The 109433-nt window shown below is 70.2% G+C and carries 117 protein-coding genes, 1 tRNA gene and 1 pseudogene (1 of these 119 running past the window's edge); 65 read left to right on the forward strand and 54 right to left on the reverse strand.

Annotated elements, in window-relative coordinates:
• From AB0H81_RS00005 to AB0H81_RS00025, 5 genes are all read right to left on the reverse strand, one after another.
• Positions 1-1245 (reverse strand): RecQ family ATP-dependent DNA helicase (locus AB0H81_RS00005; RefSeq protein ID WP_358366879.1); only part of this gene is annotated, 1245 nt, incomplete at its 3' end.
• A 40-nt stretch (positions 1246-1285) separates the two neighbouring features.
• A complete protein-coding gene (locus AB0H81_RS00010; protein WP_358366882.1) occupies positions 1286-2404 on the reverse strand; it encodes an NlpC/P60 family protein in 1119 nt (372 codons plus the stop codon).
• Entirely contained in the window at positions 2404-2703 is a 300-nt protein-coding gene (locus tag AB0H81_RS00015) for a hypothetical protein (protein ID WP_358366885.1), read from the reverse strand. Before AB0H81_RS00015 ends, AB0H81_RS00010 begins: the two co-directional genes overlap by 1 nt.
• Before the next feature lie 113 nt (positions 2704-2816).
• Positions 2817-3143, reverse strand: coding sequence for a MerR family transcriptional regulator (locus tag AB0H81_RS00020; protein ID WP_358366887.1), 327 nt, complete (start codon positions 3141-3143; stop codon positions 2817-2819).
• 58 nt (positions 3144-3201) lie between these two features.
• Positions 3202-3651, reverse strand: coding sequence for an Hsp20/alpha crystallin family protein (locus AB0H81_RS00025; protein ID WP_358366890.1), 450 nt, complete (start codon positions 3649-3651; stop codon positions 3202-3204).
• 213 nt (positions 3652-3864) lie between these two features.
• On the opposite strand from AB0H81_RS00025, the gene AB0H81_RS00030 reads away from it, so the two are divergent.
• From AB0H81_RS00030 to AB0H81_RS00060, 7 genes are all read left to right on the forward strand, one after another.
• On the forward strand, positions 3865-6111 hold the full coding sequence (locus AB0H81_RS00030; RefSeq protein ID WP_358366893.1) for a prolyl oligopeptidase family serine peptidase: 2247 nt from the start codon (positions 3865-3867) through the stop codon (positions 6109-6111).
• A gap of 141 nt (positions 6112-6252) precedes the next feature.
• Entirely contained in the window at positions 6253-6744 is a 492-nt protein-coding gene (locus tag AB0H81_RS00035) for a hypothetical protein (RefSeq protein ID WP_358366896.1), read from the forward strand.
• Entirely contained in the window at positions 6744-8201 is a 1458-nt protein-coding gene (locus AB0H81_RS00040) for a hypothetical protein (protein WP_358366898.1), read from the forward strand. Before AB0H81_RS00035 ends, AB0H81_RS00040 begins: the two co-directional genes overlap by 1 nt.
• Positions 8198-9532: a VWA domain-containing protein gene (locus AB0H81_RS00045; protein WP_358366899.1), complete on the forward strand. Its 1335-nt coding sequence runs from the start codon at positions 8198-8200 to the stop codon at positions 9530-9532. Before AB0H81_RS00040 ends, AB0H81_RS00045 begins: the two co-directional genes overlap by 4 nt.
• A gap of 14 nt (positions 9533-9546) precedes the next feature.
• Entirely contained in the window at positions 9547-10662 is a 1116-nt protein-coding gene (locus AB0H81_RS00050; RefSeq protein WP_253770229.1) for an AAA family ATPase, read from the forward strand.
• Positions 10659-13475, forward strand: a complete 2817-nt coding sequence (locus tag AB0H81_RS00055) for a hypothetical protein (RefSeq protein WP_358366902.1) — start codon at positions 10659-10661, stop codon at positions 13473-13475. The genes AB0H81_RS00050 and AB0H81_RS00055 overlap by 4 nt, the downstream gene beginning before the upstream one ends.
• 31 nt (positions 13476-13506) lie before the next feature.
• Entirely contained in the window at positions 13507-14001 is a 495-nt protein-coding gene (locus AB0H81_RS00060) for an MSMEG_6728 family protein (protein ID WP_358366905.1), read from the forward strand.
• On the opposite strand, the gene AB0H81_RS00065 is transcribed toward AB0H81_RS00060, so the two are convergent.
• Positions 13941-14639: a helix-turn-helix domain-containing protein gene (locus AB0H81_RS00065; RefSeq protein WP_358366908.1), complete on the reverse strand. Its 699-nt coding sequence runs from the start codon at positions 14637-14639 to the stop codon at positions 13941-13943. The genes AB0H81_RS00060 and AB0H81_RS00065 overlap by 61 nt on opposite strands.
• A 50-nt stretch (positions 14640-14689) precedes the next feature.
• Between AB0H81_RS00065 and AB0H81_RS00070 the strand changes: the two genes are divergently transcribed.
• Positions 14690-15211, forward strand: a complete 522-nt coding sequence (locus tag AB0H81_RS00070; protein WP_358366911.1) for a VOC family protein — start codon at positions 14690-14692, stop codon at positions 15209-15211.
• Here the strand turns inward: AB0H81_RS00070 and AB0H81_RS00075 are convergent.
• The 4 genes from AB0H81_RS00075 to AB0H81_RS00090 form a co-directional block, all read right to left on the reverse strand.
• Positions 15204-15911 (reverse strand): hypothetical protein, encoded by a 708-nt coding sequence (locus tag AB0H81_RS00075; protein WP_358366914.1) that lies wholly within the window; start codon positions 15909-15911, stop codon positions 15204-15206. The genes AB0H81_RS00070 and AB0H81_RS00075 overlap by 8 nt on opposite strands.
• A gap of 68 nt (positions 15912-15979) precedes the next feature.
• Positions 15980-17197: a Dyp-type peroxidase gene (locus AB0H81_RS00080; protein WP_358366917.1), complete on the reverse strand. Its 1218-nt coding sequence runs from the start codon at positions 17195-17197 to the stop codon at positions 15980-15982.
• Complete coding sequence (locus AB0H81_RS00085; RefSeq protein ID WP_358366919.1) at positions 17197-17751, reverse strand: copper chaperone PCu(A)C; 555 nt, start codon at positions 17749-17751, stop codon at positions 17197-17199. The genes AB0H81_RS00080 and AB0H81_RS00085 overlap by 1 nt, the downstream gene beginning before the upstream one ends.
• Before the next feature lie 85 nt (positions 17752-17836).
• A complete protein-coding gene (locus AB0H81_RS00090) occupies positions 17837-18385 on the reverse strand; it encodes an MFS transporter (RefSeq protein WP_358366921.1) in 549 nt (182 codons plus the stop codon).
• 161 nt (positions 18386-18546) lie between these two features.
• Between AB0H81_RS00090 and AB0H81_RS00095 the strand changes: the two genes are divergently transcribed.
• On the forward strand, positions 18547-19248 hold the full coding sequence (locus tag AB0H81_RS00095; protein ID WP_358366924.1) for a hypothetical protein: 702 nt from the start codon (positions 18547-18549) through the stop codon (positions 19246-19248).
• A 40-nt stretch (positions 19249-19288) separates the two neighbouring features.
• Here the strand turns inward: AB0H81_RS00095 and AB0H81_RS00100 are convergent, their stop codons facing one another.
• The 3 genes from AB0H81_RS00100 to AB0H81_RS00110 are packed head-to-tail and all read right to left on the reverse strand — an operon-like array spanning position 19289 to position 25384.
• Positions 19289-21910, reverse strand: a complete 2622-nt coding sequence (locus AB0H81_RS00100; RefSeq protein ID WP_358366927.1) for a LuxR C-terminal-related transcriptional regulator — start codon at positions 21908-21910, stop codon at positions 19289-19291.
• 48 nt (positions 21911-21958) lie between these two features.
• Positions 21959-22120, reverse strand: a complete 162-nt coding sequence (locus AB0H81_RS00105) for a hypothetical protein (protein WP_358366930.1) — start codon at positions 22118-22120, stop codon at positions 21959-21961.
• Positions 22121-22174: 54 nt separating this feature from the next.
• Complete coding sequence (locus AB0H81_RS00110; protein ID WP_358366932.1) at positions 22175-25384, reverse strand: BTAD domain-containing putative transcriptional regulator; 3210 nt, start codon at positions 25382-25384, stop codon at positions 22175-22177.
• 83 nt (positions 25385-25467) lie between these two features.
• Between AB0H81_RS00110 and AB0H81_RS00115 the strand changes: the two genes are divergently transcribed.
• On the forward strand, positions 25468-26016 hold the full coding sequence (locus AB0H81_RS00115) for a universal stress protein (RefSeq protein WP_358366935.1): 549 nt from the start codon (positions 25468-25470) through the stop codon (positions 26014-26016).
• On the opposite strand, the gene AB0H81_RS00120 is transcribed toward AB0H81_RS00115, so the two are convergent.
• Positions 26013-27392, reverse strand: a complete 1380-nt coding sequence (locus tag AB0H81_RS00120; protein WP_358366937.1) for a PLP-dependent aminotransferase family protein — start codon at positions 27390-27392, stop codon at positions 26013-26015. The genes AB0H81_RS00115 and AB0H81_RS00120 overlap by 4 nt on opposite strands.
• 93 nt (positions 27393-27485) lie before the next feature.
• On the opposite strand from AB0H81_RS00120, the gene AB0H81_RS00125 reads away from it, so the two are divergent.
• The 5 genes from AB0H81_RS00125 to AB0H81_RS00145 all read left to right on the forward strand — a co-directional run bounded on the left by AB0H81_RS00125 (position 27486) and on the right by AB0H81_RS00145 (position 30517).
• Positions 27486-27935, forward strand: coding sequence for a carboxymuconolactone decarboxylase family protein (locus AB0H81_RS00125; protein WP_358366939.1), 450 nt, complete (start codon positions 27486-27488; stop codon positions 27933-27935).
• Between the two features lie 3 nt (positions 27936-27938).
• A complete protein-coding gene (locus AB0H81_RS00130) occupies positions 27939-29186 on the forward strand; it encodes an MFS transporter (RefSeq protein WP_358366941.1) in 1248 nt (415 codons plus the stop codon).
• 378 nt (positions 29187-29564) lie between these two features.
• Positions 29565-29684, forward strand: coding sequence for a DLW-39 family protein (locus tag AB0H81_RS00135; protein ID WP_013130296.1), 120 nt, complete (start codon positions 29565-29567; stop codon positions 29682-29684).
• Positions 29685-29700: 16 nt separating this feature from the next.
• A complete protein-coding gene (locus AB0H81_RS00140; RefSeq protein WP_358366944.1) occupies positions 29701-30429 on the forward strand; it encodes an HAD-IA family hydrolase in 729 nt (242 codons plus the stop codon).
• 15 nt (positions 30430-30444) lie between these two features.
• A tRNA-Ala gene (locus AB0H81_RS00145) sits at positions 30445-30517 on the forward strand.
• A gap of 56 nt (positions 30518-30573) precedes the next feature.
• Here the strand turns inward: AB0H81_RS00145 and AB0H81_RS00150 are convergent.
• The 6 genes from AB0H81_RS00150 to AB0H81_RS00175 all read right to left on the reverse strand — a co-directional run bounded on the left by AB0H81_RS00150 (position 30574) and on the right by AB0H81_RS00175 (position 35891).
• On the reverse strand, positions 30574-31770 hold the full coding sequence (locus AB0H81_RS00150; RefSeq protein ID WP_358366947.1) for a site-specific integrase: 1197 nt from the start codon (positions 31768-31770) through the stop codon (positions 30574-30576).
• The gene (locus tag AB0H81_RS00155; protein WP_358366950.1) at positions 31770-32006 is read right to left on the reverse strand and encodes a helix-turn-helix domain-containing protein; all 237 of its coding nucleotides are present in this window, start codon (positions 32004-32006) and stop codon (positions 31770-31772) included. The genes AB0H81_RS00150 and AB0H81_RS00155 overlap by 1 nt, the downstream gene beginning before the upstream one ends.
• The gene (locus AB0H81_RS00160) at positions 32003-33604 is read right to left on the reverse strand and encodes a replication initiator (RefSeq protein ID WP_358366953.1); all 1602 of its coding nucleotides are present in this window, start codon (positions 33602-33604) and stop codon (positions 32003-32005) included. The genes AB0H81_RS00155 and AB0H81_RS00160 overlap by 4 nt, the downstream gene beginning before the upstream one ends.
• Positions 33601-35055 (reverse strand): FtsK/SpoIIIE domain-containing protein, encoded by a 1455-nt coding sequence (locus tag AB0H81_RS00165; protein ID WP_358366956.1) that lies wholly within the window; start codon positions 35053-35055, stop codon positions 33601-33603. Before AB0H81_RS00165 ends, AB0H81_RS00160 begins: the two co-directional genes overlap by 4 nt.
• A gap of 87 nt (positions 35056-35142) precedes the next feature.
• Positions 35143-35448 carry a hypothetical protein gene (locus AB0H81_RS00170; protein WP_358366959.1) on the reverse strand — a complete coding sequence of 102 codons (306 nt, stop codon included), beginning with the start codon at positions 35446-35448 and terminating at the stop codon, positions 35143-35145.
• Positions 35448-35891 (reverse strand): plasmid replication, integration and excision activator, encoded by a 444-nt coding sequence (locus tag AB0H81_RS00175; protein ID WP_358366962.1) that lies wholly within the window; start codon positions 35889-35891, stop codon positions 35448-35450. Before AB0H81_RS00175 ends, AB0H81_RS00170 begins: the two co-directional genes overlap by 1 nt.
• Before the next feature lie 200 nt (positions 35892-36091).
• On the opposite strand from AB0H81_RS00175, the gene AB0H81_RS00180 reads away from it, so the two are divergent.
• On the forward strand, positions 36092-36397 hold the full coding sequence (locus tag AB0H81_RS00180) for a hypothetical protein (RefSeq protein ID WP_358366963.1): 306 nt from the start codon (positions 36092-36094) through the stop codon (positions 36395-36397).
• Positions 36398-36410: 13 nt separating this feature from the next.
• Here AB0H81_RS00180 and AB0H81_RS00185 read toward each other — a convergent pair whose 3' ends face one another.
• Positions 36411-37127: a GntR family transcriptional regulator gene (locus AB0H81_RS00185; RefSeq protein ID WP_358366966.1), complete on the reverse strand. Its 717-nt coding sequence runs from the start codon at positions 37125-37127 to the stop codon at positions 36411-36413.
• Positions 37128-37401: 274 nt separating this feature from the next.
• Positions 37402-37683, reverse strand: a complete 282-nt coding sequence (locus AB0H81_RS00190) for a hypothetical protein (protein ID WP_358366967.1) — start codon at positions 37681-37683, stop codon at positions 37402-37404.
• Positions 37684-38030: 347 nt separating this feature from the next.
• On the opposite strand from AB0H81_RS00190, the gene AB0H81_RS00195 reads away from it, so the two are divergent.
• The 4 genes from AB0H81_RS00195 to AB0H81_RS00210 all read left to right on the forward strand — a co-directional run bounded on the left by AB0H81_RS00195 (position 38031) and on the right by AB0H81_RS00210 (position 41531).
• Positions 38031-39494: a helix-turn-helix transcriptional regulator gene (locus AB0H81_RS00195; protein WP_358366970.1), complete on the forward strand. Its 1464-nt coding sequence runs from the start codon at positions 38031-38033 to the stop codon at positions 39492-39494.
• Between the two features lie 67 nt (positions 39495-39561).
• Positions 39562-40221, forward strand: a complete 660-nt coding sequence (locus AB0H81_RS00200) for a dihydrofolate reductase family protein (RefSeq protein WP_358367340.1) — start codon at positions 39562-39564, stop codon at positions 40219-40221.
• Complete coding sequence (locus AB0H81_RS00205) at positions 40218-40691, forward strand: deaminase (protein WP_358366972.1); 474 nt, start codon at positions 40218-40220, stop codon at positions 40689-40691. The genes AB0H81_RS00200 and AB0H81_RS00205 overlap by 4 nt, the downstream gene beginning before the upstream one ends.
• A 300-nt stretch (positions 40692-40991) precedes the next feature.
• On the forward strand, positions 40992-41531 hold the full coding sequence (locus tag AB0H81_RS00210) for a hypothetical protein (RefSeq protein WP_358366975.1): 540 nt from the start codon (positions 40992-40994) through the stop codon (positions 41529-41531).
• 399 nt (positions 41532-41930) lie between these two features.
• On the opposite strand, the gene AB0H81_RS00215 is transcribed toward AB0H81_RS00210, so the two are convergent.
• Complete coding sequence (locus AB0H81_RS00215) at positions 41931-42644, reverse strand: hypothetical protein (RefSeq protein WP_358366978.1); 714 nt, start codon at positions 42642-42644, stop codon at positions 41931-41933.
• Positions 42623-43336: a methyltransferase domain-containing protein gene (locus tag AB0H81_RS00220; protein ID WP_358366980.1), complete on the reverse strand. Its 714-nt coding sequence runs from the start codon at positions 43334-43336 to the stop codon at positions 42623-42625. The genes AB0H81_RS00215 and AB0H81_RS00220 overlap by 22 nt, the downstream gene beginning before the upstream one ends.
• Before the next feature lie 1310 nt (positions 43337-44646).
• Here AB0H81_RS00220 and AB0H81_RS00225 point away from each other — a divergent pair.
• The 9 genes and pseudogenes from AB0H81_RS00225 (at position 44647) to AB0H81_RS00265 (ending at position 51953) form a co-directional block, all read left to right on the forward strand.
• Positions 44647-45486, forward strand: coding sequence for a hypothetical protein (locus AB0H81_RS00225; protein WP_358366983.1), 840 nt, complete (start codon positions 44647-44649; stop codon positions 45484-45486).
• Positions 45487-46367: 881 nt separating this feature from the next.
• Positions 46368-46844, forward strand: coding sequence for a hypothetical protein (locus AB0H81_RS00230; RefSeq protein WP_358366986.1), 477 nt, complete (start codon positions 46368-46370; stop codon positions 46842-46844).
• Positions 46845-47502: 658 nt separating this feature from the next.
• A complete protein-coding gene (locus AB0H81_RS00235; protein WP_358366988.1) occupies positions 47503-47868 on the forward strand; it encodes a DUF2809 domain-containing protein in 366 nt (121 codons plus the stop codon).
• 726 nt (positions 47869-48594) lie between these two features.
• Positions 48595-48954: a type II toxin-antitoxin system RelE/ParE family toxin gene (locus AB0H81_RS00240; protein WP_358366991.1), complete on the forward strand. Its 360-nt coding sequence runs from the start codon at positions 48595-48597 to the stop codon at positions 48952-48954.
• Positions 48951-49268, forward strand: coding sequence for a helix-turn-helix transcriptional regulator (locus AB0H81_RS00245; protein ID WP_358366993.1), 318 nt, complete (start codon positions 48951-48953; stop codon positions 49266-49268). The genes AB0H81_RS00240 and AB0H81_RS00245 overlap by 4 nt, the downstream gene beginning before the upstream one ends.
• 581 nt (positions 49269-49849) lie before the next feature.
• Positions 49850-49974: pseudogene (locus tag AB0H81_RS00250) on the forward strand (IS982 family transposase); the annotation flags it as partial.
• A complete protein-coding gene (locus tag AB0H81_RS00255) occupies positions 49950-50354 on the forward strand; it encodes a hypothetical protein (RefSeq protein ID WP_358366995.1) in 405 nt (134 codons plus the stop codon). The pseudogene AB0H81_RS00250 and the gene AB0H81_RS00255, both read left to right, overlap by 25 nt.
• 42 nt (positions 50355-50396) lie before the next feature.
• A complete protein-coding gene (locus AB0H81_RS00260) occupies positions 50397-50900 on the forward strand; it encodes a hypothetical protein (RefSeq protein ID WP_358366998.1) in 504 nt (167 codons plus the stop codon).
• Between the two features lie 369 nt (positions 50901-51269).
• The gene (locus AB0H81_RS00265) at positions 51270-51953 is read left to right on the forward strand and encodes a histidine phosphatase family protein (RefSeq protein ID WP_358367000.1); all 684 of its coding nucleotides are present in this window, start codon (positions 51270-51272) and stop codon (positions 51951-51953) included.
• Positions 51954-52190: 237 nt separating this feature from the next.
• Here the strand turns inward: AB0H81_RS00265 and AB0H81_RS00270 are convergent, their stop codons facing one another.
• The 3 genes from AB0H81_RS00270 to AB0H81_RS00280 form a co-directional block, all read right to left on the reverse strand.
• The gene (locus AB0H81_RS00270; protein WP_358367003.1) at positions 52191-53306 is read right to left on the reverse strand and encodes a hypothetical protein; all 1116 of its coding nucleotides are present in this window, start codon (positions 53304-53306) and stop codon (positions 52191-52193) included.
• An 80-nt stretch (positions 53307-53386) separates the two neighbouring features.
• The gene (locus tag AB0H81_RS00275) at positions 53387-54277 is read right to left on the reverse strand and encodes a ThiF family adenylyltransferase (protein ID WP_358367006.1); all 891 of its coding nucleotides are present in this window, start codon (positions 54275-54277) and stop codon (positions 53387-53389) included.
• A 152-nt stretch (positions 54278-54429) separates the two neighbouring features.
• Positions 54430-55092, reverse strand: a complete 663-nt coding sequence (locus AB0H81_RS00280; RefSeq protein ID WP_358367009.1) for a hypothetical protein — start codon at positions 55090-55092, stop codon at positions 54430-54432.
• Between the two features lie 20 nt (positions 55093-55112).
• On the opposite strand from AB0H81_RS00280, the gene AB0H81_RS00285 reads away from it, so the two are divergent.
• Together AB0H81_RS00285 and AB0H81_RS00290 are read left to right on the forward strand one after the other, a co-directional pair.
• Positions 55113-55424 carry a hypothetical protein gene (locus AB0H81_RS00285; RefSeq protein ID WP_358367012.1) on the forward strand — a complete coding sequence of 104 codons (312 nt, stop codon included), beginning with the start codon at positions 55113-55115 and terminating at the stop codon, positions 55422-55424.
• A gap of 288 nt (positions 55425-55712) precedes the next feature.
• Positions 55713-56051, forward strand: coding sequence for a hypothetical protein (locus AB0H81_RS00290; protein WP_358367015.1), 339 nt, complete (start codon positions 55713-55715; stop codon positions 56049-56051).
• A gap of 223 nt (positions 56052-56274) precedes the next feature.
• Here the strand turns inward: AB0H81_RS00290 and AB0H81_RS00295 are convergent, their stop codons facing one another.
• The 3 genes from AB0H81_RS00295 to AB0H81_RS00305 form a co-directional block, all read right to left on the reverse strand.
• Positions 56275-56805, reverse strand: coding sequence for a hypothetical protein (locus AB0H81_RS00295; RefSeq protein ID WP_358367017.1), 531 nt, complete (start codon positions 56803-56805; stop codon positions 56275-56277).
• 247 nt (positions 56806-57052) lie between these two features.
• Entirely contained in the window at positions 57053-57406 is a 354-nt protein-coding gene (locus AB0H81_RS00300; protein WP_358367020.1) for a VOC family protein, read from the reverse strand.
• 158 nt (positions 57407-57564) lie between these two features.
• Positions 57565-58437, reverse strand: a complete 873-nt coding sequence (locus AB0H81_RS00305) for a glutaminyl-peptide cyclotransferase (RefSeq protein ID WP_358367022.1) — start codon at positions 58435-58437, stop codon at positions 57565-57567.
• A gap of 237 nt (positions 58438-58674) precedes the next feature.
• Between AB0H81_RS00305 and AB0H81_RS00310 the strand changes: the two genes are divergently transcribed.
• Positions 58675-59187 carry a nuclear transport factor 2 family protein gene (locus tag AB0H81_RS00310; RefSeq protein ID WP_358367025.1) on the forward strand — a complete coding sequence of 171 codons (513 nt, stop codon included), beginning with the start codon at positions 58675-58677 and terminating at the stop codon, positions 59185-59187.
• A gap of 86 nt (positions 59188-59273) precedes the next feature.
• Here the strand turns inward: AB0H81_RS00310 and AB0H81_RS00315 are convergent, their stop codons facing one another.
• The 3 genes from AB0H81_RS00315 to AB0H81_RS00325 form a co-directional block, all read right to left on the reverse strand.
• Positions 59274-59660, reverse strand: coding sequence for a MerR family transcriptional regulator (locus tag AB0H81_RS00315; RefSeq protein ID WP_358367028.1), 387 nt, complete (start codon positions 59658-59660; stop codon positions 59274-59276).
• A gap of 657 nt (positions 59661-60317) precedes the next feature.
• Positions 60318-60515: a hypothetical protein gene (locus tag AB0H81_RS00320; protein ID WP_358367031.1), complete on the reverse strand. Its 198-nt coding sequence runs from the start codon at positions 60513-60515 to the stop codon at positions 60318-60320.
• Positions 60512-60715 carry a hypothetical protein gene (locus tag AB0H81_RS00325; protein ID WP_358367346.1) on the reverse strand — a complete coding sequence of 68 codons (204 nt, stop codon included), beginning with the start codon at positions 60713-60715 and terminating at the stop codon, positions 60512-60514. The genes AB0H81_RS00320 and AB0H81_RS00325 overlap by 4 nt, the downstream gene beginning before the upstream one ends.
• 192 nt (positions 60716-60907) lie before the next feature.
• Between AB0H81_RS00325 and AB0H81_RS00330 the strand changes: the two genes are divergently transcribed.
• From AB0H81_RS00330 to AB0H81_RS00345, 4 genes are all read left to right on the forward strand, one after another.
• Positions 60908-61657 (forward strand): LysR family transcriptional regulator, encoded by a 750-nt coding sequence (locus AB0H81_RS00330; protein ID WP_358367342.1) that lies wholly within the window; start codon positions 60908-60910, stop codon positions 61655-61657.
• A gap of 331 nt (positions 61658-61988) precedes the next feature.
• Entirely contained in the window at positions 61989-62132 is a 144-nt protein-coding gene (locus tag AB0H81_RS00335; protein ID WP_358367034.1) for a hypothetical protein, read from the forward strand.
• 60 nt (positions 62133-62192) lie between these two features.
• Entirely contained in the window at positions 62193-64748 is a 2556-nt protein-coding gene (lanL, locus tag AB0H81_RS00340; RefSeq protein WP_358367037.1) for a class IV lanthionine synthetase LanL, read from the forward strand.
• Between the two features lie 59 nt (positions 64749-64807).
• A complete protein-coding gene (locus tag AB0H81_RS00345; RefSeq protein ID WP_358367040.1) occupies positions 64808-65056 on the forward strand; it encodes a hypothetical protein in 249 nt (82 codons plus the stop codon).
• A gap of 132 nt (positions 65057-65188) precedes the next feature.
• Here AB0H81_RS00345 and AB0H81_RS00350 read toward each other — a convergent pair whose 3' ends face one another.
• Entirely contained in the window at positions 65189-66391 is a 1203-nt protein-coding gene (locus AB0H81_RS00350) for an erythromycin esterase family protein (protein ID WP_358367042.1), read from the reverse strand.
• A 179-nt stretch (positions 66392-66570) separates the two neighbouring features.
• On the opposite strand from AB0H81_RS00350, the gene AB0H81_RS00355 reads away from it, so the two are divergent.
• A complete protein-coding gene (locus tag AB0H81_RS00355; protein WP_358367044.1) occupies positions 66571-67248 on the forward strand; it encodes an SDR family NAD(P)-dependent oxidoreductase in 678 nt (225 codons plus the stop codon).
• Positions 67249-67366: 118 nt separating this feature from the next.
• Complete coding sequence (gene ligA / locus AB0H81_RS00360; protein WP_358367046.1) at positions 67367-69433, forward strand: NAD-dependent DNA ligase LigA; 2067 nt, start codon at positions 67367-67369, stop codon at positions 69431-69433.
• A 106-nt stretch (positions 69434-69539) separates the two neighbouring features.
• Here ligA and AB0H81_RS00365 read toward each other — a convergent pair whose 3' ends face one another.
• Both AB0H81_RS00365 and AB0H81_RS00370 read right to left on the reverse strand, forming a co-directional pair.
• The gene (locus AB0H81_RS00365) at positions 69540-69953 is read right to left on the reverse strand and encodes a VOC family protein (protein ID WP_358367049.1); all 414 of its coding nucleotides are present in this window, start codon (positions 69951-69953) and stop codon (positions 69540-69542) included.
• 124 nt (positions 69954-70077) lie between these two features.
• The gene (locus tag AB0H81_RS00370; protein ID WP_358367052.1) at positions 70078-71070 is read right to left on the reverse strand and encodes an LD-carboxypeptidase; all 993 of its coding nucleotides are present in this window, start codon (positions 71068-71070) and stop codon (positions 70078-70080) included.
• Positions 71071-71341: 271 nt separating this feature from the next.
• Here AB0H81_RS00370 and AB0H81_RS00375 point away from each other — a divergent pair, with 271 nt between their 5' ends.
• The 7 genes from AB0H81_RS00375 (at position 71342) to AB0H81_RS00405 (ending at position 78366) form a co-directional block, all read left to right on the forward strand.
• Positions 71342-73702 (forward strand): nitrate- and nitrite sensing domain-containing protein, encoded by a 2361-nt coding sequence (locus AB0H81_RS00375; protein ID WP_358367055.1) that lies wholly within the window; start codon positions 71342-71344, stop codon positions 73700-73702.
• On the forward strand, positions 73702-74133 hold the full coding sequence (locus AB0H81_RS00380) for a roadblock/LC7 domain-containing protein (protein ID WP_358367344.1): 432 nt from the start codon (positions 73702-73704) through the stop codon (positions 74131-74133). The genes AB0H81_RS00375 and AB0H81_RS00380 overlap by 1 nt, the downstream gene beginning before the upstream one ends.
• Positions 74130-74528 (forward strand): DUF742 domain-containing protein, encoded by a 399-nt coding sequence (locus AB0H81_RS00385; protein WP_358367058.1) that lies wholly within the window; start codon positions 74130-74132, stop codon positions 74526-74528. Before AB0H81_RS00380 ends, AB0H81_RS00385 begins: the two co-directional genes overlap by 4 nt.
• On the forward strand, positions 74509-75108 hold the full coding sequence (locus tag AB0H81_RS00390) for an ATP/GTP-binding protein (RefSeq protein ID WP_358367061.1): 600 nt from the start codon (positions 74509-74511) through the stop codon (positions 75106-75108). Before AB0H81_RS00385 ends, AB0H81_RS00390 begins: the two co-directional genes overlap by 20 nt.
• Before the next feature lie 130 nt (positions 75109-75238).
• Positions 75239-76453: a cytochrome P450 gene (locus tag AB0H81_RS00395; protein WP_358367064.1), complete on the forward strand. Its 1215-nt coding sequence runs from the start codon at positions 75239-75241 to the stop codon at positions 76451-76453.
• Positions 76454-76621: 168 nt separating this feature from the next.
• Complete coding sequence (locus AB0H81_RS00400) at positions 76622-77254, forward strand: helix-turn-helix domain-containing protein (RefSeq protein WP_358367067.1); 633 nt, start codon at positions 76622-76624, stop codon at positions 77252-77254.
• Positions 77255-77364: 110 nt separating this feature from the next.
• The gene (locus AB0H81_RS00405; RefSeq protein WP_358367069.1) at positions 77365-78366 is read left to right on the forward strand and encodes a hypothetical protein; all 1002 of its coding nucleotides are present in this window, start codon (positions 77365-77367) and stop codon (positions 78364-78366) included.
• Positions 78367-78473: 107 nt separating this feature from the next.
• Here the strand turns inward: AB0H81_RS00405 and AB0H81_RS00410 are convergent, their stop codons facing one another.
• From AB0H81_RS00410 to AB0H81_RS00425, 4 genes are all read right to left on the reverse strand, one after another.
• Positions 78474-79313: a hypothetical protein gene (locus AB0H81_RS00410; RefSeq protein ID WP_358367072.1), complete on the reverse strand. Its 840-nt coding sequence runs from the start codon at positions 79311-79313 to the stop codon at positions 78474-78476.
• 115 nt (positions 79314-79428) lie between these two features.
• Positions 79429-80550 carry a CU044_5270 family protein gene (locus tag AB0H81_RS00415; protein ID WP_358367075.1) on the reverse strand — a complete coding sequence of 374 codons (1122 nt, stop codon included), beginning with the start codon at positions 80548-80550 and terminating at the stop codon, positions 79429-79431.
• Entirely contained in the window at positions 80543-81052 is a 510-nt protein-coding gene (locus tag AB0H81_RS00420; RefSeq protein WP_358367078.1) for an RNA polymerase sigma factor, read from the reverse strand. Before AB0H81_RS00420 ends, AB0H81_RS00415 begins: the two co-directional genes overlap by 8 nt.
• A 206-nt stretch (positions 81053-81258) precedes the next feature.
• On the reverse strand, positions 81259-82161 hold the full coding sequence (locus tag AB0H81_RS00425) for a M23 family metallopeptidase (protein ID WP_358367081.1): 903 nt from the start codon (positions 82159-82161) through the stop codon (positions 81259-81261).
• Between the two features lie 292 nt (positions 82162-82453).
• Here AB0H81_RS00425 and AB0H81_RS00430 point away from each other — a divergent pair, with 292 nt between their 5' ends.
• The 3 genes from AB0H81_RS00430 to AB0H81_RS00440 all read left to right on the forward strand — a co-directional run bounded on the left by AB0H81_RS00430 (position 82454) and on the right by AB0H81_RS00440 (position 84211).
• Complete coding sequence (locus AB0H81_RS00430) at positions 82454-82960, forward strand: HAD domain-containing protein (protein WP_358367083.1); 507 nt, start codon at positions 82454-82456, stop codon at positions 82958-82960.
• Positions 82961-83080: 120 nt separating this feature from the next.
• Positions 83081-83746, forward strand: a complete 666-nt coding sequence (locus tag AB0H81_RS00435; protein WP_358367086.1) for an HNH endonuclease family protein — start codon at positions 83081-83083, stop codon at positions 83744-83746.
• A gap of 30 nt (positions 83747-83776) precedes the next feature.
• Positions 83777-84211 carry a hypothetical protein gene (locus AB0H81_RS00440; RefSeq protein WP_358367089.1) on the forward strand — a complete coding sequence of 145 codons (435 nt, stop codon included), beginning with the start codon at positions 83777-83779 and terminating at the stop codon, positions 84209-84211.
• Positions 84212-84308: 97 nt separating this feature from the next.
• Here the strand turns inward: AB0H81_RS00440 and AB0H81_RS00445 are convergent, their stop codons facing one another.
• Positions 84309-85496 carry an FAD-dependent monooxygenase gene (locus AB0H81_RS00445; protein WP_358367091.1) on the reverse strand — a complete coding sequence of 396 codons (1188 nt, stop codon included), beginning with the start codon at positions 85494-85496 and terminating at the stop codon, positions 84309-84311.
• 60 nt (positions 85497-85556) lie between these two features.
• On the opposite strand from AB0H81_RS00445, the gene AB0H81_RS00450 reads away from it, so the two are divergent.
• Positions 85557-86018: a MarR family transcriptional regulator gene (locus AB0H81_RS00450; protein WP_358367094.1), complete on the forward strand. Its 462-nt coding sequence runs from the start codon at positions 85557-85559 to the stop codon at positions 86016-86018.
• Between the two features lie 36 nt (positions 86019-86054).
• Here AB0H81_RS00450 and AB0H81_RS00455 read toward each other — a convergent pair whose 3' ends face one another.
• Complete coding sequence (locus AB0H81_RS00455) at positions 86055-86795, reverse strand: TetR/AcrR family transcriptional regulator (RefSeq protein ID WP_358367097.1); 741 nt, start codon at positions 86793-86795, stop codon at positions 86055-86057.
• A 104-nt stretch (positions 86796-86899) separates the two neighbouring features.
• Here AB0H81_RS00455 and AB0H81_RS00460 point away from each other — a divergent pair, with 104 nt between their 5' ends.
• From AB0H81_RS00460 to AB0H81_RS00475, 4 genes are read left to right on the forward strand one after another with little or no spacing between them, the layout of a single operon-like run.
• A complete protein-coding gene (locus tag AB0H81_RS00460) occupies positions 86900-88033 on the forward strand; it encodes an NAD(P)/FAD-dependent oxidoreductase (protein WP_358367100.1) in 1134 nt (377 codons plus the stop codon).
• Positions 88034-88090: 57 nt separating this feature from the next.
• Complete coding sequence (locus tag AB0H81_RS00465) at positions 88091-88696, forward strand: DUF4291 domain-containing protein (protein WP_358367103.1); 606 nt, start codon at positions 88091-88093, stop codon at positions 88694-88696.
• A gap of 43 nt (positions 88697-88739) precedes the next feature.
• Complete coding sequence (locus AB0H81_RS00470; RefSeq protein ID WP_358367106.1) at positions 88740-89591, forward strand: DUF72 domain-containing protein; 852 nt, start codon at positions 88740-88742, stop codon at positions 89589-89591.
• A gap of 30 nt (positions 89592-89621) precedes the next feature.
• Positions 89622-90845: a cytochrome P450 gene (locus AB0H81_RS00475; RefSeq protein WP_358367109.1), complete on the forward strand. Its 1224-nt coding sequence runs from the start codon at positions 89622-89624 to the stop codon at positions 90843-90845.
• A gap of 143 nt (positions 90846-90988) precedes the next feature.
• Here the strand turns inward: AB0H81_RS00475 and AB0H81_RS00480 are convergent, their stop codons facing one another.
• Genes AB0H81_RS00480 through AB0H81_RS00490 form a run of 3 tightly spaced genes read right to left on the reverse strand, consistent with a single transcriptional unit; the run spans position 90989 to position 92792 of the window.
• Positions 90989-91762 (reverse strand): hypothetical protein, encoded by a 774-nt coding sequence (locus AB0H81_RS00480; RefSeq protein ID WP_358367112.1) that lies wholly within the window; start codon positions 91760-91762, stop codon positions 90989-90991.
• A gap of 6 nt (positions 91763-91768) precedes the next feature.
• On the reverse strand, positions 91769-92272 hold the full coding sequence (locus AB0H81_RS00485) for a helix-turn-helix domain-containing protein (protein WP_358367115.1): 504 nt from the start codon (positions 92270-92272) through the stop codon (positions 91769-91771).
• 49 nt (positions 92273-92321) lie between these two features.
• On the reverse strand, positions 92322-92792 hold the full coding sequence (locus AB0H81_RS00490; RefSeq protein WP_358367117.1) for a hypothetical protein: 471 nt from the start codon (positions 92790-92792) through the stop codon (positions 92322-92324).
• A 224-nt stretch (positions 92793-93016) separates the two neighbouring features.
• On the opposite strand from AB0H81_RS00490, the gene AB0H81_RS00495 reads away from it, so the two are divergent.
• Positions 93017-93316 carry a hypothetical protein gene (locus AB0H81_RS00495; RefSeq protein ID WP_358367120.1) on the forward strand — a complete coding sequence of 100 codons (300 nt, stop codon included), beginning with the start codon at positions 93017-93019 and terminating at the stop codon, positions 93314-93316.
• Here the strand turns inward: AB0H81_RS00495 and AB0H81_RS00500 are convergent.
• Both AB0H81_RS00500 and AB0H81_RS00505 read right to left on the reverse strand, forming a co-directional pair.
• Positions 93306-94538, reverse strand: coding sequence for a hypothetical protein (locus AB0H81_RS00500; protein ID WP_358367122.1), 1233 nt, complete (start codon positions 94536-94538; stop codon positions 93306-93308). The two genes, AB0H81_RS00495 and AB0H81_RS00500, sit on opposite strands and share 11 nt — an antisense overlap.
• A gap of 17 nt (positions 94539-94555) precedes the next feature.
• The gene (locus AB0H81_RS00505) at positions 94556-94876 is read right to left on the reverse strand and encodes a hypothetical protein (RefSeq protein ID WP_358367125.1); all 321 of its coding nucleotides are present in this window, start codon (positions 94874-94876) and stop codon (positions 94556-94558) included.
• A 162-nt stretch (positions 94877-95038) separates the two neighbouring features.
• Between AB0H81_RS00505 and AB0H81_RS00510 the strand changes: the two genes are divergently transcribed.
• From AB0H81_RS00510 to AB0H81_RS00530, 5 genes are all read left to right on the forward strand, one after another.
• The gene (locus AB0H81_RS00510) at positions 95039-96241 is read left to right on the forward strand and encodes a histidine kinase (RefSeq protein ID WP_358367126.1); all 1203 of its coding nucleotides are present in this window, start codon (positions 95039-95041) and stop codon (positions 96239-96241) included.
• A complete protein-coding gene (locus AB0H81_RS00515; protein ID WP_358367129.1) occupies positions 96229-96873 on the forward strand; it encodes a response regulator transcription factor in 645 nt (214 codons plus the stop codon). The genes AB0H81_RS00510 and AB0H81_RS00515 overlap by 13 nt, the downstream gene beginning before the upstream one ends.
• A 42-nt stretch (positions 96874-96915) precedes the next feature.
• A complete protein-coding gene (locus tag AB0H81_RS00520; RefSeq protein ID WP_358367131.1) occupies positions 96916-97722 on the forward strand; it encodes an MBL fold metallo-hydrolase in 807 nt (268 codons plus the stop codon).
• A 79-nt stretch (positions 97723-97801) separates the two neighbouring features.
• The gene (locus AB0H81_RS00525) at positions 97802-98437 is read left to right on the forward strand and encodes a PadR family transcriptional regulator (RefSeq protein WP_358367134.1); all 636 of its coding nucleotides are present in this window, start codon (positions 97802-97804) and stop codon (positions 98435-98437) included.
• The gene (locus tag AB0H81_RS00530; RefSeq protein ID WP_358367137.1) at positions 98406-98816 is read left to right on the forward strand and encodes a hypothetical protein; all 411 of its coding nucleotides are present in this window, start codon (positions 98406-98408) and stop codon (positions 98814-98816) included. The genes AB0H81_RS00525 and AB0H81_RS00530 overlap by 32 nt, the downstream gene beginning before the upstream one ends.
• A gap of 36 nt (positions 98817-98852) precedes the next feature.
• Here the strand turns inward: AB0H81_RS00530 and AB0H81_RS00535 are convergent, their stop codons facing one another.
• Together AB0H81_RS00535 and AB0H81_RS00540 are read right to left on the reverse strand one after the other, a co-directional pair.
• Positions 98853-100373 (reverse strand): HAMP domain-containing sensor histidine kinase, encoded by a 1521-nt coding sequence (locus AB0H81_RS00535; RefSeq protein WP_358367140.1) that lies wholly within the window; start codon positions 100371-100373, stop codon positions 98853-98855.
• 26 nt (positions 100374-100399) lie between these two features.
• Complete coding sequence (locus AB0H81_RS00540; protein WP_358367143.1) at positions 100400-101071, reverse strand: response regulator transcription factor; 672 nt, start codon at positions 101069-101071, stop codon at positions 100400-100402.
• Positions 101072-101205: 134 nt separating this feature from the next.
• On the opposite strand from AB0H81_RS00540, the gene AB0H81_RS00545 reads away from it, so the two are divergent.
• Positions 101206-101712 carry a hypothetical protein gene (locus AB0H81_RS00545; RefSeq protein ID WP_358367145.1) on the forward strand — a complete coding sequence of 169 codons (507 nt, stop codon included), beginning with the start codon at positions 101206-101208 and terminating at the stop codon, positions 101710-101712.
• Positions 101713-101728: 16 nt separating this feature from the next.
• On the opposite strand, the gene AB0H81_RS00550 is transcribed toward AB0H81_RS00545, so the two are convergent.
• Both AB0H81_RS00550 and AB0H81_RS00555 read right to left on the reverse strand, forming a co-directional pair.
• Complete coding sequence (locus AB0H81_RS00550; RefSeq protein WP_358367147.1) at positions 101729-102814, reverse strand: hypothetical protein; 1086 nt, start codon at positions 102812-102814, stop codon at positions 101729-101731.
• Positions 102815-102925: 111 nt separating this feature from the next.
• Positions 102926-103405, reverse strand: coding sequence for a hypothetical protein (locus AB0H81_RS00555; RefSeq protein ID WP_358367150.1), 480 nt, complete (start codon positions 103403-103405; stop codon positions 102926-102928).
• 220 nt (positions 103406-103625) lie between these two features.
• Between AB0H81_RS00555 and AB0H81_RS00560 the strand changes: the two genes are divergently transcribed.
• Entirely contained in the window at positions 103626-104162 is a 537-nt protein-coding gene (locus AB0H81_RS00560) for a peptidylprolyl isomerase (RefSeq protein WP_358367153.1), read from the forward strand.
• Between the two features lie 159 nt (positions 104163-104321).
• The gene (locus tag AB0H81_RS00565) at positions 104322-105179 is read left to right on the forward strand and encodes a rhomboid family intramembrane serine protease (protein ID WP_358367155.1); all 858 of its coding nucleotides are present in this window, start codon (positions 104322-104324) and stop codon (positions 105177-105179) included.
• A 50-nt stretch (positions 105180-105229) separates the two neighbouring features.
• Here AB0H81_RS00565 and AB0H81_RS00570 read toward each other — a convergent pair whose 3' ends face one another.
• Positions 105230-105478, reverse strand: a complete 249-nt coding sequence (locus AB0H81_RS00570) for a cell division protein CrgA (RefSeq protein WP_358367158.1) — start codon at positions 105476-105478, stop codon at positions 105230-105232.
• A 144-nt stretch (positions 105479-105622) separates the two neighbouring features.
• Between AB0H81_RS00570 and AB0H81_RS00575 the strand changes: the two genes are divergently transcribed.
• Genes AB0H81_RS00575 through AB0H81_RS00585 form a run of 3 tightly spaced genes read left to right on the forward strand, consistent with a single transcriptional unit; the run spans position 105623 to position 106996 of the window.
• On the forward strand, positions 105623-106264 hold the full coding sequence (locus tag AB0H81_RS00575; protein WP_358367161.1) for a class E sortase: 642 nt from the start codon (positions 105623-105625) through the stop codon (positions 106262-106264).
• 4 nt (positions 106265-106268) lie between these two features.
• Entirely contained in the window at positions 106269-106427 is a 159-nt protein-coding gene (locus AB0H81_RS00580) for a hypothetical protein (RefSeq protein WP_358367164.1), read from the forward strand.
• The gene (locus tag AB0H81_RS00585; protein ID WP_358367167.1) at positions 106424-106996 is read left to right on the forward strand and encodes a gamma-glutamyl-gamma-aminobutyrate hydrolase family protein; all 573 of its coding nucleotides are present in this window, start codon (positions 106424-106426) and stop codon (positions 106994-106996) included. The genes AB0H81_RS00580 and AB0H81_RS00585 overlap by 4 nt, the downstream gene beginning before the upstream one ends.
• 234 nt (positions 106997-107230) lie before the next feature.
• Here AB0H81_RS00585 and pknB read toward each other — a convergent pair whose 3' ends face one another.
• Together pknB and AB0H81_RS00595 are read right to left on the reverse strand one after the other, a co-directional pair.
• Positions 107231-109081: a Stk1 family PASTA domain-containing Ser/Thr kinase gene (gene pknB / locus AB0H81_RS00590; protein ID WP_358367170.1), complete on the reverse strand. Its 1851-nt coding sequence runs from the start codon at positions 109079-109081 to the stop codon at positions 107231-107233.
• Between the two features lie 84 nt (positions 109082-109165).
• Positions 109166-109433 carry the end of a serine/threonine-protein kinase gene (locus tag AB0H81_RS00595; RefSeq protein ID WP_358367173.1) on the reverse strand. 1187 nt of this gene lie beyond the right edge of the window, so only the last 268 of its 1455 coding nucleotides appear in the window; its start codon lies off the right edge, out of view — the gene reads right to left on this strand; its stop codon occupies positions 109166-109168.

Consider the following 109433-nt stretch of genomic DNA (forward strand, 5'->3'; position numbering starts at 1 on the left):
GCGGCGCGTGCCCAGCCGCACGGCTCCGCTGCGTTGCAGCAGGTCGAGCAGCGTGGTCAGACGCCGCGCCGACAGCCCGGTACGCTCGCGCAGCGCCTTCCGCTCGACGCCGGCGCTCCGCTCGCCCTCCGCGACCGCCCGGGCGACGCGTTCCAGGCTGTCGGTGTCGGGGAGGGCACCGGTGAAGTACCGCTGGAGCGCCAGGTCCTCGGACCGGTAGAACAGCAGCGCCTCGGCCGGGTCGCCGTCCCTGCCCGCGCGGCCGATCTCCTGGTAGTAGGAGTCCAGCGAGCCCGGGATCTCGCTGTGGAAGACGTACCGGACGTCCGGCTTGTCGATTCCCATCCCGAACGCGCTGGTCGCGACCACGACGTCCAGCTCGCCGGCCATGAACCTGCCGTGCGCCGCGTCGCGCTCGCCCCGCCGCAGCCCCGCGTGGTACGCCTCCGCGCGCAATCCCGCCTCCGCCAGCCGCCCGGCCAGCTCGGCGGTCCGCCGGCGCGTCGCCGTGTAGACGATGCCCGGCGCCGGCTGCTCCAGCACCGCCGCGACGAGCGCGTCGGCGGGGTCGGACAGCTCCCGGCGTACCGACAGCGTGATGTTGGGCCGGTCGAACCCGCGCACGATCTGGAGCGGGTCGCGCATGCCGAGCCGCTCGACGATCTCCTCGCGTACCGGAGGGGCGGCCGTGGCGGTGAGCGCCGCGATCACCGGGCGGCCGATCGCCTCGGCGGCCGAGCCGAGCCGCAGGTAGTCGGGCCGGAAGTCGTGTCCCCAGGCCGACACGCAGTGGGCCTCGTCGACGACCATGAGGGAGATGCGCGCCTCGGCCAGCTCGCGCACCACGTCGGGGCGGGCGAGTTGCTCGGGCGCGCAGAACAGGAACTCGGTCTCGCCCGCGCGCAGCGCCTCGAACGTGGCCGCCCGCCTGCCCGCCGGCGTGCTCGCGTCCACGCTGGTCGCCTTCTCGTCGTGCCGTTGCCGGCGCAGCGCCTCCACCTGGTCGCGCTGGAGGGCGATCAGCGGCGACACGATCAGGGTCGGGCCGGGCAGCACCAGCGCGGGCACCTGGTAGATCGCCGACTTGCCGCTGCCGGTGGGCATGACGACCAGCGTGTCGCGGCCCTCGGCCAGCGAGGTCATGGCGTCGAGCTGGCCGGGCCGGAGCTCGTTCAGGCCGAGCAGGCGGCGGGCCGCGCGCTCGCACCTGTCCCGCACGCCGCCGTTGGAGGTACGCGTTGACATGGCCGGGCCCCTACCCCGGTGGGCAGGGGTATGCCGGGCGTCAGGTGAAGCGGCGGTACGAGATGACGCCTATGCTCGCGTTGCTGGCGACCGACGACTGCTTGACCACGTCACCGGGCTTCGGGGCGTGGATCATCTGGCCGTCGCCGATGTAGATGCCGATGTGAGTGGCCGGCTGTCCGAAGAAGACGAGGTCGCCGGGTTGCGGGGGGCCCGTGACGGCGTGGCCGCTGACCCGGTAGGACTCGGCGGTGGCGTCGCCGACCTTGATGCCGGCCTGGTTCATGGCGTAGTAGACCAGGCCGCTGCAGTCGAACGCCGACGGACCGTTGGCGCCCCAGATGTACGGCTTGCCGAGGTGCTGCCGCGCGGCGTTGACGATGTCGGCCCCGGTGCCGCTGCCCGTCACGACGGGCACGGGTGTCGCGGCGCCGCCCGAGAAGGACGTGGCGCCGCCGCCGGTCGCGCCGTGGGCCACGCCCGAGTAGCCGCCGGGCCCCGCGCCTCCGCCTGCCCCGCCGTCGTAGCCGGCCAGCGAGGTGGTGCCGAACTTGGGCACCGGGGTGGGCTGCCAGCCGGAGGTGCCGAACGCGTCGTCACTCGCCTGCTTGATGCCCTTGAACGACACCGTCTTGGCCTTGATCTTGTCCCTGATGGCCTTCTCGGCGTCGTCGACGGCCTTGTCGGCGCTCGCGAGATGCGTCTCGGCCTCGCCGACGGCCTGTCTGACCACCGGGGCGATGGCCTTGTCGAAGTCCGCCTGGGTCGCGTCGGGGTTCGTCTGCTTGAACGAACGGACCTGGGCCAGCACGCCCTCGCAGATCCCGCTGACCTTGGAGCGGGCCGTCTCCAGCGCGTCGGCGACGTAGTCGAGGCTTCCCGCGCACCCGGTGAGGGTGTCGTGGAAGGCGTCGCCCGCGACCTGGTAGTTGCGCATGTACTTGACGAACTCGTCGGCGGAGTCGCCCTGCCAGCCGGCGTTGATGTTCTTGACGGCGGTGCCGAGCTTGCCGGTGCCGGTGCTGACCTTGCCCGCCGCGCCGCGCCAGCGCTTGGCGACCTCGCGGATGCCGCTGGGGTCACCGGTGACCTTCTCCAGGATGCCTGCCAGGGTGGAGCCGCCGCCGGGCAGCCCGTCGACGCTCTCGGTCGCGCCCATCAGACGGCCGCCACGTCGCTGGCCTTGCCCGCCTTGCGGGTGTTGCTCCGCACCTCTTCGAGGCCCGACTCGACGCCGGAGAGCCGGCGGTGGGCGTACTCCAGGTCCTCGCTGGCGATCTGCTCGACGCTGTCGAGCAGGCCCGCGAGGGACGAGGCCCCGTCGAGCTTGCCGAACATCAGGGAGTCGGCCGTCGCGGCCGGATAGCCGCCCGCCGCCGCGCTGTAGTCCTTGACCAGCTCACGCGCGACTGTCTGACCGTTGTCGAGCGCTTGGTACTGGAGATCGAGACCCGCCATCTACACCGCCCACCGGATCGCCATGACGCCCCTATGACCACATCCGCCACGGATGCGATCATTATGCGCGTCCGTCACTTTACTCGAACCACCTGAACGCGCACCCGAAGATCTCAGGACTCCTGCGGCTCGCCCAGCTCGGCCAGGCGGTCGTGGGCGGCCTTGAGCTGATGGCGCAGGTCGGCGAGCTCGCGTTCGAGCTGGAGGATGTGACGGATCGCGTTGAGCGTCATGCCCTGGTCGGCCATCCGGGTGACGTGCCGGACGGTCAGGATGTCGTGCTGGGAGTAACGGCGCTGGCCGCCGGAGGAGCGACTGGGCGTCACCACGTCGTGCTGGTCCAGACGCCGCAGGTAGGCCTGCTGAACCTGGAGCATGTCGGCGACCTGGCCCAGGGAGTAGAGGGGGGCGTGCTCGTCATGGAAGGGCAGGTCGGTCATCGGGCCTCCTCAGGGCGGGTGGGGGGCGGTGAGCGGGACCGCCCCCCGCTCCGCCGAGTCAGGCTCTGATGGCCCTGGTCTCACCGCTCTCGTCGCCGACGCGGATCTCGACCTTGCGCGGCCTGGCCTTCTCGACGACCGGGATGCGGACGGTGAGAACGCCGTTGGCGTACCCGGCGTCGATCTGGTCGGTGTCGAGGTGCTCGGGCAGGAAGACGCGGCGCGTGAAGGTGCCCATGGGGCGCTCGCGGACGAAGACCCGCTCCTGGTCGCCGAGGTCCTCCTCGCGACGCGCGCCGACGGTCAGCACACCGTGGTCGACGGTGACCTCGATGCTGTCCGGGTCGATGCCGGGCAGGTCGAAACGGAGGAGCACGTCGTCCTGGCGGCGCAGTCCGTCCATCGCCATGAGGGCGCCGCCTCCGCTGTTGGAGAGAGCCTGCTGGGCGACCCGGTTGAACTGGCGCTCGAGCTCCTGCACGAAGGGGTCGATCGAGGTCAACAGCATTTCCGAACCTCCTGGGTGAGGAAACCTGTAACTTCGCTTGTAGGTTAACTCCTCTCCAGCTCCTATGCAAGTGGCGTCGCGACTATCTGATATGGTGATCATCACTGATATGGCCGCTCCCGTCGCAGCACGGGGCGGCCACGCTGCTTTTCGGATGTCCGCCGCGTGCGCCGGGGCCCGCTCCCGCCGCCACGCGCTACCCGAAGGAGCAGCATGTCCGGCCCCTCCCTGCCCCGCCAGCTCGCCCGCACCCGGCGGTTCACGCTCGGCACGCCGGGCAAGGTCACCGTCTCGCCCGACGGCGGCACCGTGGTCTTCCTGCGCAGCCGCGCCGGCGACGATCCGGTGAGCTGCCTGTGGGCGCTCGACGTGGCCACCGGCCGCGAGCGCCTCCTCGCCGACCCCCGCGCACTGCTCGTGGGCGCGGGTGAGGAGCTCAGCCCCGAGGAACTGACCCGCAGGCAGCGCGCCGGCGAGCTGTCCTCCGGCATCGTGGCGTACGCCGCCGACGCGGCCTGCGAGCTGCTGGCCTTCACGCTGTCCGGCCGGTTGTGGACGGTCCGGGTCGGCGACGGCGAGGTACGGCCGGTCGCCGCGGCCGAGCCGGTCCTCGACCCGCGCCCGGACCCGGCGGGCCACCGCGTCGCGTACGTGAGCGGCGGCGCGCTCCGCGTGGTCACCCTCAAGGACGCGGTCCCCCTGGAGGGCCCGGTCCGGCTGGAGGGCGCGGGCCCGCTGGAAGGTGGCGTGGACCGGGCGGTGGCCGTGCCGGACGGGCCCGAGCTCACTTTCGGGCTCGCCGAGCACGTCGCGAGCGAGTCCATGGGCCGTCACCGCGGCTACTGGTGGTCGCCCGACGGCGCGCGGCTGCTCGTCGCCCGGGTGGACACCTCGCCGGTGCGGCGCCGGCACATGGCCGACCCCGCCGACCCGTCCCGGCCGGCGGTCAGCTTCCCCTACCCGTCGGCCGGCACGGCCAACGCCGAGGTCAGCCTGTGGATCGCGGACGCCGTGGGCGGGGCCGCGCTCATCCCGGTCGCCTGGGACGCCAAGGAGTTCGAGTACCTGACCGACGCCGGCTGGGACGACGCCGGGCCGTACGCGTCCGTGCAGAGCCGCGACCAGCGGCACGTCCAGGTGCTCGGCCTCGACCCGGACACCGGGGCCACCGAGGTGCTGGCCGAGCAGCGCGACGCCGCCTGGGTGGAGCTCCTCCCCGGCCTGCCCGCCCGGGACTCGGCCGGGGTGCTGTTCACCGGCGGCGACATCGACGGCACGCGCCACCTGCTGGCCGACGGCGTGCCCGTGAGCCCGCCCGGCCTCCAGCTCCTCGGGGTGCTCGCCGTGGACGGCCGCACCGTGCTGTTCGCGGCGACGGACGAGCCGACGCGCACCGACGTGTGGTCGTACCACCCGGACACCGGCGCCCACCCCCTCACCGCCGGCCCGGGCACCGGCGCGAACCTCCAGGCCGGCCCGGGCACCGGCGCGAACCTCCAGACCGCAGGCCCGGGTACCGGAGCCGGTCTCCTGAGCGCCGAGCCGGGTGTCCACAGCGCGGTGCGCGGGGGCGGCACCACCGTGCTCTTCTCCCGCACCCTCGACCGCCCCGGCACCCGGGTCACCGTCCACACCGCGTCCGGAGGCGGTGACCCCGTGGAGGTCGTCTCGCACGCGCAGCGCCCCGTGCTGGAGCCCCGGGCCGAACTGCTCACGCTCGGCCCGCGCGAGCTGCGCGCGGCCCTGTTCCTGCCCTCCTGGCACCGGCCCGGCGACGCCCCGCTGCCCGTCCTCATGGACCCGTACGGCGGCCCGGCCCTGCGGAAGGTGACCGCCGAGCGGGCGTGGTGGACGTACGTGTCGCAGTGGTTCGCCGAGCAGGGCTTCGGGGTGCTCGCGATCGACGGCCGGGGCACCCCCGGGCGCGGACCGGCCTGGGAGCGGGAGATCCACCTCGACCTCGCCGGTCCGGTGCTCGACGACCAGGTGGAGGGGCTGCGCGAGGCGGCGGCCCGCCGGCCCGAGCTGGACCTGTCGCGGGTGGCGATCCGGGGCTGGTCGTTCGGCGGGTACCTGGCCGCTCTGGGGGTGCTGCGCCGGCCCGACGTCTTCCACGCCGCCGTCGCGGGCGCCCCCGTCACCGACCAGCGGCTGTACGACACCCACTGGCGCGAGCGCCACCTCGGTCACCCGGACGAGCACCCCGAGGCGTACGACCGCTGCTCCCCCGTCCTGGAGGCCGCGTCGCTCACCCGGCCGCTGCTGCTGATCCACGGCCTGGCCGACGACAACGTGACCCCGGCCCACACGCTGCGGATGTCGGCGGCCCTGCTCGCGGCCGGCAGGCCGCACGAGGTGCTGCCACTGCCGGGCACGACCCACCTGCCCGCCGAGGAGTCCGTGGCGGAGAACCTGCTGCTGCACCAGCTCGGGTTCCTGCGCCGCGCCCTGCCCTCCTGACGCCCCGATCCGGTGATCTTGTTCGCACCCGGATTGTCGGCGGGGTCCGGTACATTCACGGATCATCGAATCGGCCGTTCGCGTAGTGCCGCAGCACCATCAGGCGTCCGCGAGCCGTACGGGCTGGGAGGTCGAAGGTTCGTGAGCGCGGACATGGCCGCGTGGGAGCAGCGCAGCGTGGTGCCGGTGGTGCCGCCTGCCCGGCCGCGCAAGCTGGCCAAGGTGCCGTTCGTCGAGCTGGCCGACGGGCGCCTGCAGGGCGTCGTGTCGAGCGGCTCCGACATCGAGCGGGTGTACGTCTCGTCGATCGCCGCCGGCACCCACGCCTTCAGTTGCAGCACCAACAACAACCGTCCCTGCGGCGGCCTGTACAGCACGCCGTGCAAGCACCTGCAGGCGCTCGTCGCCGAGGCCGTCATCCAGTACGGCCTGGACCGGGTGGCCGGCTACCTGCGCGTCGAGGTCGGCGACGACGGCGACCTGATCCGCGCCCTGGACGGCGGGGTGGAGCGCACGCAGGCGTCGATGGTGTTCAGCCGGTTCCTGCGCCACCTGGCCTACCTGGAGCTGCCGGGCACGGGTCAGGCCGTGGCGGAGCTGCACTGGTTCCCGGCGACGGGAGCGGGTGCCTGATGCTGGGAGTGCAGATCGCCGCGCTGCTCGACGGCGACGTCCCCGGGGCCGGGCAGGCCCTGGAGCTGGTGGCGGGGTTCGACGAGGCGCTGGCGGGCGGGTTCGCCCGGCTCGGCGAGGAGCGGGCCGGGGCCCTCGCGGCACTGGCCGGTGCCGTGGCCGGCACGCCCCTGGGCGACCGGGCGGCCGAGGCGGCGGCCAAGGTCGCCGCGGGGTCGGTCGGCGAGGAGCACCTGGCGGCGCTGGCCGGGGCCCGCACCGCGCTGCTCGGCGCGGTCCACGACGGCCTGCTCGACCGGCTCGACTCCGCGCTCGGCCGGGACCGCGAGCCCTGGCCCGCCACCCTTCCCGCCGGCGCGGAGGACGGACCGGACGTGCCGGGAGGGCCCGGCACGGAGGACAGGCCCGGCGGGCCGGACGGCGTGCCCGCCAACCTGCTCGCCGCCTGCCGGTCCTGGCTGCACGAGCTGGCCATCACGGGCTGGCGCGGCGTCGGCCACGACCTCGTCTCCGCTTCGAGCCAGACGATCGAGGCGCTGCTCGCCGAACCGGGTGCGCGCCGGCTCGCGGTGCTGCTCGACGGTCTGGCGGCCGAGCTGGCCGCCTCCGATCCGATCGGCCTGATGGCGAGCCTGCCCGCCCGCCGCTGGGGCGACCTCTGGGCGCGGGCCGTGCTGCTCGCCCAGCCCGGCGGCCTGGCCGGGAGCCACGGGGCGGTCCCCGTGTCCGGGCGGCTGCTGGTCCTCGGCGTGGACGTCCACGAGCACGGCACCGCCGTCCAGGTCCAGGTCCACGGCGTGCTGGAGCCCACGGGCGGCGAGCCGAAACGGCTGGTGCGCGCGAGCGTCGGCGCCATGAAGGTGGACACCATCACCGGCCCCACCGTGTGGCGGCTGCTGAAAGGCCACCCGGTGCTCCTGGCCGCGCTGGCCGAGCACCGCGCCCTCGACCTCACCGGCATGCCGCTGCTGCCCGGCGGCGACCTCGTCTGGCACGACGACCGGGCCCGCCCCGGCGAGCCGGCCGACCCGTTCGCCGTGGCCCGCGTCCAGCTCGCCGGCACGCTCGCCGCGCCGGCGCCGCCCCTCGACCGGCATCCCGTGCGGATCGCCGAGCCGGTCCTGGTGGAGGGCTACACGGTCGACGGCGACGGCACGCTCGGCCTCGACGGTCAGACGCTCGCCCTCGACATGGACCGGCTGCCGTCCTGCGGCCCGCTGACGCCCCAGCTCGTCGCGGCGTCCAGCGCCTGTGTGGGCCTGGTCCGCTGGGACGGCGGCCGGTGGGCCCTCCAGCCGCTGGCGGTGCAGGCGACGGTCAAGCGCAAGCCGGTCGAGGCCGGCAACGGCGACTGGGCGCTCGGCCCCACCGACCCCAAGGCGGTCAAGGCCGAGGCGAGGACCGGCGACGTCGTGGCGCTGCTCCAGGAGCGGGCGGGACGGCTGCTGCGGCGATGAGCGAAGCCCCCACTCCCGCGAGCGCTGCCGACGCCAACCGGCGGCAGCTCCTCTACTGGCGGCTGCTGTCCCGCGTCTTCGAGGCCGACGAGCAGCCCACCCTCGAGAACGGCAGCATGGCCGTCGTCGGCGACCTGGGCCTGCCAGCCGCCCTGCTCGACCCGTCCGTCTCGGTCGACAACGTCGTCCAGCGCTTCCCCGGCCTGGCCGCCGAGTTCGACGGCCTGATGGTGCCCGAGGGCCTGCCCGAGTCGGAGGAGATCGGCGCCGACGAGGTGCGCCGGGCCGCGCTCGTGTCGAAGCTCCTGCTCAACGTGTTCGCCACCGGCTCGGGCTCCGTCTCCGCGGGCGACCTGGCCCGCTGGCAGCAGGACGCCGGCTGGTTCGAGCGCGCCCTCGGCCACGACCCCGGCGGCCTTCGCGGCCACCCTGCCGGACACGAGCTGGGCGGGGTCCTGGCCGGTCTCGAAGGCGATCTGGTCAACCGGATGCGCCTGCGCGAGGTGCTGGCCGACCCCACGCTGGCCCGGCAGCTCACCCCGAGCATGTCGCTGATCGAGCAGCTCCTGCGCGACAAGGCCAACCTGTCGGGCATCGCGCTGGCCAACGCCAAGGCGCTGATCCGCCGGTTCGTCGACGAGGTCGCCCAGGTCCTGCGTACCCAAGTCGAGCAGACCAGCGTCGGCAAGATCGACCGGTCGGTGCCGCCCAAGCGGGTGTTCCGCAACCTCGACCTCGACCGGACGATCTGGAAGAACCTCACCAACTGGAGCCCCGAGGACCAGCGGCTGTACGTCGACCGCCTCTTCTACCGGCACACCGCCCGCAAGAACACGCCCTCGCGGCTGATCGTGGTGGTCGACCAGTCGGGCTCCATGGTCGACTCGATGGTCAACTGCACCATCCTCGCGTCGATCTTCGCCGGGCTGCCGAAGGTGGACGTCCACCTCATCGCGTACGACACCCGGGCGATCGACCTGACGCCGTGGGTCAGCGACCCGTTCGAGGTGCTGCTACGTACCAAGCTCGGCGGCGGCAACGACGGGCCGGTCGCGATGGCGATGGCCCGGCCGAAGATCGCCGAGCCGCGCAACACCGTGATGGTGTGGATCTCCGACTTCTACGAGTTCGACCGGTCGCAGCCGCTGCTCGACGGGATCCAGGCCGTGCACCGCTCAGGGGTGCGCTTCATCCCCGTCGGGTCCGTCAACAGCTCCGGCCAGCAGAGCGTCAACCCGTGGTTCCGTCAGAAGTTCAAGGACCTCGGCACCCCGGTGATCTCCGGCCACATCCGCAAACTCGTGTTCGAGCTCAAGAGCTTCCTCACCTAGGAGAGTCCCCGCACATGACCGACGAGATGCTGCGTGCCCCCGCCGAGGTGAAGTACGCCGACGAGCTGGACTGGCTGGAGTCCGTGGACGACGGGCCCAAGCCGTTCTCGTGGCGGCTGAGCCCGCGCATGGTCCGGCTGTTCGTGCTCGGGTCCGAGCGCTCCGACGGGCTCGACCGCGAGATCAAGCAGAAGTGGTTCGGCGACCGGAGCTTCGTCGAGCGGGCCATCGTGACGCTCGCCTCCGACCGGGGCCTGCTGCTGATCGGTGACCCGGGCACCGGCAAGAGCTGGCTGGCCGAGCTGCTGTCCGCCGCGATCTCCCGCAACTCGACGCTGGTCGTCCAGGGCACGGCCGGCACCACCGAGGACCACATCAAGTACTCGTGGAACGTCTCCATGGTGATCGCCAAGGGGCAGTCGCGCGAGTCGATGATCCCCTCGCCGATCATGACGGCGATGGAGCAGGGCGTGATCGGCCGTTTCGAGGAGCTGACCCGCTCCACCAGCGACGTCCAGGACGCGCTCATCTCGATCCTGTCCGAGAAGTACGTGTCGATCCCCGAGCTCGACGACGACAACGTGGTCTTCGCCAAGCCCGGCTTCTCCATCATCGCGACCGCCAACAGCCGCGACCGGGGCGTCAACGACCTGTCGTCCGCGCTGAAGCGCCGGTTCAACTTCGTCCGGATCCCGGTGGTGACGAACAAGAAGAGCGAGGCGGAGATCGTCCGTTTCCGCACCACCGAGCTGCTGCGCCGCCACCGGATCGAGCTGGACGTGCCGCCCACGCTGCTCGACATCCTGCTGCAGAGCTTCGCCGACCTGCGGGCGGCGTCCGAGTCGGCCTCCAGCGACGACGAGCGGCTGGAGTCGGCGCTGTCCACGGCCGAGCAGATCGGCGTGCTGGAGGACGCGATCCTGCACAGCCACTTCTTCGGCGACCGGACGCTGCGCGCGCAGACCCTCGCCGGCTCGCTGGTCGGCTCGCTGGCCCGCCGCAGCCCGGAGGACCTCGCCATCCTCAACAAGTACTGGCACGGCGTCGTCGAGCCCCGCAGCAAGAAGGACGGCGGGCAGTGGCCGGACTTCCTCGAAGGCGGCCGCCAGGCGATCGCCACCCTGTCATGAGCTCGCCCGGGACCGTCGAGGGCCCGTTCGGAGCCCTGCGCGAGCAGCTGCTGAACGCCGCCGCGGCCTTCGCCGGCGCCCCGGCCTCCCTGTCGGAGATCCTCGCGGGCCTGGTGGACGACGTCGACCGGGCGCTGCGCGAGCAGCTCGAGATCTTCCCGGTGTGCCACCATTCGCCCGCCTCGGCGCTGGCGATGGCGCGCCGGCTGCGAGAGAAGCGGCCCGAGGTCGTCTACCTGGAGCTGTGCGAGGACCTGCGCCCGCTGCTGGACGAGCTGAGCAACTGCCGCCTGCCGGTGGCGTTGCAGGCGTTCGCGACGGAGCTCGACGGCTTCCCCGCCGGGGCAGGGCCGCTCAGCGTGGTGGCGCCCATCACGGAGGCGTCGGCCGAGTACCAGGTCATCGCGTACGCGCTGCGGACGCCCGGCGTCGAGCTGGTCCTCGTGGACCGCTCGGCCGACCACGTCTTCCAGTGGCTGGACAAGGACAAGGACAAGGACGAGAGCAGGGAGGACGCCCCGGCACCCGACCCGGAGCACGGTGAGGACGCGGCGCTGCACGGCGACGCCGTCGGCATCGAGATCGGCGACCTGCGCCCCCGCTTCGCCGAGCTGGAGGCCCACCTGCTGCACCACGGCAAGGTGCGCCACTGGTCCGAGTGGTGGGACCAGTACGTGGAGCGGCCCCTCCTCGACGCCGACCACGACACCTACCGGCAGGTGATGGTGCTGATCGGCAGCCTGTTCCGGCGGCTGGCCCCCGAGCGGGGCGAGCGGCTCGCGAGCGACGAGGAACGCGAGCGCCACATGTGGACGCGCATCCGCGAGCACCTGTCCACCTCGGGCGCCGACCCGGCGCGCTGCATGTACGTGTGCGGCGCCTTCCACGCGGCCAGCCGCGTCGAGGAGTTCGGGCTCGCGGGCTCCGACACCTACACCGTCACGCCGCGCACGGGCACGCGCTGGCTGTACGGGCTCATCCCGTCCAGCCACTCGGCCATCGAGGCCCAGTTCGGCCTGGCCTCCGGCTCGGTGTCGATCGCGGCGGCGACCTGGGCCAAGGCCGTCTCGCGTGGCGGCGTCAAGACGTACAAGCTGGAGGGGCAGCAGACCAAGGCGAAGCCGAAGAAGGCGGCGGAGCCGGAGGCCGCGGCGCCGGGACCGGTGGCGGACCGGCTCAGCGGGTTCCTGTCCAGGCCGTCCGAGCCGGGCGGCCTCGACGAGGAGGAGCTGCTCGGCTGGTGCGTCGACCTCGTCCGGCTGGCCCGCCGCAACGGCTACCTGGCCAGCACCGCCGACGCCATCGCCGTGTACGAGACGTCGATCCTGCTCGCGGGCATGCGTGACCGCGCCCGGCCGACGCCGTACGACTTCCAGGACGCGGCCGTCACCTGCATCGAGAAGGACGTGGTGCCCGGCCGTCGCGACGTCCGGCACCTGTGCGAGATCCTGCTCGGCGGCGACCGGATCGGCCAGGTGGGCTACGCGTCGATGCCGCCGCTGGCCCGCGACGTCTACGACCGGCTGGAGCCCCTCGGGCTCGACCTGCACAAGCGCACGGTCCAGCGGGCGCTGATGAACCTGAACGCCGACCCTGACCTCGCGCCCTGCTCGCACCTGCTGTGGATGCTGCGCTACCTGCTGCCGGACGGCGCGGTGCGCCCCATCATGGGCACGCGGCGGCTCGGCGAGCGGTCGATCCAGGAGAGCTGGGACCTGTCCCTCGGGCAGCACCAGCGTTCGCTCATCGAGCTCGGCTACGAGGGCGTCACCGTCGAGCAGGTGCTGGAGCGGCGCCTGCGCCGGGCGGTCCGGGACCCGCAGGCCACGGCCGCGACCGCGTTGGAGGCGGTCGAGGACTCGATCGTGTTCCTCGGCAGTCGGCGCTTCACCGACGAGCTGGGCGCGCGGGCGGTCGAGCTGCTGTCGGCGGAGCGCACCGTGGACGACGCGCCCGAGGTGCTGCGCCGCATGCGCCGCCTGCTCGCCCACTTCCGGGCGGCCGAGCCGGAGCTGCCGGCCTGGTGCGAGGCGTTCGTCACGACGGGCTACGCCCACTACTGCACGCTGCTGCCCACCGCGTTCGTGGCCGAGGACACCGGGGTCCGGCAGGTGGGGGCCATGCTGGGCTTCCTGTTCTCGATGGAGGGGCTGGCGCTGTCGCTCGGCTGCGACCGGGCCCAGCTCGAGCTGGCCGTCCAGCAGTCGCACCCGCAGGCGCCCGCCAAGGTGGCGCTGCTGTGGGGAGCGCAGTCGCAGCTCGGGCTGCTGCCGCTCGCGGCGCTGCGGGAGCGGTGCGACGGGCTGCTCGCCAACCCGCTCGTGGTGCCGTCGTTCCCGCTCTACATCAGCGGGTTCGTGCAGGCGCTGGAGTCGGTGCCGTCGCTCACGCCGTTCGTGGTGGAGCTGATCTCCAAGGCGTTCGGCCGGCTGCCGGACGCGGTGCTGCTGCCGTGGCTGCCCAAGCTGATCACGACGCTGCGGGAGCAGGCGCGGGAGCTCGTCCCGGTGCTGGTCCGGGAGGCGGGCCGGACGTTCCCGGCCGGGCTGGCGGAGCTGGACGCATGGGTGCCGCCGTGGGAGCGGCGCGCGGCCTCGCCCGCGGCGGACGGCCCCGTGGTCGCGGCGGGCGGGCCGGTGGCGGAGCTGCTGCGCGCCCACCCGGACACGTGCGACGCCGTGGCCGGGCTCCTCGGCTGCGCGGGCGGCTGGCAGGCGGACGAGCCGCCCGCGTACGCGGAGGCCGTCGCGCTCCTGGCCCGTCACCCGGAGACGGCGCTCGCGGTGGCCGGTCTGGTGGCGCCCACGGGGTAGGTACGCGGGGAGAAGGAAGGAGGGCTGAGCAGTGCAGACATTCCTCCCATATCCCGACTTCGCGCGCTGTGCCGAGGTGCTGGACCTCCGGCGCCTCGGCAAGCAGCGGGTGGAGGCGTTGCAGATCCTGCGCGCCCTCACCGTCCCCGGGTACGGCTGGCGGCACCACCCGGCGGTGCGCATGTGGGCCGGCTACGAGGAGGCCCTGGCCCGGTACGGCCTGGAGGTGTGCGGCCGGTGGTGCGAGACCGGCCGCCAGGACACTTGCGCCGGCACGATCAGCCGCGAGGTGGCCGAGCACTGCGGCCACCGCACCGTACGCGCCCAGCCGGACCTGGCGGCGCAGGGCGAGCTGCCGCCGTGGCTCGGCGACGCGGGCCTGCACCTCAGCCACCGTTCGGCCCTGCTGCGCAAGGACCCGGCCTTCTACGCGCCGCTCTTCGGGGCCGAGCCGGACGACCTGCCCTACGTCTGGCCGCCGTCCGACCGGCCGCCGTCATGCCTGCCGGGCAGCGCGTTCGCCTGATCCGGGCACGTGGGGGCGAGCAGGCGGGTGAGCGTGGTGACGAGCCAGCGCTCGTAGCCGTCCGCGTCCCAGCCGATCATCTTCCTGGCCAGCAGGTACGTCTCGGCGTGGACGAGGACCGTCGTGGTGTCGGTCAGCCAGCCGAGATCGAGGCCGGGCGGCAGGAGGCCGTCGTCGTCCATCCGGGACCAGAACGCGCGGATGTTCTCACGGGTCGCCTCCCGGGCGGCCTGCGCGGCGGTGGCCAGGTCCGGCTCGACGGCGCCGGCCTCCAGGGCGACGGCCAGGATGTCACCGGCCCGCTCCATCATCCGGCGCCCGCCCGTGGCCAGCGCCTCGATCCGCTCGGCGGCGGTGGGAGCGTTGAGCGCGAGCGTGAACCACGGCCGCCCGCGCACGTCGACCGGCTCGGTGTCGCCCGCGAACGCGACGTCCACGGCCCGCTTGAGCAGCGCGGCCTTGGTGCCGAAGCGGACGTACAGCGTGCGGTGCCCGACTCCGGCGCGCTCGGCGACCGCGGTCAGCGTCGTGCCGGCGTAGCCGCGCTCCAGGAACAGCTCCACGGCGGCACCCAGGATCCTGCTCTCGGTCTCGGCGACACGGGCGGCGCGCAGGTCGCGCTTGACGGGGTCCGACATAGGTTGCAGTATAACTGCAAGAATGCAGTGCGACTGCAAGGAGGGTGGCCATGACGGACGCTCCACGGCTCGACGGGATCCACCACGTCAAACTCCCCGTCAGGGATCTGGAACGTTCCCTGGAGTGGTACTGCACCCGGCTGGGCTACGAGGTGGAGATCTCGTTCCGCGAGCAGGGGATCCTCATGGGCCTCGCCCTCCGGCACCCGAACGGCGGGCCCGGGCTGGCCCTGCGCCTCGACCCGGCGAGGGTCGAGGCCGCCGCGGGGTTCGACTACTTCGCCATCGGCGTGCCCGGCAAGGAGGACCTCGACGACCTCGCCGAGCGGCTCGTCGCGCTGGGCGAGACCCACGCCGGCGTCCACTTCGCCACGATCGGCTGGATCCTCCCCGAGCTCCACGACCCGGACGGGCACGAGGTGCGCTTCTACACGACACGCCACCACACGGAGCCGGGCCCGGACGGGCTCACGGTGGACGACGCCCGCGAGACGGCCGAGCGCCGCGAACGCGAGCTCACGGTGGACGATGCCCGCCAGGCGGCCGATCGCCGCGAACACGAGCTCACCTGACGCGCCCCGCCCGGGATCCCCGGTAGGCGCCCCGGCGCAGGCGCGCCAGCCACCCGGCCGGGCGCAGGGCCGGGTGGCTGTTGAGCACGGGGTCGAAGGTGACGTCCTCGTCGGGCAGCGGGGTGTGCACCCGGAGCGTCGCCACCCGTACCGGCCGCCGGCCCGCGGGCGCGGCGAGCAGGCGGAACACCAGCGGGCCCCGCTCCAGCGCCCGCCGCAACGCGCCGATCCGCGCGGGCACGCCGCCGGCCCCCTTGTCCCGAACCGGGTCGTCCGGGTCCGGGCCGTCCCGCTCCGGGTACGCGAAGATCCGGACCGGCATCGACCCGTGCCGGTACGAGGCCAGGCTGGAGTACGGCCCGGCGCTGAAGTCCCCACGGGGACCCGGCAGCCACGGCAGTCCCGGGACGCACGTGGACAGCAGCAGGTCCACGTGACCACCGGCATGGGGAGGGCCCCCGCCCGGCAGTCGCAGGGCCAGCCCCAGCACGTCGGGCAGCGGCCCGGGCAGCGACCCGCCCCTGGACAGACGGGCCACCACCTCGTACGAGCCAGTGTCCGCGAGCGCCGGCAGCCCCGGAGCCGGGCCCCTCTCCACCACGAGCGTGGCGGCGACGGTCAGGCCGTCGCGGTGCAGGGCCCGGCCCCGGCGCAGCGCGGCGACCAGGCGGGCGACGACGGAGGCGGCACTTTCCGACACAGATCCGGACGACATGCCGCCCCTCTGCCCGGCCACCCGCCCCCCACACCGGACTTCGGGAAGGGCCGTCAGGCCGCCAGGAGGCGGTCGCCGATCCAGCCCTCCGGCGTGCACCCGGGCGGGATCGCGAAGACCGCCGAGCCGATCGGCGTGATCCACTCGTTCATCAGGTCGCCCTCCGCCAGCCGCCGCTGCACGGGCACGAACTGCCGGTCGATGTCGGCCTGGTAGGACACGAAGATCAACCCCGAGTCCGCGGCGCCGTCGGCCCCCACCGCCTCGTCGTAGTTGTACGGCCGGCGCAGGATGCGCTGCCCCGCGTCGGCGGCCCTGGCCCGCCTGATGTGCGCGAACTCCGGGATGACGGGGAAGCCGAGCTGGTTGAGGCGGTCGAAGTCGGGCTCGTCACGCTCGTCGCGGCCCGTGAGCGGGGCGCCGGTGTCCAGGCGCCGGCCGATCGCGAACTCCCGCGCCGACCGGTCCGCCGCGTCCCACTGCTCCAGTTTCATCCGGATCCGCCGCAGCACCATCGTCGTGCCGCCCCGCATCCCCTCGGGCCCGTCGCTCAGCCAGACGGACCGGTCCAGGTTCGAGGGGTTGACCGTGCCGTCGAGCTGGCCCATGAGGTTGCGCTGCGTCGTCCCGGGCGCCTGCGTCCCGGCGGCGCGCCGGAAGCCGCGCTGGCTCCACCGAACCGTGGCGAAGGCCCGCGCGTCCTTGACGATCATGCGGAGCGCGTGCGCCACCGTCATCGGGTCGTCGGCGCAGAGCTGGACGAGCAGGTCACCGCCGCTCCACCGGTCCTGCAGCCGGTCCGTCTCGAACGCCGGCAGGGCCCGCACCGGCGAGGTGACGCCCGCCGTTGCGAACAGGCCCGGCCCGAAGCCGAAGGTGACCGTCAGCCGGGCGGGCGAGACGGCCAGCTCGGGCTCGGTGTCGGCGAGCGCGGGCCGTCCCTGGGTGAGCCGGCGGGCGTCGTCGGTGAGGAGCTGCATCATCCGGACCACGGCCTCCTTGCCGGTGCCCGGCAGCAGGTCGAACCCGAGGAACACGGCATGGGCCTGCGGCGTCGTCGCGATGCCGGCCTGGTGCGCGCCGTGGAACGGCTCGACCGCGTCACCCGTCCCGGCCCGCGCCGGAGCGGCCTGCGCTGGAACGGCGTGGGCCGGTAGGTCCTGCGCCGGTACGGCCCGCGCCGGAGCGGCCAGTGCGGCGGCGGCGGCGCCCGCCACGGGCAGGGCAGCGCCGCCCGCCAGCAGGCTGCGGCGGCTGATCCCGGCGCCCATCAGTGCCCCGTCCCCGGCTGGTAGTCCTCCCGGCCGCCGGCGAAGTCCTTGCCGACCGCGGTGAACTCCAGCGGCGAGCCGCCCTTCACCGTCAGCGTGAACGGCACCCGGACCCCCGGCTTCACCGCATCGGTGACGTCCATGAGCATGATGTGGTCACCGCCGGGCCGCAGCTCGTGGGTGCCGCGCGCGGGTACCACGATGCCGCCCTCCTTCGGCCGCATGACCATCTTGCCGCCGGAGTCCACGACCTCGTGCAGCTCCACCCGGGACGACAGCGGCGTGCTGCCGGAGACGATCGTGATGTCGGAGTCCGTCGGGTTGACCAGGGTGCCGAACGCGGCGGTCATCCCCTTCTTCGTGGTCTTGACCCACGGGTCGGTGATGGACAGCACGCCCGCCTTGCCGGCGGGGGCGGAGGCGGGGGCGCTCGCCTGGGCGGGGGAAGCGGACGCGGACGCGTCGGCCTGCCGAGCAGGGCCGGCCTGCTGACCGCCGCACGCGCTGACCGTGACGAGAGCGGTCGCCAGCACCAGAACATGACGAGAGAACACGGGGTAACGCCTTTCTCCACCCGGGTACGGGCACGTCGAACACGCGGTACGTACCGGGGTGTGGTTGTCGACAAGAGGGGAGATGTCAGAAGGAATCGACAACCATCGGCGGCCCTCGCCGGGTCACGGCGTACCGCAGCACGGCCGGGCGCGGCATCGCGGGCCGAGCCGTGCAGGCGGGCAGGAACGGCGTCCAGAACGCGGGCAGCCGCACGAGCAGCAGGCGTACGGCCAGCCGGCGCAACAACGCCCAGAACAGCGCCTCACCCCGGGCCAGCCACAGCCCGGTCAGCACCGTCGCCCACCCGTGGGCGACCAGCATGCCGAGCCCCGGAACCAGCCCCGGATGGGCATGGGCCAGCGCCGTGACCGGCGAAGCCTCATGGGCCAGCGAGAACACCAGGTGCAGAACGGCCTGCGCCCCGCCGAGCAGCGGCAGGATCACCCGAGAGGTCCGCTCGCGCCCGGACAGCGGGTACGCCGCCGCGAACGCAACGCCCAGCGCCCCGGCCAGCATGCCCGGCGCCACGCCGCCTCCGCCGAACGCGTGCGCGCCCCAGCCCAGGCCGACGCACACCACGGCGAACACCGCGGCACGCGCGAGCCGGAAGGGAGCCGACGCGGGCAGGGACACAGCCAGGATCATCCCACGAGCCCCCCACGCCCACTGATCCGAACCTTCAAGGGATGACATCGCGCGGTGAAGAACCTCCTACGCGCGGGACCTCGCAGGCATAATGGCGGCCGATGCCGATAAATCCTGAGCCGACACCCCAAACGCCCATGTTTTGTGACTTGCCGTCCTACGCCGCGACCATCGCCCCCGTCATCAACGCGGTCCACGTCAACGTCCACGCCTCGGCCCGCCAGGAACGCGACGACCACGCCGAGGCGTGCGGCCTGACGCCCGGCTTCCTCGTCGACCTGCGGTACGCGCTGCCCGCGCGCCCGCTCACCCGAGACGACCTGTCCGTCGTCTACCGGTACGGCAGCGCCGCCGAGCTGGACGCCGAGATCGGCGACCAGCTCCGCCAGGGCACCCTGACGGAGGCCGGTGACGGCGTCCTGCGGCTCACCGCCGCCGGCCTGTCCTACATCCGGGGCCTGTACGAGGTCCACGCCGCGGCCGTCCGCCGCCTCTGGGCCGCGTACGACGTGCCGGCCGTCGCCGGACTGGTGGGCGAGGTCCTCGACCGGGCCGAGGCCGAGCCGGGCGGCGCCTTCGCGGTGATGGCGCCGCCGTACGAGCCCGAGGGGACGCCGCCCGGCGTGCTGCTGTTCAACCGGGTGGCCGCTCTGCGCTACCACCGGGCCGACGCCCACGCCGCCGCCTGGCGCGACGCCGGGCTGACCGCGGACGCGGTCGTCGAGCTGGGCTGCGGCCCGCTGCGTGACCGGATCGAGGAGGACACCAACCACCGGGCCGCCCAGCCGTACGCGACGCTCACCGGCAGCGAGCGCGAGACCCTGTTCGAAGGACTCCTCGCGCTCGTCTGACCGAGCGATCACCACTGACCGAGCGATCACCACTCCGGGCTCATGGCGCGCCGAGCAGGCGGCCCACCTCCATCCGGTCGTTGACGCCCAGCTTGTCGTACACGGCCTGCAGGTGGTTCGCGGCCGTCCGGGTGGACACGGCGAGCCGGGCGGCGATCTGCCGGTTCGTCAGCCCGGCCGCGGCGAGCCGGACGATCTCCCGCTGGCGCGGCGTGAGTTCGGGCGTGGCCAGCTCGACCAGCGCCGGAGTGGTCACCCCGGGGCAGCGCCTGGCCAGCGCCCACGCCCGGGTCCGCGCTCCCCTGGCCTGCGTGCCGCGCCCCATCCCGAGGTACGCGGCGGCCTCGTGGGCGGCGGCCTCCGCCGCGTACAGCACCATGCCGAGCCGCTCGAACTCCACCGCCACCGCCCGCAGCTCCCCCGGGTCGCCGGCGGCCCGCGCGTGCCGGGCGAGCAGCCGCACCAGCGGCCCGTCCACCCGTCCCGCCAGGCCGGCCAGCCGACCGGCCGCCTCCTCGGGCCGGCCCAGCCGTACCAGGTCGTGCAGCGCGAACATCAGGTACCCGGACTGCTCCCGCTCCTCCGCGTGCTCGGCGGCCGACCGGCACGCGGACAGCGCGCCGTCGAGGTCGCCGTCCGCCGCCGCCACCCACACGGCCGCCTGGAGCGCGGGCTGCCGGGTGAACGCCCAGCGCGCGGCGAGCCGCTCCGCCTCCGCCAGCGCCTGCCCGGCCCGTACGGTCTGCCCGAGCAGCGCGGACGCGTGGGCCAGCTCGGCCAGGCAGCGCCCCTGGTACGGCGTGCCGGCGGGCAGGCGCGCCGCGTCCTCACCGGCCCAGCGGGCCGCGCCCGCGACGTCGCCCCGAAGCCTGGCCACCACGGCCCGGTGGGCGCCGAACCCCGTCACCGGCGGCTCGCCCTCCCCGAGCGCCATGCCGCGTTCGGCGGTCCGCGCCGCCTCCTCCAGCCGTCCGGAGAACACCCGCGCGGCGCACGCCGCGTCGAGCAGGGCCGGCAGCGCGTGCGGCGCCCCGACCGGCCACCGGTCGTCCCGCTCCGTCAGGACCCGCTGGACCACGGCGAGGCTCTGCTCGGTCCGTCCCGCATACGCGCCGATCCACGCCTCCAGCCCCGCCGCCTGCGCCTCCCACCCGGCGAGCGAGGACTCCGCCCCGGAAGCCTCGCGAGCCCCGGACGACGCGCGAGACCGGCCCAGCGAGCGGGCCGCCTCCGACAGGCGTCCCGCGAGGAAGTCCGCCATCCCCCGGTACAGGCGCACCTCACGCCGCAGGGCCGGATCCGTCACCGACTCCCCCGCCGCGTCCAGCACCGCGCACGCCTCGGCGTCCGCCCCCGCCCACGCCAGGTTGATCCCCAGACTGGCCGCGTGCCGCGCCCGCTCGCCCTCCGTGACCGCCCCGCTCGCCGCCCGCCGCAGCGCCGCCACCGCCGTCTCCGACTCCCCCAGCACCACGAGCGCCTGCCCGAGCAGCGCCACGGCCGACACGCCCGCCCCCGCCTCGTGCGCCGCCCGCGCCAGCCGGGCCGCGAGCCGCGGGTCCTGCCGCGCCAGCGCCACACCGGCCGCGTCCAGCAGCGTGGCGGGCTCGACCGGCGAGCCGCTGTCCAGCCGCCACACCGCGGCGCGCAGCACGTCCTCGCGCCGCCGCGGCGCGCCCGCCTCCAGCGCCTCGGCCAGCGTCCGCAGCCGCCGGCGGGACCGCAGCGTGCCGCAGCCGTCCCGGATCACCTCGCCGTAGAGGGGGTGGCCGAGCCGCAGGTGCTCGCGCCGCCCGTCGGTCTCGGTGGCCACCAGCCCCCGGTCCTCCAGCCGCTCCACCACTTCGGCGGACGTCAGCCCCGCCACCAGCCCGGCGCCCAGCGGCTCGCCGAACGCCACCAGCTCCAGCGTCTCCCGCTCGTCCGGCTCCAGCCGCCCGATCCGGGCCTCGACCAGCTCGCGCAGCCGGGCGGTCAACGACAGCTCGCCGCGCCACCCCCAGGTGCCGTCGCGCACCGCCAGCCGGCCGGACGCGCGCCCGGCGTGGACGAGCTCGCGCAGGTAGAGCAGGTTGCCCCCGCTGACCTCGGCCAGGCGGCGCACGGTCGGCCGGGCCACCTCGCCCCCCAGCGCCTCGGCCAGCACCGCCTCGATCCCGTCCCGGTCGAGCGGGGGCAGCTCGATCCGGTCCAGCACCTCGTCCTTCCACAGCGCCGTGATGGGCGCCGGTGGCCGCGCGCCGCTGCGCACCGTGACGAGGACCGCCGCCGTGCCGCTCGACGCCAGGTGGTGCACCAGCGCGGCCGAGGCCGGGTCCAGCCGGTGGGCGTCGTCCACGCTCACCAGCAGCCGCCCGCCTCCGGCTCCGGCCCGCAGGTGGCGGGCGGCCCAGCGCAGCAGGTTCTCCCCCGCGCCGGGCGGGCCGGTCAGCGCGTGCGCGAACGCGCCGAACGGGATCGTCGCCGCCGTCGCCGTGCCGAGCGCCCGGACCACCCCGTACCCGCCGAGTCCCGACAGCGCCTGCGCCGCCAGCCTGCTCTTGCCGACCCCCGCCTCGCCAACGATCATGACGCCGGCCCGCGCCCGCAGCGCCTCCCGGACGCGCGCCAGCTGTCCCCCTCGCCCGACGAACGGCCAGCAGCTCCCCAGTTGCTCGCTCATCGTGCCTCCTCTCACGACCCAGGGTCGCGAGGGAGGTTCGCGGGAGGTTCAGGGCGGATCGCGCCGCAGCCCGGCCGCCGCGTACAGCATGTCGACGACCGCCTCGGTCCCGTGGAACGGCACCGGCTCGCCCCCGACCTCTTCGAGCAGCCCGCGGAGCTGGCCGCCGGACTGCTCCGGCTCGACCAGCCGTACGATGACCGTCCTCATGGGCGCACCATCTCGCCGCCCGGTTCAGGTCTGGTTCAGGTCGGGTGACGCGGCTCAGGCCGGGTACGGCATCGGCTCCACGTCGAGCTCGCGCATCCGCTCCGCGTACAGGTGGTAGCGCCTGCGCGCGTCGCCGCGCCGCCCCACCCGGTCGAGCACGCGGACCAGCCCGAGGTGGGCGCGCTCGTCGTAGGGGTCGCGTTCGAGCAGCCGCAGCCAGTAGCGGGCCGCCTCGTCGTGACGGCCCCGGCGGGCCCGCTCGGCGGCGAGCCTGGCCGCGGCCTGCACGTACGCGTGCCGGGCCTGCTCGCGCAACCCCACGGCCCAGTCGGCGTACGGGTCCTCCTCGCAGAAGTCGCCCCCGTACGCGGACTCGGCGGCGGCCCAGCGCTCCAGGGCCTCCGCCTCCCGGCCCGCGTGGTCGAGCCGCGCGGCGGCGGCCACCAGCCCGAGGAAACGCTCGACGTCCACCTCGACATGGGCCAGGTCCAGCCGCAGCGCCCCCTCGTCGGAGACGACCACGTCGTCCGGCGGGCGCTCGTGCGCCGGGTCGAGAACCGCCCGGAGCGTCGACACCATGACGTTCAGCCGCTTCAGCCCGACGGCGTCGTCCTCCTGGTCGGGCCAGAGGATCTCGACCAGCCGTTCCCGGCCGACCGGACCGCCGCGCCGGCTGACCAGGATCTTCAGCAGGTCGCGGGCCTTGCGCGACTGCCAGGCCGAGCGCGGCACGGGCACGGAGTCGCGCAGCACCCGGAACGTGCCCATCGTCTCCACCACCAGCCGGCCCGCCGCGGCGGGGACGCGCCGGGCGAGCAGGGCGTCGACGCGGTCGTCGAGCGCGCGGCAGCCGATCGCGTGCATGCGTTCCCTGACTCTCGCCGCCACCTCCGCGGCCGGCTCGGGGGACTCCCCTCGCGTCAGCTCGGCCCGTACCAGCTCGGCCCTGGCCAGCCCGACCGGGTCGCGCAGCTCCGACCAGCGGCGCACCGCCTCGGCCGCCGGCACGGGGTCGCCGTCCAGCTCGGCGCGCAGCTCCGCGGCCTCGGCCAGGGCCGCGTGGTCGCGGCGGCTGCCGGCCACCCGCTCCGCCTCGTCCAGCAGCCCCCGCGCCTCATCCGCCCGCCCGGCCGTGAGCGCCACGCGGGCCGCGGCCAGGCGGGCCTCCACCCCGGCCATGCCCTCGGCGAGCCGCAGCGCCTCCTTGGCCACCCGCGCCGCCTCCTCCGGATCGTCCGCCGCGAGCAGCACGGCCAGCTCGTTCAGCGCGTGCGACAGCTCCTGCACCTCGCCCGAGCCGGCGGCGTCCGCCACCACCCGTCGGTAGAGCGCGATCGCGGACGCCCGGTCGCCGCGCAGCGCGTGCACGTCGGCCAGCCGGACCAGCCCGTACGCGACGAAGCGCGACCCCATCGCCTCCCACCGGGCCACCGCGTCGGCCGCGTCCACGGCCGCCTCCTCCAGCCGGCCGAGCGCGATGAGCGCCTTGGCCCGGTTCGCCACGTTCAACGCGGCATAAGGGGCGAACGCCACCAGATCCGACAGCCGCCCGGCGATCTCCGTCTCCTCCAGCGCCTCCGCGTAGGCGCCCTCGTCGAGGTGGCGGGAGGCGCGGTTGGCCCGGATCCGGATGAGCTGGGCGATGTCGCCGGCCCGTTCGGCGTACTCCAGCGCCCGCAGGTAGTGGGCGTCGTTGGCCCGCCGGTCGCCGTCGAGCGCGGCGAGCATGGCCAGCACGGTGTTGGCGGCGGCCAGCGCCCCCGGGTCGCCGAGCGCGCCGGCCTGCTCCAGCGCCCGGTCCGCCAGCTCCGCGCAGCCTGCCCGGTCGCCCTTCAGCCACAGCACCGAGGCCGACGCCGCCGCGCACGCCGCCGCGTCCTCCGGCGGCGTGCCCCACGCGGCGCCCCGGCCGTACATCGCCAGAGCCGCGTCCAGGTCGCCGCGCAGATGGTCGACGAGCCCCAGCCGCCGGGCCACGAACGCGTCGAACGCCGGGCCCTCCGCCACCTCCGACAGCAGCTCGCGGGCCCGGGTCCAGTCGCCGCGGTTCTGCTCGGCGACGCCCGCCAGCCGCAGCATCGTGGGGGAGCGCCGGGTCGCCTCGGGCAGCAGCGCGATCGCCGCGATCACGTCGTCGCCGCGCTCGGCCAGCCGCCGGCCGTACGTGCCGAGCAGCGAGAGGACGAGCGTGGCGTGGCCGGTGTCCACGGCGGCGCGCAGGGCGGCCTCGGGCCGGTCGTGCTCGGCGTACCAGCGGGCGGCCACGGCGGCGACGTCGTGGGCCTCGTGCCGGTCCAGCGGCGCGTGCCGTACCAGCACGTGCCGGCTCGTCGCGGTCAGCCGGTGGCCGTCCGGCCCGGTGTCGAGGAACAGCCCGCGGCCGGCCAGCGCGGCGAGCGTGTCCGGCGGCGCGCCGAGAGCGGTGGCCAGGCCGTCGGCCAGCACGGGCAGGACCGTCGCCGCCCGCAGCAGCTCACGCATGGCGGGCGGCAGGTCGCGGAACGCGGCGAGCGTCAGCCGTTCGAGCGTGGCCGAGGTGGCCGCCAGGCCGGACGCCGTGCGCCGCCACTCGGCCGGGTCGGTGCGGGCGAGCGCGTCGAGGGCGGCCTGCACCGCGGCCGGCCAGCCGCCGCACGCCTCGTGCAGCGTCCCGGCGAGCGCGGCCCCCGGCTCGCCCAGCCGGGCCCGGGCCCACGCTGCGGTCTCGTCCGGTGTGAGCGCGAGATCCGCGGCGTCGAAAGCCAGCACCTCGTGGTCCTGACGCAGCCGCGCCGTCGGGAACGGCAGAGGAGAGCGCGAGGCCGTCACCACGTGCAGATGGCGCGGCGCGGCCCGCACCAGCGTCTCCACGTACCTGATCGAGCCGGGGGAGCCCGCGATCACGTCCATCCCGTCGAACACCAGGGCCAGCCCGCGCCGCAGCCGCGCGGACAGCGCCTCGGCCAGCGCGCCCGCCAGCGCCGCGGCCCTCGACAGCTCGTCGGCGTCGGGCCCGAGCGGCGCCTCCGCGGCGGCGGCCAGCTCGGCGGGAAGGCCGGGAACGGTCGCCGAGAGGGCCCCGGCCAGCGCCGCGGCGAGAACCGGCAGGTCACGGTCCGCGGGGCCCAGCCGGTGCAGCACGCCGCCGACGGCCTTGCTCCAACCGGATAGCGCGAGGGACTTGCCGTAGCCCGTGGCGGCCACCAAAGTGGTGAGCCTGTGCGTCAGCGCCCCGTCGAGCCGCCGGTCGAGGGCGGGACGGGGCTGCACCCAGCCTCGTTCCACCCCCGCATGCTACGCCCCGGGATAGCGAGGGACTCCAGAGTTCGCAAAGTGCCACCTTCAGGTAACCAGCGGCAAGGAGCAATATGGTCGAGTACCCCTTCGAGGAGGGTGCCGTGGATCATGAACTGCCCGGCGGGCCGAGGCTGATCGTGGGGATCGACGAGACCCCGGCCTCACGCTGGGCCCTGGCGTGGGCCATAGGGGCCGCCCGGCTGCACCGGATGGCACTCGTCGCCGTGCACGTCAGCCGCGCCCCGGTCCACCCGTTCCCCGAGGCGCTGCCGGTGCAGCAGGCGCTGCGCGCGGGGGAGGAGGCGCGCTGCGCCGAGATCGTCACGGGGGTGTTCGAGGACGTGGCGGGCGGCATGCCCGAGGACCTCGCCACGGTCGTGGTCGGCCGCGTCGGCGACCCCGGCTACCACCTGGTGGAACTCGCCCGGGAAGGCGACCTGCTGGTCCTCGGGCGCAGCCGGCGCGGGCTGCTCAGCCGGATGCTCCTGCCGTCCACCAGCATGTACTGCGCGCGTCACGCCAGGACGACGGTCGTCATCGTGCAGCAGCCGTCGCCGCCGGACGAGCCGGAGCTGTCGGGGGAGCGGGCCCGGCGCTTCTGGACCCGCAGGCACTTCTAGCCCGCAAGGGATGCTTGCAGGAGGCGCAGGCCGGTCGGGATGTCCGGCTGCCGGATCGCGCCGTAGCCCAGGACCAGCCCTGGCAACGCCGGGCTCTCATCGCAGTACGCGTCGAGCCGTTCCACCGCCAGCCCGGGCGCCGGCCGTACGGACACGCCGGGGGAGAGCCGGGCGCACAGGTGCAGGCCCGCGACCGACGGCACCGGGCGCAGCCGCTCGTCGCGCTCCAGCGCGGCGCCGATCAGCGTCCGGCGGGCGGCGTACTCGCGGGTCGCCTTCCTGATGTGGCGCGCCAGCAGCCCCTCGTCGATGAAGCGGGCCAGCGCGGCCTGCGTGGGCACCGACCCGTGCCAGTCGGTGAGCTGCTTGGCGGCGCGCAGCGCCGGCGCCAGCGAGGCGGGCGCGACCAGGAAGCCCAGCCGCAGCGCCGGCAGCAGGGTCTTGGAGAACGAGCCCACGTACACCACCCGGCCCGCGCGGTCGAGGCTCTGCAGCGGCTCCAGCGGGCGGTCCCCGAAGCGGAACTCGCTGTCGTAGTCGTCCTCGATCACCACCGCGCGACGCCGCTCGGCCCACGCCAGCAGCGCCGTGCGCCGCGCCAGCGACATGGGCGTGCCGAGCGGGAACTGGTGGGACGGCGTCACGTACACGAGCCGGACACCGTTCGGGATGGCCGAGACGTCGATGCCCTCGCCGTCCACCGGCACGCCGACGACGCGGGCCCCGAGCGAGCGGAACAGCAGCCGGGCCGGCGGGTAGCCCGGCTCCTCGACCGCCACGCACGCGCCCGGCTCCACCAGCACCCGGCCGACGAGGTCGAGCGCCTGCTGCGCGCCGTTGGTGATGAGCACGTCCTCCGCGCCCGCCCGTACGGAACGGCTGACGCCGATGTGCCGCGAGATCGCCTCCCGGAGCCCCTCGTGGCCCGCCGCGTCGCCGTAGCCCGGGGTGATCGCGCTCACGCGCAGCTCCCTGGCCACCAGCCTGCGCCAGGTCTCCATCGGGAACAGCCGGGGATCCGGCACCCCGGCCCGGAAGTCGTACCGCGCGGGGGACATGGGCGTGGCGGCGGGCGGCATGGACCGCCACAGGGCGCGCGGCAGCACCACGCCCCGGGGCGCGGCACGTCCGCGCACCGGCTCCGCCGACACGAACGTGCCCGCGCCGGCCCGCCCCACCAGGAAGCCGTCGGCGACGAGCCGGTCGTAGGCCACGGCGACGGTGTTGCGGGAGATCTCCAGGCGCCGCGCCAGTTCCCGGGTCGGCGGCAGCCGGTCTCCGGAGCGCAGCCGCCCGTCGAGAACGGCCTCCAGGAGTTGCCGGTAGACCTGTGCGGCCAGGTCACCCCGGCCGGTGAGCGTGATGTGCACATCCATGCCCGGCCCTCTCGTGCGGCCCTTGCTTGGCCCAACCAGTTTGACGGAAATTGGAGCTTATATCGGGACAAGATGCTCCCTAGGCTCGGCCACATGAGCGAACGCATGAACCTCGGCGCCCTCGCCGGAGAGGCATACCGCGCGATGGCCGGGCTCGACCGCTTCGTCGGGCAGAGCACCCTGCCCGCGCCGCTGCTGGAGCTCGTCCGGCTGCGTGCCAGCCAGATCAACGGATGCGTGTACTGCGTGGACATGCACAGCTCCGACGCCCTCAAAGCAGGGGAGAGCGACACCCGCCTGCACGCCGTCGCCGTGTGGCGCGAGGCGCCCTTCTTCGACGACCGGGAACGGGCCGCCCTGGCCTTCACCGAGGCCGCCACCCGCCTGTCCACGCACGACATCACCGACGAGATCTGGGACGAGGCCGCCCGGCACTTCGACGAGCAGCAGCTCGCCGCGCTGGTGGTCGCCGTGGCCACGATCAACGCCTGGAACCGCATGGGCGTGGCCACCCGCATGACCCCCGAGTCGTACAAGGACTGACCTGTGCGACCGGACCTCAGGGTTTTGACCGCTGCTCAGTTCGTCGCCTCCACCGGCGACGGCGCGTACATCGTCACCTCCGCCCTGTACTTCACCGGCATCGTCGGCATGTCGCCCGCGCAGGTCGGCGCCGGGCTCACCCTCGGCTGGGCGGTCGGCGCGGTCGCCGGGGTCCCGCTCGGCCACCTGGCCGACCGGCGCGGCCCACGAGGCGTCGCCGTGCTCCTCGCCCTCGCCACCGCCGCGGCGGTCGCCTCGTTCGTCCTGGTCCGGTCGTTCCCGCCGTTCATCATCGTCGCCTGCGCGTACGGGACCGCGCAGACCGGCCTGTCGGCCGCCCGCCAGGCGCTGCTCGCCGGCCTCGTCGAGCCCGCGAGCCGGACCGGCGTGCGGGCGGCGCTCCAGTCGGCGCACAACGCCGGGCTCGCCGTCGGGGCCGCGCTGGGCGGGCTCGCGCTGCACCTGAACGTCCGGGAGGCGTACCTGACGGTGCTGCTGGTGGACGCGGCCTGTTTCGTGGCCGCCGCCCTGGTGATGCTGCGGCTGCCTTCCGTGCCTTCCGTGCTTTCTTCGCCGGCTGTGTCGTCTTCGACGGCTGTGTCTCCTTCGCCGGTGTCGAACGGCCCCAGGCTGGCGGTGCTGCGTGACCGGCCGTACGCGCTGGTCACGCTGATCAACACGGTCATGCTGCTGTACATGCCGATGCTCAGCCTGATCGTCCCCCTGTGGATCGCCCAGCGCACCGCCGCACCCACCTGGACGGTGTCCGCGCTGCTGCTGGTCAACACGGCCGGGGTGGTGCTGTTCCAGGTACGGGTCGCCCGGCGGATCCGCGGCCTGGCCGACGCCTCCGCCGCGGTACGGCTGGCGGGGCTCGTCATGCTGGGAGCCTGCGGGATGTTCGCGCTCTCGTCCTTCAGCTCGTCCGCCTGGCTGACCGTCGCCGTGCTCCTGGCCGGGGTGGCGCTCCAGGTGGCGGCCGAGCTGCTGCTGGCCTCCGGCTCCTGGGAGATCAGCTTCACGCTGGCCCCGGACGACAAGCAGGGGCAGTACCAGGGGTTCTTCGGCAGCGGGACGGCCGTGGCCCGCATGCTCGGGCCGGCGCTGCTGACGACGCTGGTGATGGGGTGGGGGACGGCCGGGTGGTTGGCGCTCGGGCTCGTGTTCGTGTTGGCGGGAGCGGCGATGCCGCCGGCCGTACGGTGGGCTCGGCGAGCGGCGGCGCCTGGCGTCGGCGCGCTGGCGGAATGACGGCGGTGTCTGAAGTCGGCGCGCTGGCGGAATGACGACAGTGCTTGGCGTCGGCGCGCTGGCGGGTGCCTGGTGTCGGCGCTCTGGCGGACGGCGGTGGCTGCGGGACCCGCGGAGAAAGACGTGAGCCGGATCCGGCGAGAAAGGTGTGAGCCAGATGGGGAAAACCCGCGCGCCACGCCCCCGCCAGATCCGATCATTGTCCAAGATGGGATGGGTAAGGCGGGTCTCACCTGCGCCGGTCTGGCCATGCTTTGCACATTCCGTACATCTGGTTCGTGCGCAACACAGGGACCGCAGCGATCCCTTGCTAGGCTGCATGTCAACCGTTGGGTCTCACCCCGGCAGGTGAGGCCGTCGAAGAAGTGGGGTCACACCGTGAAGAAGCTGCTTGTTCTGGCGCTGGTCGCCCTTGGGGGGTTGCTGATCTGGCGCAAGGTGCAGGCTGACCGCGCCGAGCTCGATCTCTGGACCGAGGCCACCGGCAGCGAGAACTAACCGACCTGGCGAGGCGATGAGTGACGTCGTCCCCATCAAACTGGCGTGCCTCGACCTGGCGGGCACAACAGTAGGTGACATCGCCATGGTGGAGCGCGCCTTCGCCGAGGCGATCGCCACGCAGGGCATAGTCCCCGGGACCGGAGCGTACGCGCGTGCCATGGTGCACGTGCACCGGTCCCGGGGCTGCCCCAAGATCGATGTCTTCCGAGGGATCTTCCCCGACAACGAAGCCCAGGCACAGGCCGCCAACCTGACCTTCGAGCGCTCCTACGAGGGCGCCCTGGAGCGGGCCGGCCTCGTACCCATGCCCGGAGTGGTCGAAGTCCTCGACAAGCTCCGCGGCTCCGGCCTCCGCCTCGCCCTCGTCACCGGCTTCAGCCGCACCACCCTGAGCCGCATCCTCAGCGTGCTCGGCTGGGACGACAAGATCGACCTCGCCATCTCCCCCGAGGACGCCGGCGGCCGCGGCCGCCCCTGGCCCGACATGATCCTGCACGCCGTGCTCCGGCTCGGCATCGAGGACGTCCGCCAGGTCGCCGTCATCGGCGACTCCGAGAGCGACATGCTCTCCGGCCGCCGGGCAGGCGCCTCGATCGTGGCAGGCGTCATGACAGGCGTCCACAGCCGCGAACGCCTCCTCAAAGGCGGCGCCACCCACATCCTCGACACGATCGCCGACTTCCCCAGCCTCGTACTCAGCGCAGACATGACCACGCACCACATAGGGACGCCGGGCCGGTAAGCTATCTTCGTCGAAGGGGCCTTAGCTCAGCTGGCAGAGCGCCTGCTTTGCAAGCAGGATGTCAGGAGTTCGAATCTCCTAGGCTCCACGCATACGAAAGCCCAGGTCAATGGCCTGGGCTTTCGATCTTTGTAGGGGCTGTTTTCAGGGCCGTGCCCGTTGCGTGCCCGATGGGTGCTTGTCAAGCGCTCCGCGTGCCAGGGCGTCGAGCTTGCGGGCCACCTCGCGTTGTCTCTCGTCGGTGGAGTGTTGGTAGATGAGGGCGGCCCGGGTGCTGGAGTGGCCCATGCGGGCCATCAGCTCTCGGATCGAGGCGCCGGCGCTCGCGGCGAGGGTGTTGCCGGTGTGGCGCAGATCGTGAAAGTGGATCTTCGGTAGGTCGGCGTCCTGGAGTGCCTTGGCCCAGACGCGGCGGTTGAAGTTGGTGTTGCGGAGTGGGCCGTCGTCCGGGCCGACGAAGATCAGGCCGTCGTCGCCGTTCTGGGCGAAGTCCTTCACGTGTGCCTTGAGCTCGTCGAGGATCAAGGCGGGGATGGCGACGGTGCGCTTGCTGGCCGCGGATTTGGGGTCAGTGAAGACGAGGCCCTTGCCCGTGATCTGGATCAGTTGGCGCTCGACCTTGACCGTGCCTGCGTCGAGGTCGAGGTCTCGGCGCCGGAGTCCGGCCAGCTCGCCCCATCGGAGGCTGGCGAACGTGCCGAGGAGGACCAGGGCGCGGTAGCGGTATTCGATGACGTCAACGAGCCGGTAGACCTGGGCCACGGTGAGCAGGGGCCGTTCGGGTGACTTCTCCTGGCCTGCGCCTTTGATCCGGCACGGGTTCCGCTTGATGAGCTGGTCATCCACAGCTGTGGACAGAATCGCCTTGAGGAGTCGGTACGCCTTGGCCACGGTGACCTCGCTGACACCCTCGTCGAGCAGCTTCTTCCGCCACCGCCTGACGTGCGGCTCTTTGATCTCGTTGAGCGGTTTGTCCCCGAAGGTGGGGGCGATGTGCTTGCGCAGGAGGTAGCCGTACAGCTCCACCGTCCGGGGGCGGAGCTTGGGTCGCTCGTCGATCCAGTCGGCCGCGTACTTGCCGAGAGTGATCTTCCCGGCGTCCGGGTCGATCCATTCATCATCGAGGATCTGCGCCTCGGTCCTGGTCAGCCAGACTTCCGCGTCGGTCTTGGTCGCGAAGGTCTCGGGGGCCGGGCGGTCCACGCCGTCCGGGCCTTGGTAGCGGGCCTGGTATCGGCCGGACGGCAGCTTGCGGACACGGCCGAAGCGGCGCTTGGGAGGCTTCCGCTTGCGCGTCCGGCGAGGCTCTTCCTCGGGTGCGGATGGTGAGGTCTTGGCCATTACGCGGCCCTCCTGCGGGGCGTGACGGTGATCGGTTCGACGAGCCCCGCAGCGATGAAGGCGTCAAGGGCCGCTTCGGGGATGCGGACGTTGCGTCCGAGGTGGACGAAGGCGATGCGCCGCTCCTCGATCAGGCGACGAGGGAAGCGGATGGAGGTGTTCAGCCGCTCGGCTGCTTCCTCGACGGTGAGGAGCCGGCCACGAGCCCACTCGGGAAGGACGGAGGCATCGGTCATGCCGCTGTCCTCTCCATCACCGGTGGGTCTTGGCCGTCTGCTTGGGCCTGGAGTTGGGGCAGGTGGATTCGCCAGCGTTGGCGTTCGGCGACTGATCGGAGGAGGCGTACGGCGAGTGGTGACACGTTGGCGTCGCCGGCCGGGACGGGCTTCCAGATATAGCGGTGCGGGTCGGTCAGCTCATTGGGCTGGCCGAGGGCTTCCAGGACCCAGGTGCGGCGGTCCTGCTTGTGTTCGGCGAGGGTCTTGTTGCTCCATTTGCGGGAGACCAGGACGCGGCGTCCGGCGTAGCCGAGGTGGTCGGGCTTGTGGGCCTTGCTTCGGCACTGGCCGGGTGTCATCCCAGCTTTGGCGCCCTTGGGCTGGATGCCGTAGCGCAGCCAGTTCGGGCAGGTGGGGGAGCAAGGTTCGTAGCGCAGGGCTTCGACCACGCGGGCGATGTGATCACGCTGTGCCTGACTGTCTAGGGCTTCACCGAGGCTCTTGGTCAGGTACTTGGACAGGTAGCGGATGCACTGGTCGGTGTCCGGGGTGCCGGCGAGGACGCCCTTGACGTCGATCTGGTCGCCGAAGCGGATGACGTGCAAGGGCTTGGCATTCTCGTCGGTGTCGAGCTGGTCGAGGGCTTGGTCCCAGGTGGGCAGGACTTCGCCGGTGCTGGGATTGAGGTAGCCGGTTCCGTCCTCCCAGACGGGCAGGCGGGCGCCTTCGAAGACGACGGTGTCGGCCGGTGGCCACCACACCTGGTGATAGGTGGCAGCGGCGATCTGCTTGACCTCCGCTCGCGGGAGGGTGCCGCGGATGGCCATGTGCAGGTGCGGGGCGAGCCGCTTCTGGGGCTCCACAGTGGCGAAGTACTGCACGTCATAGCCGGCCACGCGGCGGAGGTTCTGCACGAAGCGATCGACCAGCTTGGAGAAGTGCAACGCATCCCGCGCAGCCCGCGTGTAGTCGTAGTTCTCAGGATCGACCGGGACGCCGTTCCGTACCTTGCCGTAGGACGGGAGGGTCAGGGTGACGAACAGCGAGGGCCGGTAGACCTTGCCGTCCGAGGACTGGAAAGTCCGTCCGAGCGTGGTGTTGGCCATCTTGCGCTTGGGCAGGTTCGGGGCGTCCTGCCGTCGCCTCGTCGAGCGGGTGCGCTTGGGGACGGTCCGGCCGAGGACGTTGCCGCGCATGCCCGCCTCGTTGATCTCGGCGTCCACGCCCTCAATCGCAGCGTCCCAGTCGGCGGTGTCCTCGCCGAGGGCTTCGGCCTGGTCGCGGCGGGCCTGGAGATCGGCGCGGAACTCGACCAGCCACCGCTGTTCCTCTGTCGGGTCGTCCGGCGTGATGGCCGGCTCCTGGTCGAGGTGCCAGCCTTCGCGGCACTGTGCCATGCGGAGTTGCCAGTTGCGCTTGGCGCAGGACGGGCACTTGGCGTCGAGGGTGGCGCCGCAGGGGACGTCCACCACCTCCCAGCGGCCGGTGTCGACGTCCAGACGCTTGAGCGGGACGGGTCGGATGCAGACGCCGTACTGCTTGGCAACCTCCACGGCCACCTCTCGGGCCTGCGGCATGGCCTGCCGGAGGGCGCGGGGCAGAGAGCGATCGGTCATGCAGCCCTCCCGTCGTCGGCGGTTGTGGAGCGCGGATGGCCGGGTTCGTGTCGGGCGACCATGTCGCGGATGTCGATGTCGGAGACGTAGGCCGCGCGGACCCGGACCGGGTCGGGCGAGGTCTCCAGACGGACGTAGCCGACGCCGGCGCCCCGTTCCGGGACGGGTGAGATGTGGTCTGCCAGAGCGCCACGGTCGCGAGCACCGTCGCCGAGGACCATGTCCACCTGCTCGGACTCGTCCAAGCGGAGGGCGATCTTGTCGGGGAACAGGTTGCGGATGTTCATGACTTCCTTGCGCGGGTCCTGGAGGGCGGCCATGACGCCGATGCCGACCGCGCGCCCTTGGGTGGTGAGCGTGGCCAGGGCGGCGGAGATGCGTTGCTTGAGTTGGCGGTCGGCCTGGTAGGCGGTCAGGAATGCCACTTCGTCGACGACGACCAAGACGAACGGGTCTTCCAGAGTCGGGGTGTGGGAGCGCTGGAGGCCGGCGAATCGAGCGGCACGCTCCTGCATCACGGTCACGGCCTGATCGAGCAGGTCGGCGCACTCTTCCGGAGTGGCCGCGTACCGCTCATCGAACAAGGCGCGGCCGAAGGACAGCTCCATCCGCTTGGGATCAAGCGCCCACACCTCGACAAGCCCCGCCCGGACGGCAGGCAGGAGGGCGCGGATAGTGGACCAGATGATCGAGCCCTTGCCGGCCCCGGTGGCGCCCGCCACCAGGACGTGAGTGCCGTGCACCTTGAGCCGCCACGGCCGCCCGTCCTCCTGCTTGCCGATCTCGACCGGTCCCACGGTTGGCTGTTGCGGGATCGGCAGTGCTGGGATCGGTGTGGCCAGCGGGTCATGTCTCGGGAAGGTGAGGGCGAGGCGTCCGGCTTTGGCGATGGCGACGCGGCAGGAGGGCGCGCCGAAGCCGTGGGCGAGGTGGTCGGTGCGGTCGGTCCAGTCCTTGACGGCTTGGCCGTCGAGCATGCGGACGGTGACGGTGTCGGCCCAGGAGGTGCAGGTGATCTTGCCGAGGCGCGGCAGGTAGTCGCGACCTCGCAAGTGCCGGCCAAGGCCGGAGATGACCATGACCGATTGCCAGTGGCGGCGGTAGACCCAGATGAGGCGACACCAGGCCAGCAGCCGGTAGCCGATCCAGCGGGCGAAGGAGGAGCGGTCGGTCAGCGCCCAGGCGAGGAGTCCGGTCGGGGCGGGTGTGAGGAGCAGCAGTGCCGTTCGCCAGCCATACATGACGGTGAGCACGGCCGGGATGCTCGCGATGGTGATCGCGATGGGGTGTCGCAAGATGGTGCGGACGAGTCCGGCGAGCAGTCGCCAGGCGAGGATGACGATGGTGATGATGGCGGGTGTGGTGACGACGGCCGGGCGGAAGACGATGGCCGTGTCCGGCGTGGTGGTGACGAGGTTGCGTGCTTCGTCACCGGGCAGCCGCTTGAACATAGGCTTGGAACCTCTCGTGATGTGGAAGTCAGGGGAGAACTGAGGGGCCGCCGGAAGTTGGCGCTTCTGGCGGCCCCGCCTTACGTGTCAGGCCGCCGTCTGGTCGGTGGCCTCGCCGGTCGCCGACTGCTGGACAGCGCGGCCGGTCAGGTAGGTCGTGGCGTAGAAAGCGCGCTCTATCAACCAGGCGAAGCGGGCGGCCTCGCGGGCAAGCTGGCGGGCGAACTCCAAGTCCTCACCGGTCACCGGACCGGTGGTGGTGATCAGGACCGAGGTGGCGCCGAAGTCCAGCGCCAACACCGGCTCACGGCCGTAGGGGTGGCGCAGGGTGCGGGCGGTGTGTCCGGTGGTCAGCCGGATCACGCTGCGACGCGGAGTACGGCGGCGGGTCATCAGGCGGCGTCCTTTCCGGCCGAAGCCTTGCTCGGAGCGGGCGAACTGGTCTGGGCCGGCTGGCTGCTCTGGCGAGGTGCGTGCATCTCACGAACCTTGATCGAGTAGGCGAGACGGCCGGCGGCGTTCACGTACGGCGTGACGGAGATGGCGTTGAACTCGACCGGCGTGAACGGCAGCCCGGGCATGGGCGACGGAGGGACCGGCTGCACCGGGGCGAGGATCTTGACTGCGACGGTCTTCTGGGCGGGCTTAAGGGTCGGGTCACCGTCCATGACCGCGACCTGCCAGACCAGCTCTCCGGTCTGCTTGTCGCGAGCCTGCACGAACCGGCCACCAGCGGAGGCGTCGAAGTCCTTGACGGGCTCGACCTCACCGACGATGTAGCAGCCGTGCGGGAAGACCATGGCGAAGGTGACGGGGATGGGACCTTGCAGAGCCATAACGGCCCCTTTCTTGGATGTCAGACACTTGACCTATCAAGTGATGCTCTGAGAATAGGCGCCTGAAACTTGCTAGGTCAAGTACCTAGGAGAAGGTGACGGCGATCTAGCCAGATGGAGAGATCACGATGCGGTGTTGTGTCCCTGCTGGTACTGAAAGCTGCTGGCCGATCTGAAGCCTCAGCAGGACAATCCAGATCATGAAACCGGGTCCACCACCCAAGGACGCCGCCTGGCCATGGCTGCTGTTCCTCTTATGGATCCTGGGCACACCCCTCCTGGGAGTGCTGTGGTTCAGCTACGGCTTCGCCCTCGCCGGAGGGCAAGCAACGAACAGGCAGCTCTCCCAGATCTGCGGATACGCCATGCTGATCGTCGGATTCGGCGCACCCATGTTGGGGCTTCTCCTCGCCCTCGCCTCCAGGCGGCGCAGCGCCACCATCGTCTTCACCCTGGCCCTAGTCACGGTGGCCGTTCTCTGGGCGCGGCTGGCGCTGCACAAGTAGCCGGAAGCGCCGGTCAGCCGACCGGGTAGGCGTCTTCCAACTCGTGGCGATCGGCCGGAAGCAGCACCTCCACCACCACCAACGGCCGGCCGGAGGCATCCCTGACCGCACCGAAGACCGCCAGCAGTGGCACGTTCTTCGGCATGCCGAGCTGCTTGACCTCCTGGGCGGTGGGCATGCGGGCGGTGATCTGCTCCACGATGTGATCGAAGCGGACCCCCTTACGCGACTGGAGATGCTGCCGGATGCCCTGCGGCAACGCCTCACCACTGGTCAGATCCGTGCCCTCGGACAGCTCCAGAGGCAGCCACAGCGAGACCAACTCACTCGGCTCGCCCTCACAAGTGACCAGCCGCCGGCGCAGGAACGCCTTGCTCTTGGGCTCCGCATCCAGCAACGACGCCACACGGTTGGGCAGCGCCACCGCGCCGGCCTCGACCAACTCGCCGGGGGAGTCCGTCTCCGGGCTGGTCAGGTACGCCTGACCTGTGCGGTTGGACTCCACCGACGCCATCGCGGGACGTCCCCGCACGAAGCGGCCCTTGCCCTGCTGGGACTCGATCCAGCCCTGCTCACGCAACACCCGCAACGCCGCCACGACGGTAGGCCGGGAGACGCCGAACTCCTGGATGAGCTGGTGCTCGCTGGGGAGCATGGAGCCGGGCGGGTAGGTTCCCGCCTCGATACGCCGTTGAAGGGCCTGCACAAGCTGCGCATACTTCGGCGGCACGGACTCTAGCGACATTATGACCGTCCAACACCCGACAGGTTGTTTTACCAAGTTTGAGAGTAACCTGGCCGAGCGCCGCCTGTCCACGTCACTGCGGTAAACGCGAGCCGTCCAGGAAAAGGCCCGGCAGGCAGCCAGGGGAGGGATCGGGGGCGACCCTCCCAGGGCGTGGAAGTGACTGCCTGCCGGGCGCGGGAGACGCGACGAGGCGATGAGACGGCCCACCCTGGTCCCCTCCTGGCCAAGGCCGTCACCACCTCGCCGCGCCCGTTCTTCACTTGGCGATGTACTCCGCCAAGACGTTCGCGGCGCCCTCCACGTCATCGACCGGATGACGCTGCTCAGCGCTCTGCCAGGAGTAGTACGCGCCGCCGTACCCGACGAACACCCACACCGGCAGACCCGGCGCAGGCCGGTGCACCATCAGCGCGGTGTTGTTATCGCGCAGCTCTGCGTTGACGCCACGACTCGCGAGCCGGTCGCGCAGCCGGATCAAGGCGTTCGCCTCGTCCTGCTGCGCGAGGCCGGCCATGGCCGCCTGCATGACCGAGTTCATCTCCCGCTCCCTTCGCCCTGGCCTTCGCCGAGGCAGTCGAGACACTTGCGCTCCTCACTCCGTTCCGCCTCCTCCCCGTCGGCGTCGATCAGGAGAGAGCGGCGGCAGCTCTTGAGCTTGTAACCGCGTCCCCGACACGCACGGCAGGGCCTTGCCTCGCTGTTCTCGTCTGGCCGGGTCACCGTCGCCATCTCCTCGCGAGTCGTCCGGTACTCCCTGCGGCGGGAGTCCGATTCACTTACGTTGTTGATTGATGGCAAGTCCACCGGCAAAGCAGAATGAGGGGACCCCCTAAGAAGGCCCCCTCATAGCCCCTTTCCAGTCGCCCACTAGAAAGAAGGTCGGATATGCCCAAAGCGGGGATGAATGTCCGCCTTCGAGACTGGCGCCAGAAGGCCGGTTTGACCCGGGCCGAAATGGCAAAAATGGTCAATCTCAGCGAGTCGGGCGTGAAGCACTCGCTGACGTGCGACGAGGAACGCATCCGGCGCTGGGAGGCAGGAGAGGTCTCCTGGCCGCGCGAGGAGTACCGGCTGGCGCTGGCAGAGATCACGCGCCTGGGCCCAGAGGACCTGGGGTTCGTTCCCATCAGACGCAGTCGCGCCAGGGTCACTCCCGCTGACGAGGCCGCCGACGAAACGACCTCCATACAATCCGCCCACGATTTCCCTTTGTGGCAGGTTAGCCCCAATTTCGCGCCCCTTCGGGACAAACAGGAGCTAGAGCTACAATTGCCATCAACGGCCGACGACGAGACCCTTGTCGTGCCGGGTCGCGCGCCCGATGGGAGGATCGTCTTCTTGTCTGTATCCCGTCGCACATTCCTTCAAGGGCTGGGTATCGGCCTCGCGGGAATCACGCCACCACAAAGTCGATCACCTTATATGCCGTCCGCCCGACGCATGGCCTCGAACATTGGCGACGCCAACCCGATCGAGCACCTGTACCAGGTCCGTAAGGTCCTGATCGACAACGACAACCTCTTGGGACCGTTGAACGCGATCCCCGCAGTCCAACAGCAGATCACCGCTATCCAGCAGCTCCGCCAGGAGACGCGCGGCGTTGACCGACACCAGCTCCTCAAGCTCCAAGCCGAGTACAGCGAGGTCTGCGGCTGGCTCTACCACGACGCCGGCGACTTCCGAACAGCCCAGTACTGGACAGACCGCGCCCTCGAACTGTCACACGCCATCGCCGACCGGGACATGACCGCCTACATCATGGCGCGCAAGAGCCAGCTCGCCGGCGACATCGGAGACCCGGTGACCGCCATCGACATGGCTGAGGCGGCGAGCAACCTCGCTGGCCCAGGCACTCGCCTCCAAGCGCTCGCACCCACCTATGCCGGTTACGGCCACGCCCTCCACCGCGACAACGACGCAGCCAGACGCGAGCTAGACCGAGCGCACCAACTACTCCTCGACATCACCGACGACGCCGGCTCGCCATGGGCCGTGTGGCTGGACGAGCCATACCTCCAGGCCCAGCAAGCACGCAGCAACGCCGTACTCGGCCGGTTCGGCGAAGCCGTCGAGGGCTTCCAGCAGGCGATCACCGCTGTTCCCCAGTCCTTCCGACGCGACCGGGGCGTCTACCTGTCGCGTCAGGCCCTCGCACACGCCGGCGCCGAAGAGCCCGAACACGCGGCAGGCGTCGCCATGTCCGCCCTCTGCATCGCGGAGGAGACCGGATCGGCGCGCATCATGAACGAACTCCTCAGGCTGGACACGCAGCTCGGCCGATGGAGCAGCACGCCGCTGGTTGTCGAGTTCCACACGGCCTTGAGGAGTACCGTGGTGAAGCAAGCATGATCACGACTTGATCGGTTCTCCTCCTCCGGAAGGTCCCATGCGCCCCTACGTCCTGCTGAGCTGCGCGATGTCCGTGGACGGCTACATCGACGACACGACACCCCAACGGCTCCTGTTGTCCAACGCCGCGGACTTCGACCGTGTGGACCAGGTCAGGGCCGAGAGCGACGCCATCCTCATCGGCGCGACGACGATGCGCCGTGACAACCCCCGCCTCCTGGTCAACTCCGAAGCCCGTCGAGCCGAGCGCGCCGCCCAGGGACTTCCCGCGTACCCGCTCAAGGTCACCATCACCAACAGCGGAGATCTCGACCCCGACCTGAAGTTCTGGCACCACGGCGGCGAGAAGGTGGTCTACTGTCCCGACTCGGCCGCTGCGAAGCTTCGTGAAGCTCTGGGCGACCTTGCCGGCGTGGTGAGCCTTGGCCCTGCCGTGGACCTCGGCCGCATGCTTGACGATCTCGGCGAGCGCGGTATCCGCCGCCTCATGGTCGAAGGCGGCGGCACCATCCACACCCAGTTCCTCACCCAAGGACTGGCCGACGAGATCCACCTCGCCATCGCCCCCATCTTCGTCGGCGACGGCAACGCACCCCGCTTCGTGAACCCCGGAGACTTCCCCGGTGGCGCTGTCCACCGCATGGCACTTGCCGAAGTACGGGCCGTGGACGATGTCGTGCTCCTGCGCTATCTGCCGAAAGAGTCCTCGGGTAGTAAGACCTCATGACCGGCACCAGCACCGAACAAGATCGCCGATGGTTGCTCACCGCGATCGGCCTGTCCCACCAGTGCCCGCCATCGCAGACGGCCTTCTCGGTCGGTGCGGTCATCGTCGATGAGCACGGCAACGAGATCAGCCGCGGCTACTCCCGAGAGAGCGACGACCACGTCCACGCGGAGGAGTCGGCTCTGGCCAAGGTCGCTGCTGACGATCCACGCCTCAAGACAGCCACCCTCTACAGCTCCCTAGAGCCCTGCACCCAACGCCGGTCACGCCCGAGAACCTGCACACAGCTCATCCTCGACGCCGGCATCCCCCGCGTAGTGACCGCCTGGAAAGAACCGCCAACCTTCGTCATCGACGCCAACGGCACCGAAGCCCTGACCGCCGCCGGAGTCACGGTCATCACGTTGCCGGAACTGGCAGACGCCGCACGAGCCGCCAACACACACCTCATCGGTGGACCCAGCTCATAGCGACCGAGCAACTTGCCGAATTGTTCTCATAGGAATCAAGCGGCGGCCCGGCGCGCCGCCGTACGCCCCGCGCCAGCGTCGCCGCGCTGCGCGTGCGGCCTGGGGGCCGTTCTCGCGCGGCGCGCCGCGCGGGGCATCGCCGTAGCGGACCTGCGCCGCACGAACCCAGCAGGCCGCCCGAGCGCCAGGCTGCCGCCTTGGGCTTGCTCCACCACCCAAGTCCCCCCAGGCACTGGTCGATCTCCTCCTCAGCTTCCAAGAAGGCGCGCATCCCGCGCCTAGATTGTTTAGCGTCGCCCTATGAGAGATGTCAGCCTTCTGGATGCGTGGCAGTTATGGCTGTCCGGAAAATCGACACTCGGTACGACCCTTTGCGACATTCCCATGATCTGGTGGGGAAGGGCAGGGAAGCTGCTCTCATTCTTTGCGGCCGCCACTGTGTTGCTTGACGTTCTAGGCCCCGAAAGGCTCAAGCAGTACGCTGAACGATCCGAGCGAATAGACCAGCGCGACCACGACAACCCCGACATCATCCCAACGAAGGTGAGACGGGTCTGGGGATGTCTTGCCTTCGTCCTCGTTCCTCCGATAATAATTTTCGGATTGGCCGGAATGCAGCTGGCGTTCCTGTACTATCGACTCCTTCATGAGCGAATCTTATGGCCAATCATGCTCATACTGGGCGGGTATCTATATGTGATTAGATTTAAGGTCTATCTAGTTGCAACTGTCTCCCTATTTGCCAGCATTCTCGAACATCGACACTTTGCCTCGGTGATTCGTCTTATGGGCTTCATTGCACTCGCAGTAGGCTTCCACTTCGACCTCCTAGCCTCATAGCGCCTCCCGCGGGGGCGCTCCGACTCCTGGGTGATCCCGTGATTTGGGCGGTGCCGTGGGGTAGCTGAGGCGGAAGCCTGATCATCCTGTCCGCCACCTGCCTGGCCCCCTTCCCCCCTCGGGCGGGTCGACGGCAGGTGGATTGATCAGGTAGAAGAGGGTGCGCGCGTTGCGCGAGAAACATTCGCGAGAAGCACCAGGTCGAGAGAGATCTGCGGGCCATCAAGGAGGTGACGAGGGGGACAACCACAGTCACTCAGGACCGGCTCCCTGCCTAGCTCACCGCCCCAGTGCGCCGTGATCGATGCTGGTCGCAAGCTGGCCGCATGGGTTCAATTGCTGTCACTCAATCTCCCTGAGGACATCTGGTCAGTCGCGACGCGCTTCCACCACCAAGCCTCAACGGTTGAGCTTTCGATTCAACGGTTTCAACATGCAGCGATCTCTATTTGCCAAGCAAACTCGAATGGAGTCATAAGGATTCCCGGGCAAAGCTGCGAACGTAAAGTACTTCCGCATGCCTTTGAAAAGGGAAAAGATCTCCCATCCTACACCGACGACAAGAATCGTGGCCGCAACGATGCAACCAGTCGTAAACCAATTAGATATGAAGCCCCAGGCGATTGCACCAATCATCACGACAAAGAGCCATAGAAAGCCATACCTTAGATTTGATGCAATTAGGTTTATCAAGGGCTTTGGAGAGCGCCATTCCTCGATATACAGCCTGTAGGCGTCTCTAAAATATGACCAGCTAGCATTCTGATTAATGAACTTCCAGGCGGCATCATGAATTGCCCGGTAGCGCAGGAGGTTTTGATATGCCAGCAAGCTGCGCATAAAGAATCGCACGAGCAAGGGGAGGGCCATGCTGAGAATCAGCAAGGAAATGGTTGACAGAGGAGGAATGGCATTGATTGTTGACTGATCGCCTTTGGCCACGCCAAACAGCTCGCCCGCTCCTATGACAGTCAGTATGGCTGCTAGCATGCCGGTGGCGAGCGACATATTTGAAGCCATCGTTGAGAAATTCTGCGTGATCTCTCGGCCGGCATCTTGATATGCCAATCCGGCATGATGGGTCTTGGTGGTTATGCTGTTTTGTGCTGGCATATTATTCTCACCTGTTCGGGGTGTCTTGCTCGAATCCCGGATGGGCTTTCTGACACCGATAGTCCGGCTGATGCGATGAGATGTATCGCCTCGTCAAGGCTGTATCCCCTGGTCCAGGTCCCCAGGCCTGTTATGACACCATCGCCTGATTTCTCTCGCTTGCGTGCAGCGTTGACATCGGACCATCCTCGCAGACTTAGAAGCAGCTTTCCCTTTGGGGCGAGATGCCGGGCAAGGGTCTTCAATATCTTCTCGCGCTTACGCCTATTCTCTATGAATTCCAATACATGCGTGACGATAATTACGTCATAGAGGGGTCTCAGATCCTGCAGATCGACCAGAATGCGACAATCTGGACGTCTGCTCCATTCGAGATACTCATCGACGTGTCGCACTATGGTCTGTGGCAGCTCGACGGCGTCCACACTCCACCCGCGATCGGCTAGAGCGCTAGCTTCTACGAGGAGGCCAGCACCGAACAGCAGTCCTTGACTGGGGCTAGAAAAGTAACTTCTACTCTCCGCCCAGCGAAAAAGTGGACTCGGCCTTGAGAATCGTCGGGCGCAGATAGTCTGACCGTTCGCCGCATATTTGCTTCTAAGGTCGTTGATCGACACCCAGCGGCCAGCTATGGGCAACAAAAGGCCAGATTCCTTTTGGCCACTTGTCGGAGTATGTGATTCTCGCCGCATAGAAAGCTGCCCTCTTTGATGCGTATCGTCACGGCAAGGTAATCAATAGTCTGCAAGATAAAGTCGAGCTCTCCGACGGCTGTCGGCCTGGCACGCTTTGGGTTGCGAATGGAATCTATCTCCCAAAGCTCCACCATGGTACCTTGACGGATCGTTGGAATAGTTTCCGGCGCGACTTGTGAGAGTCGGTATCCCCACGGTATCCACCTCGGATGCATCCCAAGAAGCTCGGTCGCGGCGTGATATGGGCCGTCCGCGCAGAATGCGAATATTGCACGGGGAGATGACGTCATATCGCCGCACTTTCATGGGTCGCCCGCATGCTCGTACCGTGTATGCCCTTTATGTGTTCATACTATCTCTGGTCGGGTAAGTGCTTAACCAAGAAGTGGTCTGAGTATCTTCGCCAGGGTAAGCGCGAAAACGTCCCGCCTCGTATCGCTTGACTTGAGGCGCTTGAGGGGCCAGGCGTCGATCCCGACTCTGGACTAGGGATACAGTGATCGGCAGGCCCGTGCCAGACATCGCACCGACCCTAAACCTCGCGTTGTGCTCGGGACGATCAATGGCGCCTTCTCTCCAGAGCCCCTATCGGGCGATGTTCGTCGGCCACGTCCAGGAGTCGAAGTGATGCCGCCAAGGTGTGTCTCCAGTGTGAGCGGTCTGCCTGTACTCGGTGCGGATTGCGGTTCACTGCTGTACCCTCCCGTTCCGCCGCGCTGGCCGCTTTGATCCCCTTCGAACGGGTCTCAGACCAAAACGCCTCCGGCGGGGGTCTCAGGCTTCGAGATGATCTCGGCAAGCCCAACGCAGTCAGTGGCTCAGGTGTGCCGGCTCTTCCCGTCGCCATCGCCCCAGGACAAGCCGAGCAGACCAAGGGCTGGAGGCGAAGGTCGTTCTTCCGCGGGGAGCTCCACCTTCACCTCCAGCCCTTGGCCCGCTCCCCTGGCGGGTGGGACGACGGCGACGGGAAGATCCGGCGGGAGAGTTGCGTGCGTCCGCACGGGGAGCTGACAGGCGTGATCGCCGTGCCAGATCCGTGCCAGATTCCACGGGAACACAGGGGGAGTCGCGGGCACACCCGGATGATCAACGAGAGAGGCCCCTCACCGCGTTTCCGCTGGTGAAGAGCATCTTTCTGCTGGTGTGGCAGGTGCAAGGTTCGAACTTGCGTAGGCTGAGCCGACGGTTTTACAAATCTTCTGTCGGCGTAACCTTGCTGGGTGTAGAGCGGTAAACTGCGCTGGCTCCGGGAGAATAGGCGAGGATAATCTTCGGCCTTTACCAAGTTCCTGCAGAGGAGATCGAGGTTGACGCCCTCCGACAATCCCGAGTGGACCGACATCCTCACTGCCATCGCGGCCGTGGCGGCCTTACTGCTCTCTCTGTTCTCCGTCTGGTACGCCAGGCGACAGGCTGGTGCCGCGATCGATCAATCGGCCGATGCTCAGCGAGCCGCTGATGCGGCGAAGGATCAAGCGGTGTCAGCGCGCGATCAAGCGGAGATTGCCGCCCACCAGCTTGCGCTCGACCGCACGGCGTTCACAGAGTCGCAGCAGCCCTACGTGGTCGTCGACATCCGGGCGTCCGACTTCATCTCCGAGGCCTTGAATCTTGTGGTCGAGAACGTGGGGCCGACAGTTGCCCGCAACGTTCGAATCAACTTCAATCCTCCTATTCAGACCTCGATGGACGGGGATCGACTGGAGAAGCTCGCCGATGCCCTCATCTTCACTCAGGGCATCCCTCATCTGCCGCCGGGGCGCAAGATCGAGGCGCTCTTCGATATCGGATGGCAATTTTTCGAGACGGACCTGCCCCGCCAGTACACCGTGACAGTAGAGGCGGATGGACCCTACGGTGCTGTCGAGCCGCTTACCTACCTGATCGACCTGGAGATCTATCGCAAGCTCCGGCACCTCACGGTCAAAACCCTCCACCAGCAGGTCAAGGAGATCGAGAAGCTCCGTAAGGCGGTCGAGGGGGTCGCCAAGGAACTCGCCCGTCCACGTCGAGAAGCCGAGGCGGCGGAATGGCGACGAGCGGTCGAAGAGCAACGAGCCCAGGAACAGCGCGGGGCTCCATCGAGTGCGCGTAAGCCCCTGCATCCAGGACCAGAAGAACGGAATGGGGGTTGCGAGAGCAGCTAAGGGACGCAGGACAGACGCTGCTATGCGCGCCACTAGGCACCGTCTGGGGAAGGTCAAACGGGGAGCCTGATGTCGGGCAGCCGGGTGGTCACTAGCGCGAGCGAAGTTCATTGCGGGTTGCAGTTTGGGTTGCAGTTCCGCACCGGGCCACCCGGTCCCAGGACATCCGTCGAGTCGCATCGGACCACGTTGAACGTCCTGGAACGATCAAGCTCTGACCTGCTAATGCGGTTTGGTCGCAAAGAGCGCCGCAGGGGAACGGCCCTCACGATCGCCTGTCGGTGGCTGGCCGCCGTAGCCGGCTGGGGGCGATCGAAGGTCCAGGGCTTCGTTCCTCAGCCCCGGCCCACCGAACGATGTGGTTGGCGTGCCCGTTGCGTGCCCGATGGAGCGGGGAAGCAGGGAGAACGGTGGGGAGTGAGGGGGAAAGCCACCCGCATGCCGAGCTGCGTCTCTCCTGGTGGGGCAAGATCGCCGTGCGTCTTTGCAAGCAGGATGTCAGGAGTTCGAATCTCCTAGGCTCCACGTAGGTTCGCAGGGGCACCCGCCCGTTACCCGACTCGGTGGGTGCCCGTCTGCTTCCCCCTGGTCAATGGGCCTCGCTTCGCTCGGGCTGTTCTTTCTTGGGGCGCTTCGCGCCCGGGGCTTCGCCTGGGGCGCTTTCGCGCGATGGGCTTCGCTTGGGGGCGCTTCGCGCCGGTGAGCTCAGGCGTTGCTTCCAGTCGGGCCGAAGCCCCGACCCCTGGAGGGCCTCGCTCCGCTCGGACGCTTTCCGAACACGCAAGCCGTTCGGCCAGCCGGAGGCGAATCGAGAGACGCGTCAGCCAGGTCTTGCGCGAGATAGGCGCGGGCCCAGCCAAAAAAGGCTGGGCATCGGCCTCGTGGGAATCACGCCGCCGGAAACTCGATCACCGCATATTTCACCCGCCCGACGACTGGCCTCAGTGATGGGCGATGCGAACCCGATCGAGCACCTGTATCCGGTCCGTCAGGTCTTGATCGCCAACGACAACCTTGTCGGCCCCTTGAACGCGATCCCCGCAGTCCAGCAGCAGATCACCGCCATCCAGCAGCTCCGCCAGGAGACACGCGGCGCTGACCGGCACCAGCTCCTCAAGCTCCAAGCCGAGTACAGAGAGTTCTGCGGGTGGCTCTACCACGACGCAGGCGACTTCCGAACGGCCCAGTACTGGACGGACCGCGCCCTCGAACTCTCACACACCATCGCCGACCGGGACATGACCGCCTACATCATGGCGCGCAAGAGCCAACTCGCCGGCGACATCGGAGACCCGGTCAGCGCCATCGACATGGCCGAGGCAGCCGGCAACCTCGCCCACGCCCCTGCGACACAATGATCTCGTGCAGCGATTCGATGCCGCAGGAGCAGACCTGGTCCCTGGTCAACGGGTCCGAGTCCGAGTGACCCAGCAGCACCCGTGGGGCGTCATGGTGGAGATCCTGGGTCACGAGGGCATCGGTGCATCGATCGATGGCGCGGCGATCGACAGTCCCTCCGGTGCCGGACGGGCGTGGCTTGGCGAGTATCCGGCTGTTGGGACGGAGGTGGACGCTGTGGTGCAAGAGATCCGTCGATGGAGTCCGCCGGCGTGGGCGCGTCTGACGATTCGATCTCAGGACCTTCACAGCTTTCAGTGGATGTGCGACTTCTGCGGTACGCCCACCGTCCTCAGCTCGGAAGGGGACGGCGTGGTCATGGATGTCAGGAGCGCAGACGGTCCTGGCAGCCATACCATCGTCACGCACCGAGAATGTCTGAGAAGCCGTCTGCATGAGTCGAGCATCGAACACGCGCGCGTCGACTCGGTGGGTCGGCGATGAGCGATGGCTGCATTCCGGCTGAATCGTCACTACGTGCCAGCGTGCTGGCATGCCGTCGCCATGGCGCTCCACCGCGCGGTCGCTGACCTGACGCAATCAGCATGCCGCCATAAGGGACGAACTCTATGATCAGGTTCGTCCTGATCGTTGGGATTCGGAGAAGATGTCAATCTCATGCGCCGCGCCATGATCCTTCTGGGTGGCGTCGCCCTCGCCATCGGCGCGTTCGTCCTCTTCTACCGGGGCCCGGGACAACCGTTCATCCGCGGCTACGTGAGCGACGTCGGCGCCACCATGCTGGTCTACGCGTTCTTGGGGCTGTTGTGGCGCACCACCGCCGCACGCCGCACCCTGGCCACGGCCGCGATCGCCGCCGCCGTCGAGTTCTACCAAATAGTCGGCATGACCCCGCCGGGCATCGGCGGTGTCCTGGTCGGCGCGTTTCCCGACCCATGGGACCTGGTCGCCTATGCCATCGGTGTGGTCGCGGCCCTGGCCTGGGAACGCCGATTGGTCCGATCCGATGATCAGACCGGCTGACTCTCGAACGCCACCCCACCGGCACGCTGACGGTACGGACGCCCCACAGCGAGGAGGGGCAAGAGCTGGGAGTCACGGGGAATGCCACCCGCATGCTGAGCTGCGTCCTCCCTGGTGAAGCAAGATCAGCGTGCGTCTTTGCAAGCAGGATGTCAGGAGTTCGAATCTCCTGGGCTCCACGTAGGTTCGCAGGGGCACCCACCCGTTACCCGATTCGGTGGGTGCCCGTCTGCTTCCCGCCCTGAACAAAGGGCCTCGCTCCGCTCGGGCTGTTCTTTCTTGGGGGCGCTTCGCGCCCAGGGCTTCGCGTTCGGGCGCTTCGCGCCTGGGGCTCAGGCGTTGCTTCCGGTCGGCCACAGGCCCGACCCCTGGAGGGCCTCGCTCCGCTCGGACGCCCCCAACACGCAAGTCGTCCGCGAACAAAGTGTCAATCATGTCGTAGGGACTACACAGGTGCCGAGCTGACCACGGCTCTGAGGACTACCGTGGTTCAGGGCATAATCAGGACTTGATCGGCTCCTTCCTCCGGGGACCCCATGCGCCCCCTACGCTCTGCCGAGTTGTGCGACATGTCTGGCAGCACGCCACCCACGACGCCGGCCAGCGGACCGCCGACGCGCTGAGTCCCCATGCGCGTCTTGAGGCCGGCAGGTTCGCACCTCGTGCCGCATCTCGCTTGCTCTGGCATCCTCCCGCGGAGGTATACCGTTCGCTATACTGCTGCCTGTGGCAGGCGAGTGGGACGTCTACATCGTCGACGAGGTGCGCGAGTGGATCGAGCAACTCGACGACGCGACACATAGGCGTGTTGTGCAAGCGATCGACGCGCTTGCCGAAGGTGGGCCAGGGCTGGGACGGCCGCTTGTCGATACGATCACCGCTTCGCGTCTGCAGAATTTGAAGGAACTTCGGCCGGGGACTGTGCGGATCTTGTTCGCCTTCGATCCGTGGCGGTCCAGCATCCTGCTGGTCGCGGGCGACAAGGCCGGACAGTGGAATGCCTGGTACAAGCAGGCCATCCCGCTCGCTGAGCAGCGCTACGAGATCTACATGAAGGAACGGCAGGCGGAGGAGGGCAGATCATGACGGGGTATGCGCGCTGGAAGGACATTCGTGCTGAGCACGTCGAACGTGCTGGCGGGGAAGATGTCGTGGAGGCGGGCAAGCAGGAGCTCCTCGCCGAGGTGCAAGGACACCGGCTTGCTGAGATCCGCCGTAGTCGCGGGTTGACCCAACAGGCCATCGCGCAGCGCATGGGGGTCACCAAGGGCCGTATCTCGCAGATCGAGCAAGGCAAGATCTCCGGGCAGGACGTGCTCGCTCGGTACGCCACCGCTCTGGGTGGCCGGCTCCATCAGTCGATCTACTTTGACGACGGTGACATCGCTGCCATCGCCTGAGACGGGGGCGGAGGCTCATATCGTCGGTATCGCCGATACGGCGGGGCTATCCGGCAGTGTGAGCAGATCAGCCCAGCCCGTCTGCCTGCGGATTCCTTCCTGGCTTGGACATCGGGTGACGGGAGCGCCGGTAGGGGCGGCGCGTACAGCAGCAGGTACACCAACAGCGGCTTACGTGATCACATGTCATCTGCCCGCACCTGCCGCCCGACCAGGTCAGGGACCTTCCCGCGTGGCGACCAGCTCCCGTTTGCAAGCAGGATGTCAGGAGTTCGAATCTCCTAGGCGCCGCCTCGCTCAAGGCCACTTCCCCTGATCGGGGAGCGGCCTTTTCGCTCTTGTACCGCTGCGAAGTACAGCTACATGCTCAGCCGGGGTAGCACAGCAACGAGCTAGACGAGTAGTTCCGAATGCCGGCTTCTCAGTCGTGAGGAGGGTGTCCAATATCGGGTTGTGACGACCGAGTTAGAAACCCTCTTGACGGCACTGTACGTGCACATCGACGACCGTTTGAAGCCCTCGCGCAGGTGCGGGCGGCCACCCCGGCTCACCGACGCGGAACTGATTACCCTCGCCCCCGCTCCCGAGAGACCGCCAAGCGCTCGGCTCGGGCCGGCTGGGCGAACTACGGCTACTGCCGCTCCCACTCCCGCTTCTACGGGGCCTGAAACCGCACCTGGTATGCACCCCAGCCGGCCTGCCGATCACCTGACCGCACTGATCGCCACCGAACCGCAGTTGGCCACCGACCGCCCTCGACTGCTGATCCTGGCCGACAAGGGCTACATCGCCACCGAACTCGACCGCTTCCTCACCGACCGCAGCATCAGCCTGCTGCGCCCCTCCTACCGCGACCGAGGCACCCCACGCCCCGGAGAAGCCCTGCTCAAGGCGGTAAGACAGCTGATCGAGTCAGTCAACGACACCCTCAAAGGCCAACTCGACCTCGAACAGCACGGCGGCCGCACCATCGAAGGCGTCGGCGTCCGCGTGGCCCAGCGAATCCTGGTGATGACCTGCGCTATATGGCACAACCGCACCAACGGCGCACCCATCACCAAATCCCTTATCGCCTACGACCACTAAGCCACATCGGAACTACTCGTCTAGCCCACGATCATGGTGCATATGCCGATACTCCGGTTGCTGGCGATCGGCCTTCTCGGCGGTGTCATAGCAGTGCCGCTCTTGAGGCTGCAACAAGGCGACGGCTTCGAGCACGCACGGCTCGCAGCCCTGACGGCGTTCGTGCTCGGCCAGTTCCTTACTGTCCCTGTCGGGTTGGTGGTGGGTTGTGTACTCGCGGCCACGAGATCGTGGCCGCGTACTCCTGGCTATGTCCTGGGGGTGATCACGACCGTGTTCGGAGTGATCGTCGCAACGCAGGCCTGGGCCACGATGAACTGGGTCGATGGAGGATCGGCCGGGCTTGGTGATCCGGACGACTGGTCCTTGGCGATGTTCTTGGCCTCCACCTCCGGTGGGGTCACGACTCTCGTCGGTGTCTTCATCGTCTCGTTCCGATGGGCCGGCTACGATTCGCAAGCCGCCCCGGTGCGTCGACGGGGTCCCCGTAGGTACGGTCGGGCGAGACGTCGGCCTTTGTCTTACGTCAAAGGCTATTTCCCGTGATCGAGGAATGGCCTCGTTGACCCTTGTCGCTGCTTGAACACTGCTACGAATCCGGGTGGTGGCCGAGCTTGTTGAGCGCTCGGCGCGCTTCGACGGACGAGACTTCGCAATACACATTCGAGGTCACGGAACCCTGCGAGTGGCGAAGAATTGCATGGCCACTCGGGGATGAACGTCGAGGGCGACGAGCAAGGACGCGCAGGTCTTGCGGGTCCTGAACGTGGATGTCACGCACACCTGCCTTGGTGCGGGCGTTGGCGAAGCTGCGCCGGAAGTGGACGGTTCGATCGGCCCACCACTGGCGGTGGCGAGTTCAGCGCATCACCGCCCCAGGCGTTCAACTACCAACCCTCTGGCATGATCCACCACATGCGAACTCGGATGTTCTTCGTGCGCCACGGGGACTCCCTCCACAAGAAAGAGGGTGTGATAGGCGGCCCGAAAGGATGCCGCGGCCTCACCGACATCGGACGCCGACAAGCCGCACGACTCGGCCAGCAGATCACCACGGAAATCGGCAACGACAAGACAACGATCTACTCCTCACCCCTGCCACGTGCCGTACAAACAGCCGCTGCGATCTCAACGGCCGGCGGCCTACCCTCATCACAAGACTGCGGGCTCTGCACGTGGCACACGCCGCCAGAGGCAGACGGGCTCACCCACGCGGAATTCCGGCGCTTCGACATCGAAGGCGGCGGCATCTACCGCCCCTGGCAGAAGGGCAACGAGACCTGGGCAGAGATGGTGACGCGTACCAGTCGCACCATCACCGACCTCGCCCATCGTCACCGCGGCGAAACCGTCATCATCGTCGGCCACGCCGAGACGGTCGAAATCTCGTTCAACGCCCTGGGGCTGCTCCCGGTCTACCGGTCGTTCGACCTCAAGGTGTTTCCTGCCTCGTTGACAGAATGGGTCACCGACCAGGACCCGACACAGTGGCCGCCTCCCAGATGGACACTCGTTCGATTCAACGAAATCCCAGCCTCTGGCGGGACACTCCAGTCCCGGGATGATCGCCGTGCCGGGGGCGGGGCCGTAGGCGGATGAGGTGGCGGCCTGATCATCCCGTCTGCTGGCCTGCGCCTTTGATCCGGTAGGGGTTGCGTTTGATGAGCTGGTCATCCACAGCTGTGGAGAGAATCGCTTCTGGGTGGCAGGCAACCAGCTCAGCGAGATCCGAAACAGCAGTCTCCCCGAGTCGTGGACGGACGCCGCTCTATGAGGAACGCGCGGCGGCGGCTGTGCTGCGGCGACGGAACCAATGCCGGTGACTCCGGATGAAGGTCACGACGAAGAGAACCTGAATGCCGCCTTCGATGAGCACCAGGAGCGCGGAGTCCAGCGCCAGGAGCACCGGCCCGCCCTTGAAGCCGTCGGCGATGGCGAGGAGGGCGCGCACCAGCGCCGCGATCGCGATCGGAACGCCGAACAGGGCGAAGAAGCTGAGGCTGATGGTGGCACCGAGCGCGAGGAAGACGGAGTAGACACGGGTCGCCCGCCGCTCATGGGGGCCAGCTCGGTCGTCGGGTCGGCGACAGGAGCGGGACGGCGGCGCAGGCCTGCGACGGTTCTCGAGAGCAGATACCTGGCGTAGGCGAGCCCGTCGTCGAAGAGGTTCCGGGTCCGCAGCAGATCGCGAAGGACGTAGTACAGGTCGGTGCGCATGTAGACCTGGAGCTGGAACGGAAGGGTCATGAGAATGCAGACGACGAGTGCCTGTAGTACGGCCTTCACGGGCTGGGACATGGCCACGTGGGCGACCAGCAGGGTCAGTGACGCCATGAGGAACAGATCCCAGGCCATCCCGGCCAGGTACACCCGATAGCGGGATCGCCTCGGCACACCCCACACCGCCGTGACGTCGGTCTGCACCACCAGGTTGTGGAGGCGGGTGCCGAAGCCGATCCGCCCGGGAACGCCGAGTGACCGGGCCGCCGTCAGATGCATGAGCTCGTGCATGCTGATGCTGATCGACACCATCACCGTGTTGACCAGCACCGTCAGGCCGACGTAGTCACCCCAGAAGAAGTCCGTGTAGTTCGGCAGCAGATCGGGTTGCATGGCGAGGGTGACCAGTGCCGCGCCCATGACCAGCAGCCAGGCGACTTTCATCGGCCGGCTGAAGATCCACGCCACATGCCGTTCAGTGAGTCGGCTGAAATGGCTGCGCGGAGTGTTCGCCTCCGGGTCCGGTAGTGGCTCTCCGTTGACGGAACGGACGAATCCCAGGTCTGTCAGGGCTTCCACGAGCTCCGCGACGTCGAGCTCCACGTCCTGCTCGGCTGCTATCCGCACCTCGGTGGTGCTTATGGAGAGCCCTGCGCCCAGGAGACCGATCGCGTCGCCGTAGACCGCGGGCAGCTCTATGAACTCCCCGATCTCTGACCGGCCGACGACCACGACCTCCGGGTCGTCGTCGTCCGGGCGCATGATCAGTGGGTGGAAACCGACGTGGCTGTCGGCGGTGAGCGGTGCGGCACTCACGATGTTGCGGGCCCGCAGGCGGGGCAGTCGTCGTCATGCGGAACGTCGATGTAGTACGAGTGATCCCACATGGCGTAGTTCCAGTGGAAGACCCGGCCGCGCGCCTGGGTGGGCAGGCCGCCGAGGTGATAGAGGACTTCCAGCGCGCAGAGGTGTCCGCTGATGTTCGCGCTGGCCGCGATCACGGCGTTCGGGCGCTCCTCGGTGAGTGAGCGGCCGTGGGCGTGGAGCTCGCGACGGTTCTCCTGACGCTGCAGGCACGCCCAGCACCCGGTCTCTCGTGGGATCAGGGATCCGACGACGGCCATCGGCCCTGTGTAGAAGCTGACGAACCATGGCGTACCGGTGCGCAGCGCCGCCTCGTTGGTCCAGAACATGATGTCCGGGTGCGGCTTGTCCGCGCAGAGGACGAATACGTCGCAGTCTTCCATCAAGGCGGCGATGTCACTGGACGCGCCTGCCTTGACGGTGCTGCCGGTCACTGTGACGAGACTGTTCATGTCACGTAGCCGGTCCACCGCGCTGTCGACCTTGGGGCGGTCGATGTCCTGCTCGGTGTACAGAAGCTGGCGCGTGAGGTTCGGTTCCTCGACAGTGTCGAAGTCGGCGATGTGCAGAGCTCCGATGCCGCTGGAGACCAGTCCGGCCGCCACGGCGGAGCCCGTGCCGCCGATGCCGAGCAGGCATACCTTGGCAGCTTTGATCTTGGACTGGATGTCGTACGGAGAGCTCCGCGGAGTGGAGTCGATCCACGCGAAGAAGTTCCTGGCCGGTTCGTATCGGGCCGCCTCACGCGGGGTGAGGTTGCTGGGAAGCGGCGCGCCGGCGTCTTCGACGAACCCGTTGTCGATCAGCGCTGTTCGATCAGCGAGACCAGGCAGTGGCACGGGCCTGCCACCAGTTCGCATGGCAGTGGTCGGGGCGGGTCAAAGGGCCCCGCTCCGCTCGGACGCCTTCCCAGCACTTCCTCGACTGCCCATGGGGAAAGCGGAGTCGCATCAGCCTGTACCGCCATGCCTTAGCGCCGCCGCAAAGGTCGCTATGAGGTTTCCAGGGCCTCCCGAAGCCGCCTCGTGGCCGTCTCCGCGGCGGACCTGGTGAGCGCAGGATCGAACTGGCCCACGTGGCCGTCGTGGTCCAGCAAGATCATGGTGTTCCCCACCCGGACAATCACGATGTCGATCGCCACCATCGACTCCTTGTCCAGGTTCCTGCCCGGGAACCCGCTGCGGAGCTTGATCCCATAGACACCGTCACCGAGCATGCCGACAGACAGCTTGCGGATCGTGTCCTTGGTGGCGTCCGAGGTAACCGTGACGTGGCTGCAGTCGCGGACCATCTTCTTGGCCGCCCTCTCCAAGGTTGAGATCTTGCCGCGAGTGCCGCTCACTATGTACTCGCTCACCCCCTCCCATGTGTCTTCCTTCTTCAGCCAGGTCGCGGCCTCGGCTCGATAGAGCGGGACGATTCCCTTGACCGCCGTGGTGCACGCCTTCGAACGGGTGACCATGTCATTCAGAGGATCCCTGTTTCGAATCGTGTTGCGCGTGAAGTCCTCGCCGAGATCCGCCGGCAGAATCAGGGCCGCTTTGAGTTGATCCGGAGACGGCGGCTGGGGAGGGCTCGCAGCCGAAGCGGGAGTTGGGGTTGAAAGCACCACGCATAAAAGACCGGTGGCCAGAAGCGAACGATAAATGATCACAGCAGGCACTCTAGCGGGCGATGTTCCGTCCACAGGGGGAGGCGGCCGTTCTCGCGTGGGACGCGCGCGGGCTGCAGCCGGACGAATCGATCGCGGTGATAACGGCCGACGCTCGCGTGCACGCCGACACCTGGGGCACGATCGCGCGCAGCTACATTCGCCTCATCGAAGACCGGTCCCTCCCGGTGGCCATGCAAGACAGGCTGATCGCTGAAGCGGACGCCCTGACGCCTGACAATCCGTACGACGTTCACACCCTGGACACATCACATGTGGGATTCCTGTACAGGGCCGGAGAGGTGGCAGCCATCCTCGACAAGCTGACAATCTAGCGATACCTCGGAACGGCTTTCGTGTCCAAGTCTGCAGGACTTGGGCGCGAAGTCATCGTCCCGTTGTAGCCGGGCGCCGCTCGTGCCTGATGGCGTCTCCGGTCGCTCAGCCCTGAGCTAAGGGCCTCGCTCACTGCCGAACGCATCGACGGCCACCCCTGGCCGCCGACTCTGGAGAGCTTGCCGAGTTGATCTCTTGAGGATCCGGGTGGCGGGGCACGCGCCGCCGCGCGGCCGAGCCCGCGGGCCGCCTACTTCTTCACCCCTATGCAAGAGGATCATGTCGATATGGGCGCCTGGATCTACGTACGCGGCTGGCTGGAGTTCTACGGGCAACGAGCCGAGGCGGAGCGCATCATCCGCCGGGGGGAGGAAAAGGGGTGGACCTTTCCCGAAGGGGGCTGGCTTGATGCGGCTTGCTACGCCCGCAGCGTCCGCGATGCTGACGAGGTCCTCGACCTGCTTCGGCGGATCGCTGCGCTGCCGCCCATCGATGAGGACGGCGACCGTGTTTGTGGCCTGTTCTTGGCGTTTCATGAGGAGAACGGTCAAGAGGAGTGGCAGATTCGAGATGGTGAGGTCCTCATCAGTCCAGCCTCGCCACGCTATGACTACTTGTGGAAATAGCGGCCCTCCGGCAGGGCGCTCAGGCTCCGGGATGATCGCCGGGCCGGACAACGGGTCGTAGGTGGCTGAGGTGGGAGAGTGATCATCCCGCCCGCCGTGGGCCCGGGACAAGCCGAGCAGACCAGGGCCACGGAACCAAGGTCGTTCCTCCCGCTGGGGGCTCGACCTTGCCCCCGGTGCCTCTGGCCCCCTTCCCCTGCGGGCGGTGCGGCCTCGATCCAGATCAGACTTCAGGCTCCATAGAGTGCTGGAAGTTCTCACTCGTTTTCAGTACGGCCGGACCATGCTTTGGCGCAGGCCATATCTGCAGGTAGTGGTCATCTGTCGAGCAGCGTTCCTCATCCATTCCTCGGACGTGATAGCGCAGGCGGTAGGTGCCGGGACCAGAAAGCAGCGGGGAAAGGTCGTGCGCCTTTTCGTCGTCCCAACCCATGAGCCACCCCACCAGGAAGACCTCGCCCGACGGTGACTCGAAGCTGATTTCCACGATGTCCTCATAGCCGTCAAGGTCAGCGCCCGGATCCCGGTCGGCGACAGTCACTGTGAAGGGAATCTCTCCCCATTGCGCGGCGATGCGCAGGCCGGCGATGCCTCTGGACTCTTTTTTGATGAGCCCGATGGAGTGAGTGGGTGAGTCATCTGGTCTGTCGGCGGCCTCGTGGTTCCCTCGATCGAGGACATAGACCTGACCGCAGTCCTCCACCTCCACTTCCATCCGCTTCGTGTGCGCGACAGAAGACTCGTCTCTGCTCATGGGCGGGAAGCGTAGAGTCCGTCCCCGACAATTTCAGCCGGCCGGAGCATGGCGATGTTGATCAAGGCCGGAAGGCGCGCTGAGTCAGGCCCGCCCAGTTGTATTTCCGGTACGTCGCGCGCCTGCCCGCAGAAGGCGCAAGGGGACATGGTCGCGCGGGTCTGATCATGGTTCACACCTCGGCAACCCCGTTGGCCACCAGCAGGGCACCACCTGCGTGGAGACCATGAAGACCGTTAAGACATCGTCAGCTGGGCTGCCACAGCTCGACCCGATTGCCCTCAGGATCGGCGACCCAGCCGAACCGGCCGACCCCCTCCATGTCCTGAGTCTCCTCGGCCACGTCCGCTCCCTTGGCGCGCAATTGGGCGAGCATCGCATCCAGGTCGCGGACGCGGAAGTTGAGCATCGTCTGCTGGGTGCGGGAGCCGAAGTATTCGGTCTCGGACTCGAAAGTCGCGAACACGGTCATTCCGGCTTCCTGAAGCCACAGGCCGTTCTCGTCGGCGTCCAGACCCAGGCAGTCGCGATACCAGGCACCCAGGGCCGCCGGGTCGGCGGCTCGCATGAAGTATCCGCCGATTCCGAGTACACGTTCCATGTCGCCATCTTGCCAGGACCGCAGTCTGCCGCTTCGCACATCGTCTCGATCGCGGGGAGCTCGAAAGGCTCTGGGCGCGGCCTCTTGCCCTGGAAGGTGCTCGTCATCGCGCACCGGGTCGCCGGCGTTGATCAACGCGGCGCCGTAAGGCTCTCAAGCTACGCCTTCGCGGACGCGTCGGCATGGTCTTCCATGGCAGCGGAGTCGGAGATGAAACGCACGCGGAACATCTTGGGCCACCGCTTGCCGGTCAGCAGGAACTCATCGGTTCCGGGTATGACCGCGATGCCGTTCAGGGGGCCGGCGTTCGGGCGTTCTCGTGGGGTGAGCAGGCCCGTGGCGTCGATGCTGCCGGTCACCATGCCAGTGCTGGTATCGATCCGTACGATCCGGTCGGTTCGGTAGATGTTGGCGTAGACGGTGTCGGGGGCCGCGCATTCGAGCTCGTTGAGCCGTGGGACGGCCTGGCCGTGCTCGGTCACGGTGAGTGAGCCGGTGGGGGCGAACGTGGCCGGGTCGCGAAAGGTGAGGAGGGCGGAACCGTCGCTCATCACCAGCCGGTTGTCCCGTCGCTGGTGGCACAGTCCCCATCCTTCGCCGGTGTAGGTGACGCGGCGGCGTTCGGCGAGGGTGCGGCTGTCCCGTTCGACGGCGATGCCGTCGCGCCAGGTGAGCTGCCACAGCCTCGGTCCCAGGACGCTGATTCCTTCACCGAACAGCCGGGCCGGCAGTCGTGCATGGACGGTGGGCGTCTTCCCGGCAGGCCCGGCCATGACGGCCGACTCGCCGTACCCGCCGGTGCTTTCGTACAGCATGCCGTTGGCCATCTCGAGGCCTTGGGTGAAGGCGCGGGGATCGTGCGGCAGGCTCTGAAGGATCCTGACCCGTAGTTGCTGCGCCGGCAGCCGGCTCGGCTGTCGCTTGTCCGGGTTCGATACAGCCGAGGTGTCCTCCGTGTGGGGAGGAGGCGTCCGGTGGCCGCCGAGGAGAAGGGCGACTGCTCCCACGGCAACGGACATGACGCGGCGCATGGTTTCTCCTGTATGACGTTGTCGGTCGAGGTCACGTCCAGCGAAGTGGTGGATGAGCCGACCTTCGCTTGTTCCTGTTTCTGCAGGTTAAGCGGGAAGCATCGGTGGTGAAGGGGCTCTGGGAGGGTGTGTCGCGTGTCGCCCGAGATGGCCCCGCAGCCGCCCGGCCCAAGGGCCGCCGGGTGACGCCTCTCGGTGCTCTGCCGGGAGTGGTGAGCCCCGCCGTACCCGGGCCAGGTGCTGTACGTTGACGGCTGCGATCTGGAACCGAGAACACCGGGAACACGCGTGTCCGCCGGCCTGCCCGCCCATCGGCACATCGAGAACCTTGTCGCGCGATACGCGGAGCTGGTGGACGACGGTGACTTCGCCGGTCTGGGCGCATTGCTCGGAGATGCGTCCTTCGTCGGCAGCTCGGGCCCGGTCACCGGCTCCGACGCCATCCGTACGATGTTCGAGAACACAGTGATCATCTATGCGGACGGTACGCCGCGTACCAGGCATGTGATCACGAACATCATCGTCGATGTGGACGATGCGGCGGGAACGGCAGCCGCACGCTCGTACTTCACCGTGCTGCAGTCGGTCGACGGGAGGCCGCTCGAGATCATCGCCGCGGGCCGCTACCGGGACCGCTTCCTGCTGCGCGACAAGGAGTGGCGGTTCGCCGAGCGGCGGGTCCAGGTGGAGTTCGCGGGCGATGTCAGCCGCCACCTCCGATCGCACCAGATCACCCGCCATGATCATTAGCGGGGCGAACCTGGGAGAGCTGGCAGGACAGCGGACGACAGTGAGAGTTCCATCTTGCGCGCTGTCGCCGGCCGGGCCTGGCGCGGTCAGGGGCGCCGGCGTAGTTCTTCGTTGATGCGCAGAGCCTCGGCGAGCTGGTCTTCCAGGATGATGATGCGGCAGGCCGCCTCCAGCGGGGTGCCGGCGTCGACGAGTTCGCGGGCCCGGGCGGCCAGGCGCAGCTGGTAGCGGGAGAAGCGGCGGTGGCCGCCCTCCGAGCGCAGGGGCTCGATCAGCTTGGCGGCACCGAGACTGCGCAGGAACGCCGGGGTGACGCCGAGGATCGCGGCCGCCCGGCCCATGCTGTAGGCGGGATAGTCCTCATCGTCGAGCCGCTGCTCGGGGCTGTCGCCTGCGGCGGCTGGTTTGTCAGTGGTGTGGCGTGGCCGGTCTCGCGTGGAGGTGGTGGCCGATGCCTGGTGTGTTTGATCCATTCAACCTTCCCGCATGCGGATAGGGGCCCCGGCGCCATGATGCGCCGGGGCCCAGAGGTTTAACACCATCGACCGGCCATTTTGGCCGGTTCTCTTCTTCCGCACCAGCCGCCGATGCGGCGAGGGCGCGGGGATCGCGTAAGCGTGACCGTAGACCACCGTCCTGTTCGTGGAGCTGCGGTACCCGTGCGGCGTCGTGCTGCCTGCGACGGGCGATCCTGATGGCGTTCAACACTCCTTTCCTGTTCATCCGTGCGTCGACACCTTGGGATCTGTGTCGGCTTCGTGCAATGGCAGCGCGTCCACCGCCCCGGCCCTTGTTCAACCGCATTGGCCGCGGCAGTCCGACCTTCTGCCTCTTCCTCGTTCTGTGATGCTGTCCACGTCCGTCCGGGCAGGTCGTCGTGGTGCTCGTCCTGCGCTGCCCTCGTGGATCCGTCTCTTGCGATGTCAGAAACCTTAGCGACGTCCGGCGCGAATGTCTACTGTGACGACTACAGATTTTCTTCCGCACGCAAGGCGTGATCGCGGTATGGCAGTCAGTGAGGTGCTCGGTGATCGGCCTGTGGATGGGGTGTTGCCCCATGACGGCCCTTCGCCCGCCCCGCCGCCCGAACTGCTGGAGCCGCCCGCGACGGCGCGGGCCGGCCACCGCCTCTAACCGCGCGGGGCGTACATGATGACGAGCACTCCCACCAGGCAGATGGCCGCGCCGGCCGCGCACGTCGCCAAGTCGTCGCATCCGGCGTCCACCGCCTGGAGCAGCGTCTCGCGGATCGTCCGCAGATCATGGATCTTCTGCTCCACCTCGGCCGGCTTGGCAGCCGTTCGCGTCCGCAACCCGCTGTCGGTCATGGCGCCACCTGGGGAGCCGCCTCGATCGCCCGGGCGGCCAGCCGATCGAGTACCTTCGTGTGAACCGCCGGGACCTCGACGTCCAGGGTGAGGCCCTTCCCGCCGGTGGTGAGAGTGAAGCCGAAGAACGAGCAGCACTCCGTCTCGCGCGCCACCAGATCCCGCGTCGTCTCCTCCGCCTCCGCCGCGCCGTCCAGCATCAACCGCAGACGCGTCGGCCCCGTCCGGTCCACCCCCCCGCAGGGCGGAGGCGAACAGCGCATCGAACTCCGCCACCCGCAACGGCTGGTCCTCGGTCGGCAGCGTGCATTCGGCCGGCACCCACGCCATGGCCCCTCCCTGCGGTCCGATGCCTCCCGCCTCCTCCGGCGAGAGGCCCCACGGTCGAGGATCTGCGGCTCGTCGAAGCGCTTTTCCGGCACGGCTCGCTCGGCGCGGCCGGGCGGGAGTTGCTCATCAGCCAGCCGGCCGCGAGTAATCGGCTGGCCGCGCTGGAACGGCGGATCGGCGAACGGCTCTTCGACCGGGACACGACGGGAGCGAGACCGACGCCGGCCGGGCGGGCGCTCGCGGCGGAGGCGGCACACGTCCTCGAGCACCTGGAGGCGATCTTCGATCGGACCCGGGCGGCGGCGCGCGCGGGCACGCTCACCGCCGGCACGTTCGCCAGCCTCGCCCCGTGGCTGTTCCCGGCGTTGGAGGAACTGCTGGGCGAGGTGACGGTGCACCAGGTCAGCGATCACGGCGATCGGCTCGCCGTCCTGATCCCCGCAGAGGTGCGGCTCGGCTCCGGGCGAAAGCCGTTCGCGGGGCTCGACGTGATCGTGTACACCTACGACACCGCCGCCGCCACGCTGCACCGGCGGGTCTGCGAGCTGGGCGGTCGTCCCCGGCGGGCGGCCACGGCGGAAACGGCCGTGCGGATGGGCCGCCTGCTGCGCTGCCCCGTCGTCCTGCCCCGCGGGCTGGGCACCTGCTACGCCGAGCCGCAGGAGCAGGTCTCGGCGATGACGCTTCCGGGCAGGCTCACCCTCTTCATGGTGACCCGTCGCCCGACACCGCCCGAGCTGACGGCCGCCGCCGCCGGCCTGCCCGCTCGCCTCGGTCTGGAGCCCGCATCGGACCCGCCTGCCGTCTCCTGAGTTCACGACTGTACGACGTCTGGGGCGCGTGCGCCGGAGGCCGGCTTCACCACCGTTGATCTGCTGACTCACGGATGCACTGTTTGGCTCAGCCGCAAGGAGGGAAAGAAACGCTATTTGTGCGCCACGCCGTTTTCTTGCTGGGAAGTCGGCGGATTGCGGGCGCATTGTCGGCGGGCGGCAGAAGGCCGCCATGGGGCTGCCCTGATTACGGTTGGTCGTCCTCTGATGTCAGTCCGCTTTCTGACGTAAGGGATCTTGACAGAATCGCCCCACATGTTAGCATCGCGCTGGATATCGGACAGGCTGTAATGGGCGGAAGGGACAGCAAATGTCGGCACTTCTGAAGATGGAACCCCGAGTGGCCGGGACCGACGTGATGGAGCCGGTCGTCGACTTCGAGCAGCGGTGGGAGAGCCAGGTGGACCAGGACCGTTGCCCGGTGACGCGACCTGGGGTTTCGAAGATCTGCTGATCGCCGGGATCGGCGCGGCGCTGACGTGGCGGTACTCACCCGGACGGGAGCTGGCAGGAGATGGACGAGACTGGTTCCCCGGCCTGGGTGGAACAAGTCGTCAGGCAATGCGTCAGCGCTGACTACACGGTGACAGGCGGCTCTGTCTGGCTGGTTGTCAGGCCAGACGGAGCCGTTTTGCCGGACCACGGATGGAAGTTGCACGTATCTTCTCGCGCGTCGAACTTTCCCGAACTGGTGGAAAGACTGGTTCCTTTCCTGGTGGCCGAGGGCTGCGTATTCAAACTGGCTCGTTCGCGACAAGTGCTCCACGAGTTGAACGACGGTCAGTCGGCGGCGGAGAGCGTCGGTAAGGCGTTCACCGTCTATCCGGACCAGCGACTCGTCCGTGAGGTTGGATTACGGCTCGCCCAGGCACTGCGCGGCCACCAGGGGCCGCGCGTACTCAGCGACCGGAGAGTGTCCGCGGACGCTCCGGTGTACTACCGGTACGGGGCGTTCGTCACCCGGCGGAGCACCGACGCGCGCGGAGTGCCGACAACCCGGCTGCAGGGGCCCGACGGCGAGGAGTTCGACGAGCCCGCCGGGCTCACCTACCGGCAACCGTCATGGGTGGAGGATCCGTTCACCGGTGCCCGGCCGGAACCCGGCAGCTCCCGTGGCGACGTCCTGCTCGGCGGGCGCTACCGCGTCGTCGTCGGGATCCGGGAAGCCGCCCAGGGCAACGTCTACCGGGCGATCGACGAGCAGACCGGCCGCCAGGTGGTCATCAAGCAGGCGCGCGCCTTCGTCGGCGAACACGGCGACGGGAACGACGGCCGGATGCGGCTGCGCAACGAGCGTCGCATTCTGCAGGCTCTCGATGGAGTCGCCGCTGTGCCGCGATTCCTCGACCACTTCCGGTACGGCGACGACGAGTTCCTCGTCACCACCGACTGCGGCCCCCGGACCCTGGCCGAAGACGTACGGCGGAACGGCCCGTACCCGACCGGACCCGACGCAGGCGCGCGCAGCCTGGATCGGCTGGCGGGCGAGCTGGCCCGCGTCCTCACCGCGGTGCACGAACGTGGCGTCATGATGCGCGATCTGTCCCCCGCCAACGTCGTGATCGGTGACGGGGCCAGCATCATCGACTTCGGACTCGCCTCCTATGACGGACTGCACCTGCCAGGGATGACACCCGGTTATGCGCCCGCCCGGCAGGCACGCGGCGAGCCGCCGCGGGACAGCGACGACTTCCACACGCTCGGCATGACCCTGCTGTTCGCGGCGACCGCTCTGCACCCGGTGACCCTGGGCGACGATCCCGAGCTGCCGAGAACGCGGGCGCTGCAGACGATTTCGCGGTACCACGGCCGGACGCCGTCGGAAACGATGTCCGCCGTCGTGGATCTGCTCGGCGACGAGGAACGTGCGCGCACCGCGATGCGGCGGCTCGCGTCAGGGGACAACCGCGGGACGGCGTCCCCGCCGTCGCTGTCGACCGGCCCGGCCGGACGACCGCCTGTGGTCACCGCCGACCTGGCCGCCGAGGTGATGGACAACCTCCTGGGCGACCTGCTCGAACGGGTGGACGGCGTTCTGGAAGCCCCGGCCGGCACGAAGGCCGCCGACGACGTGAGCGTCTACAGCGGCAGCGCCGGCATCGGCCTGGAGTTGCTCCACCATCGGCATCGGCCGGCCGTGGAGCGGAAGTTGCGTGAGCTGGCGGCCTTCACCGAACGCGTCACGGTGTCGGTGAGGCCGCAGCCCGGCCTGTTCACCGGCGTGACCGGGACGGACATGTTCCTCCAGGAGGCGGTCAGCCACGGCATCGGCATGACGGACTGGCCGGGCCGGAGCCTGCCGCCGCCGGAGTGGAAATACGAGGTCGCCGACCTGACCGACGGAAACGCCGGTGTCGGCCTGGGGCACCTGTACTTCTACCGCGCCGACGGCGACCCGGCGGACCTGGAGGTGGCGCTGCGCTGCGCGCGTACGGTCGCGGAGGAACGGCCGCTCAGTCCCGGCTCCACGCCGGGGGAGGCCGATGTGACCGCCGGACGCGCGCACGGCCTGGCCGGCATGGTCGAGTTGCTGCTCGGCGTCGCCGAGGAGACCGGCGAGTCGTGGGCGCGGGAAGCCGCCGCGGATCACGTGCGCCGCCTTGCGGAACGCGCACGAACTCTCGTGCTCGAAGCGAAGGACCCGGCGGCGGAACCGATGACCATGTCGTGGTGTCGCGGCCTCACCGGGATCGGGCAGACGCTGCTGCACGCGAGCAAGGTGCTGGACGACGCGTCCCTGGCCGCCCTCGCCCGTCAGGGAGCCGACGTCTGCGTCGCCCGCATGCCGCGACTGAGCACGCTCGGCCAGTGCTGCGGCGTGGCCGGTGTCGGCAACCACCTGCTGACCCTGGCCGAGCTGGAGCAGTCGGAGCGTTACCGGGAGGCGGCTCACGACCTGGCCGCTCACCTGCTGCTTCGAAGCGCCGGCACGCCTGCTCACCCCGTCCTGTTCTCGCCCGACGACCCGCCCGCCCGATCTCTCTCGTGGGCGCAGGGGCTGACCGGCGTGGTGACCTTCTTCCGCCGGCTGGCGCATGGCGGTCCCGACTGTCTGCCGTCCGGCACGTGACGTTCCGGCGTGCCGGTCTGCAACTTTCTCGGTTGGGAGAGCGTTTTCCCAGGTCGGCGGTGGCTCGGGACCCGGACAGCCGCTGGCTCAACGTCGGCGAAGTCAGCGCCGAAGGTGAGGGCGCCGGCGGTGGCGGCGGCAACGGGTGGGTGATCCTCAGCGGGCACGACGCCGACGGCGCCGCGGGCATCAACGGCCCGATGAACCGCTGGTACGGCGGCATGGTGCACGAACTGGGGCACGCGTTCGGCCTGCCCGACGCCACGTCCACCGACGGCACGTGCTTGGCGGCGTCCTTCTACAGCTAGCCGAACTGCCACTTCAGCCAGGCGCAGAGGAACAGCATCCTCAACGGCCCGTACGGCGGCTTCCTCTCCTGATCGGTGACCGGCGGCGTGCCCGACCGGCACGCCGCCTCCCGAGGGCCGTCCTGCGGGAACCTAGCTCCGCACGACGTCCTTGACGTACACGATCCCGTCGTTCTCGGCCAGATGGGCCGGGTCCAGCGGGAAGTAGCCGAACCAGGGGGACACGCGAGGGGCGGGCGGCGCGTCACCGAGGGCGGCGGCCAGCCGGCGGGCGTCGACGAGGTAGCGCTCCTCCGGGAACGCGTACAGGAGCCCTTCGACGGTGTCCGGGGGCGGGGCGCCGACTCCCCGGTGCGGGATGGTGCCGAGGGCCGTGGCCACGAAGGCGTACTCCTCGCCCAGGTGGGCGCCCACGATCGCGCCGGAGCTCCACCACTCCAGCGGCAGGTCGCCCATCCGCATCGTGCTCCTCTCCCGTTGGAGGTGGCGGTTGTGGGCGTGGGCCAGCGCCGGGCCCCGCTCGGCGACGGCGAGGAGGTTGGCGGCGATCATCGAGCCTCGCGCGCCCATCAGCCGCGCCATGCGGGCCGGTGACGTGTCGGCCATCCAGAAGTGGTAACGCAGCAGGCCGACGGCGGTGCGCCCGTACAGGCGCGCCCTGTCCCAGTCGTCCCGCGAAGACACGGCGATCAGGCGCGGCGTCTGCGCGTCGAGCAGCGCCACCAGGTCGTCGGCGAGCAGCCGCAGATCCCTGGCCTCGGCCGACCGCCCCACGGACCGGGTCGGGTCCATCATCACGTCGGGATCGGTCCACCTCTCGTCGGCGCCGAGCAGGCGGCCGAGCGTGTCGGCGGTGCAGGGGAGCAGGTTCGCCTCCACCCAGGACGCGAGGTAGCCGTGGAGCGCGGTGAGGGCCTGCCGGGGGCTCGCGGCGTGGGTGATCTCCAGCGGGCCGTCGGCGCCGGCGAAGCGCACCTGCTCGGACGCGGGCCGGCCGTCGTTGTGGGCGCGCATCCAGCGCACGAGCTCGCGGTTGCCCGCGGAGGCGCCCCACCCGTGGCTGATGCCGCGTTCCATGACCTCGTCGAGGGTGCCCGTGCCCGAGGTGACGTAGTCGTCCACGACCAGGCCCATCATGCAGTCGCTCTCGAGCGCGATCGTCCGGTAGCCCTCCTGCTCGACGAGCTGCCGGAAGAGCTCGTTCCGCAGGTCGAGCAGGACGTCCTCCTCGTGGGTGGGCTCGCCCAGGGCGAGCAGCCGCGGCCGGCCGGGGAACAGTCCCATCAGGGCAGCGGCCTCGAAGGCATGCGTGGTGTCCTTGATGCCGGATGTCATACCTTCAACGGTATCGTTCGACTTTTTGTTGAGACTTTTCTGCGGTACTGGCTTCATCATGCGGATAAACCTTCAAAACGCTGGTCACAGTGCCTCGCCGCCGCCGTACCGCAGGTCCGGTCGTACGAGCAGAAGCGCCGCGCCATGATCAGATGTCGCGTGTCGAGGAAGGGAGTGTCATGGGGCATGTGCTGGTGACCGGGGCCACGGGAGGGATCGGGACGGCACTGGTCGGCGCACTGGTGGAGGCCGGGCATCGGGTGACTGCCGTGGGGCGCGACGTCGGGCGGCTGAACGTGCGAGGGATCGAGGCGGATCTGGCTGAGCCGGGGACGCTGGCCGCCGCTGTGGGAGCGCTGGAGGACGCGGGGGAACTGGGGGAGGTGCAGGCGCTGGTGCACTGCGCGGGAATCTCCCCCGTCGAGGCCGTCGCCGACGCCGGTCCCGAGACATGGCGGCGGACGCTGGCGGTGAACGTCGCCTCCGCCGCCGAGCTGGTACGACTGACGCTGCCCGCGTTGCGGCGGTCCAGAGGGCACGTGATCTTCGTCAACGCCTCACCCGGGATGACCGGGGTCCCTCGCTGGTCGGCGTTCGTCGCCAGCAAGGCGGCGCTGCGGGAGCTGGCCGATTCGCTGCGCGAGGAGGAGGCCGCCCATGGGGTGCGCGTCACCACGGTCTATCCGGCGGCGACGGCGACCGACCTGCTGGGTGAGGTCAGGCGCGCCTTCGGGCGCCCGTACGATCCCGAGTCGTGCATCCAGCCGCGGACGCTGGCTGCGATGATCGTCTGGGTGCTGGGCGCACCGGCCGACGGCTACGCCTGCGAGCTGTCCGTACTGCCATCGCCGCGCTGAGGCTCCGCCCGGGAGCGGGCCGCCCCGGCCCGCCGCCCATCGGATGGCCGCCACGAACTGATGACCGGCGACCGCCGGGTCGCTGGGAAATGTCGGAGCTGCCCGGCACGATGAGCGCATGATCGACGCTCCTCCGCACGCCGAGCTCTCGGACCAGGCCGCCTACGCGGCGGCCGTGCAGCTCGCGGCCGACGCCGCGGCCGCGTACTACGGCCAGGGCGACCCGCCCCTCGACGACGACGCCTACGACCAGCTGGTGCGGGGCATCGCCGCGTACGAGCGCGAGCATCCCGAGCAGGTGCTTCCCTCCTCGCCGACCGGGAAGGTGGCCGGCGGCGCGGTCGTCGGCGACGTGCCGCACACGGTGCCGATGCTGAGCCTGGACAACGTCTTCGGCCCCGAGGACCTGGCCGACTGGGCCGCCTCGCTGGAGCGCAGGCTCGGCCGGACGGTGACGGCCTGGAGCGTGGAACCCAAGCTCGACGGCCTCGCCATCTCCGCCCGCTACCGTGGCGGCCGCCTGGTCCAGCTGGTCACGCGCGGCGACGGCACCGCCGGCGAGGACGTCTCCCACGCCATCGGCACCGTCGTCGGCCTGCCCGGCCGGCTGGCCGACCCCGTCACGGTGGAGCTGCGCGGCGAGGTCATGATGACCGCCGAGCAGTTCGAGCAGGCGTGCGCCAAGCGCCAGGCGCACGACGGCAGCACCTTCGCCAACCCGCGCAGCGCCGCCGCCGGCACGCTGCGCGCCCAGGACCGGCCGTATGTGTGCGAGCTGACGTTCTTCGGCTACGGCGCCCTCCCCGCCCCCGACGATCATTCGGAACTGGCCGCGCGGCTGCGGGAGCTCCCGCACAGCGAGATCATGGCGTGGGTCGCCGGGCAGGGTGTCCAGACCACGGCCGCCACGCCCGTGGCCGGCACCGTCGCAGCCGGCCTGGACGAGGTTCAGGCCCGCGTGGAGCAGATCGCGGCCATGCGGGCCGAGCTGCCGTTCGGCATCGACGGCATCGTGATCAAGTGTGATCTGGCCGCCGATCAGGAGAAAGCGGGATTCAGCTCACGAGCGCCCCGCTGGGCGATCGCCTACAAGCTTCCCGCCGTCGAGAAGATCACCAAGTTGGTGGGCGTGGAGTGGAACACCGGCCGCACCGGCGTCATCGCCCCACGCGCCGTGCTGGAGCCGGTCACGCTGGACGGCAGCATCGTCACCTACGCCACCCTGCACAACGTGGCCGACATCACCCGGCGCGGGCTCATGCTCGGTGACAGCGTCGTCGTCTACAAGGCGGGCGACGTCATCCCCCGGGTCGAGTCCCCGGTCGTGCACCTGCGCACCGGCAGCGAGGAGCCCATCGTCTTCCCCGAGGTGTGCCCGTCCTGCGGCGACGCCATCGACAAGTCCCAGGAGCGGTGGCGTTGCGTGCGCGGCCGCGCCTGCCGGGCGATCGCGTCGATCGGCTACGCCGCCGGACGCGACCAGCTCGACATCGAGGGCCTGGCCGACAACCGCATCCAGCAGCTCCTCGACGCAGGGCTGATCGCCGACTTCGCCGACCTGTTCACCGTGACCCGCGAGCAACTGCTGGGCCTGGAGCGCATGGGCGAGACCAGCACCGACAAGCTCCTGACCGCCATCGAACGCGCCAAGGGCCAGCCACTCAGCAGGGTGTTCTGCGCCCTCGGAGTACGCGGCACCGGCAGGTCCATGAGCCGCCGCATCGCCCGCCATTTCGGCACCATGCAGGCCATCCGCGACGCCGACGCGGAAGCGCTCCAGGCGGTCGACGGCATCGGCCCCGAGAAGGCGCCGCTCGTGGTGGCCGAACTCGCGGAGCTCAGCGACCTCATCGACAAGCTGATCGCCGCAGGGGTGAACATGACGGAGCCCGGTACCGTGACGGCGACACCCGGCGCGCAGCCGGCTCCCGCCGACCTGCCGCTGGCCGGGATGGCGGTCGTGGTCACCGGCACGATGACCGGTCCCCTGCAGGCCCTCTCGCGCAACGAGGTCAACGAGCTGGTCGAACGCGCCGGCGGCAAGGCGTCCTCCAGCGTGTCGGCCAAGACCTCACTGCTGGTGGCGGGCGACAAGGCCGGATCGAAGCGGGCCAAGGCCGAAGGTCTGGGCGTGCGGATCGTCACCCCGGAGGAGTTCGCCGAGACGGTGGAGCGATTCCTGTAAGGGCCGGCAGCCCAATCGGCGGTGGCTGCCGAGGACCTCATGATGCTCGACGGCGATCACCGGAGGGCGGCCGGGAGAGGCCGCCCGCGTTCGCCGAGGCCGGCGGCTACTCCGCGTAGGGCTGGTCCTTTCCCTGGGCGCTGTAGCCGAGGCTCCAGACGTAGCCGTCCGGGTCCGCGAAAGAGCCGCCGTATCCGCCCCACGGCAGGGGGCCGGCGGGCTTGAGGATCGTGGCGCCGGCCTTCTCGGCCTCCGCGATGATCTCGTCGACCCGAGCCTCGCTGCGCACCACGTAGGTGAGGACCAGCCCGCTGAAACCGCTGCCTTCCGGGCTCGTGCCCACCTGGTCGGCCAGGCCTTCGCGGCCGTAGAAGCCGACGGGCGAGGCTCCATCCGATTCGAAGAACACCGAGATGCCGTAATCGTGCTGGATCTTCCAGCCGAGACCCTCCGTGTAGAACCGCTTGGACGCCTCCATGTCCCGGACGCCGAGAAGGATCGAGCTCACGTGCGCTTTCATGCCTTGTCTCCTTGGTGCGTAAGGGGTGGTGCACATGAGAGTCACGCTACGGAGGGTCGGCGGCCGTCGCTTCTTCATTCCTGATCGGTTGGTGAGCTGTTCCGCCACGCAAGCCGTCGGCTGGTCAGTGGCGTAGCAGGGTGAGGCTTGCCGCGGAGCCGGTGATGGTGAGCAGGCCCTGGCCGCCGATCGGGAAGGTGGCCAAGGGGTCGGTGTGGCCGACGTCGATGTTGGCCACGACGGGAACGCCGGCCGGCAGTGGCTGGTTGCCGATGATCTGTTCCAGCAGCGGGCGGGACATGCGGCTGGCTTCCTGGAAGCGGCCGATCGCCAGCCCCCGGATGTTCGGGGCGTCGGGGAGTTGCAGCAGCGAGGTCAGGTCGCGGGCGAAAGTCTCCGGGTGCGACTCCAGGTCGTCCTCGACGATCAGTAGCGCGCCGTCGAGGGACGGCATGTACGGGGTTCCCTGCAGCAGGTTCAGCGTGCAGAGATTGCCGCCGACGATCCGTCCCTCGGCGGTGCCGGGGCGCAGCGGCCACCATCCGTCGTTGGGGATCAGGTGGCGCTTGTCCTGGTCCATGAACCAGAGGTCGTCGCTCCAGTGCGGCGCCGGGGACAGGGTGACCGGAGCGGTGTCGAACATGACCGCGGTGAACCAGCGCAGGGTCTGCTCGAAGTGATCCCGCATCCCGAACGTCGACCAGTGCGGACCGGAGTAGGTGACCAGCCCGGTCCGGGCGAGGATGGCGTTCTGCAGGGCGGTGATGTCGGAGTACCCGCACAGGATCTTCGGGTTGGCGCGGATCAGCTCCCAGTCCAGGAACGGCAGGAGTTCGTTGGAGTTGTAGCCGCCGATGACCGTCAGGATCGCCGCGACCGACGGGTCCGCGAAGGCGTCGTGCAGATCGGCGACCCGTGAGGCGACGCTGGAGGAGTCCAGCGCGTCCCGCTCGTCGACATGGCTGCCGTAGGAGAGCCTCAGGCCGAGCTCGGCGAACCGGGACGCGATGATGCCGGTGTGATCGTGCTCCATGACCATCGCGCGGGACCTGGCCGGCGCCACGATCCGTATGACGTCGCCCGCGTTCAGCTTGGGAGGGAACATCACATCCATCATCGTCGAAGCGTAACGGGGGGTGTCTTACGGCAGTGCTGGGGAAGGTGGGGCTTTCGAGTCATCTGTGGTGTAGCTACTATCAGGCACCAATCGCCTACTTTGGCGATTTTCGTCATGAACGCACCGACCGGTTGAGGAGAGTGTCCTGCACGTGGCTGGCTTGGGCAGGGTCGGGCGACGACGAACGGGAACCGAGGGGAACGGCTTACCGGGGTCCGCAGAAGCCGGGTCGCGGCGGCTGACCAGCCGCCGCCGGCTGCGCCTGCGCACCGTGCTGATCATCGTCGTGGTCGTGCCGACCGTGACCTTCGCGCCGCTGCTGGGTTCGGGCATGTTCCAGCTCTTCAGCCAGTGGCGGGCCGAGACGGCCCAGCTGGAGCTGGCCGCCATCTCCGTCGGCAGGCCCGCGGCCAACCTGTTCTTCAACCTGGACCTGGAGCGACGGCTCACCGCCGAGACTCAGGCCAAGCCTGGAGAGGCGTCCAGCGACAAGCTCGCCAAGCAGCGGGCGGAGACCGACAAGGCCGTGGCCGCCTTCCGCCCGCTGGCCGCCATGGACACCTCCAGGGCGCCCGAGGGCACCACGGACGCCATCGCCCTGACCGACCGCGGCCTCGGCCTCCTGGAGCAGCAGCGCCGGGCGGTGGACGCCGGCTGGTCCAGCGCCCAGAACGCGTTCGACTACTACAACGGCGTCATCGAGTCGGACCTCGGCGTGCTGACCGCCCTCAGCCGTACCGACGAGGGCCAGGTGAGCAGCCGGGCGCAGACGCTGGTCGACCTCTTCTGGGTCGTCGACACGATCGGCCGCGAGGACGCCGTCCTGGCCCGCGGCTGGGAGACGGGGCGTCTGACGAGGGACGAGTACAAGCTCGTCACCGACGCCGTCGGCACCCGGAAGCACCTCATGGAGTCCCGGGTGGTCCCCAGCCTCTTCGGCAACGAGAGCCGGTACAGGGCGCTGACGACCAGCAAGGCGTGGAAGACCATGACCGACACGGAGCAGCGGCTGGTCGCCTCCGGGACCGGCGCCGACGACAACCAGGTGAAGCTCCGCCAGGTCGCCCCCGCGTGGCGCTCGTCGGTGAACACGATCACCCCGCAACTGGTGGAGCTCCTCAGCCTCCGGCTCGAAAACGTGGCCAAGATCGGCTACAGTCACGCCAAACAGCTCTTCGTGATCTTCGTCAGCATCACCGGCGTGGGACTGCTCGCCCTGGTCCTGGTGATCGTCACGAGCTGGCGCCTCACCGCCATTCTCCGGCGGCGGATCCTCCAGCTACGGCAGGAGGCCCTGGAACTCCAGGAACGGCTGCCCGACGTGGTCGCCCGGCTGGAGCGCGGCGAGGACGTCGACGTGGAGGCAGAAGTACACATGGTCGACCCCACTCCCGACGAGCTCGGCGAGCTCGGGCAGGCCCTCAACATGGCCAGCCGCCGCGCTGTCTCCACCGCCGTGCGCCAGGCCGAACAGCACCGTGGCTTCCAGCGCATGCTCCAGCGCATCGCCCGCCGTACCCAGATCCTCATCGGTCTTCAGCTGAAGAAGCTGGACGAGCTGGAACGCAGGCACGAGGACCCCGAGGTGCTGGAGGGCCTGTTCGACCTGGACCACCTCACCGCCCGCCTGCGCCGCTACGAGGAGAACCTGGTGATCCTCGGCGGCGGCCAGCCGCAGCGTCGCTGGCGCAAGCCCGTACGCCTGCTCGACGTCCTGCGCGCCGCGCAGGGCGAGGTCCAGGACTACCGGCGGATCTCGATCGACGTCGAAGGCGAACCCTGGGTGACCGAGCGCGCGGTGGGAGTGCTGGTCCACGTCCTGGCGGAGCTCATGGAGAACGCCACCGCCTTCTCCAGGCCGCCGACCCCCGTCGAGGTGCGGGCCGCACTCGTCAGCCGCGGCATCGCCGTGGAGATCGAGGACCGCGGCCTGGGCATGGAACCCGAGCAGTACGCCGCCGCCAACGCTCTGATGGAGTCGCCGCCGCAGCTCGACGTGATGACTCACGCCGACGACGTGCGTCTCGGCCTGTACGTGGTCGCCCGGCTCTCCGCGAGCCTGGGCCTCCAGGTGGAACTGCGGCAGTCGGCCTTCGGCGGCACCCGTGTCATCGTGCTGCTCCCGGACTCGCTGGTGGTGGACCGGCCCCGCGCGGTACCGGGCCCGGCCGCGCGCCCCGCTGAGGCCCCCCAGGACCCCACCGGCCCGCACCCGCACCCGTACCCGCAGGAAGGTACGGCCGGTTCTCAGCCGCCCCACGAGAAGCCCCAAGAGACGCCCCGCGACGACACCCAGTTGCCGACTCGCTCCCGGGGGCGCGCGATGGCACACGTCACGGCATCCGCCACCGGATCACCGGACCGTGGCGACGGGCCGCCGCTGCCCGACCGCCGGCCGCTGCCCCAGCGGGTGCGCCAGGCCAACCTGGTCACCGAGCTCAAGGTCCCGGCGGACCGGGACGACCGTACCGACCAGGAGACCTGGGCCGTACGCGACCAGCCCAGCCGATCCGGCGCCACGATCGGCGCCTTCCAGAGGCAGTCCCGCAGGCGCCGGACCGGTGACGACACCCTCCAGCCCCGGCCGAACGGATCCCCCGAGCCCCCTTCGCCTACGACGGAAGATCGATGATGACGCAGCGAACCACCGCCACCGACACAGACCTGGACTGGCTCCTGGACGGCCTGGTCGATCAGGTCGCGGGCACCCGGCACGCCATCGTGCTGTCCGACGACGGCCTGGTGATCAGCCGCTCCCGGACCATCGAACGCTCGGACGCCGAACGCCTCGCCGCGATCGCCACCGGCCAGCAGAGCCTGGCGCGCGGTGTCGGGCAGCTGTTCAGCGGCGGACCGGTTCACCAGGTCATCATCGAGATGGCCGAGCTGTGGCTGTTCATCACGGCCGCGGGCCGCGGCACCCACCTGGCCGTGGTGGCCTCCCAGGAGGTCGACGCCGAATTGATGAGCGTCGCGATGCACACCCTCATCCAGCAGGTCGGCCAGAAGCTGGGAACCGACGCGCGTACCCCGCCGGCCGACGACGCGGGGAGACGCGGATGAGGCACTGGACGGAGGGCTTCGACGAAGACCACGCCGACGAGCCCCTTGTCCGTCCCTATACGATCACCGGCGGACGAACCACCCCGGAGCGGGACGACCTTACGCTGATCACCCTGGTGACGGCGATCTCCGAGGAGTCCTCGGACAACGGGGCGGGCCTGCGAAGGATGCAGCCGGAGCACCGGACCATCCTCGCTCTGTGCAAGCGGCCCCTGGCGGTGGCCGAGGTCGCCTCGGCGCTGCACCTCCCGGTGTCAGTGACCAAGATCCTCATTGGCGATCTGATCGAGTCCGGTCAGGTGCGATCCCGGCCGCCGCTGGCCTTCGCGCAGGCGGGCGGATTACCTGGAATGTCAATCCTTGAGGCGGTGAGGGATGGGCTTCGCAACCTCTGACCACGGGGTTCACGCTCCCCTGGCAGTGAAGATCCTTATCGCCGGTGGTTTCGGCGTGGGGAAGACGACCCTGGTCGGCGCGGTGAGCGAAGTCGCCCCGCTCCGTACCGAGGAGTACCTGACCCACGCCAGCATCGGCGTGGACGACCTCGAAGGGGTGAGCGGCAAGACCACCACCACGGTCGCGCTGGACTTCGGGCGTATCACGATCAACAGCGACCTCGTGCTCTACCTGTTCGGCACCCCCGGGCAGGAACGCTTCTGGTTCATGTGGAACGACCTCGTCAACGGGGCGATGGGCGCGATCGTCCTCGTGGACACCCGCCGGCTGGACGTGAGCTTCGCGTCGATCGACTTCTTCGAGAGCCGCGGCGTCCCCTTCGTGGTCGGCGTCAACTGTTTCCACGGCGTCAAGGACCGGACGCAGGAGGAGATCCGCAAGGCGCTCGATCTCGACCCGCAGGTGCCGCTGGTGCTGTGTGACGCCCGCGATCGGAAGGCGGGCCGCGACGTCCTGCTGGCGCTCATCGACCACCTGATGGCCGCCGCCTCCCGCGCCGCGGCACATCCCGTCTCCTAGGCCGAGTCTGCCGAACAGACGCGCGCCCACAGGAGCCTCAGGGATGTGTGGCCACTGAGTCATTGACCGGCTACGTACTGTTCCGTACGTTCCAGGGGACTCGTTGGCCCGGCATCGCCAGGAGGCGATCATGACAGCACGGTCCAGCACCACTTCACCCTGGCCCGACCTTCCGCCCGGTCCGCTCGGCACCCCCTCTCCCGAACTGGTCCGCAGGCTCGCCGAGGCTCCGTTGGAGCCGACCGTCATGCCGAGCGGGGACCAGGTGCCCATGATCGTGAGGTACGACGACGTCCGCGCGGTTCTCACCTCGCCGGCCAGCAGCCGCAACCTGCGGACGCCCGGCCTTCCCCGCATGGTCAGCGGCACCTCCCTCGAGGACGACCCCTCGGCGCTGATCAACCAGGACCCGCCCGAGCACACCCGCTACCGCCGCATCATGCAGGGCACCTTCACTCCCCGGCACATCGAGCGCTGGCGGCCCCGCGCGGCGGCGATCGCCGACGAGCTGATCGACGCGGCCGGCCAGGAGTTCGACGTGGTCGCCGATTTCGCCCTGCCGCTGCCCGCGCGGGTGATCTGCGAGATGCTCGGCGTCCCGATGGACCGGTTCGAGCAGTTCCGTGGCTGGACGGAGATGTTCCTGTCCACCTCCGAGGCGAGCGCCGAGGCCCGGGGAGCGGGATTCGCCGCGTTCATGGAGTACGCGGGCGAGCTGATCGCGGAGCACCGGGTCAGGCCGGGCGACGATCTCATCGACCTGCTCATCGCGGCGCGCGACGAGGGGGACAGGCTGAGTGAGGCGGAGCTGACCCACATGGTCTTCACGCTGATCATGGCCGGTCACGAGACGACCGCGTCGATCATCATCCGGGGTGCGTTCCGGCTTCTGTGCCACCCTGAGCAGTACGCGGAGCTGGCGGCCCGGCCCGAGCTCCTGGAACCGGCGGTGGAGGAGATCCTGCGCTGCGAGGGGCCCGGGGGGAACGGCCTGCTCAGGGTGATCACCGAGGACGTCGAGCTGCCGAGCGGCGTGATCCCGAAGGGCTCCGTCGTCCTGCCCAACCCCTCGGGCGCGAACCACGACCCGTCGGCGTTCGACGACGCGCTGCGCTTCGACATCCACAGGTACGCCGGGAAGGCGGCCAACCCGCACCTGGCGTTCGGTCACGGCCCGCATTACTGCCTGGGGGCGAACCTCGCCAGGATGGAGTTGCAGGAAGCCTTCCGCGCCCTGGTGAGGCGGCTTCCCGACCTCCGCGCCCAGGAGGACCTGTCGACGCTTCGCTGGACCAGCGACGGGCTGATCCATCGCCCCCTCCGGCTCCCGGTCAAGGGAGGCTGAGGTCTCATCCCCTGAGCAGGCAGCGGGCTCGCAACTCTCAACGGAGCGGGGTCGTGGTCAGCCGGCCAGATCGACGGTCACGGTGACGCGGCCCGCTTCGTCGCGTTTGGGGGTGCTGAACGTGCGTCCTGAGCGGCGTCCCTTGTAGGTGACGACCGTGACGAGGGGTTGCGCGCCGACGCGCGGCACAATCGCGACCGCATCGTCGAGGTCGCCCGCGAACTGTTCGCCGGCCGCGGGCTCGACGTGCCGATGGCCGTGATCGCCCGGCACGCCCGGGTGGGGGTCGCCACGCTCTATCGCCGTTTCCCCACCAAGGAAGCGCTGGTCACCGAGGTGTTCGCCGGCCAGTTCGCGGCGTGCGTGTCGGTCGTCGACGACGCGCTGGCCGATCCGGACCCGTGGCGCGGTTTCTGCGCGGCCATCGAAAGGGTGTGCGCGATGCAGGCCGTCGACCGTGGCTTCAGCGCGGCCTTCGTCGCGGCGTTCCCCGACGCGGTCGACATCGAGCAGGAACGCGACCGCGCCATCCAGGGCTTCGCCGAACTGACGCGACGCGCCAAGGCGGCCGGGCAACTGCGCGCCGACTTCGCGCCGGACGACCTCGTTCTCCTGCTCATGGCCAACTGCGGCGTCATCGCCGGATCCACCGAAACGGCTCAGGCCGCGTCCCGGCGGCTCGTCGCCTACCTGCTCGGCGCCTTCCGCGCCGAACAGGCCGGGCCCCTCCCGCCACCCGCCCCGCTCAACCTGCTCGACTTCCTGCACGCGCCGGTTTCCGCAGAGAACGGGATCAGGTAGCGGCTCCGACCGTCTGCCCGACATCATCACTGCTGCTACGTTTATGCACTTTAGTCCCGTAGTGGTTAGAGGTACGGAAAGTGCGACGGTACGGCTGGACGATCGGCAGCGTGATGGCAGGATGTCTGCTCGCGGGGTGCTCCGCCCTGCCCGGCATGGGCGGGACGGCGAATCCCCCGGCGAGCACAACGGCCACACCCGGCAAGAGCAGCGCGCCGTCACCCGCCCGCGTCGTCTCGGACCAGGAGGCCACCTCCCTCCTCGCGGACTACGTCAAGCGCAACAACGCCGCCAACAGGGCCCGCAGCGACAAGCTTCTGGCGGGCTACGAAGGCGGCTCCAGCTTCGCGATCGACAAGGCGTCCTACAGGTCGAGCCGCATCCTGCACAAGACCATCACGTACCAGCCGTTCGCGTACACGAAGCCCACGTTCCACGTGCCGGCCGCCGGACAGACGCCCTGGTTCCTGGCCACGACGCACTGGCAGGGCAAGACGACGACCGCGAAGGAGCCGACGTACCTGCTCTTCGCCCGGCAGGGCGACGGCTGGCGGCAGATGTACTCGCCCGACACCTTCGACGGCACCACCACCGGGGACCTGCCCGCGATCGCCGTGGACGCCTCGGGTCTCGCCACCGAGGTCGCACCCACGGACTCGGCCGGTCTGCTGATGTCACCCGCCGACTTCGCGAAGAAGTACGCCTCCCACATGACCGGCAAGGGCACGGCCGCCGACAAGAGCCTGTTCGCCGCCGACAGGATCACCACGCAGGCCGCGACGACGCGCACCAAGATGGACCAGTACGCGCGCATCACGGCAACCGCCCGCCCGGCCACCCGCTACCCGTCGTACACGCTGCGCACCGACGACGGCGGAGCGCTGACCTTCACCACGATCGAGCGCACCATACGCTACGACGTGCGACAGGGCCCGGAGCGCAACTACGTCTTCCAGAAGGACAGCGGCATCCTGCGCGGCAAGTACTACACGTACATGACGATCAAGGACCTGTACCAGGTGGCGGCCCACATCCCGCCGAAGAAGACCGAACCGGGCCAGGCCAAGGTGCTCGCCTCCTACTCCGGCCTCGTGGCGGGCACCGGCAAGTGAGCCTTGGACGTGGCGCATGCGGTCGATGCCGTCCCACGTCCACGCCCCGCTGCCGCGCGCGACCGCTCTGATGGTGCAGTTCGCGCTCCTCCGCAGGGAGGTGCGGGCTAGTTCCAGATCCCCGGAACGTCCTCCGGCACGGCGTCCTTGACCTGCCCCTGGTCGATCACGTCGCCCTCCAGGGGCAGGAGGACGGTGGCCTCGCGCCCCCAGTCCCAGTAACGCGTGCTCGACTCGACCCGGACGGAGCGGTCGTAGAAAGGAATGACGGCCTTGGCCGACACCCGCTCGACCAGGCCGGTCGGGCCGAGCCAGAGGGTGTAGGAGACCTTCCCGTCGCGGCCCTTCTTGGAGTGCGATCCGAAGCGCGAGGCGAAGGCGGGCGACACCGCCGCCAGGCGGCTCGTCCTGATGGACCCCTTGACCACGCCGTCCCGCGTCGGCGTGCGCTTGGCCAGGAGCGTCTTGAGCGTGTCCGGCTCCAGGACCTCGAGGAGCAGGTTGCTCGGCGGCAGCTCCGTGTTCCGGTACCGCACCCAGTGCGCGTTCTGCGGCAGCAACGCCTGGTCGACCACGGGACCGGCGACGTAGCTGGCGTTCCGCGAAGAGATCATCTGGACCGGCCCCTCCTGGAGGGCCTCGGTCTCCTCGCGGTCCAGCTTCGTCATGCTGCGGAGCAGATCCTTGCTGTAGCGCACGGTCTGCGCCACGTCCGACGCCGCCGCCCCACGCTGGTCGAACCCGATCGTGCCCTCCAGGTCGGAGGTGGTGACCAGGTCGCGCGTGAACGTCATCTTCGCCGTGGCCTGGACGTTGACGGCCTTGCCTCGGGCCAGTTCGGCCCTGAGCGCCTTGACCGGGTCGATCTTTGATTCCGCCTGTGCGGGCACGGCGATGAGCTGCACCGCGCCTACGATCGCGACGGCACCGACGATGGCTCGATTCATGGGGTTTCCCTGGGAACGGTCGGAAAGACGCGAACAATCTTGTGCATCTAAGATCCCTAGTCAAGCCGAACCGGCTCATTCGGCATCATCGATGGTCACTCCAGGCTCAAACACCTCATTTCCTCTTTGCGCAGCCCTTCGGCGGGGCCGGACGCTGCGTGGTCCATCCCGACTCCGGAGCCGTGGCGTTGTAGGCAACCAGGTCGCCCTTGGTGGCCCAGGCGGCCGTGCGGCCCGCGTGAATGACCGTGCCGAGTGTCGCGCCCGTACCGGGATCGAGGAGCGTCCTCTGCTCGACCGGCACTTCCGTGCGCGGCTCGCCGGGGAAGGAGTACGTCCCAGCGGACACGCCGAGGTCGACGGAGAGGGCCGGCCTGCCGAGGGGGTCCGTCACGGTGCCCGCGACCTTGGTGCTCCGCAGCCCGGCCAGGAGGCGGATGAGCGCGGCGCGCTGGTCCGGGCGGAGCGGCTCGGAGAGGAGGCTCGCGGCGGTGGGCAGGAACTCCTCGAAGGACTGCTTGAAGCCGTTCCTGTACCAGATCTGGTGGTACGTGCGGAGCTTGTCACTCAAGGCGTTCTGGTCGGTGGGGAACGTGGCCAGCTCGGCCATGGTGATGGTGCCGACCGAGTGATTGCCGAGGGTGCCTCCCCCGGTGGGGTCCCAGCTGTAGGCGCACTGCTGCGGCTGGTCGGTGAACGTCACGTACCCGCAGCGCTCGCCCTTCCCGCACGGCTTGATCCGGCGCGGGCTCCCGACGGCCCGCCAGGCGCGCTCGTCCGCCGGCGTCGCCGGGCGGGCGGCGGGCCCGTACCACGTCATCATGAGCCTCGGATCGGCGGGATCGCGCGACTGCCAGACCTCCAGGCGGGTGGTCGCCCGGTAGGTGAAGCCGTCGGCCCGTCCATAGGCGCCATAGATCGTCACGTGCCGCCAGTAGGCGCCGCTCGGCGCGGGCAGCTTCTCGATCCGGTCGGCCAGGTCGTACAGCGCCTGGTTCGGCTTCGGCGCGACCGCCACCTGAGGGGCCGGAGCCAGGTTCGCGACCAGCGAGACCACCAGCGTCACGATCGCCGCCGTCGCCGCGGCCGCCGTCACCGTCCAGGTCCAGGCGCGGGCGCGCGGCCTCGCCCGGTGCGGAGCCGGACCCGCCAGGCGGGCCCGCGCCCGGGCGATGACCTCGGGCGACGGGGGCCGCGCGTCGGGCAGGGCGCGGTCGAGCAGGTCCAGCTCATCCATCGGAGTCCTCCTTCAGCGGGTTGGCGTCGCCGAGTGCCCGGCGCAGCTGCTTGCGTGCCCGGTTCAGCCGGGAGCCGACGGTGCCGGGAGGGATGCCGAGGGCCTCGCCCACCTCGGCGTGGCTGAGCCCGCCCAGCGCGATGAGCAGCACCACATCCCGGTCGCGCCGCTTCAGCCCGGCCAGCGCCCCCGCGAGCGGGCCGGTGAAGCGTGCCGCCGTCACCCGGTCGAGCACCTCGTCCTCGTGGCCGCCGCTGTCGCGCTCGGCCGTCCGGCTGATCGCCTTCCACCGCCTGATCTCGGCACGCCGGTGCCGCGCGATGAGGTGGGTGGCGATGCCGTACAGCCAGGGCCGGACCGCGCCGATCGCCGGGTCGTAGGCGCTCTGCAGGGCCGCCACGAAGACCTCGGCGGCCAGGTCGTCGGCCACGTCCTCGGACAGCCGCCGCGCGATGTAGCGGTGGATCTCGGCGAAATGCGCGTCGAAGAGGTCAGGAGGCATCCCTAAGCCGCGCCCTGGCCTGTTGCGCGTGTTGTGGCCTATCACGCCCGTTCTTTCCCGTTCGGCGGAAATGCTTTCACGCCGCGCCGAGGCGGTGCATGCCGGTACGACGTCGAAGGCCACCACCCAGGGGAGCCGGATGGTGGCCTTCGACGTTCCGTACGGCCGATACAGGCGATCAGACCGGGATCACATCAGTCGCGGGCTCAGCCGCAGTGCTCGAAGGGGCTGGTGTACGAGCTGCTGCCGACCGAGCCGCCCCACTTGACGCACTGTCCGGCGGCGTTGCGTTTCACGGGTCCCGCGTAGTAGTCGAAGCTGCCCGAGTCGGTCGTCCTGCTCTCGCCCTCCGGCTCCAGGAAGGCCGACACGGACGACGGCGAGCCGATGTTCGTCGTCTTCAGCGTGACGACGCAGTTGTAGCCGTTGCCGGAGTTGTAGAGCAGGTAGGTGCGACCGCCGGTCAGAGCGTACGAGTCGATGACCGAGTAGCCGCTGCCGCAGACCTCCTCAGGGGTGTTCGGGTTGCCGCCGCCGCAGGCGTTGCTGCTGGTGATGGCCTTCTTCTGGCCCAGGTACACGGTCGTGCCCTCCACGGTCGGGCTGGTGTCCACCGCGCCGCCGGAGGTCCGCTGCTCGTAGTGCAGGTGCGGCGCGCCGGAGTTGCCCGTCGAGCCGACGGTTCCGATCGCGGTGCCCTGGCTGACGGACAGGCTGCTGCCGGCCGACCTCACCATGCTGGACATGTGGGCGTAGCGGGTCCTGGAGCCGTCGCTGTGACGGATCTCCACCCACTTGCCGTAGCTCGTGCTGCCCGCGTCGTAGAAGTACGCGGTGCCGGCGGCGGTGGCGCGCACGGTCTCGCCGTTGATGTCGTCGCTTCCGTAGTTCTGCCAGTCGATGGAGCCCTCTGGGTTGTGACCGCCCGTCCAGTTGTTGGCGTGGAAGGTCTTTCCGCAGTTGAACGGGCTCTTGTGGGTCACGGCGAGGACGCTGCTGCTCTGCGCCGACGCGGGTTGGGCGAGCGTCGCCGCCGCGAGGGTCATCAGGAGGGTGGGGATCGCTAGTGTGAGGGATTTGAGCCAGGTCAGCCGGCTGGGTGCGGGCATGTTCACCTCTCTGAACAGGTGAGTGCGGGGGGATACGGCGCCCAGTTCCTTGATGCCGATGAGCCCTCTGGCGACGGAACTACGTCGATGGACATGGTGATCTGATGATCGAATCGACGAGAAGGGAGGGCCGCTGTCAGGGAACGTCTCGACATCTCACCGCCTACGGGGAACGACGGGTCGATCGTGAAGGTATCGTCGAAAGTTCTCTTCATCAATCTTTTCTGAAGGAAATTTTCCGGCTTTTGTTGACGACCGATTCTCCACGACAGGATCACGTGGACATGTGCCCATGAGACGCCCACGCCCGCTGCTGTTTCTCGACGTGGACGGAACGCTCATCCCGTTCGGGACGCCCCAGCCGCCTCCCGGTGAGTCCTCGGCCCACCCGGTCACGCCGCCGCCCCTGCCGGCCGGGGCGAACCCCCTCCTGGCCCGGATCGACCCCCGGCACGGGGCGCGGTTGGCGGCGCTGCCGTGCGACCTGGTGTGGGCGACGACGTGGATGGCCGAAGCGAACGACGCCATCTGCCCGCTGCTCGGCCTGCCCGAGTTACCGGTGGTGGACTGGCCGGACTCGGAGGACGAGGAGGGGCCGCTGCACTGGAAGACCCGCGGCCTGGTCGGCTGGGCGGCTGGACGTCCGTTCGTCTGGGTCGACGACGAGATCACCGGCGCCGACCGCGCATGGGTGTCGGCGCACCACCACGGACCGGCCTTGCTGCGTCGTGTCGACCCTCGCCGCGGCCTCGTGGAGGCCGACGTCACGGCGATCGCCGGGTGGCTGGCGGAGCTGTGACGCGGCTGCTCCGGGGCGGTTGGCATCCCGGATGTGGCGACGGCGGGCGACCCTTGCCTCACCCTTTCGTGCGCCGAGTGTCGCTGCCACCACTCCTGACTTCCTGGTAGAGGTGGAGTCATGATCTTCTTGAGGCGGGCGGTCCAAGTCGCCGTACTCACCCTCGTGGCCCTGCCCATCGCCGCTGTCATCACGGCTCCTCCGGCCGGAGCCACCCCGCACAAGCGATCACAGGTCGAGGCCGGGGCCGGGGCGCTGGCCCGGCGCATGCTGGTCCAGCTCAAGGTCGCCCGGCCCTTATCACTGCGTGGCTACAGTCACCGGCGCTTCCAGCCCAGGTGGGCGCACCACAAGGGCAAGTGCGACGTTCGGGAGGTGGTGCTGGCCCGCGACGGGCGGCGCGTGCGCAAGAACGCGGCCTGTCACCCGGTCAAAGGGCTCTGGTACAGCCCGTACGACGGCAAATGGCTCAAGAGCGAGAAGCAGGTGGACGTCGACCACGTCGTGCCGCTGGCGTACGCCTGGCGCTCCGGGGCCCGCAAGTGGAGCCAGGCGCGGCGACGGGCGTTCGCCAACGACCTCGTCCGGCCCGAGCTGATCACGGTCAGCCACTCCGCCAACATCGCCAAGGGCGGCCAGGGGCCGCAGAGCTGGCGTCCGCCGCGCCGCGCCTACTGGTGCCGCTACGCCACCTCGTGGATCACCGTGAAACACCGTTACCGGCTCTTCGTCACCCGCAGGGAGCGGGTGGCCCTGCTCAACATGCTCCGCACCTGCCGCAAGTGAGCGCGGGCCGAATCCGCGATCATGGTAGGTGTGGCGTTACTCCGGCTTCTGGCGATCAGCCTGCTCTGTGGCGGCCTCCTGCCGCTCGCGTTCCAGAGTCCTGGGCGCGGTGACGGTTCTGCGTCCGTGCGGCTCGACTTCCTGATCGGCCTGGAGCTTGGGCAGATCATCGCCGTCCCGGTCGGGGTGGTGGCCGGCGTCGTGCTCGTCGCCACCCGGACGTGGACGCGCCCACCCGGGTACGTCCTGGCGGCCGTCACGATCCTTTTCGGGCTGGTCGTCATGACGCAGGGATGGTCCATGATGAGCTGGGGCGAGAGCGGCTCCCCCGGGATCGGAGATCCGGACGAGGAACTGGTCATCGGGCTGCTGGCCGTGTTGTCGGGCGGGTTCACGGCCCTCGTCGGCACGGTGATCGCCGGTATCCGGTGGGCGCAGGGATCCACGCCGCCGCCGCTGCGATGACGGGGACGAGCCCGCCGCCTGGACTTTCCCGCCGATGCGGGGCGGGCGGGTCTTGGGGGAGCGACATGGGTCACATGATCGCGTACCGCGGGTGCGTTCAGGCGGCCACCGGGGAGTCCCACGTGATGCGGTGGCGGTACATCCAGGCGTGCGCCTCGGCGCTGGCGGACCTCTTGAGGAAGATCGGCATCATCAGGTCGCGGAAGAAGCGGCCGACCGGGCCCGGAGCCTTCTTCGAGTCGCTCAGCGAGCGCGAGTAGGCCACCACCTTCTCCACGCGCTCTCTGCGCTCCCGCTCGTACGCGGCGAACGCGGCGGGCACGTCCGGCCGGTCGCGCAGGCACTTGGCGAGCACGATCGCGTCCTCGAACGCCATGGACGCCCCCTGCCCGGCGCTGGGCGAGGTGGCGTGGGCGGCGTCGCCGATCAGGACGGCGGGGCCGCGGTGCCACACCGGACTGGTCGGGATGTCGTGCACCACGTACGAGCCGATCGGCCCGGTGGAGCCGGCGATGATCTCGCGGATGAACGGCTGGTCGCCGGCGAACAGCTCGGCCAGGTGGCGCTTCCAGTCGGTGGCGGCCAGCTCGGCGCGGGTGGGCTCGACGGGCCGGTCGAGGTTGGCGAACCAGTAGATCTCGCCCGACTCGCGGACCAGGTACCCGAAGAACGCCTTCCTGCCGAAGATCAGGTGCTGCGTGCCGGTGGTCGGCTTCAGGCCCGGGTGGCGGCTGTATCCGCCGACGCCGACGAGGCCGGTGTAGGTGGGGGCGGGGGCGTCCGGGTTGAGGATGTGCCGGGTGCGGGAATGTATGCCGTCCGCGCCGATCAGCAGGTCGCCGGTGGCCGTGGTGCCGTCGGCGAAGGTGGCGACCACACCGCCGCGCGGGTCCGCGTGGTACGACTCCAGGCGCTTGCCGTAGTGGAAGGCGATCCCGCGCGACATCGCCTCCTCGCGCAGGACCTTCTGCAGCAGGCCGCGCTTGACGCACACGCTGACGGTGCCGTCGGCCGGCCGCACGCCGTTCTCGACCTCGCCGAGCTTCTTGCCGGTGCCGCTCCACAGCTCCATGTGGGGGATGGGGAAACCGTCGGCGCGGGCGGCGATGTCCACGTCGACGGCACGCAGCGCGTCGAGCCCGTTGGAGGCGGTGTTGAGGAAGCTGCCGGTGAAGTCGGCGGGCGCGTCGTACGCCTCGTGGACGACCGGCTCGATCCCGGCCTTCAGCAGGGCCATGGCCGTGGCGGGTCCGCCGATGCCGCCACCGATGATCAATGCCCTCACGTGATACGCTCCTTGAGGAGTTATTTAGTTCGACCGAACGAAATATATGGGGCTGATCCGATGCCGTCAAGGAAGGAGTTGCTCGCCGCCCTCGCCGAGGCGGGGCGTGAGCACAGCAACGCCGCGGTGATGTTCCACAGCACCGTGAGCGCCAGGATGGGGCTGGGGATGACCGAGGAGAAGACGCTGGACCTGCTCCAACGCCTCGGGCCGCTGACCGCGGGCCAGATCTCCGAGCACTCGGGGCTGACCCCGGCGTCCGTGAGCGGGCTCATCGACCGGCTGGAACGCAAGGGCCTCGCCAGGCGGGTCCGTGACACGGTCGACCGCCGCAAGGTCATCGTGGAGATCGACCACGCGGGCGTCGCCGGATTCGGTGACCTCTTCGAGGGGCTCGTGCGCGGTCTGTCCGGGCTCTACGAGGACTACACCGACGAGCAGCTCGCCCTGATCCTCGACTTCCTGACCAGGTCGGCCGAGGTGCAACGCCAGGCCACGACCGAGCTCGCGGGCGAAGCCTGAGACAGCCCGGATGGCGTTCCGGAACGTGTCAGGAGATCACGGGTGGGGGAGGCGGGCGGCGATGCCGTCGAGGACGCATTGCAGGCCCGCCTCGAACGCGCTCTCCGCGTCGGCGTGGCTGGCGTCGTGCATGAACCTGGCGAGCATCGGGTAGCGGCCCGTGGCCAGCATCCGGTTGAGGTACGGGGCGGAGGCCATCTGCCACTGCCGTTCGTCCATGCCGGTGGCCCGCTCGGCGCGCAGTTCGGCGATCTGCCGCTGGATCGCCCCGATCAGGTAGACGTTCACCGTCTCGACGGCGTGCATGATCGTGTCGATGTGGTCGAATCCCGGCGCGCCGTCCAGCGCGGCCAGTGACGCCTCCATGTGGGCCAGCGCGTGGGGGCCGAGGTGGGGGCGGCCGCTCAGCAGGTCGGCGAACCACTCGTGCCGCAGCGCGGCCGCCCTGGTGCCGTGGGCGAGGGAGCGCAGGGTGCCGCGCCAGTCGTCGCCGGTGCGCGCCGGCGGCGGGATCTCGCCGTACACGGCGTCGGCCATGAGGTCCAGCAGCTCTTCCTTGGTGGACAGGTAGCCGTACAGCCGCATCGGGCCGGCGTCGAGCGCGGCGGCGACCTTGCGCAGCGACACCGCCTCCAGCCCGTCGGCGTCGGCGAGCTCGATCGCGGCCCGCACGATCCTGTCCCTGCTCAGCGGGCTCGGAGTGGGCCGGCTCGGCGGCTCGGGCCGCTCCCAGACCAGGGTGGGCTCGCCCTCGCCGGCCTCTCGTCGCGCCGTCATCGCGGCCTCCCTTGCACGCTCCCGTTCGTACGAGCTTAGAATACGGCACATCGCGCGATACGGTGTATTGACCAGATACGCCGTATCATCAGAGGGGGAGACCCATGAACAAGAGAATCGCCGTCGTCGGGGCAGGACCCGGCGGCCTCACCCTGGCCCGGCTCCTGCGCCTCAACGGCATCGAGGCCGTCGTCTACGAGCGCGAGCAGTCCCGCGCCGCGCGCGGCCAGGGCGGCATGCTGGACCTGCACGTGGACGGCGGCCAGCGGGCTCTGCGCGAGGCCGGGCTGGAGGCGGACTTCCAGGCCATCGCCCGCCGGGAGGGGCAGGACATGCGGCTGCTCGACCACACCGGCGTCCTGCTGCTCCAGGAGGACACCCCCGACGACGCCCCGCTCGACCGTCCCGAGGTGGACCGCGCCGACCTGCGCGACGTCCTGCTCGGCTCGCTCCCGGAGGACGCCGTCGTGTGGGGCCGCGCGTTCGAGCACGCCACCGCCCTGCCGGAGGGCGGCCACACCCTGCACTTCGCCGACGGCAGCACCGCCGTCTGTGACCTGCTCGTCGGCGCGGACGGCGCCTCCTCCCGCGTACGCCCGCTCGTGACCGACGCCCGGCCGTTCCACACCGGCGTCAACTACGTCGAGCTCGGCATCCCCGACGTGGACCACGCTCACCCCGAGCTGGCGGCCGTCGTGGGACGCGGCAACTACTGGGTCCTCGGCCCGGGCCAGTGTCTGTCCGCCCAGCGCAACGGCGACGGCCGCGTCCGCGTCTACCTCGGCTTCCGCACGCCGGAGGACTGGCTCGCCACCTGCGGCGTCCCCTTCGACGACCCGGCACGCGCCCGGGCCGCCCTGGCGGAGCTGTTCGCCGGTTGGGCGCCGGAGGTGACCGCGCTGGTCCAGGCGTGCGACGACACCGTCATCCCGCGCCCGATCACCATGCTGCCCATCGGCCTGACCTGGCCGGCCGCGCCCGGCGTCACGCTGATCGGCGACGCCGCCCACCTGATGCCGCCGGCCGGGGCAGGCGTGAACATGGCCATGCTCGATGCCCTGGAACTCGCCCTGGCCCTCGCCGCCGACCCCGGCGACCCGGCGGCGGCCGTCGCGCGCTACGAGAAGGAGATGTTCGAGCGCACCGCCGTCGTCGCCCAGGAGTCCACCCGGATCACGGAGCTCATGCTGTCCCCGGACGGCGCCCAGAGCATGCTCCGCTTCTTCCAGGGACAGTGACAGCCGCCGCCGTAATCCGGTTGCGTGAGGGGCGGCCGGTTCCGCATCCTCACCAGGATGAACATCCCCTACCGGCAGATCCGTGCCGTCCACACCGACACCTCCATCACCGTCTACCAGGCCTACGACCCCGCCATCGCGGAGCCGGCCGTCGCCGCGCAGCGCTTCGTGCCGCCGTTCAAGCGCGAGCGGATGACCTGGATCAAGCCGTCGTTCCTGTGGATGATGTACCGCTGCGGCTGGGCCGCCAAGCCGGGGCAGACGCGGGTCCTGGCCGTCGACATCACGCGCGCCGGGTTCGCGTGGGCGCTGCAGCACGCCTGTCTCAGCCATCCCGAACCCGGGGCCGACGCGGCCGAGTGGAAGGAGCGGCTGCGGGCCAGCCCGGTGCGCGTCCAGTGGGACCCCGAGCGCGACCCGCACCACAACGCCCTGCCGTACCGGTCGATCCAGGTGGGCCTGTCCGGCGAGGCCGTGACCCGCTACCTCGACGAGTGGATCACGAGGATCACCGACGTGACCGGCATGGTCCACGACGTCCACCGGGCCCTGCGCGCCGGCCGGGACGTCACGGCCCTGCTGCCCCGGGAGCGCCCGTACCCGCTGCCCGCCGACCTGGCCCGGGCCGTCGGCGCCGACGGCGGGCCGCGTCCGGACCAGTAGGGCGTGTAGCGTCGTGGTCATGCGGCTTCATGTGGGATGCGCCATGTGGACTCACACCCCGTGGCAGGGACGCTTCCTCCCGCACCCCCTTCCCCCGTCCGAGCGCCTGAGGGCCTACGCCACCTGGTGCGACGCGGTCGAGGGCAACACCACGTTCTACGCGACCCCGGCCAGGAGCACGGTCGAGACGTGGGCGGAGCAGACCGGCCCCGATTTCCGGTTCGTGGTCAAGCTGCCCAAGCCGATCACGCACGAGCGCCGCCTCACCGGAGCCGACGAGGAGCTGCGCGTTTTCCTGGACGCGATCGAGCCGCTCGGGCCGCGCGCCCACACCCTGTGGATCCAGCTTCCGGGCTCGTTCGGGCCGAACGACGTCGGCGCGCTCGCCGCGTTCCTCCACCGGCTGCCCCCGCACCACCGGTACGCCGTCGAGGTGCGCCACCGCGCCTTCTTCGATGACGCCCGGGCCACCGGCCTGCTGGAGCGGGTCCTCGGCCGGGCTGGAGCCGAGTGGATCCCGTTCGACACCACCGCGTTCTTCGACACCCCGCCCACCAGCGACGCCGAGCGTGACGCGTGGACGAAGAAGCCGCGCGTGCCCCGCCGCGCCACCGCCCTCACCGACCGCCCGATCGTCCGCTACCTCGGCCGGGACGACGTCACCCGCACGGTCGAGGGCTGGCGGCCGTGGGTCGCCACGGTCGCCGGGTGGCTGCGCGAGGGCCGCTCGCCGACGGTGTTCCTGCACACCCCCGACAACGCGGAGGCCCTCCCGCTGGCCAGGCGCTTCCACGAGGACGTGCGCGCCCTGCTGCCCGGGCTGGAGCCGCTGCCGGAGCCCATGTCACCCTCCGACGGCCCGTCTCCTGACACCGAGCCGCTGACGCTCTTCTGACATACCGCCCCCCTCTGCCACGATGGGCGGGTGACCCCTGACGCCTTAGAGCGCTTGCAGCGGATGCACCGGTTCTACCGCGACCCGTACCCGGTGTACGCCGAGGCCCGTCGCACGCGCGGACTGACGTTCGTGCCCGAACTCGACGCCTGGCTGGTCAGCCGGCGCGAGGACGTCCGCGAGGTGCTGAGCAAACCGGACCTGTTCTCGTCGGCGGGCGCGCTGCGGCCGGACGTCCTGCCCGGCAGGAGCGCCCTGTCCGAGCTGGTCAAAGGGTACGGCGGGGCGCAGGCGGTGCTCTCGGCCGACGGCGAGGCGCACCGGCGCCTGCGCAGGCCGCTCACCCGGGGCCTGTCCCCGATGCGCGTCGCCGCCGCCCTGCCGTTCGTCACCGAACGGGCCGAGGCGCTCGTCGGCGGGTTCGCCGCCGACGGACGGGTCGAGTGGATGGACGCCTACGCCCGGCCGCTGCCCGCGGAGGTGATCGGCCACCTGATGGGCCTGGACCCGGCCGACACCCCTGGCGCGATCCACGGCGGGCACCAGGCCGAGGAGCTGCTGTTCGCCCCGCTGACGGAGGACGAGCAGGTCGAGGCCGCCAAGGAGATCGTGGCCCTGCACCACCTCCTCGACCGGTACGCCCGCGCGCGCCGGGCCGAGCCCCGGGACGACCTCATCACGGAGATGGTCCGCGACCTCGCCCCCGGCTCCGGCGAGCTCACGCACGACCAGCGCAGGGAGATCGTCTCCAACGTCCAGAACCTGATGCTGGCCGGCCACCTCACCGCCACCGCCCTGCTCGGCACGGTCATGCTCAACCTGCTGCGCGACCGCGGCCAGTGGGAGCTGCTGTGCGAGCGGCCGGAGCTCGTCCCGGCCGCCATCGAGGAAGCGGTCAGGTTCGACGCGCCGATCCAGGGCTTCCGCCGCACGGTCACCGAGGACGTGACGTTCGGCGGCACGAAGCTGCGCCGGGACGACGTGGTGTTCGTCTCGTACGCCTCGGCCGGCCGCGACGCCGACCCCACCACCCGCCCCGACATCTTCGACATCACCCGGCCGGTCTCGCGTCACCTGTCGTTCGGCCACGGCCCGCACGGCTGCCCGGGCTCGCAGCTCGCCAAGGAGCAGGTGCGGATCACGCTGGAGATCCTCGTCCGCGAGCTGCCGGGCCTGCGCCTGGAGCGCGCGGACGTCACCATGGCCCCCACCTTGATCCATCGCTCCCCGGAGGCGCTGCACCTCACCTGGTGACCTGCTTCTCCGGGCCGGGCGGTGATCGGGCGCGCCGCCGAGGGACTACTGGGTGTGGACGATCCCCAAGAACGGTTCACCGGCCTCTACGACCGCCGTCACCTGAGTGTGCCCGGCCACGCCCCTGCTGCGCGCCGACCACGTCAGCAGGGGCGGCGGCGTTTGCCGACGAAGGCGCATGTCCTCCCCGTCGAGGTGGAACTCCCGTCGTCGGAGTCCCCGACGCACGAGCCGTTGACGGTCATGCCGCAACTCGTGGTGCTGCCGAAGTCGCTGTCGTCCTGCCCGGTCTGCTCCGGCTCGTCGTCGATCGCGGCCTTGGCTCCCGGCCCGCCCTTCGTCCGGGCACGGTACGTCAGGCCGTCCGGGGCGCGGAAGGAGCCGCGCTCCGCCAGGCGGCCCACGGCGGGGACGCGGCGGCCGATCCGGATGTAGTACCAGGTGTAGCCGCGATCCTCATCGTCGCAGCGGCTGTCGGAGACGCGCGCCCGCGTCGTCCTGCGCACACAGATCTCGACCCGGTCCTCGTAGTCCTCGATCGCGGCCCTGGAGCCGCGGCCGCCCTTCGCGGACGCCCGGGACAAGGTGGTGTCCGGCCTTCTGAACGAGCCGCGCTTCGCCTTCGAGCCGTTGGCCGGGATCTTGGCGGTCGCCGGCAGGTAGTACCAGGCGTAGCCGGTCAGCGCGTCGTCGCAGCGCTGGTCGGCTACCCTGCGCCGGTCACCCTTCGCGACGCAGATCTCGATCTGGCCGGGCTCCTCGTCGTCTGTCTCGTCGGCGATGTCCGTGCGCGTGCCGTAATCCCGGTAGACGGGCGTCTGGGTCTCGTACGTTTCGGTGGCGGCCCCCGAAGAGCAGGACGCGACCAGGGTCGCGGAGGCGGCGAGGCAGAGGACGCGTAAGGCGGTGGGTGGCAAATTCCCTCACTGTGGTGAGGCGACACCATTCAGGCCGGACAACGTTGATTCAGGGCGCCTGAGTTCCGTACCCGATAAGAGAATTTTGAACGGTTTCATTCGGCGGAAAGGGAAAAGGTGTCCTTTCTCCGGCGGTCGCCGTACGCCATGAGATGGGGGGGCGGCGAGGGCCCGCCACGGGTGCCGGCGGCCGGCCGTCCACGAGACCGCGCTTCGCGGGGGCACGCCCAGCTCCTCCAGCGCCGCGATCGCCTCACCTCGGCCGCGCGCAGCCGCACCGCCCCCTGGGCGAGCCGAGCCCCGGGTCAGCGCCTCCGGCCCCCGGAATGTGCGGGTCAGCCCGTCCGGCCGCAGGCTGCCGAACCCCGACGCGAACGCGATGTCCAGCACCGTCAGGTCGGTGTCGTCGAGCAGCCGCCGCGCGAAGTGCGCCCGGCGGGAGCGGGCGAGCTGGTCGGGGCTCGCCCCCAGATGCCTGAGGACCCGCACGAGCGAGACGGATCCGGACATGGCGTGGCCGGTCGTGACCTCCCCCGCGGCCGGGCCTCCAGCGACGAGGTCAGAAGAACCGGCTGAGCCGGAACGGGCGCACCACCAGGGGCGCCGTGAAGCGGCTGATCACGCGTACCTTCCTGATGCGCGTGTGCTCGTCGATCGTGACCTTGACGCACTTGAGGTGCGCCAGGTGGTGGCCCGGGAAGGCGTAGTAGGAGATCCCGACGCCGCGCCGGCCGAGCCCCCGGTCGGACAGTCCCAGCCCAACCTCGCGGTAGATCCGCCACGAGCCCTTCAGCGTGAACGCGGTGGACCCGATGAGCGCGTGGTCGGCCGTCGTGGGGCAGTGGACGAAGACGCGCACGGTGTCGTTCTGGCGCGGCCACTGCGGCAGGATCCGCAGGGACGTGCGCTTCTTCCAGTCGTCGGGCAGGGGCCCGCGGATGGCGGCCGTGGCGGCGGGCGGGCGCGCGAGCGCCGCGGCCGGACACATCATGAGAACGGCGGCAACGGCCATTCCTGCCACGGAACGCATGGAATCCTCCCCCGTCCGGGCGTTCACGACCAGGTTGATCGCCTCATTATGTCCGGCGTTCACGGCGGAAAAGGACGCCACGCCGCACATCCCTCGTGAACGCGTCGCCGCCGAATTCACGGGCCGAAATCCGCGGCCCGGTGCGGTCATAACCGATGACGTGACCAATATGTGATCGCAAAAACTCGTTGATGGCGTTTGCCGTGTTTTAGGATCGCTGTCTTGTGAACCCGCCTGAGGACCAGCCCGAGCTGGACGTCGACGCGGCCTTCGCCCGCCTGACGGCCGGCGTGCGCCTGAAGCCGCCGGGGCTGGGCTGGCGGCTCCGGCTCGCGTTCGGCCCGGGCAGCCGGCTGCGCCGGCGCGTGCTGATCGTGGTGGTCTGTCTGGTGGTCCTGGCTGCGGGCGCCCTCACCCTCCAGGCCGTCGACCGCCGTCCGGACCCGGTGCTGCCGCCCCTCGACGACACCGCGCCCGTCCTGACCGCCCTGTCTGCCGCGGGGCGGACCGTAGTCAGTCCATGATGTGGTTCCACAACCACTGCCCTGAGGTCCGCTCGTGCTCCCAGTGGGCCCCGTAGTTCTGGGGATACGCGCTGCGCTTCGGGTCGCTCAGTATGTCGTACATCGCCTTCGCGGCGGCCCGCTCGCCGATCCGGCGTTCCTCCGCAGCGGTCAGCGGCGGACCGCCTTCTTGATCCCGCTGAGCCCGCGCGTCTCTCACGGCCCAGGAGTAGGCCTGATCGTAGGTGGCCTCATACCTGTGATCGAGATCCTGGCGGCGTACCCGTTCCAGCTCCTCGTTGAACCGGTACGCCTGAACGTTGCCCGCGGCCTCCTCGCGGATGGCGGCCTCGACGTAGGAGTCGCGGCTCATCTCGGTCGGGTCGGGGGTGTCCCGGTGCCGGGCGTGGTTGATCTCGTGAATGAGGGTGCCCGCGAGACCCTCCGGGGTGTCGCCGTCCCGCAGGAAGATCCTGATGACGTTGTAGTCGTCGTCGTACTCGCCGAGGATGCCGTCGTCCTCCGCGCCGGGGGGCTGGTAGAGGATGGTCACGTTGTGCTCGCGCGCCCAGGCCAGCGCCGCCCGCCCCATCGGGGTCTCGTTGAGCACCCGCTCCACCTCGCGCCGCGCGTCGTCGTCCGATGCCATTCCCGAGGTCCGCTTGTTCGCGTCCCACGCCGCAATACCGACCACCAGGGCGGGGAGGGGCATGGTCCCCATGAGCAGTCTCATGGCGTCGCGGAGGGTCTGGGAGATGACCACCCCGATGTTCCCCCTGATCTCGATGAGCATGGAACGCAAGAGCCGCCGCGTGAGGTAGAACCGCAAGGTCAGCCAGAAGCCGCCGGCAGGGGTGACCGCGATCGTTCTCACCAACGCGACGAGCAGCATGGTGAGCGCCCAGACGACCAGCGCCTTCCACAGGACCCTGAGAACCACCGTCATCAGCGTCCCCACGGCGGCCAGGTCGGCCGCCTTGGCGCCGTCCGCCAGGCGCTGCCGCACTCCCTGCGAGGACTCCCACTTCTCCTTGTACGCCTCGACGTCGCGTCCCGCGTTGGCCCGCACGACCTCGCCGTGGCCGGCGTCGAGCTCGGCGGCCGTCGTCCTCAGCCCGTCGGCCAGGTCCAGCCAGGCCCGTACGCGCAGCAGGCGGTCGTCCTCATCGGGGTCGGGCCATGGCGCGTCGTCCTTGAACAGCTCGTGGATCCGCCTGAGCTGGGCGGGCAGCTCCCATCCCATGTCCGGGCCAGCCCCCTTCACCGCTCGTCGGCGAGGCGGCGGGCCATGTCCTCGTTGACCCCCGCGGCCGAGGCATGGGTGCGGGCGGCCGCGCGCAGCTTGCGGGCGTGCTCCCTGACCTCCCGCAGCGTGGTCTCGAAGGCGGTCTCGGCGTGCCGGACGAAGGTCGCGTACTCGGCGTCGAACTCGGCGCCCGGCTGCTCCCGGTCCGCCGGCTCCGGCGCGGAGGCCGCGGCGAGCGCCCGCCGCGCGACCGGCCCCAGCCGGTCCTCCACGTCCTCGGCGCCCGTGCGGGCGCCCAGCAGCGACCGCTGGTCCACGCGCAAGATCCTGTCCATCCGCCCCCCTGAGCCTGTCCCTTGTGTCCGGAAGATCCTGCCATGCCCGGCCGGGAGGAGGATGTCCGGGAGATCCCGCGGCGTCCCGGCACGACGAACTCGGGCGGAAAAGGTCTACCTGGCACTACTGACCCTGGCGCCGCCCGCCGATAGTGTCGCGGAGTGCTCGTCAGGACCGCGCTGGAAGCGCTCGCCCAGCGGCCGATCCCCTTCCTGCGGTCGGCCTGGCCGTGGCGGTCCCTGGCCTACCTGCTGGCCGGGGCCGTGCCCGGCCTGCCCGTTCTGGCGGTCGTGGCGATCGTGGCGACGACATCCTCCCCGGCCGCCCTGGTCGCCGGCGTGGCGGTGTCCGCGCTGCTCACCCCGTCGGCCGGGAGGTACGAGCGGTGGCGGCTGCGGCTGGTGGACGGTGTGCCGCTGCCCGCCACACCCCCTGGGCCGGGCCGGGACGCCGCTTCGCCTCATTGGCGGCGCGCCTGGCGGGGCCGGGTGGTGGCGCTCGGGGGGTTCTCGATGCTCGTGCTGTGGTGGATCGACCTGGTGATGGCCGCGTTCGGCGCGGCGGGGCCCGTCCTGCTGATCCTGTCGCCGGTCGTGCAGCCCGAGGTGGAGCCGGTCGCCGCCGTCGCGGGCTCGGCCGTCGGGGTGGTCCTCCTGCCCGTCGCCGCGTACACGCTCACCGCCTGGGCGGGCGCCCGGGGCGCCATGACCCGCGCGATCCTCGCCCCGCAGGCCGCCGAGCTGGCCGAGGTGCTGCGCTCGCGCGCCCGGCTCGTCGACGCGTTCGAGACCGAGCGGCGCCGGATCGAGCGCGACCTGCACGACGGCGCCCAGCAGCGGCTGGTCGCGCTGACGATGACCCTCGGCATGGCGCGGCTGGACCTGCCGGAGGGCAGCCCCGCGGGCCGGATGGTCGAGCGGGCGCACGACGAGGCCAAGCAGGCGCTGGCCGAGCTGCGCGCGCTCGTCAGGGGCGTCCACTCCCAGGTGCTCACCGACCGGGGCCTGCCCGCGGCCGTGCGTGACGTCGCCGGCCGCTCGCCCGTCCCGGTGGACGTGGACCTCGCCCTGGAGGAGCGGCTGCCGGCGGCCGTCGAGGTGACCGCCTACTACGTCGTGACGGAGGCCCTCACCAACGTCGCCCGGCACAGTGGCGCCAGCGCCGCCCGCGTCACCGGCGGCGCGGCGGACGGCACGCTGGTCCTGGAGATCCACGACGACGGGCGGGGCGGCGCCGACCCGGAACGCGGCACCGGCCTGACCGGGCTGGCCGACCGGCTGGCCGTCGTGGGCGGCAGGCTGTCGCTGTCGAGCCCGGCCGGCGGCCCGACCCGGATGCGCGCGGAGATCCCGTGCGCGTCGTGATCGCCGAGGACGCCGTCCTCCTGCGCGAAGGCCTGATCGGGCTCCTCGAACGCTTCGGCCACACCGTGCTCGCCGCCGTCGGCGACGCGCCGTCGCTCGTCGAGGCCGTCGCCGAGCACCGGCCGGACGTCGTGGTCACCGACGTGCGCATGCCGCCCGGCTTCTCCGACGAGGGGGTGCGCGCCGCCCTGGAGCTGCGCCGGGCGCGCCCCGCGCCGGCCGTGCTCGTGCTCAGCCAGTACGTCGAGCAGACGTACGCCGCCGAGCTGCTCGACTCCGGCGGCGGCGCCGGGGTCGGCTACCTGCTGAAGGACCGCGTCGGCGACGTGCGGGAGTTCGCGGACGCGCTCGACAGGGTCGCGGCGGGCGGCACGGTCGTCGATCCCGAGGTGGTGCGCCAGCTCCTGCGGCGGCCCCGCGACCCGCTGCTGCGGCTCACGCCCAGGGAGCGGGAGGTGCTGGCGCTGATCGCCGAGGGCCGCTCCAACGCGTCGATCGCCGGCGAGCTGTACGTCACGGAGGCGGCCGTGGCCAAGCACATCGCCGGCATCTTCACCAAGCTCGACCTGCCGCCCGCCGCCGACGGCAACCGGCGGGTGCTGGCCGTCCTCGCCTACCTCCGCCGTCAGTAGGGCCCGCCGTCGCCCGGGTCGGCCCTCAGTAAGGTTTCGTCCATGAGGGAGCAATGGCGGGAGGTCGGCGACCGGGTCTACGTCCGGCGCCACAGGTCGTACGACATGAACGTGGGCCTCGTCGTGGGCGACGGGCACTGCCTGGTGCTCGACACCAGGGCGTCGCACCGCGAGGCCACCGACCTGATCGACGCGATCCGGCGGATCACGAGCAGCCCGTGGACCGTCGTCAACAGCCACGCCCACTTCGACCACGTCTGGGGCAACGCGCTGTTCCGCCCGGCCGAGATCTGGGGACACTTGCGGTGCGTCGAGGACATGGAGCAGCACGGCGAGGAGCAGCGGGCCAACATCATCCGGAGGGCGCCCGAGGAGCGGCGCGAGGAGTTCGAGGAGGTGGTGATCGTGCCGCCCGACAACACGTTCACCACCGCGGCGTCGCTCGACATCGGCGGGCGGATCGTCCACCTGCGCCACTTCGGGCTGGGCCACAGCAGCAACGACATCGTCACGTACGTGCCCGACGCCGGTGTGGTGTTCGCCGGTGACCTGGTCGAGCAGGGGGCACCGCCGGCGTTCAGCGACTCGTACCCGCTCGACTGGCCGGCGACGACGGCCGCCATGCTGGCCGAGCTGCCCGGCGAGGTGATCGTGCCCGGCCACGGCGCGGTGGTGGACCGCGCGTTCGCCGAGGCGCAGGGTGCCGAGCTGGCCGCCGTGGCCGAGCTGGCGAGGCGGGCGCACGTGGAAGGGCTGCGCGACCTGGTCAAGCAGTTCCCGTATCCCGAGGACGTCACCCAGCAGATCATCGAGCGCGCCTTCCTGCAGCTCGACACCAGCCTCGCCTGACGGATCACGCCTCCGGCGGACCCTCGACAGCCTCGACGGTCCACCTTATAGTGCAAAGTGCACTATAGAAGGAGGCGCTATGGCGCAACGCCACGACCTGGTCGGGCTGACCGTGCTCGCCCTGCTCTCGGTACGCGCCGGTCACCCGTACGAGCTGCACCGCCTCATCGTCGACACGCACAAGGACTACGTGACCGGGCTGCCCAGGAGCCTGTACCACGCGGTCGAGCGGCTGGCGCGCGACGAGCTGATCACGCCGTCGGCCACCGCGCGCGAGGGGCGGCGGCCCGAGCGGACCGTCTACGAGATCACCGCCGAGGGACGGCAGGAGCTGGCCACGCGCCTGCGCCGCCTGCTGGAGCGGCCGGACCCCGACCGGCGCGTGCTCGTCGCGGGAGTCTCGCTGATCGGCGCTCTGCCGGTGCCCGAGGCGCGGCGCGCGCTGCGCATCCGGGCCGCGGCGCTGGAGGCGGCGGTCGGCGGTCTCGACGCGCACCTCGCGAGCATGGCCGACAACGGCCTGCCGGAGGTGCTCGCGCTGGAGCTCGAGTACGAGCGGGCCGTCCAGGCGGCCGAGCTGGCCTGGGTGCGAGGGGTGCTGGAACGGCTGGAGAGCGGCGCGCTCGACTGGCCGGACACGGTCAAGCAGTCACTGCTGGAGCGGGCTTCCGAAGGAGGCGGTCATGAGCCGCGAGGACAAGAAGCTGATCACTGAGGTGTCGGGCGTGGTCGAGGCGCCCGTGGGGCGCGTGCGGGACGCCCTGAGGAAGGCGCTGCTGCCGGCCGAGGCGCCCGACAGCGACCGCTTCACCGTCGAGGACTTCCCGGGGCACAGGAGCACCGTCGAGGTCACCGACCGGATGATCGCCCTCCAGGGCGGCTGGTGGTACCGGGCCGAGTGGACGCTCGCCTCCCACCCCGACGGCACGCGGCTCACCCACCGGGTCTACAACGTGGCCACGAGCCTGCGCTGGGGGGTGCCGCTGGCCAACCGCTTCTTCCTCGGCTACGACCGGGCCACGCGCGACTCCTTCGCGGCCGGCCTGACCCGCATCGGCGCCGACCTCGGCTGCCCGGTCCACCTGACCCCGTAGCCCGTGGTGCGGTGACGTGGGCCGGTCCGGGGGCGGTCAGGTGGGGGCGGGGAAGGTGGCGCGGAAGCCGCCGTCGATCGCCACCAGCGCGCCGCCGTGCAGCCCCGCGATGTCCCGGGCGATGGGCAGCCCCAGCCCCGCGCCCCCGTCGTCCCTGGCCCGGGCCTCGTCCAGCCGGGTGAACCGGTCGAACACCGCCTCCCGGTGCTCCGGCGGGATCCCCGGCCCGTCGTCGAGCACCTCCAGCACCGCCACGCCGTCGCCCGGGCGCACCCGGACCGTCACCGTCGTCCCGGCGTGCCGGCGCGCGTTGTCCAGCAGGTTCGTCACCAGCCGGGCGAGGTGGCCGCGCGAGCCCCGGACCACCACGTCCGGCTCGATGTCCACGACGACCTTCGGCTCCGCGCCCGGCCCCGAGCGCACCGACTCCTCGAAGGCCACCTGCCCGAGGTCGAGCGACGTCGTCCGCACCGGCTCGCCGGCGTCGAGCCTGGCCAGCATGAGCAGGTCGCCGGCCAGGCCCTGGAGGCGCTCCACGTCGGCCAGCGCCTCGCGGGTCAGCTCGCTCGGCGGGGCCAGCTCCAACCGGGCCCGCAGGGTGGCGATCGGGCTGCGCAGCTCGTGCGCGGCGTCGGCGACGAACCGCTGGTGGGTCCCGACGGCCGTCTCCAACCGGTCGAGCGTGCCGTTCACGGTCGTGGCCAGGGCCGCGATCTCGTCGCGCGAACGCGGCACGGGCACCCGCTGGTGCAGGTCACGGGCGGTGATGTCGGCCATCTTGGCGCGGATCGCGGCGACCGGCCGCAGCGCCCGGCTCACCGAGAACCAGGTCATCGCGGCGACCACGCCCAGCAGCGCCGGCACGCCGGGCAGCAGGGCGCTGTTGAGCGTCTGCAACGCCTCGTCGGCGCCCGCCCGGGAGGCCCTGGCCCACACTGTGGACGTCCCCTGCGCGGTGTCCACCTTCAGGGCCGCCACCGCGTACCGGTCGGGCTGCGCCCACGCGCTGTCGACGTCCGCCGTCCCCGCCGACCCGACGAGGAGGACGTCGGGGTCGCTGACCGGCTTGGCTCTCGTCCCGGGCACCGCCAACCCGTCCGTACGGGCCACCGCCAACCCGTCCGCGGGAGTCGCCGGAACCGCCTGGACCCTGCCGACGAGCGCCGTGACTTGGCTGCCCGGCGGGACGGCCACGAGGCCGGTAGTGCCGGTCGTGTCCAGCACGTCGCTGGTCGTGCCTTCGGCCGGGGTGCCGGGGGTGTCGGTCGTGGGGGTGGTCCGGACGTGTCCGTTCGACTGGATCAGCATCGGTGCGGCCGCCACCGCCCGGCGCGCGGCCTCGGCGTCGGTGCTGGCCTCCAGGCTGCCGCGCAACGTGACGACGAGCACGGCCGCGGCGGCCCCCAGGGCGAGCGCCACCATGAGCGTCGCCGCCGCCGTGGCCCGCAGCCGCACCGACGACAGCCCGGCCGACACCCCCGCCGGAAGCATGTCGGAAAGCTTCTCCCGGAGCCGGTCCGGCAGCACGGCCCCGAGCCGGGCGAGCAACACGGTCACGGTCCGCTCCCTGCTCACGCCGCCGCTCACGTCGCCTCCAAGCGGTACCCGGCGCCTCGCACCGTGATCAGTGAAGACCGGCCGAACGGCTGGTCGATCTTGCGGCGCAGCGCGCTGATGTAGACCTCGACGATGTTCGGGTCGCCGTCGTAGGAGAAGTCCCAAGCCTGGGCCAGCAGCTCGCTCTTGGAGACCACCTCACCCGCCCGCCGTGCCAGCCCGTGCAGCACGGCGAACTCCTTCGGTGTCAGCGCGATCTCCGCCTCGCCCCTGCGGCAGCGCAGCCCCGCCGGGTCGAGCACGAGGTCGCCCACCGTGATCGACACCGGCCGCTCCCCGCCGCCCCGCCGGACCAGGGCCCGCAGTCTCGCCAGCAGCACCACGTACGAGAACGGCTTCGACAGGTAGTCGTCGGCGCCGGTGTCGAGCGCCTCGGCCTCGTCGTACACGCCGTCCTTGGCGGTGAGCATCATGATCGGCGTCCAGTTCCCGGCCTCGCGCAGCCGGGCGCAGACGGTGTAGCCGTTCATCCGGGGCAGCATCACGTCCAGGACGATCACGTCGTAGGGATTCTCCGTGGCCATCCACAGCCCGTCGCGGCCGTCGTGGGCCACGTCGACCGCGAATCCCTCGCCCGACAGCCCGTCGCGGACGAGGCCGGCCAGCCGCCGTTCGTCCTCCACCAGTAAGACCCGCACGCCGACCAGCGTGCCGCACGCCACCTAAAGCCAACCTGAAGATCATTTCGGCCGCGTTCAGGCTCGCTTCAGGTACGGCGCGCCACTGTCGGTCCGTCAGATCATGCCGATCTCTTCCACGAAAGGGAGATTCCATGTTCAAGAGGCGTGTCGGGATCCTGGGCGCGGTGGGCGTCCTCGCGCTGTCGATCCTGAGCGGGTCCGCCATGGCCGACGAGACGCCGGCCCCGGCGCCGGACGCCGGGATCGTCTGCAGGTCGAGCGACGGTCAGGTGGTGAGCTTCGCGAAGCCCGTCAAGGCCATCAGGGTCGTGAAGGAGAAGGACGGCAAGGTCGCCATCTCCGAGGTGGAGCCGGGCGAGAGGGCCGAGGTGGCCCGGAGGGCCCTTTCCCCCGAGGAGGCGGAGAAGCTGGCCAAGGACCTCCCCGAGGGTGCGCCACGGCTCTACGCCAAGCGGGCCGAGCCCGCGGACGAGGCCGGCGCCGTGCGCTTCGAGGAGGGCGAGCGGGTCAAGGGTCGCGAGGACCTGGACGCCGTGCCGGCCGTCCCCGCCCTCCCGGCCGAGGGCTTCGACGGCGCGCCGCCCGAGGGCGTGACGGGTCCGGCCGTCACCGTGCTCTGCGAGGCCGAGGACAAGTAGCCGGCCCGGGGCCCGGTCAGGTGAACGACGGGTGCGGGCCGAGGGCCCAGTACTCGAACAGGCCGTGCCCCACCAGGCCGTCGTACTCGAAGCGGCCCACGGCGTCCACGAGGCCCCACATGCGGGCGGCGTCGGCCGGCAGCGTGTAGGTGACCCCCTGGACGACCGGGCCGGCACCCTGGTACATGCCGTGCCTCCAGTCCGGCTCCAGGCCGTACCCGGTGCCGACCATGAGGTGGACCGGCAGGAGCGGCGTGCAGCGGACGTCGAACGGCTTGCCCCCGGGTGGCGCGAAGGTGATGGTGGCCTCGACGACGTCGCGGGTGCCGGGTGCGTAGACGGGGCGGTACTCGGGCCGGCCGAGGTACTCCTCCCCCCGGCCGTCCGACCACACCCGGGTGGCCTCCTCCAGCACCCGGCGGCCGCGCTCGTCCTCCTGCACGATGCAGAGGATGGCGTGGTCGTCGAACATCATCGGCGCGTACAGCCAGTAGAACGTTCCGGGGTTCTTGGCCTGCACGCCCGGGGGCTCGGGCTCGCCGACGGGCCTGATGCCCCAGGACCGGTCCCTGGTGCCCAGCCAGCGGTCGGGGGTGACGGGGATCTCCTCGGAGCCGATGCGGATGTGCCCGTTCCAGCGCCCGGTCTGCGCGAGCCGTACGGAGTCGAACATGACCCGCTCCTGCCAGCGCAGGAAGTGCCGGGGCTCCAGTGTCGCCGGGATCGTGCCCTCCCAGGTCAGGTCGAAGGACAGGCCATGCTCGTTCGGCTCCAGCACCACGCGCAGCCGTTTGAGCCCTTCGATGACCTCGACCCGGAACGGGCCGATCCCGGTGTCCGTCCGGTCGGCGCCCAGCTCGCGGGAGGCGCGCACGACGCGGTGCAGGTCGTCGCCCGCGCCCCGGTGGCGCACGCAGGCGAACGCGTCGGTGACGCCCAGGTTGGGGTACTGGCCCAGGCCGACGATCAGCATCAGCTCGTCCGTGCCGGCGTGGCAGTTGAAGTAGTAGCGGTCGTAGAAGTTGCGGTCGGAGGTGGTCACGTGCCGCATGACCTGGGCGGCCTGGTGGACCGGGTAGTCGTCGAGCGGTGACAGGCTCATGCCGCCGGTTCTAGCAAGCGCTTGGTATGGCGTCAACGCCCCGGAAGACGCCACGGCCCCGGAAACGCGAAAGTGCGCCCCCCTCACGCGGGGGCGCACTTTCGCGCTGGATCACTGCGGCTTGTGCGCTGCCTCGTCCGCCTTCTCCGAGACGGTGGACGTGGCGTTCTCCGCGGATTGGGCGGTCTTGTCCGCCTTCTCGCTCACCCAACGCGACGCGTCGGACGCGGAGTCCTTCATCTGCTCCGTCCACTGCTGCGCGTTGCGGCGATAGGCCATGTAGCCCATCGCGCCCACAGCGAGACCGGTGATCAGAACCATGATCGGCCAGCGCCGCGATCTGGCGGGCGTCGGATCGATCTTCCCCGCCGCCGCGGTCAGCATCGAGCTGACCTTGGGGGCGAGCTGGTCCTCCACCCGATGCGCGGCGTCCTCCAGCACCGGGGCCGCCCAGTAACGGGCGTCCTCGATCCGCTGGGCGGCGCTCATCTTGGCCTGGTCGGCCATGACCTTCGCCTGATCGGCCATCATCTTGGCCTGATCCGCCATCGGTGTTACATACTGGCCGGTCTGGACGGCCCGGGCCTTCATCCGGCCCATCCACGTGGCGGGAACCTCTATGACCACGCGGCGCTTCCTCAGTGTCAGGGACACGACAACCTCCCCTGTCGTTGGGGCCCCGAGCCTGACCTTCCCGGTAGAAGGCGGCTCAATCATGACGAGCCGTGGGAGGATGGCCCGGAGGCCGAACGGCCATAGTCAACAAAAGACCACAGAACCAACCCTGTGTATAGAGGGGGGCAGCTGTCTCGTGGCTGAGAAGCTGATCGCAAACCTGCAGACCAATCACGGCACCGTCAAGGTCGAACTCTTCCCGAACCAGGCGCCCAAGACCGTCCGCAACTTCGTGGAGCTCGCCGAGGGCGCCCGCGAGTGGACCCACCCGGGCACCGGCGAGAAGAGCACCGGCAAGTACTACGACGGCACGATCTTCCACCGGGTGATCTCCGGTTTCATGATCCAGGGCGGTGACCCGCTCGGCCAGGGCATCGGCGGCCCGGGCTACGAGTTCGACGACGAGATCCACCCGGACCTCTACTTCAACCGCCCGTACCTGCTCGCCATGGCCAACGCCGGCATCCGCTTCGGCAAGGGCACCAACGGCTCGCAGTTCTTCATCACCGTCGTGCCGACGCCGCACCTGAACGGCCGGCACACCATCTTCGGCGAGGTCGTCGAGGGCCAGGAGGTCATCGACGCGATCGCCAAGACCCGCACCGGCCGCAACGACCGCCCGGTCGAGGACGTCGTGCTGGAGTCGGTGACGATCGACCGCGTCCAGGGCTGAGGCCGGCCCCCGGGGCGGAGGGGCGGCGAGGCTCGGACCGGTCCGCCCCGCGGGCGAGGCTGGGCGCGGCTGACCGGCGGCGCGTCGCGGGCGCGGCGTCGCGCGCCGCGGACGGCATGGGCGCACGCGGCAGGGGCGGCGAGGCCGTAGGCTGCGGGCATGACCAGCCAGCCGCCCCTGCCCCCGGAGCAGCCCGCGGAGGCGGTGCCCACCTGCTACCGGCACCCCGAGCGCGAGACCTGGGTCCGCTGCCAGCGCTGCGAACGGCCCATCTGTCCCGACTGCATGCGCGACGCCGCCGTGGGCTTCCAGTGCCCGGAGTGCGTGGCCGAGGGCAACAAGGGCATACGGCAGGCGAGGTCCACGTTCGGCGGCGCGGTGGTCCGCACACCGATCGTCACGTGGGTCCTGCTGGGGCTCATCGTCGTGATCTACGGCATCCAACAGCTCACGAACGACATCACCAGCCTGCTCATGATGTGGCCCAACGGGGTGGCGCGGCTCGGCGAGTACTACCGGCTGATCACGGCCGCGTTCGCGCACCTCGGCACGTTCCACCTTCTGTTCAACGCCTGGGCGCTCTTCGTCGTCGGCCCCAACCTGGAACGCGCCTTCGGCCACGTCCGCTACCTGGCGCTCTACCTGCTCAGCGCGCTCGGCGGCTCGGTGCTCGGCTACTGGCTCGACCCGCTGAACCAGCCCTCGGCCGGCGCCTCCGGCGCGATCTTCGGCCTGTTCGGCGCGGCGTTCGTGGTCGGCCGCAAGCTCAACCTCGACGTGCGCTACCTCGCCATGCTCATCGGCATCAACCTGGTGATCACCTTCGTGGTGCCGGGCATCAGCTGGACCGGCCACGTCGGCGGCCTGATCACCGGCTCCGCCCTCGCCGCCGCGCTCGCCTACGCGCCCCGGAGCAACCGGCTCCTGTGGCAGGCGCTGGCGCTCGTGGGGGCGCTGGTCGTGCTGGTGGCGCTCGTCGCCCTGAGGACCACTGCCATCACCGGCACCGCGGGGTGAACAGTCGGTGACCCGGTGTCCCCAGGGTGTGGAAAAGACTGTGGAAAGATCTAACGCCAGCGGGTGGAGAGCACCACGCCGAAGATGATGAAGACGAACCCGATCAGCAGGTTCCAGGACTCGAGGTCCTTGATCAGCGGCGCCTGCTGCGGTGCGACGTAGTAGGTGGCGATCCACAGGATGCCGATGATCCACGACGCCACCATCGTCGGCGCCAGCCAGCGAGGGCTGATCTTGACCTGCTGGGACTTCTGCGGCGGCGTGTAGACCGCCTTCTTGCGCGTCTTCGACTTGGGCACTGGATGACTCCTGCTGAGGGCCTGGGCTTCCGGATCGTCCACAGGCTCTTCGATAAGCGTAGTTGAGACTGGGCCAGGATAGTCGCCACGCGCGGGAGATGGCGATCCCCGACGGAACGTAGTCGCGCGCTTACGCTGGTGAAGGTGAGGGCCACGTTCCGGGCCGCGGGAGAGCTGTGCATCACCGCTGGCCTCGTACTCCTGCTGTTCTGTGCCTACCTGCTCTGGGGGACGGGCGTCTACACCGACGGCGCGCAGCCGCTGCTGGAGCAGGAGCTGGCCCGCGAGCAGGCGGACGGAGGTCAGCAGGGTGAGGACAAGCCGAAGCGGCTGAAGAAGATCAAGCTCGGTCACGCGGTGGCGCTGCTGCGCATCCCCCGGCTGGGCAACGACTACAAGTACGCGGTGATCGAGGGCGTGACCACCGAGCACCTGCGCAAGGGGCCCGGCCACTACCCCGGCACCGCCATGCCCGGCCAGAAGGGCAACTTCGTCGTCTCCGGCCACCGCACCACGTACGGCGCGCCGTTCAACGAGATCGACGAGCTGAAGCGGGGCGACGAGATCGTCGTGGACGCGCGCGAGGCCCGCTACACCTACCGGGTGACCTACCACGAGGTCGTGCTGCCCACCGAGCTGGACGTCATCGCCCCCGTCCCCGGCAAGCCCGAGCGCAAGCCCGCCAAGGCGTTCATCACGCTCACCACCTGCCATCCCGAGTACTCCGCCGCGCAGCGCTACATCGTGCACGGGGTGCTCGACCGCGTCGAGCTCAGGAAGGTCTGATCACGTGTACGGCTGGATCTGGCGCAAGCTCCCCGGCCCGAGGCCGGCCAAGACGCTCATGGCCGCCGTGCTGGCCGGCATCGTGGTGGCCGTACTGTGGTACCGGGTGTTCCCGCTGCTCGAACCCCTGGTGACGCTGGACGAGGTGACCGTGACGCAATGAGCCGTGTGCTGGTGGTGGACAACCACGACAGCTTCGTCCACACCATCGTCCAGTACCTCCGCGAGCTGGGCGCCACGTGCGACGTGCGCCCGCGCGACGAGGTGGCCGTGGCCGACTCCTCCGGCTTCGACGGCGTCCTCATCAGCCCCGGGCCCGGCACGCCCGAGGCGGCGGGCGTCAGCGTGCCCCTGGTGCGCCGGGCCGCCGAGGAGGGCCGGCCGCTGCTCGGCGTGTGCCTCGGCCACCAGGCGATCGCCCACGCCTACGGCGCCACCGTCGCCCGCGCGCCCGAGATCGTCCACGGCCGCACCAGCGCGATCTCCCACGACGGGCGGGGCGTGTTCGCGTCGCTGCCCTCGCCGGTGCGGATGACCCGCTACCACTCGCTGGCCGTGCGCCCCGGCACGGTGCCGGACGAGCTCCAGGTGACCGCCCGCACCGACGACGGCGTCATCATGGGCCTGCGCCACCGCTCGGCCCCCGTCGAGGGCATCCAGTTCCATCCCGAGTCGGTGCTGTCCGAGCACGGCCACCGGCTGCTGGCCAACTGGCTCCGCACGATCGCCTGAGCGGGCCGCCGAATCGTGTAACGCGCGGGGCCGCCGGTACGACACACAGATGAGCGTCCCCGCCGTTGCCCCCGAGCGGCGGGGGCGCTTCTCGTCGTCCCGGGCCCTTCTGGAGAGCCTCAGGGCGTCCAGAGGGTTCCTGGACGCCCTGAGGGTCCCCTGGTGCCAGGGGAAGCGAAGGGCCGCCCCCCGAGCCGGGAGGCGGCCCCTCAGCCGCTCATGGCGCCCTCAGCGTCAGAAGCCGTCGTCGCCCGGCGGCTCCTCGATCGTCGTCTGCTCCTCCGTCGGCTCCTCGGTGGGCTGCGTCGGATCGGGCTGCTCCGTGAACGACGGCTGCTCGGTGGGCTGCGACTGGTCGGGCCCCTTGGAGACCAGGATCGTGACGGTCCTGCCGGGCGCCATCTTGGCGTCGGGGCCGGGGTTCTGCTGGAAGACCGTGTCCTCGGCCTGCTCGTTGAACTGCTTGGAGATCCTGACCTCGAAGCCGGCCGACTCCAGCGCCGCCTTGGCCTCGTCGGCCCTCATGCCGATGACGCTCGGGACCGTGGCCATCTCCATGGGCACGAACAGCGTGACGCTGCCGCCGTCCTCGACCTCCGTGCCGGCGACGGGGTCGGTGGCGATGACCGTGCCCTGCTTCTTGGTGGACGCCTTGGTCTTGACGGTGGCGGTCAGCCCCTCCTTCTTGAGGGCCTCGGTCGCCTCCTCCTTGGTGAGCCCGATGAGGCCCTCGGGCACCTTCACCTTCTTCTTGCCCTTGGAGACGACGACCTTGACCGTCGCGCCCTTCTCGACCTCCGTGCCCTCGGCCGGATCGGTCTTGATCACGGTCTTGGGGTCGTACTCGTCGCTGAACTCCTTGACCACCACGGGGTTGAGACCGAGCCCCTTGAGCTCGGCGACCGCGGCCTGCTCGGTCTGCGTCTGCAGCGACGGCACCTTGATGGCCTGGGCCTTCGGCCCCTCGTTGTTGCTGAGGAACGCGTACCCCACGCCGATGAACGCGCCGATGACGAGCAGCGGCACGAGGATCCACGCGGCGGTCTTCAGCGCGGTGTTGCCGCCCCCGCCGTTGGCCCGGCGCCGGCCGCCGCCACCCCTGCCCGGGCCGCCGTCGTCGTACTCGTACGGCGGGACGGCGGTGGTGCGCTGTGTGGCCGGGCCCGCGGCGGCCTGCGTGGACGTCATCATCCGCGTGGTCGGCGCGTAGGTGTTGTTCATGGCCATCGTCTGGGCGTCGACCGGCATGCCCGTCATGGCCCGCTGGATGTCGGCCCGCATCTCGCTCGCGCTCTGGTAGCGGTGCGCCGGGTCCTTGGCCATGGCCTTGAGCACGATCGCGTCGGCCCATTGCGGGATCTCGGGGTCGATCTGCGACGGCGGGATCGGCTCCTCGCGCACGTGCTGATAGGCGATCGCGACGGGGGAGTCGCCGGTGAACGGCGGCTGGCCGGTCAGCAGCTCGTACAGGACGCAGCCGGTGGAGTAGATGTCGCTGCGCGCGTCCACCCGCTCGCCGCGCGCCTGCTCGGGCGACAGGTACTGGGCGGTCCCTATCACCTGGGCGGTCTGCGTCATCGTCGCGGCCGAGTCGGCCATCGCGCGGGCGATGCCGAAGTCCATCACCTTGACGTCGCCGGCCCGAGTGATCATGACGTTTGCCGGCTTGATGTCGCGGTGGACGATGCCGCCGCGGTGGCTGTAGTCGAGCGCCCGCAGGATGCCGTCGACGAGCTCGGCCGCCCGCTCGGGCATCAGCCGCCGGTCGGCGCGCAGCAGGTCGCGCAGCGTGCGGCCGTCGACGAACTCCATGACGATGTAGGGCACGGGAGTGCCGTCGGTGACGTCCTCGCCGGTGTCGTAGACCGCGACGACGGCCGGGTGGTTCAGCGACGCCGCGGACTGCGCCTCACGGCGGAAACGCGCCTGGAAGGTGTGATCGCGCGCCAGGTCCGACCGGAGAGTCTTGATCGCGACTATGCGGTCCAGCCGGATGTCCCGGGCGCGATACACCTCGGCCATGCCGCCGCGCCCGACGACACCGTCGAGCTCGTAGCGGCCTCCGAGTCGCCGAGGCTGAGTCATTTCCTGCACTGTCCCTTACCGTTCATCTCGGGTACCGCGGTCTGCGCGGAGCCACCGGTGTCCATCATCGACCCCCATGACACGTCACGTCCCTTCCTTCGGTGGGTTTGTCTCCCCGGGGTCAGGCGAGGCGCTCTGTGTCTGACTTGTTGGTGTCGTCGTCGGCTTCGGGGTCGGTGTGGGGGTCGGGGTTCGGGTGGTCGGGGTGGGTCGGGGTGTCGGCTTCTGGGTAGGAGTCGCCGACTTGTCAACGGTAGCCGACCGTGAGGTTACCGGCCGCGTGGACTTCGCCGTAATCGCGGGCGGTCGCCGCGTGCGTTTGGGTTTGGCCGAGCGGGTCTTCTCCGGCGTC

This window comes from Nonomuraea sp. NPDC050691 (assembly GCF_040654455.1).
Classification (GTDB): domain Bacteria; phylum Actinomycetota; class Actinomycetes; order Streptosporangiales; family Streptosporangiaceae; genus Nonomuraea.

Bases quoted from the DNA above. Each gene is read 5' to 3' on its own strand.
- AB0H81_RS00010 (WP_358366882.1), bottom strand. From the start codon at position 2,404: ATGGGCGCGACCGAGAGCGTCGACGGGCTGCCCGGCGGCGGCTCCACC.
- AB0H81_RS00015 (WP_358366885.1), bottom strand. From the start codon at position 2,703: ATGGCGGGTCTCGATCTCCAGTACCAAGCGCTCGACAACGGTCAGACA.
- AB0H81_RS00020 (WP_358366887.1), bottom strand. From the start codon at position 3,143: ATGACCGACCTGCCCTTCCATGACGAGCACGCCCCCCTCTACTCCCTG.
- AB0H81_RS00025 (WP_358366890.1), bottom strand. From the start codon at position 3,651: ATGCTGTTGACCTCGATCGACCCCTTCGTGCAGGAGCTCGAGCGCCAG.
- AB0H81_RS00030 (WP_358366893.1), top strand. From the start codon at position 3,865: ATGTCCGGCCCCTCCCTGCCCCGCCAGCTCGCCCGCACCCGGCGGTTC.
- AB0H81_RS00040 (WP_358366898.1), top strand. From the start codon at position 6,744: ATGCTGGGAGTGCAGATCGCCGCGCTGCTCGACGGCGACGTCCCCGGG.
- AB0H81_RS00045 (WP_358366899.1), top strand. From the start codon at position 8,198: ATGAGCGAAGCCCCCACTCCCGCGAGCGCTGCCGACGCCAACCGGCGG.
- AB0H81_RS00050 (WP_253770229.1), top strand. From the start codon at position 9,547: ATGACCGACGAGATGCTGCGTGCCCCCGCCGAGGTGAAGTACGCCGAC.
- AB0H81_RS00055 (WP_358366902.1), top strand. From the start codon at position 10,659: ATGAGCTCGCCCGGGACCGTCGAGGGCCCGTTCGGAGCCCTGCGCGAG.
- AB0H81_RS00065 (WP_358366908.1), bottom strand. From the start codon at position 14,639: ATGTCGGACCCCGTCAAGCGCGACCTGCGCGCCGCCCGTGTCGCCGAG.
- AB0H81_RS00070 (WP_358366911.1), top strand. From the start codon at position 14,690: ATGACGGACGCTCCACGGCTCGACGGGATCCACCACGTCAAACTCCCC.
- AB0H81_RS00080 (WP_358366917.1), bottom strand. From the start codon at position 17,197: ATGGGCGCCGGGATCAGCCGCCGCAGCCTGCTGGCGGGCGGCGCTGCC.
- AB0H81_RS00100 (WP_358366927.1), bottom strand. From the start codon at position 21,910: ATGAGCGAGCAACTGGGGAGCTGCTGGCCGTTCGTCGGGCGAGGGGGA.
- AB0H81_RS00105 (WP_358366930.1), bottom strand. From the start codon at position 22,120: ATGAGGACGGTCATCGTACGGCTGGTCGAGCCGGAGCAGTCCGGCGGC.
- AB0H81_RS00115 (WP_358366935.1), top strand. From the start codon at position 25,468: ATGGTCGAGTACCCCTTCGAGGAGGGTGCCGTGGATCATGAACTGCCC.
- AB0H81_RS00120 (WP_358366937.1), bottom strand. From the start codon at position 27,392: ATGGATGTGCACATCACGCTCACCGGCCGGGGTGACCTGGCCGCACAG.
- AB0H81_RS00125 (WP_358366939.1), top strand. From the start codon at position 27,486: ATGAGCGAACGCATGAACCTCGGCGCCCTCGCCGGAGAGGCATACCGC.
- AB0H81_RS00140 (WP_358366944.1), top strand. From the start codon at position 29,701: ATGAGTGACGTCGTCCCCATCAAACTGGCGTGCCTCGACCTGGCGGGC.
- AB0H81_RS00150 (WP_358366947.1), bottom strand. From the start codon at position 31,770: ATGGCCAAGACCTCACCATCCGCACCCGAGGAAGAGCCTCGCCGGACG.
- AB0H81_RS00155 (WP_358366950.1), bottom strand. From the start codon at position 32,006: ATGACCGATGCCTCCGTCCTTCCCGAGTGGGCTCGTGGCCGGCTCCTC.
- AB0H81_RS00160 (WP_358366953.1), bottom strand. From the start codon at position 33,604: ATGACCGATCGCTCTCTGCCCCGCGCCCTCCGGCAGGCCATGCCGCAG.
- AB0H81_RS00165 (WP_358366956.1), bottom strand. From the start codon at position 35,055: ATGTTCAAGCGGCTGCCCGGTGACGAAGCACGCAACCTCGTCACCACC.
- AB0H81_RS00170 (WP_358366959.1), bottom strand. From the start codon at position 35,448: ATGACCCGCCGCCGTACTCCGCGTCGCAGCGTGATCCGGCTGACCACC.
- AB0H81_RS00175 (WP_358366962.1), bottom strand. From the start codon at position 35,891: ATGGCTCTGCAAGGTCCCATCCCCGTCACCTTCGCCATGGTCTTCCCG.
- AB0H81_RS00180 (WP_358366963.1), top strand. From the start codon at position 36,092: ATGAAACCGGGTCCACCACCCAAGGACGCCGCCTGGCCATGGCTGCTG.
- AB0H81_RS00190 (WP_358366967.1), bottom strand. From the start codon at position 37,683: ATGAACTCGGTCATGCAGGCGGCCATGGCCGGCCTCGCGCAGCAGGAC.
- AB0H81_RS00195 (WP_358366970.1), top strand. From the start codon at position 38,031: ATGCCCAAAGCGGGGATGAATGTCCGCCTTCGAGACTGGCGCCAGAAG.
- AB0H81_RS00200 (WP_358367340.1), top strand. From the start codon at position 39,562: ATGTCCGTGGACGGCTACATCGACGACACGACACCCCAACGGCTCCTG.
- AB0H81_RS00205 (WP_358366972.1), top strand. From the start codon at position 40,218: ATGACCGGCACCAGCACCGAACAAGATCGCCGATGGTTGCTCACCGCG.
- AB0H81_RS00210 (WP_358366975.1), top strand. From the start codon at position 40,992: ATGAGAGATGTCAGCCTTCTGGATGCGTGGCAGTTATGGCTGTCCGGA.
- AB0H81_RS00215 (WP_358366978.1), bottom strand. From the start codon at position 42,644: ATGCCAGCACAAAACAGCATAACCACCAAGACCCATCATGCCGGATTG.
- AB0H81_RS00220 (WP_358366980.1), bottom strand. From the start codon at position 43,336: ATGCGGCGAGAATCACATACTCCGACAAGTGGCCAAAAGGAATCTGGC.
- AB0H81_RS00235 (WP_358366988.1), top strand. From the start codon at position 47,503: ATGCGCCGCGCCATGATCCTTCTGGGTGGCGTCGCCCTCGCCATCGGC.
- AB0H81_RS00245 (WP_358366993.1), top strand. From the start codon at position 48,951: ATGACGGGGTATGCGCGCTGGAAGGACATTCGTGCTGAGCACGTCGAA.
- AB0H81_RS00255 (WP_358366995.1), top strand. From the start codon at position 49,950: ATGCACCCCAGCCGGCCTGCCGATCACCTGACCGCACTGATCGCCACC.
- AB0H81_RS00260 (WP_358366998.1), top strand. From the start codon at position 50,397: ATGCCGATACTCCGGTTGCTGGCGATCGGCCTTCTCGGCGGTGTCATA.
- AB0H81_RS00265 (WP_358367000.1), top strand. From the start codon at position 51,270: ATGCGAACTCGGATGTTCTTCGTGCGCCACGGGGACTCCCTCCACAAG.
- AB0H81_RS00285 (WP_358367012.1), top strand. From the start codon at position 55,113: ATGTTCCGTCCACAGGGGGAGGCGGCCGTTCTCGCGTGGGACGCGCGC.
- AB0H81_RS00290 (WP_358367015.1), top strand. From the start codon at position 55,713: ATGGGCGCCTGGATCTACGTACGCGGCTGGCTGGAGTTCTACGGGCAA.
- AB0H81_RS00295 (WP_358367017.1), bottom strand. From the start codon at position 56,805: ATGAGCAGAGACGAGTCTTCTGTCGCGCACACGAAGCGGATGGAAGTG.
- AB0H81_RS00300 (WP_358367020.1), bottom strand. From the start codon at position 57,406: ATGGAACGTGTACTCGGAATCGGCGGATACTTCATGCGAGCCGCCGAC.
- AB0H81_RS00305 (WP_358367022.1), bottom strand. From the start codon at position 58,437: ATGCGCCGCGTCATGTCCGTTGCCGTGGGAGCAGTCGCCCTTCTCCTC.
- AB0H81_RS00315 (WP_358367028.1), bottom strand. From the start codon at position 59,660: ATGGATCAAACACACCAGGCATCGGCCACCACCTCCACGCGAGACCGG.
- AB0H81_RS00320 (WP_358367031.1), bottom strand. From the start codon at position 60,515: ATGACCGACAGCGGGTTGCGGACGCGAACGGCTGCCAAGCCGGCCGAG.
- AB0H81_RS00325 (WP_358367346.1), bottom strand. From the start codon at position 60,715: ATGCTGGACGGCGCGGCGGAGGCGGAGGAGACGACGCGGGATCTGGTG.
- AB0H81_RS00335 (WP_358367034.1), top strand. From the start codon at position 61,989: ATGTCGGCACTTCTGAAGATGGAACCCCGAGTGGCCGGGACCGACGTG.
- lanL (WP_358367037.1), top strand. From the start codon at position 62,193: ATGGACGAGACTGGTTCCCCGGCCTGGGTGGAACAAGTCGTCAGGCAA.
- AB0H81_RS00350 (WP_358367042.1), bottom strand. From the start codon at position 66,391: ATGACATCCGGCATCAAGGACACCACGCATGCCTTCGAGGCCGCTGCC.
- AB0H81_RS00355 (WP_358367044.1), top strand. From the start codon at position 66,571: ATGGGGCATGTGCTGGTGACCGGGGCCACGGGAGGGATCGGGACGGCA.
- ligA (WP_358367046.1), top strand. From the start codon at position 67,367: ATGATCGACGCTCCTCCGCACGCCGAGCTCTCGGACCAGGCCGCCTAC.
- AB0H81_RS00365 (WP_358367049.1), bottom strand. From the start codon at position 69,953: ATGAAAGCGCACGTGAGCTCGATCCTTCTCGGCGTCCGGGACATGGAG.
- AB0H81_RS00370 (WP_358367052.1), bottom strand. From the start codon at position 71,070: ATGATGGATGTGATGTTCCCTCCCAAGCTGAACGCGGGCGACGTCATA.
- AB0H81_RS00380 (WP_358367344.1), top strand. From the start codon at position 73,702: ATGACGCAGCGAACCACCGCCACCGACACAGACCTGGACTGGCTCCTG.
- AB0H81_RS00385 (WP_358367058.1), top strand. From the start codon at position 74,130: ATGAGGCACTGGACGGAGGGCTTCGACGAAGACCACGCCGACGAGCCC.
- AB0H81_RS00390 (WP_358367061.1), top strand. From the start codon at position 74,509: ATGGGCTTCGCAACCTCTGACCACGGGGTTCACGCTCCCCTGGCAGTG.
- AB0H81_RS00395 (WP_358367064.1), top strand. From the start codon at position 75,239: ATGACAGCACGGTCCAGCACCACTTCACCCTGGCCCGACCTTCCGCCC.
- AB0H81_RS00410 (WP_358367072.1), bottom strand. From the start codon at position 79,313: ATGAATCGAGCCATCGTCGGTGCCGTCGCGATCGTAGGCGCGGTGCAG.
- AB0H81_RS00415 (WP_358367075.1), bottom strand. From the start codon at position 80,550: ATGGATGAGCTGGACCTGCTCGACCGCGCCCTGCCCGACGCGCGGCCC.
- AB0H81_RS00420 (WP_358367078.1), bottom strand. From the start codon at position 81,052: ATGCCTCCTGACCTCTTCGACGCGCATTTCGCCGAGATCCACCGCTAC.
- AB0H81_RS00425 (WP_358367081.1), bottom strand. From the start codon at position 82,161: ATGCCCGCACCCAGCCGGCTGACCTGGCTCAAATCCCTCACACTAGCG.
- AB0H81_RS00430 (WP_358367083.1), top strand. From the start codon at position 82,454: ATGAGACGCCCACGCCCGCTGCTGTTTCTCGACGTGGACGGAACGCTC.
- AB0H81_RS00435 (WP_358367086.1), top strand. From the start codon at position 83,081: ATGATCTTCTTGAGGCGGGCGGTCCAAGTCGCCGTACTCACCCTCGTG.
- AB0H81_RS00450 (WP_358367094.1), top strand. From the start codon at position 85,557: ATGCCGTCAAGGAAGGAGTTGCTCGCCGCCCTCGCCGAGGCGGGGCGT.
- AB0H81_RS00455 (WP_358367097.1), bottom strand. From the start codon at position 86,795: ATGACGGCGCGACGAGAGGCCGGCGAGGGCGAGCCCACCCTGGTCTGG.
- AB0H81_RS00460 (WP_358367100.1), top strand. From the start codon at position 86,900: ATGAACAAGAGAATCGCCGTCGTCGGGGCAGGACCCGGCGGCCTCACC.
- AB0H81_RS00465 (WP_358367103.1), top strand. From the start codon at position 88,091: ATGAACATCCCCTACCGGCAGATCCGTGCCGTCCACACCGACACCTCC.
- AB0H81_RS00470 (WP_358367106.1), top strand. From the start codon at position 88,740: ATGTGGACTCACACCCCGTGGCAGGGACGCTTCCTCCCGCACCCCCTT.
- AB0H81_RS00485 (WP_358367115.1), bottom strand. From the start codon at position 92,272: ATGTCCGGATCCGTCTCGCTCGTGCGGGTCCTCAGGCATCTGGGGGCG.
- AB0H81_RS00490 (WP_358367117.1), bottom strand. From the start codon at position 92,792: ATGCGTTCCGTGGCAGGAATGGCCGTTGCCGCCGTTCTCATGATGTGT.
- AB0H81_RS00500 (WP_358367122.1), bottom strand. From the start codon at position 94,538: ATGGGATGGGAGCTGCCCGCCCAGCTCAGGCGGATCCACGAGCTGTTC.
- AB0H81_RS00505 (WP_358367125.1), bottom strand. From the start codon at position 94,876: ATGGACAGGATCTTGCGCGTGGACCAGCGGTCGCTGCTGGGCGCCCGC.
- AB0H81_RS00520 (WP_358367131.1), top strand. From the start codon at position 96,916: ATGAGGGAGCAATGGCGGGAGGTCGGCGACCGGGTCTACGTCCGGCGC.
- AB0H81_RS00525 (WP_358367134.1), top strand. From the start codon at position 97,802: ATGGCGCAACGCCACGACCTGGTCGGGCTGACCGTGCTCGCCCTGCTC.
- AB0H81_RS00530 (WP_358367137.1), top strand. From the start codon at position 98,406: ATGAGCCGCGAGGACAAGAAGCTGATCACTGAGGTGTCGGGCGTGGTC.
- AB0H81_RS00545 (WP_358367145.1), top strand. From the start codon at position 101,206: ATGTTCAAGAGGCGTGTCGGGATCCTGGGCGCGGTGGGCGTCCTCGCG.
- AB0H81_RS00550 (WP_358367147.1), bottom strand. From the start codon at position 102,814: ATGAGCCTGTCACCGCTCGACGACTACCCGGTCCACCAGGCCGCCCAG.
- AB0H81_RS00555 (WP_358367150.1), bottom strand. From the start codon at position 103,405: ATGAAGGCCCGGGCCGTCCAGACCGGCCAGTATGTAACACCGATGGCG.
- AB0H81_RS00565 (WP_358367155.1), top strand. From the start codon at position 104,322: ATGACCAGCCAGCCGCCCCTGCCCCCGGAGCAGCCCGCGGAGGCGGTG.
- AB0H81_RS00585 (WP_358367167.1), top strand. From the start codon at position 106,424: ATGAGCCGTGTGCTGGTGGTGGACAACCACGACAGCTTCGTCCACACC.
- pknB (WP_358367170.1), bottom strand. From the start codon at position 109,081: ATGACTCAGCCTCGGCGACTCGGAGGCCGCTACGAGCTCGACGGTGTC.